Annotated in this window: 106 protein-coding genes and 1 pseudogene (1 of these 107 running past the window's edge); 27 read left to right on the forward strand and 80 right to left on the reverse strand. The window is 70.8% G+C overall.

The genetic code is table 11. The annotated features are described in order from the left end of the window. The 8 genes from ACR3IO_RS15900 to dusB form a co-directional block, all read right to left on the reverse strand. On the reverse strand, positions 1 to 630 hold a 630-nt coding region (locus ACR3IO_RS15900; RefSeq protein ID WP_434072201.1), incomplete at its 3' end, for an ATP-binding cassette domain-containing protein. Beyond that, positions 630 to 2,318, reverse strand: a complete 1,689-nt coding sequence (locus ACR3IO_RS15905; protein WP_434072202.1) for a dipeptide ABC transporter ATP-binding protein — start codon at positions 2,316 to 2,318, stop codon at positions 630 to 632. The genes ACR3IO_RS15900 and ACR3IO_RS15905, both read right to left, overlap by 1 nt. Further along, the gene (locus ACR3IO_RS15910; protein WP_434072203.1) at positions 2,315 to 3,391 is read right to left on the reverse strand and encodes an ABC transporter permease; all 1,077 of its coding nucleotides are present in this window, start codon (positions 3,389 to 3,391) and stop codon (positions 2,315 to 2,317) included. The genes ACR3IO_RS15905 and ACR3IO_RS15910 overlap by 4 nt, the downstream gene beginning before the upstream one ends. A 1-nt stretch (position 3,392) precedes the next feature. Next, positions 3,393 to 4,487: an ABC transporter permease gene (locus ACR3IO_RS15915; RefSeq protein WP_434072204.1), complete on the reverse strand. Its 1,095-nt coding sequence runs from the start codon at positions 4,485 to 4,487 to the stop codon at positions 3,393 to 3,395. A 92-nt stretch (positions 4,488 to 4,579) separates the two neighbouring features. Next, positions 4,580 to 6,208, reverse strand: coding sequence for an ABC transporter substrate-binding protein (locus ACR3IO_RS15920; RefSeq protein ID WP_434072205.1), 1,629 nt, complete (start codon positions 6,206 to 6,208; stop codon positions 4,580 to 4,582). A 221-nt stretch (positions 6,209 to 6,429) separates the two neighbouring features. Continuing rightward, entirely contained in the window at positions 6,430 to 8,340 is a 1,911-nt protein-coding gene (gene dnaG, locus ACR3IO_RS15925) for a DNA primase (protein WP_434072206.1), read from the reverse strand. A 69-nt stretch (positions 8,341 to 8,409) separates the two neighbouring features. After that, on the reverse strand, positions 8,410 to 9,669 hold the full coding sequence (locus ACR3IO_RS15930) for a deoxyguanosinetriphosphate triphosphohydrolase (protein WP_434072207.1): 1,260 nt from the start codon (positions 9,667 to 9,669) through the stop codon (positions 8,410 to 8,412). Between the two features lies 1 nt (position 9,670). After that, positions 9,671 to 10,828 (reverse strand): tRNA dihydrouridine synthase DusB, encoded by a 1,158-nt coding sequence (gene dusB / locus ACR3IO_RS15935; RefSeq protein ID WP_434072208.1) that lies wholly within the window; start codon positions 10,826 to 10,828, stop codon positions 9,671 to 9,673. Between the two features lie 91 nt (positions 10,829 to 10,919). On the opposite strand from dusB, the gene ACR3IO_RS15940 reads away from it, so the two are divergent. Next, the gene (locus tag ACR3IO_RS15940; protein ID WP_434072209.1) at positions 10,920 to 11,399 is read left to right on the forward strand and encodes an aminoacyl-tRNA deacylase; all 480 of its coding nucleotides are present in this window, start codon (positions 10,920 to 10,922) and stop codon (positions 11,397 to 11,399) included. A 55-nt stretch (positions 11,400 to 11,454) separates the two neighbouring features. Here ACR3IO_RS15940 and ACR3IO_RS15945 read toward each other — a convergent pair whose 3' ends face one another. From ACR3IO_RS15945 to bla, 3 genes are all read right to left on the reverse strand, one after another. Further along, positions 11,455 to 11,598, reverse strand: a complete 144-nt coding sequence (locus tag ACR3IO_RS15945) for a hypothetical protein (RefSeq protein WP_434072210.1) — start codon at positions 11,596 to 11,598, stop codon at positions 11,455 to 11,457. After that, complete coding sequence (locus tag ACR3IO_RS15950) at positions 11,595 to 12,251, reverse strand: DsbA family oxidoreductase (RefSeq protein WP_434072211.1); 657 nt, start codon at positions 12,249 to 12,251, stop codon at positions 11,595 to 11,597. The genes ACR3IO_RS15945 and ACR3IO_RS15950 overlap by 4 nt, the downstream gene beginning before the upstream one ends. A 67-nt stretch (positions 12,252 to 12,318) precedes the next feature. Next, positions 12,319 to 13,254: a class A beta-lactamase gene (gene bla, locus ACR3IO_RS15955; protein ID WP_434072212.1), complete on the reverse strand. Its 936-nt coding sequence runs from the start codon at positions 13,252 to 13,254 to the stop codon at positions 12,319 to 12,321. Positions 13,255 to 13,328: 74 nt separating this feature from the next. On the opposite strand from bla, the gene ACR3IO_RS15960 reads away from it, so the two are divergent. Both ACR3IO_RS15960 and ACR3IO_RS15965 read left to right on the forward strand, forming a co-directional pair. Beyond that, the gene (locus ACR3IO_RS15960) at positions 13,329 to 14,249 is read left to right on the forward strand and encodes a LysR family transcriptional regulator (protein WP_434072213.1); all 921 of its coding nucleotides are present in this window, start codon (positions 13,329 to 13,331) and stop codon (positions 14,247 to 14,249) included. Continuing rightward, positions 14,239 to 15,150 carry a serine hydrolase gene (locus ACR3IO_RS15965; protein ID WP_434072214.1) on the forward strand — a complete coding sequence of 304 codons (912 nt, stop codon included), beginning with the start codon at positions 14,239 to 14,241 and terminating at the stop codon, positions 15,148 to 15,150. The genes ACR3IO_RS15960 and ACR3IO_RS15965 overlap by 11 nt, the downstream gene beginning before the upstream one ends. Positions 15,151 to 15,178: 28 nt before the next feature. Here ACR3IO_RS15965 and ACR3IO_RS15970 read toward each other — a convergent pair whose 3' ends face one another. Next, on the reverse strand, positions 15,179 to 15,988 hold the full coding sequence (locus tag ACR3IO_RS15970) for an isoprenyl transferase (protein ID WP_434072215.1): 810 nt from the start codon (positions 15,986 to 15,988) through the stop codon (positions 15,179 to 15,181). Further along, positions 15,985 to 16,725, reverse strand: coding sequence for a DNA repair protein RecO (gene recO / locus ACR3IO_RS15975; protein WP_434072216.1), 741 nt, complete (start codon positions 16,723 to 16,725; stop codon positions 15,985 to 15,987). Before recO ends, ACR3IO_RS15970 begins: the two co-directional genes overlap by 4 nt. Before the next feature lie 129 nt (positions 16,726 to 16,854). Here recO and ACR3IO_RS15980 point away from each other — a divergent pair, with 129 nt between their 5' ends. Beyond that, positions 16,855 to 17,514, forward strand: a complete 660-nt coding sequence (locus tag ACR3IO_RS15980; protein ID WP_434072217.1) for a trimeric intracellular cation channel family protein — start codon at positions 16,855 to 16,857, stop codon at positions 17,512 to 17,514. A gap of 107 nt (positions 17,515 to 17,621) precedes the next feature. Here ACR3IO_RS15980 and leuA read toward each other — a convergent pair whose 3' ends face one another. The 13 genes from leuA to hrcA all read right to left on the reverse strand — a co-directional run bounded on the left by leuA (position 17,622) and on the right by hrcA (position 30,999). Further along, positions 17,622 to 19,394, reverse strand: coding sequence for a 2-isopropylmalate synthase (gene leuA / locus ACR3IO_RS15985; RefSeq protein WP_434072218.1), 1,773 nt, complete (start codon positions 19,392 to 19,394; stop codon positions 17,622 to 17,624). A gap of 270 nt (positions 19,395 to 19,664) precedes the next feature. Beyond that, the gene (locus tag ACR3IO_RS15990; protein ID WP_434072219.1) at positions 19,665 to 21,056 is read right to left on the reverse strand and encodes an FtsX-like permease family protein; all 1,392 of its coding nucleotides are present in this window, start codon (positions 21,054 to 21,056) and stop codon (positions 19,665 to 19,667) included. Then, a complete protein-coding gene (locus ACR3IO_RS15995) occupies positions 21,053 to 21,814 on the reverse strand; it encodes an ABC transporter ATP-binding protein (protein WP_434072220.1) in 762 nt (253 codons plus the stop codon). Before ACR3IO_RS15995 ends, ACR3IO_RS15990 begins: the two co-directional genes overlap by 4 nt. A gap of 58 nt (positions 21,815 to 21,872) precedes the next feature. After that, positions 21,873 to 22,556 carry a response regulator gene (locus ACR3IO_RS16000; RefSeq protein WP_434072221.1) on the reverse strand — a complete coding sequence of 228 codons (684 nt, stop codon included), beginning with the start codon at positions 22,554 to 22,556 and terminating at the stop codon, positions 21,873 to 21,875. Further along, positions 22,553 to 23,749 carry a sensor histidine kinase gene (locus ACR3IO_RS16005; RefSeq protein ID WP_434072222.1) on the reverse strand — a complete coding sequence of 399 codons (1,197 nt, stop codon included), beginning with the start codon at positions 23,747 to 23,749 and terminating at the stop codon, positions 22,553 to 22,555. Before ACR3IO_RS16005 ends, ACR3IO_RS16000 begins: the two co-directional genes overlap by 4 nt. A gap of 103 nt (positions 23,750 to 23,852) precedes the next feature. Next, positions 23,853 to 24,746, reverse strand: coding sequence for a GTPase Era (era, locus tag ACR3IO_RS16010; RefSeq protein WP_434072223.1), 894 nt, complete (start codon positions 24,744 to 24,746; stop codon positions 23,853 to 23,855). Beyond that, complete coding sequence (locus tag ACR3IO_RS16015) at positions 24,739 to 26,055, reverse strand: hemolysin family protein (protein WP_434072224.1); 1,317 nt, start codon at positions 26,053 to 26,055, stop codon at positions 24,739 to 24,741. The genes era and ACR3IO_RS16015 overlap by 8 nt, the downstream gene beginning before the upstream one ends. A gap of 2 nt (positions 26,056 to 26,057) precedes the next feature. Next, positions 26,058 to 26,519 (reverse strand): rRNA maturation RNase YbeY, encoded by a 462-nt coding sequence (ybeY, locus tag ACR3IO_RS16020; RefSeq protein WP_434072225.1) that lies wholly within the window; start codon positions 26,517 to 26,519, stop codon positions 26,058 to 26,060. After that, positions 26,516 to 27,538, reverse strand: coding sequence for a PhoH family protein (locus tag ACR3IO_RS16025; protein WP_434072380.1), 1,023 nt, complete (start codon positions 27,536 to 27,538; stop codon positions 26,516 to 26,518). The genes ybeY and ACR3IO_RS16025 overlap by 4 nt, the downstream gene beginning before the upstream one ends. 160 nt (positions 27,539 to 27,698) lie before the next feature. After that, the gene (locus tag ACR3IO_RS16030; protein WP_434072226.1) at positions 27,699 to 28,058 is read right to left on the reverse strand and encodes an HIT domain-containing protein; all 360 of its coding nucleotides are present in this window, start codon (positions 28,056 to 28,058) and stop codon (positions 27,699 to 27,701) included. Between the two features lie 24 nt (positions 28,059 to 28,082). Then, positions 28,083 to 28,817, reverse strand: a complete 735-nt coding sequence (locus ACR3IO_RS16035) for a 16S rRNA (uracil(1498)-N(3))-methyltransferase (protein WP_434072227.1) — start codon at positions 28,815 to 28,817, stop codon at positions 28,083 to 28,085. A gap of 9 nt (positions 28,818 to 28,826) precedes the next feature. Beyond that, positions 28,827 to 29,927, reverse strand: a complete 1,101-nt coding sequence (gene dnaJ, locus ACR3IO_RS16040) for a molecular chaperone DnaJ (RefSeq protein WP_434072228.1) — start codon at positions 29,925 to 29,927, stop codon at positions 28,827 to 28,829. A gap of 49 nt (positions 29,928 to 29,976) precedes the next feature. After that, positions 29,977 to 30,999, reverse strand: a complete 1,023-nt coding sequence (hrcA, locus tag ACR3IO_RS16045) for a heat-inducible transcriptional repressor HrcA (protein WP_434072229.1) — start codon at positions 30,997 to 30,999, stop codon at positions 29,977 to 29,979. Between the two features lie 192 nt (positions 31,000 to 31,191). Between hrcA and ACR3IO_RS16050 the strand changes: the two genes are divergently transcribed. Together ACR3IO_RS16050 and ACR3IO_RS16055 are read left to right on the forward strand one after the other, a co-directional pair. Further along, positions 31,192 to 31,617: a DUF4870 domain-containing protein gene (locus ACR3IO_RS16050; protein WP_434072230.1), complete on the forward strand. Its 426-nt coding sequence runs from the start codon at positions 31,192 to 31,194 to the stop codon at positions 31,615 to 31,617. A 115-nt stretch (positions 31,618 to 31,732) separates the two neighbouring features. After that, the gene (locus tag ACR3IO_RS16055; RefSeq protein ID WP_434072231.1) at positions 31,733 to 32,113 is read left to right on the forward strand and encodes a DUF4870 domain-containing protein; all 381 of its coding nucleotides are present in this window, start codon (positions 31,733 to 31,735) and stop codon (positions 32,111 to 32,113) included. Between the two features lie 6 nt (positions 32,114 to 32,119). On the opposite strand, the gene hemW is transcribed toward ACR3IO_RS16055, so the two are convergent. Genes hemW through lepA form a run of 3 tightly spaced genes read right to left on the reverse strand, consistent with a single transcriptional unit; the run spans position 32,120 to position 35,863 of the window. Beyond that, positions 32,120 to 33,346 (reverse strand): radical SAM family heme chaperone HemW, encoded by a 1,227-nt coding sequence (gene hemW / locus ACR3IO_RS16060; protein WP_434072232.1) that lies wholly within the window; start codon positions 33,344 to 33,346, stop codon positions 32,120 to 32,122. 2 nt (positions 33,347 to 33,348) lie between these two features. Beyond that, positions 33,349 to 33,999: a DUF1990 family protein gene (locus ACR3IO_RS16065; protein ID WP_434072233.1), complete on the reverse strand. Its 651-nt coding sequence runs from the start codon at positions 33,997 to 33,999 to the stop codon at positions 33,349 to 33,351. A gap of 7 nt (positions 34,000 to 34,006) precedes the next feature. Next, a complete protein-coding gene (lepA, locus tag ACR3IO_RS16070; RefSeq protein ID WP_434072234.1) occupies positions 34,007 to 35,863 on the reverse strand; it encodes a translation elongation factor 4 in 1,857 nt (618 codons plus the stop codon). Between the two features lie 81 nt (positions 35,864 to 35,944). Between lepA and ACR3IO_RS16075 the strand changes: the two genes are divergently transcribed. The 3 genes from ACR3IO_RS16075 to rpsT all read left to right on the forward strand — a co-directional run bounded on the left by ACR3IO_RS16075 (position 35,945) and on the right by rpsT (position 38,388). Beyond that, positions 35,945 to 37,189, forward strand: a complete 1,245-nt coding sequence (locus tag ACR3IO_RS16075; protein WP_434072235.1) for a sensor histidine kinase — start codon at positions 35,945 to 35,947, stop codon at positions 37,187 to 37,189. Continuing rightward, positions 37,186 to 37,878: a response regulator gene (locus ACR3IO_RS16080; protein ID WP_434072236.1), complete on the forward strand. Its 693-nt coding sequence runs from the start codon at positions 37,186 to 37,188 to the stop codon at positions 37,876 to 37,878. The genes ACR3IO_RS16075 and ACR3IO_RS16080 overlap by 4 nt, the downstream gene beginning before the upstream one ends. Positions 37,879 to 38,127: 249 nt before the next feature. Next, positions 38,128 to 38,388 (forward strand): 30S ribosomal protein S20, encoded by a 261-nt coding sequence (gene rpsT, locus ACR3IO_RS16085; RefSeq protein ID WP_092966030.1) that lies wholly within the window; start codon positions 38,128 to 38,130, stop codon positions 38,386 to 38,388. 186 nt (positions 38,389 to 38,574) lie between these two features. Here the strand turns inward: rpsT and holA are convergent, their stop codons facing one another. The 9 genes from holA to ACR3IO_RS16130 form a co-directional block, all read right to left on the reverse strand. Further along, positions 38,575 to 39,621, reverse strand: a complete 1,047-nt coding sequence (gene holA / locus ACR3IO_RS16090) for a DNA polymerase III subunit delta (protein WP_434072237.1) — start codon at positions 39,619 to 39,621, stop codon at positions 38,575 to 38,577. Between the two features lie 11 nt (positions 39,622 to 39,632). Then, positions 39,633 to 42,011 (reverse strand): ComEC/Rec2 family competence protein, encoded by a 2,379-nt coding sequence (locus ACR3IO_RS16095; RefSeq protein ID WP_434072238.1) that lies wholly within the window; start codon positions 42,009 to 42,011, stop codon positions 39,633 to 39,635. Next, positions 42,012 to 42,746: a ComEA family DNA-binding protein gene (locus tag ACR3IO_RS16100; protein WP_434072239.1), complete on the reverse strand. Its 735-nt coding sequence runs from the start codon at positions 42,744 to 42,746 to the stop codon at positions 42,012 to 42,014. Between the two features lie 100 nt (positions 42,747 to 42,846). Then, positions 42,847 to 45,414, reverse strand: a complete 2,568-nt coding sequence (gene leuS, locus ACR3IO_RS16105; RefSeq protein ID WP_434072240.1) for a leucine--tRNA ligase — start codon at positions 45,412 to 45,414, stop codon at positions 42,847 to 42,849. An 81-nt stretch (positions 45,415 to 45,495) separates the two neighbouring features. Beyond that, entirely contained in the window at positions 45,496 to 46,971 is a 1,476-nt protein-coding gene (pabB, locus tag ACR3IO_RS16110) for an aminodeoxychorismate synthase component I (protein WP_434072241.1), read from the reverse strand. Between the two features lie 9 nt (positions 46,972 to 46,980). Then, positions 46,981 to 48,711, reverse strand: a complete 1,731-nt coding sequence (gene cydC, locus ACR3IO_RS16115; RefSeq protein WP_434072242.1) for a thiol reductant ABC exporter subunit CydC — start codon at positions 48,709 to 48,711, stop codon at positions 46,981 to 46,983. Next, a complete protein-coding gene (gene cydD, locus ACR3IO_RS16120) occupies positions 48,704 to 50,332 on the reverse strand; it encodes a thiol reductant ABC exporter subunit CydD (protein ID WP_434072243.1) in 1,629 nt (542 codons plus the stop codon). The genes cydC and cydD overlap by 8 nt, the downstream gene beginning before the upstream one ends. 2 nt (positions 50,333 to 50,334) lie before the next feature. Beyond that, positions 50,335 to 51,339 carry a cytochrome d ubiquinol oxidase subunit II gene (gene cydB, locus ACR3IO_RS16125; protein WP_434072244.1) on the reverse strand — a complete coding sequence of 335 codons (1,005 nt, stop codon included), beginning with the start codon at positions 51,337 to 51,339 and terminating at the stop codon, positions 50,335 to 50,337. 12 nt (positions 51,340 to 51,351) lie between these two features. Further along, positions 51,352 to 52,764: a cytochrome ubiquinol oxidase subunit I gene (locus tag ACR3IO_RS16130; RefSeq protein WP_434072245.1), complete on the reverse strand. Its 1,413-nt coding sequence runs from the start codon at positions 52,762 to 52,764 to the stop codon at positions 51,352 to 51,354. 87 nt (positions 52,765 to 52,851) lie between these two features. On the opposite strand from ACR3IO_RS16130, the gene ACR3IO_RS16135 reads away from it, so the two are divergent. The 3 genes and pseudogenes from ACR3IO_RS16135 to ACR3IO_RS16145 all read left to right on the forward strand — a co-directional run. Next, positions 52,852 to 53,226 (forward strand): BlaI/MecI/CopY family transcriptional regulator, encoded by a 375-nt coding sequence (locus ACR3IO_RS16135; RefSeq protein WP_434072246.1) that lies wholly within the window; start codon positions 52,852 to 52,854, stop codon positions 53,224 to 53,226. A 2-nt stretch (positions 53,227 to 53,228) separates the two neighbouring features. Beyond that, complete coding sequence (locus ACR3IO_RS16140; protein ID WP_434072247.1) at positions 53,229 to 54,062, forward strand: M56 family metallopeptidase; 834 nt, start codon at positions 53,229 to 53,231, stop codon at positions 54,060 to 54,062. 39 nt (positions 54,063 to 54,101) lie between these two features. Next, positions 54,102 to 54,743 (forward strand): annotated as a pseudogene (locus ACR3IO_RS16145) (DedA family protein); the annotation flags it as partial. 172 nt (positions 54,744 to 54,915) lie between these two features. Here the strand turns inward: ACR3IO_RS16145 and ACR3IO_RS16150 are convergent. The 5 genes from ACR3IO_RS16150 to ACR3IO_RS16170 form a co-directional block, all read right to left on the reverse strand. Then, positions 54,916 to 55,842 (reverse strand): ABC transporter substrate-binding protein, encoded by a 927-nt coding sequence (locus tag ACR3IO_RS16150; RefSeq protein ID WP_434072248.1) that lies wholly within the window; start codon positions 55,840 to 55,842, stop codon positions 54,916 to 54,918. Between the two features lie 23 nt (positions 55,843 to 55,865). After that, positions 55,866 to 56,582 carry an ABC transporter permease gene (locus ACR3IO_RS16155; RefSeq protein ID WP_434072249.1) on the reverse strand — a complete coding sequence of 239 codons (717 nt, stop codon included), beginning with the start codon at positions 56,580 to 56,582 and terminating at the stop codon, positions 55,866 to 55,868. After that, positions 56,579 to 57,277: an ABC transporter permease gene (locus tag ACR3IO_RS16160; protein WP_434072250.1), complete on the reverse strand. Its 699-nt coding sequence runs from the start codon at positions 57,275 to 57,277 to the stop codon at positions 56,579 to 56,581. The genes ACR3IO_RS16155 and ACR3IO_RS16160 overlap by 4 nt, the downstream gene beginning before the upstream one ends. Further along, on the reverse strand, positions 57,274 to 58,086 hold the full coding sequence (locus tag ACR3IO_RS16165) for an ABC transporter ATP-binding protein (protein ID WP_434072251.1): 813 nt from the start codon (positions 58,084 to 58,086) through the stop codon (positions 57,274 to 57,276). Before ACR3IO_RS16165 ends, ACR3IO_RS16160 begins: the two co-directional genes overlap by 4 nt. Positions 58,087 to 58,218: 132 nt before the next feature. Beyond that, positions 58,219 to 58,878 carry a TetR family transcriptional regulator gene (locus ACR3IO_RS16170; protein WP_434072252.1) on the reverse strand — a complete coding sequence of 220 codons (660 nt, stop codon included), beginning with the start codon at positions 58,876 to 58,878 and terminating at the stop codon, positions 58,219 to 58,221. A 228-nt stretch (positions 58,879 to 59,106) separates the two neighbouring features. Between ACR3IO_RS16170 and ACR3IO_RS16175 the strand changes: the two genes are divergently transcribed. Further along, a complete protein-coding gene (locus tag ACR3IO_RS16175) occupies positions 59,107 to 60,045 on the forward strand; it encodes an App1 family protein (RefSeq protein ID WP_434072253.1) in 939 nt (312 codons plus the stop codon). 54 nt (positions 60,046 to 60,099) lie between these two features. Here the strand turns inward: ACR3IO_RS16175 and ACR3IO_RS16180 are convergent, their stop codons facing one another. From ACR3IO_RS16180 to ACR3IO_RS16295, 24 genes are all read right to left on the reverse strand, one after another. After that, a complete protein-coding gene (locus tag ACR3IO_RS16180) occupies positions 60,100 to 61,161 on the reverse strand; it encodes a quinone-dependent dihydroorotate dehydrogenase (protein WP_434072254.1) in 1,062 nt (353 codons plus the stop codon). 46 nt (positions 61,162 to 61,207) lie between these two features. Then, on the reverse strand, positions 61,208 to 61,681 hold the full coding sequence (gene nrdR / locus ACR3IO_RS16185; protein WP_434072255.1) for a transcriptional regulator NrdR: 474 nt from the start codon (positions 61,679 to 61,681) through the stop codon (positions 61,208 to 61,210). 59 nt (positions 61,682 to 61,740) lie between these two features. Beyond that, positions 61,741 to 63,048 (reverse strand): histidinol dehydrogenase, encoded by a 1,308-nt coding sequence (hisD, locus tag ACR3IO_RS16190; RefSeq protein ID WP_434072256.1) that lies wholly within the window; start codon positions 63,046 to 63,048, stop codon positions 61,741 to 61,743. 46 nt (positions 63,049 to 63,094) lie between these two features. Next, a complete protein-coding gene (dnaE, locus tag ACR3IO_RS16195; RefSeq protein ID WP_434072381.1) occupies positions 63,095 to 66,568 on the reverse strand; it encodes a DNA polymerase III subunit alpha in 3,474 nt (1,157 codons plus the stop codon). A 116-nt stretch (positions 66,569 to 66,684) separates the two neighbouring features. After that, positions 66,685 to 67,605: an RluA family pseudouridine synthase gene (locus tag ACR3IO_RS16200; protein ID WP_434072257.1), complete on the reverse strand. Its 921-nt coding sequence runs from the start codon at positions 67,603 to 67,605 to the stop codon at positions 66,685 to 66,687. Between the two features lie 7 nt (positions 67,606 to 67,612). Beyond that, entirely contained in the window at positions 67,613 to 68,233 is a 621-nt protein-coding gene (gene lspA, locus ACR3IO_RS16205; protein WP_434072258.1) for a signal peptidase II, read from the reverse strand. Beyond that, a complete protein-coding gene (locus tag ACR3IO_RS16210; protein ID WP_434072259.1) occupies positions 68,223 to 68,909 on the reverse strand; it encodes a DivIVA domain-containing protein in 687 nt (228 codons plus the stop codon). The genes lspA and ACR3IO_RS16210 overlap by 11 nt, the downstream gene beginning before the upstream one ends. A gap of 115 nt (positions 68,910 to 69,024) precedes the next feature. After that, on the reverse strand, positions 69,025 to 69,330 hold the full coding sequence (locus tag ACR3IO_RS16215) for a YggT family protein (RefSeq protein ID WP_434072260.1): 306 nt from the start codon (positions 69,328 to 69,330) through the stop codon (positions 69,025 to 69,027). 5 nt (positions 69,331 to 69,335) lie between these two features. Then, positions 69,336 to 69,812 (reverse strand): cell division protein SepF, encoded by a 477-nt coding sequence (locus ACR3IO_RS16220; RefSeq protein ID WP_434072261.1) that lies wholly within the window; start codon positions 69,810 to 69,812, stop codon positions 69,336 to 69,338. 33 nt (positions 69,813 to 69,845) lie between these two features. Next, on the reverse strand, positions 69,846 to 70,547 hold the full coding sequence (locus ACR3IO_RS16225; RefSeq protein WP_434072262.1) for a YggS family pyridoxal phosphate-dependent enzyme: 702 nt from the start codon (positions 70,545 to 70,547) through the stop codon (positions 69,846 to 69,848). Then, positions 70,544 to 71,749, reverse strand: a complete 1,206-nt coding sequence (gene ftsZ / locus ACR3IO_RS16230) for a cell division protein FtsZ (protein ID WP_434072263.1) — start codon at positions 71,747 to 71,749, stop codon at positions 70,544 to 70,546. The genes ACR3IO_RS16225 and ftsZ overlap by 4 nt, the downstream gene beginning before the upstream one ends. Before the next feature lie 189 nt (positions 71,750 to 71,938). Beyond that, positions 71,939 to 73,021 (reverse strand): FtsQ-type POTRA domain-containing protein, encoded by a 1,083-nt coding sequence (locus ACR3IO_RS16235; RefSeq protein ID WP_434072264.1) that lies wholly within the window; start codon positions 73,019 to 73,021, stop codon positions 71,939 to 71,941. Positions 73,022 to 73,034: 13 nt separating this feature from the next. Beyond that, positions 73,035 to 74,438: a UDP-N-acetylmuramate--L-alanine ligase gene (gene murC / locus ACR3IO_RS16240; protein ID WP_434072265.1), complete on the reverse strand. Its 1,404-nt coding sequence runs from the start codon at positions 74,436 to 74,438 to the stop codon at positions 73,035 to 73,037. A 99-nt stretch (positions 74,439 to 74,537) separates the two neighbouring features. Continuing rightward, the gene (gene murG, locus ACR3IO_RS16245; RefSeq protein WP_434072266.1) at positions 74,538 to 75,638 is read right to left on the reverse strand and encodes an undecaprenyldiphospho-muramoylpentapeptide beta-N-acetylglucosaminyltransferase; all 1,101 of its coding nucleotides are present in this window, start codon (positions 75,636 to 75,638) and stop codon (positions 74,538 to 74,540) included. Next, positions 75,635 to 76,885: a putative lipid II flippase FtsW gene (gene ftsW, locus ACR3IO_RS16250; RefSeq protein ID WP_434072267.1), complete on the reverse strand. Its 1,251-nt coding sequence runs from the start codon at positions 76,883 to 76,885 to the stop codon at positions 75,635 to 75,637. The genes murG and ftsW overlap by 4 nt, the downstream gene beginning before the upstream one ends. Next, complete coding sequence (gene murD, locus ACR3IO_RS16255; RefSeq protein WP_434072268.1) at positions 76,845 to 78,383, reverse strand: UDP-N-acetylmuramoyl-L-alanine--D-glutamate ligase; 1,539 nt, start codon at positions 78,381 to 78,383, stop codon at positions 76,845 to 76,847. The genes ftsW and murD overlap by 41 nt, the downstream gene beginning before the upstream one ends. After that, positions 78,380 to 79,477, reverse strand: a complete 1,098-nt coding sequence (mraY, locus tag ACR3IO_RS16260) for a phospho-N-acetylmuramoyl-pentapeptide-transferase (RefSeq protein WP_434072269.1) — start codon at positions 79,475 to 79,477, stop codon at positions 78,380 to 78,382. The genes murD and mraY overlap by 4 nt, the downstream gene beginning before the upstream one ends. Continuing rightward, entirely contained in the window at positions 79,474 to 80,886 is a 1,413-nt protein-coding gene (locus ACR3IO_RS16265; protein ID WP_434072270.1) for a UDP-N-acetylmuramoyl-tripeptide--D-alanyl-D-alanine ligase, read from the reverse strand. Before ACR3IO_RS16265 ends, mraY begins: the two co-directional genes overlap by 4 nt. Further along, the gene (locus ACR3IO_RS16270; protein WP_434072271.1) at positions 80,883 to 82,430 is read right to left on the reverse strand and encodes a Mur ligase family protein; all 1,548 of its coding nucleotides are present in this window, start codon (positions 82,428 to 82,430) and stop codon (positions 80,883 to 80,885) included. The genes ACR3IO_RS16265 and ACR3IO_RS16270 overlap by 4 nt, the downstream gene beginning before the upstream one ends. A 13-nt stretch (positions 82,431 to 82,443) precedes the next feature. Next, positions 82,444 to 84,252, reverse strand: coding sequence for a peptidoglycan D,D-transpeptidase FtsI family protein (locus ACR3IO_RS16275; RefSeq protein WP_434072272.1), 1,809 nt, complete (start codon positions 84,250 to 84,252; stop codon positions 82,444 to 82,446). 27 nt (positions 84,253 to 84,279) lie between these two features. Further along, positions 84,280 to 84,867, reverse strand: a complete 588-nt coding sequence (locus ACR3IO_RS16280; RefSeq protein ID WP_434072273.1) for a hypothetical protein — start codon at positions 84,865 to 84,867, stop codon at positions 84,280 to 84,282. Further along, entirely contained in the window at positions 84,864 to 85,817 is a 954-nt protein-coding gene (rsmH, locus tag ACR3IO_RS16285; RefSeq protein ID WP_434072274.1) for a 16S rRNA (cytosine(1402)-N(4))-methyltransferase RsmH, read from the reverse strand. The genes ACR3IO_RS16280 and rsmH overlap by 4 nt, the downstream gene beginning before the upstream one ends. A 103-nt stretch (positions 85,818 to 85,920) precedes the next feature. Next, entirely contained in the window at positions 85,921 to 86,352 is a 432-nt protein-coding gene (gene mraZ, locus ACR3IO_RS16290; RefSeq protein ID WP_434072275.1) for a division/cell wall cluster transcriptional repressor MraZ, read from the reverse strand. Positions 86,353 to 86,685: 333 nt separating this feature from the next. Next, entirely contained in the window at positions 86,686 to 87,072 is a 387-nt protein-coding gene (locus ACR3IO_RS16295) for a DUF3040 domain-containing protein (protein WP_434072276.1), read from the reverse strand. A gap of 74 nt (positions 87,073 to 87,146) precedes the next feature. Here ACR3IO_RS16295 and ACR3IO_RS16300 point away from each other — a divergent pair, with 74 nt between their 5' ends. Then, positions 87,147 to 88,259, forward strand: coding sequence for a polyprenyl synthetase family protein (locus ACR3IO_RS16300; protein ID WP_434072277.1), 1,113 nt, complete (start codon positions 87,147 to 87,149; stop codon positions 88,257 to 88,259). Positions 88,260 to 88,323: 64 nt separating this feature from the next. Here ACR3IO_RS16300 and ACR3IO_RS16305 read toward each other — a convergent pair whose 3' ends face one another. Beyond that, positions 88,324 to 88,677: an Rv2175c family DNA-binding protein gene (locus ACR3IO_RS16305; RefSeq protein WP_434072278.1), complete on the reverse strand. Its 354-nt coding sequence runs from the start codon at positions 88,675 to 88,677 to the stop codon at positions 88,324 to 88,326. 173 nt (positions 88,678 to 88,850) lie between these two features. Here ACR3IO_RS16305 and ACR3IO_RS16310 point away from each other — a divergent pair, with 173 nt between their 5' ends. Both ACR3IO_RS16310 and pknB read left to right on the forward strand, forming a co-directional pair. Continuing rightward, entirely contained in the window at positions 88,851 to 90,011 is a 1,161-nt protein-coding gene (locus ACR3IO_RS16310; protein ID WP_434072279.1) for a LysM peptidoglycan-binding domain-containing protein, read from the forward strand. 132 nt (positions 90,012 to 90,143) lie between these two features. Continuing rightward, entirely contained in the window at positions 90,144 to 92,084 is a 1,941-nt protein-coding gene (gene pknB, locus ACR3IO_RS16315) for a Stk1 family PASTA domain-containing Ser/Thr kinase (RefSeq protein WP_434072280.1), read from the forward strand. 115 nt (positions 92,085 to 92,199) lie between these two features. On the opposite strand, the gene ACR3IO_RS16320 is transcribed toward pknB, so the two are convergent. The 3 genes from ACR3IO_RS16320 to ACR3IO_RS16330 all read right to left on the reverse strand — a co-directional run bounded on the left by ACR3IO_RS16320 (position 92,200) and on the right by ACR3IO_RS16330 (position 95,339). After that, a complete protein-coding gene (locus ACR3IO_RS16320) occupies positions 92,200 to 93,570 on the reverse strand; it encodes a class II 3-deoxy-7-phosphoheptulonate synthase (RefSeq protein WP_434072281.1) in 1,371 nt (456 codons plus the stop codon). 80 nt (positions 93,571 to 93,650) lie between these two features. Next, complete coding sequence (locus tag ACR3IO_RS16325) at positions 93,651 to 94,340, reverse strand: lysophospholipid acyltransferase family protein (RefSeq protein ID WP_434072282.1); 690 nt, start codon at positions 94,338 to 94,340, stop codon at positions 93,651 to 93,653. Positions 94,341 to 94,382: 42 nt separating this feature from the next. Next, positions 94,383 to 95,339 (reverse strand): ROK family glucokinase, encoded by a 957-nt coding sequence (locus tag ACR3IO_RS16330; RefSeq protein WP_434072283.1) that lies wholly within the window; start codon positions 95,337 to 95,339, stop codon positions 94,383 to 94,385. Positions 95,340 to 95,497: 158 nt separating this feature from the next. Between ACR3IO_RS16330 and ACR3IO_RS16335 the strand changes: the two genes are divergently transcribed. Then, entirely contained in the window at positions 95,498 to 97,333 is a 1,836-nt protein-coding gene (locus tag ACR3IO_RS16335; protein ID WP_434072284.1) for an AMP-dependent synthetase/ligase, read from the forward strand. Between the two features lie 75 nt (positions 97,334 to 97,408). Here ACR3IO_RS16335 and def read toward each other — a convergent pair whose 3' ends face one another. Genes def through ACR3IO_RS16350 form a run of 3 tightly spaced genes read right to left on the reverse strand, consistent with a single transcriptional unit; the run spans position 97,409 to position 102,757 of the window. Then, a complete protein-coding gene (gene def / locus ACR3IO_RS16340) occupies positions 97,409 to 97,900 on the reverse strand; it encodes a peptide deformylase (RefSeq protein WP_434072285.1) in 492 nt (163 codons plus the stop codon). Positions 97,901 to 97,912: 12 nt separating this feature from the next. Continuing rightward, a complete protein-coding gene (locus ACR3IO_RS16345; protein ID WP_434072286.1) occupies positions 97,913 to 99,295 on the reverse strand; it encodes a MinD/ParA family ATP-binding protein in 1,383 nt (460 codons plus the stop codon). 57 nt (positions 99,296 to 99,352) lie between these two features. After that, a complete protein-coding gene (locus ACR3IO_RS16350) occupies positions 99,353 to 102,757 on the reverse strand; it encodes a pyruvate carboxylase (RefSeq protein WP_434072287.1) in 3,405 nt (1,134 codons plus the stop codon). A gap of 77 nt (positions 102,758 to 102,834) precedes the next feature. Between ACR3IO_RS16350 and ACR3IO_RS16355 the strand changes: the two genes are divergently transcribed. Further along, positions 102,835 to 103,668 (forward strand): ParA family protein, encoded by an 834-nt coding sequence (locus tag ACR3IO_RS16355; protein ID WP_434072288.1) that lies wholly within the window; start codon positions 102,835 to 102,837, stop codon positions 103,666 to 103,668. Positions 103,669 to 103,756: 88 nt separating this feature from the next. Here ACR3IO_RS16355 and ACR3IO_RS16360 read toward each other — a convergent pair whose 3' ends face one another. The 4 genes from ACR3IO_RS16360 to ACR3IO_RS16375 all read right to left on the reverse strand — a co-directional run bounded on the left by ACR3IO_RS16360 (position 103,757) and on the right by ACR3IO_RS16375 (position 106,259). Continuing rightward, entirely contained in the window at positions 103,757 to 104,311 is a 555-nt protein-coding gene (locus ACR3IO_RS16360) for a MerR family transcriptional regulator (protein ID WP_434072289.1), read from the reverse strand. A 124-nt stretch (positions 104,312 to 104,435) separates the two neighbouring features. Beyond that, positions 104,436 to 105,125 carry a transcriptional regulator FtsR gene (ftsR, locus tag ACR3IO_RS16365; RefSeq protein ID WP_434072290.1) on the reverse strand — a complete coding sequence of 230 codons (690 nt, stop codon included), beginning with the start codon at positions 105,123 to 105,125 and terminating at the stop codon, positions 104,436 to 104,438. Beyond that, the gene (locus ACR3IO_RS16370; RefSeq protein ID WP_434072291.1) at positions 105,125 to 105,619 is read right to left on the reverse strand and encodes an FHA domain-containing protein; all 495 of its coding nucleotides are present in this window, start codon (positions 105,617 to 105,619) and stop codon (positions 105,125 to 105,127) included. Before ACR3IO_RS16370 ends, ftsR begins: the two co-directional genes overlap by 1 nt. Before the next feature lie 16 nt (positions 105,620 to 105,635). After that, positions 105,636 to 106,259 carry a CDP-alcohol phosphatidyltransferase family protein gene (locus tag ACR3IO_RS16375; RefSeq protein ID WP_434072292.1) on the reverse strand — a complete coding sequence of 208 codons (624 nt, stop codon included), beginning with the start codon at positions 106,257 to 106,259 and terminating at the stop codon, positions 105,636 to 105,638. Between the two features lie 32 nt (positions 106,260 to 106,291). On the opposite strand from ACR3IO_RS16375, the gene ACR3IO_RS16380 reads away from it, so the two are divergent. After that, positions 106,292 to 107,137, forward strand: a complete 846-nt coding sequence (locus ACR3IO_RS16380; RefSeq protein WP_434072293.1) for a DUF1295 domain-containing protein — start codon at positions 106,292 to 106,294, stop codon at positions 107,135 to 107,137. A gap of 7 nt (positions 107,138 to 107,144) precedes the next feature. Here ACR3IO_RS16380 and ACR3IO_RS16385 read toward each other — a convergent pair whose 3' ends face one another. Both ACR3IO_RS16385 and ACR3IO_RS16390 read right to left on the reverse strand, forming a co-directional pair. Then, complete coding sequence (locus tag ACR3IO_RS16385; protein ID WP_434072294.1) at positions 107,145 to 107,594, reverse strand: NUDIX hydrolase; 450 nt, start codon at positions 107,592 to 107,594, stop codon at positions 107,145 to 107,147. A gap of 34 nt (positions 107,595 to 107,628) precedes the next feature. Next, on the reverse strand, positions 107,629 to 108,135 hold the full coding sequence (locus tag ACR3IO_RS16390) for a MarR family winged helix-turn-helix transcriptional regulator (protein ID WP_434072295.1): 507 nt from the start codon (positions 108,133 to 108,135) through the stop codon (positions 107,629 to 107,631). Between the two features lie 56 nt (positions 108,136 to 108,191). Between ACR3IO_RS16390 and idi the strand changes: the two genes are divergently transcribed. The 8 genes in view from idi to ACR3IO_RS16430 are tightly spaced (at most 9 nt apart) and all read left to right on the forward strand, a layout consistent with a single transcriptional unit that may run on beyond the window. Continuing rightward, positions 108,192 to 108,749 (forward strand): isopentenyl-diphosphate Delta-isomerase, encoded by a 558-nt coding sequence (idi, locus tag ACR3IO_RS16395; protein WP_434072296.1) that lies wholly within the window; start codon positions 108,192 to 108,194, stop codon positions 108,747 to 108,749. Beyond that, on the forward strand, positions 108,742 to 109,788 hold the full coding sequence (locus tag ACR3IO_RS16400) for a polyprenyl synthetase family protein (protein ID WP_434072297.1): 1,047 nt from the start codon (positions 108,742 to 108,744) through the stop codon (positions 109,786 to 109,788). Before idi ends, ACR3IO_RS16400 begins: the two co-directional genes overlap by 8 nt. Next, positions 109,785 to 110,666 (forward strand): phytoene/squalene synthase family protein, encoded by an 882-nt coding sequence (locus ACR3IO_RS16405; protein WP_434072298.1) that lies wholly within the window; start codon positions 109,785 to 109,787, stop codon positions 110,664 to 110,666. Before ACR3IO_RS16400 ends, ACR3IO_RS16405 begins: the two co-directional genes overlap by 4 nt. Beyond that, complete coding sequence (gene crtI / locus ACR3IO_RS16410) at positions 110,663 to 112,288, forward strand: phytoene desaturase family protein (RefSeq protein WP_434072299.1); 1,626 nt, start codon at positions 110,663 to 110,665, stop codon at positions 112,286 to 112,288. The genes ACR3IO_RS16405 and crtI overlap by 4 nt, the downstream gene beginning before the upstream one ends. Beyond that, a complete protein-coding gene (locus tag ACR3IO_RS16415) occupies positions 112,285 to 112,665 on the forward strand; it encodes a lycopene cyclase domain-containing protein (protein WP_434072300.1) in 381 nt (126 codons plus the stop codon). The genes crtI and ACR3IO_RS16415 overlap by 4 nt, the downstream gene beginning before the upstream one ends. Beyond that, positions 112,662 to 113,015 (forward strand): lycopene cyclase domain-containing protein, encoded by a 354-nt coding sequence (locus ACR3IO_RS16420; protein ID WP_434072301.1) that lies wholly within the window; start codon positions 112,662 to 112,664, stop codon positions 113,013 to 113,015. Before ACR3IO_RS16415 ends, ACR3IO_RS16420 begins: the two co-directional genes overlap by 4 nt. Beyond that, the gene (locus tag ACR3IO_RS16425) at positions 113,012 to 113,914 is read left to right on the forward strand and encodes a prenyltransferase (protein WP_434072302.1); all 903 of its coding nucleotides are present in this window, start codon (positions 113,012 to 113,014) and stop codon (positions 113,912 to 113,914) included. The genes ACR3IO_RS16420 and ACR3IO_RS16425 overlap by 4 nt, the downstream gene beginning before the upstream one ends. 9 nt (positions 113,915 to 113,923) lie before the next feature. Further along, on the forward strand, positions 113,924 to 114,290 hold the 5' portion of the coding sequence (locus ACR3IO_RS16430; protein ID WP_434072303.1) for an RNA-binding S4 domain-containing protein. It continues 23 nt past the right edge of the window; the window shows 367 of its 390 coding nt (coding positions 1–367); it begins with the start codon at positions 113,924 to 113,926; its stop codon lies off the right edge, out of view.

Below are 114,290 nucleotides of genomic sequence, written 5' to 3' on the forward strand. Positions count from 1 at the left end.
TGGGCGGGGGGGGGGGGCCGGCGGGGGGGGGGGGGGGGGGGGGGGGGCGGGGGGGGGCGGGGGGGGGGGGCGCCCCGGCGCCCCCGGCGCGGGCGCGGGGGGGGGCCCCGGGGGCGGGCGCGGCCCGCCGCTCAGCTCGTAGGGGTACTTCTCGAGGAAGCCGAGCGGCAACCGCACGCTGTCGAGCATGGTCGCGACGCGGGTCGTGAGCGCCCGCTGGTTGTAGCGTCGGTCGCGCTCGAGGATCGGCTCGGCGATGATCTCGGCGACGCTGCGGTCGGCCGGAAGGCGCGAGCCCGCATCCTGCGCGAGGTAGCCGACGTGGAACCGCAGTTCGGGAACCCGCCGCTTCGGCAGGCCACGCAGCCGGTGGCCGAGCACGGACGCCTCGCCGCCGGTGATGACGGGTCGCGAGTCGCTCGACCTGGGATCGAAGGCCGCTCCGGAGAGGACCTTCGCGAGCGTGCTCTTACCGCTGCCGGCGCTGCCGAGGAGGCCCACGACCTCCCCCGGGGCGATCGTGAGGCTGAGCCCGTGCAGCGCGACGTGCGCCGGGCTCGGCCCCCTGGCGGGATACTCCAGCGTCAGGTCGCTGAGGACGATCGGATAGCCGTGCTCGGTCGGGGCCATCAGTCGGCCTCCCGCAGGAGACGAAGCTGCTCGCGCCGCTCGGCCTGCACGATGGGATCCGGCACGGGCAGCGAGGCCAGCAGCCGCTGCGTGTAGGCCTGCTGCGGCGCCCCGAGGACCTCGGTGCCCGTGCCCTCCTCGACGAGCTCGCCGTGGTAGAGCACCGCGATGCGGTCGGCGAGGATGTCGACGACCGCGAGGTCGTGGCTGATGAACAGCGACGCGAAGCCGAACTCGCGCTGCAACTCCGCGAAGAGCTCGAGCACGCGCGCCTGCACCGACACGTCGAGCGCGGACGTGGGCTCGTCGGCGATGAGCAGCTCGGGCTCGAGGGCGATCGAGCGGGCGAGGCTCGCACGCTGGCGCTGGCCGCCGCTCAGCTCGTGCGGGTAGCGGTCGCCGTAGGCCTTGGGCAGCTGCACGGCCTCGAGCAGTTCGTCGACCCGGGCACGGGCGGCACGCGCGTCGCGCGCACGGCCGTGGATGATGAGCGGCTCCGCCACGCACTCCGCGATCGTGAGGAGCGGGTTGAAGCTGGACGCCGGATCCTGGAAGACGAACCCGATGCGGCTCCGCAGCGGCCGGAACTGGCGCTCGCGGATGCCGTTCATCTCTGCCCCGAGCACGTTCAGCGACCCGCCGGTCACCTTGGTGAGGCCGGCGATCGCACGACCGATGGTGGTCTTGCCCGACCCGGACTCGCCGACGAGGCCCAGTACCTCACCGGGGCGGATGACGAGGTCGACCCCGCGCACCGCGCGGAAGCCGGAGCTGCCGAACCGGCCGGGATACTCGATCTCGAGGCCGGTCGCCTGCACGACAGGGGTCTGCTCGGCCCAGCCCTCGGGCCGTGCCGCCGCGCGTGCCTGGGCCTGCACCGTGCCATGGCCGACGAACGGCACCGCCGCGAGCAGGCGCTTCGTGTACTCGTGCTGCGGGTTCGCGAACAGCGCACCGACCGGAGCCTGCTCGACGAGGTTGCCCTGGTACATCACGGCGACGCGGTCGGCGAGGTCGGCGACGACGCCCATGTTGTGCGTGATGAGCACGATCGCCGCGCCGAACTCGTCGCGACACCGGCGCAGCAGGTCGAGGATCTCGGCCTGCACGGTGACGTCGAGCGCGGTCGTCGGCTCGTCGGCCACGATGAGCCCCGGCTCGAGCACCAGCGCCATCGCGATGACGATGCGCTGCTTCTGCCCGCCCGAGAACTGGTGCGGGTAGTGGTCGATGCGCTCCTCGGGGTCGGGGATGCCGACCCGGCCGAGGATCTCGATCGCCTTCGCCCGCGCGTCGCGCTTGGAGATCTCGCCGTGCGCGCGCAGCCCCTCGATGATCTGCCAGCCCACGGTGTAGACCGGGTTCAACGCCGTCGAGGGCTCCTGGAACACCATCGCGACATCGGTGCCGCGGATGTCGCGGAGCCGCTGCTTCGACAGCGAGACCACGTCGCTCTCCCGCGTGCCCGCCCGGTTCGAGAGCACGACCGCACCGCTGGTGGTGGCCGTCTCGGGCAGGAGCCCGAGGATCGTCTTCGCCGTGACGGTCTTGCCGCTGCCCGACTCGCCGACGATCGCGAGCACCTCGCCGCGCTGGACGGTGAGCGACACGTCGTCGACGGCCTTCACCGCGCCGGCATCCGTCGCGAACGAGACGCCGAGGTTCCTGATGTCGACCACCGTGCTCATCGCTTGACCTCGATTCCGTGCTCGTCGAACGATTCCCCGTCTTCGAGGCCCTCGATGCCTCCCGGTCCGGCGACCAGCGTGCCGCCGGGCACGACCGAGGTCTCGGCGACCTGGCCCGCGGCCTTGGCGACCCGTCGGCGCCCGCGCAGGCGCGGATCGGCGAGGTCGTTCAGGCTCTCGCCCACGAGGGTGATGCCGAGCACCGTGAAGACGATCGCGAGACCCGGGAACAGCGCGGTCCACCAGATGCCGCTCGTGACATCCGACTGAGCCTTGTTGAGGTCGTAGCCCCACTCGGCGGCCGCGGTCGGCTCGATGCCGAAGCCGAGGTAGCCGAGGGCGGCCATCGTGAGGATCGCCTCGGACGAGTTCAGCGTGATGATGAGCGGCAGCGTGCGGGTCGCGTTGCGCAGCACGTGCTTGAACACGACGCGCGAGTTCGACGCGCCGAGCACCTTGGCGGACTCGACGTACGCCTCGGCCTTGATGCGCACGGTCTCGGCGCGGATCACGCGGAAGTACTGCGGGATGAACACCACGGTGATCGATCCGGCGGCCGCGAGCACGCCGGCCCACAGGCCCGACTGCCCGCCCGAGATGACGATCGAGAGCACGATCGCGAGCAGCAGCGACGGGAACGCGTAGATCGCGTCGCACACGACGACGAGCACGCGGTCGAGCCAGCCGCCGAAGTACCCCGAGTACAGGCCGAGCGCCACGCCGATGAAGATCGAGAGCAGCACTGCGACGATGATGACGACGATCGCGGTCTGCGTGCCCCAGATCACCCGGGAGAGCACGTCGTAGCCGCCGACCGTCGTGCCGAACGGGTGCTCGATCGACGGCGGCTGCTGCGTGCCGAATGCGCCCGACTCGTCTTTGCGCTGGGCGAATCCGTACGGCGCGAGCACCGGTGCGAGGAACGACGTGAGGATGAACACGCCGACCATGACGAGACCGGCGACGAGCATGCCGCGCTGCAGGCCGACGCTCTGGCGCACCTGGTGCACGACGGGGATCCGGTCGCGCAGGCGCCGCTTCGGCGGCGCGATGGGGGCGGATGCCGCGGTCATGTCAGTACCTCACTCGCGGGTCGATGAACGCGGCGATGATGTCCACGATGAAGTTGGTGAGCGCGACGATGATCGCCAGCAGCACGACGATGCCCTGCACCGCGACGAAGTCCCGCGACTCGAGGAACTCCGCGAGGATGAAGCCGAGCCCCTTCCACTCGAAGGTGGTCTCGGTGAGCACGGCGCCCGAGAGCAGCAGTGCGATCTGCAGGCCGATCACGGTGATGATCGGGATCAGCGCCGGACGATACGCGTGCTTGCGCAGGAGTCGCGACTCCGCGACGCCGCGCGAGCGGGCCGCGTCGACGTAGTCGGTCGAGAGCGTGCCGATCACGTTGGTGCGCACGAGGCGCAGGAAGATGCCCGCCGTGAGCAGGCCGAGCGCGACGGACGGCAGCACCGCGTGCGCGAGCACGTCGCCGAGCACCGCGGGGTTGCCCGTCATGATCGCGTCGATCGTGTAGAAGCCCGTCTTGTTGGGCAGGACCTGCATCTGGAGCTCGGCGCCGACGCTTGCGCGCCCGGCGACCGGAAGCCACTTGAGCCACACCGCGAAGACGAGCTTCAGCAGCAGGCCGGCGAAGAAGATCGGAATGGCATACCAGAAGATCGCGAGCACTCGGAAGAACGCGTCGGGGGCCTTGTCGCGGAAGTAGGCGGCGGCCAAGCCGAGCGGGATGCCGACCGCGAAGGCGATGATGAGCGAGTAGAACACGAGCTCGAAGGTCGCGGGGCCGTAGGTCGTGAGCACCTCGAAGACCGGACGGTTGTTGGTGATCGTCGTGCCGAAATCGAGCACCGCGATCTTGCCCAGGTATTCGAAGTACTGCACGAAGATCGGCCGGTCGAAGCCGGCGGCGGCACGTGCGGCGGCGATCTCGGCAGGGGTCGCGTGGTCGCCCAGCCGCGCCGTGATCGGGTCGCCCGTCGTGCGCATGAGGAAGAACACGAGCGTGACGAGGATGAAGATCGTCGGGAAGATCAGCAGGAATCGCACGAGCAGGTAGCGTGCGAACCCCCCGCCCTGCGACTTGGTTCTCGGCCGGCCCGCCGTGGGCGCGCCGTCGGCGGGCGCAAGGGTGTCAAGAGTGCTCATGGGTTCCTCAGGGGGTACAGGGGAACGGGGACGACCCGCTGGTGTGCGAGTCGTCCCCGTCGTCGAGCTTCAACCGAGCCTAGACGGTCGGATCAGCCCTTCGAAAGCGCCGCGTAGCGGAACTTGAACGACGCGTCGAGCGTGTCCTCGGTGCCCTCGACATCGGAACCGACGACCGCGACCTGCGCGCCCTGCATGTACGGGATCGTGGACAGGTCGGCCGCGACCTTGTCCTGGATCTCCCCGATGAGCTTCTCGCGCGCAGCGGGGTCGGCCGTGACGGCCTGCTCGAGGATCAGGTCGTTGACCTCGGGGTTGTCGTAGTGGTTCGACAGGAAGTTCTCCTTGAGGAAGAACGGCGTGAGGTAGTTGTCGGCGTCGGAGTAGTCGGGGAACCAACCCAGCTGGTAGGCCGGGTAGAGGTCGGCGACGCGGTCCTCGGAGTACTGCACCCACTCCGTGGACTGCAGGTCGACCGTGAACAGGCCGCTCTCCTCGAGGTTCTCCTTGATGATCGCGTACTCGTCGCTCGAGCTGGGTCCGTAGCGCTCGGCCACGTACTGGATCGAGATGTCGAGCGGCGTCGTGACACCGGCATCCGCGAGTCGCGCCGCCGCCTTGTCGGCGTCGGGCGCGCCGTTGCCGTCGCCGTAGAGGCCCTTGAGGGACTCGTTGGCGCCGGTCAGGCCCTCGGCGACGTAGGAGTAGAGCGGCGTGAACGTGCCCTTGTAGACGTCCTCGGAGATCGCGTCGCGGTCGATGAGGTCGGCGATCGCCTGGCGCACGGCCAGCGCCTTCGCCGGGTCGGCCTCGTCGGTCGTCGCGCCGAACGGCATCGTGTTGAAGTTGAAGACCAGGTAGCGGATCTCGCCGCCGGGGCCGTCGACGACCTTCACGTTGTCGTTGCCGCGGAGGTCCTCGATGTCGGTCGCACTGAGGGTGCGGTTCGCGACGTCGATGTTGCCCTCCTGGACGTCGAGCTTCAGGTTGGAGGCATCCGTGTAGTACTTCACGTTGACCGTGTCGGTCTTGGCAGCACCGAGGAGGCCGTCGTAGTCGGCGTTGGCCTTGTACGAGATCAGGTTGTTGAAGTCGTAGCTCGTGATGACGTACTGGCCGGCGAACGCGTTGCCCTCGACGATGTCGTCGTCTGCCGTGAGCGAATCGGCCGAGAAGACATCTTCGTCGACGATCGGACCGACCGGGCTCGACAGGATCTGCGGGAAGATCTGGTCGTTCTCGCTGAGCAGGTGGAAGACGACCGTGGTGTCGTCGACGGCCTCGACCGAGTCGAGGTTGTAGAGCAGCGACGACGGGCCGTTCGCGTCGGCGATGGCGACCTGGCGGTCGAACGTGAACTTCACGTCTGATGCCGTGAGGTCGTTGCCGTTCGCGAACTTCAGGCCGGGCTTCAGCTTGACCGTGTACTCGGTCGGCGCGGTGAACTCGGCGGACTCCGCGATGTCGGGCTCGACGTCGGGGCTGCCGTACGGCGTGTTCAGGAGGAACGGGTACACCTGGTTCATCACGGCGAACGAGCCGTTGTCGTACGACCCGGCGGGGTCGAGCGCCGTGACCTGCTCGGTCGTGCCGATCGTCAGCGTGCCGGAGGCGTCGCTGTCGCCGCTGGACGCGGTGCAACCGGCCAGCGCGAGCGCGGCGACCGAAACGCCGGCGGCCGCGAGAAGCGTGCGGCGCCGGTTCGTGGATGCGGATGTCATATCCGTCTACCTCTTCCTGTCAGGAAACGCGGGCGCGGACAACCGCGGCGCGTGTGCGTATTCCCCAAGAAGTAGCACAAACGTGCGCGCACGTCGCAGGGGCTGCGGATTTCGTGCCTGAATGTTTATCGTTCTGCAACGCGACCGTGATGGTCGACGACAGCTCAGGGGCAACGTCGAGCACACTCAAAGGCGACGTCGATCGTTCGGCCAGCCGGCGCTCAGTCGCCGCGGAGGGCCCGGCGCTCGAGCTCGAGCTCGACCAACCCGCGCTGCAGCGCGGCGTACGTCTCGGTGTCGGCCCGATCGGTGCGCTGGAGGCGGCCGAGGAGCTCGGACTTCTGCCGCAGCAGCTCGCGGTCGACGAGCGCGCTGACGACCCCGCGCACGTACACGCTGAGCTCGGCGTTGCCGCGCTGCGGGATGGGCGCCACCGCGAGCTGGCGCACCACGCCGCCGAACGGCTCGGGCACCTCGCCGACGACGGCGTCGACCCGCACGGCGGCCTCGCCGGTCGCGAGCACGGATGCCACGCCGTCGCGCACGACCGACAGCGACGGGTTCGTGAACTGGCAGTCGACCGCGTGCCGCAGCAGGTCGAGGCCGATCTCGTCGGGGTACTGCAGCATCGCCTGGAGCGCGTCGCGTTCGAGCCGGGTGGCGGGGTCGTTCGGCAGGTCGGCGATCGAGAACGGCCGGGCCGCGGCATCCGCAACCGTGGCGACCGCGCCGTCGTGCCGGGGCGCGCTGCGCTCCCCCACCGTCTGCCGGGCCGCACCCGGTTCGCCGCGCTGGCCGGCCGCTGCGGCGCGACCCTGCGAGCCGGCCTGCCGCACGGCCCGGGTCGCCTCGCCGAGCTCGACGCCGAGCATGCGCGCGATCTCACGCGTGTACCCGGGCCGGAGCGCGGGGTCGCGGATGTCGGCGATGACCGGCGCGGCGGCCCGGAGCGCGCCCACGCGCCCCTCGACGGTCTCGAGGTCGTAGCGCTCGATGGTGTGCCGGAGCACGAACTCGAACAGCGGGGTGCGCGACTCCACGAGCGAGCGGACCGCCGCGTCGCCGCGCGCGAGGCGCAGGTCGCAGGGGTCGAGGCCATCGGGGGCCACCGCGACGAACGTCTGGGCGGAGAAGCGCTGCTCCTCGCCGAAGGCGCGCATGGCCGCCTGCTGGCCGGCCGCGTCGCCGTCGAACGTGAAGACGACCTCGCCCCCGACCGAGTCGTCGCCGAGCACCCGTCGGAGCACCTTGATGTGGTCGACGCCGAACGACGTGCCGCACGTCGCGATCGCCGTCGTGACGCCCGCGAGATGGCACGCCATGACGTCGGTGTACCCCTCGACGACGACCACGCGGTGCGACTTCGAGATGTCGCGCTTGGCGAGGTCGAGCCCGTACAGCACCTGGGACTTGTGGTAGACCGCGGTCTCGGGGGTGTTGAGGTACTTGGGGCCCTTGTCGTCGTCGAGCAGGCGTCGGGCGCCGAAGCCGACGGTCTGGCCCGTGACGTCGCGGATCGGCCAGACGAGCCGTCCGCGGAAGCGGTCGTAGACGCCGCGGTCGCCCTGCGACACGAGTCCGGAGGCGGAGAGCTCCTCGGTCGTGAACCCGCGGCCCTTCAGGTGGTCGGTGAGGGCGTCCCAACTCTTCGGCGCGAAGCCGACGCCGAAGCGCTTGGCGGCCTCGGCGTCGAATCCGCGCTCGCCGAGGAACCTGCGGCCGACCTCCGCCTCGGGCGACGAGAGCCGCTCGAGGAAGAACTCGGATGCCGCCTGGTTGGCGGCGAGCAGTCGCGCCCGGTTGCCGTGGTCGCTCGCCTGGCCACCGTCTTCGTAGTGCAGTTCGTAGCCGAGGCGGCCGGCGAGCCGCTCGACGGCCTCGGTGAACGACACGTGGTCCATGCGCTGCAGGAACGTGTACGCGTCGCCGGATTCGCCGCAGCCGAAGCAGTGGTAGTAGCCGAGCGCGGGACGCACGTGGAAGCTCGGGCTCCGCTCGTCGTGGAAGGGGCAGAGGCCCTTCAGCGATCCGACGCCGGCGGACTTCAGGCTCACGTGATCGCCGACCACGTCGGCGATGTTCGTGCGGGCCTTCACCTCATCGACGTCACTCTGTCGAATTCGGCCGGCCATGGCTCTCATCCTAGATCGCGCGGGAGGTGCTTGGCCCCGGCCGACACTGACTCGACGGGCTCGATCGGCTCAGTGGCGGATGAGGCGCTCGTGCCAGGCGAGCGCCGACTGGTCGGTGAGGCTCGCGACCTGGTCGACGACGACGCGCTTGCGGGCCGTGTCGTCGGCCGCCGCGGCCCAGTCCTCGGCGAACCCGGGGTCGAGGTCGCGGGCACCGGTCGAGAGCAGGGCGTCGGCCAACTCGACGAGCACCTCGCGCTGCTGCACGTAGATGGGCTGGCGGCTGTTGCGGGACATCACGAACGCGGCCACGATGCCCTTGAGCACGGCGATCTCGGCCTGCACCTCTCGCGGCACGACGACGTCGGCGTCGAACCGGATGAGGCTCGCCAGCGGGAACGCGGAGCGCGTCGCCTCGGTGGCCGCCCGGGCGAAGCGGCCGATGAGCTGGCTCGTGAGGTTCTTCAGCTGCGCCTGGTCGCGCCGGCCGCCGTCGTAGGAGTCCATCCAGCCGTCGAGCGAGTCGAGGCGGTCGAACGCGGCGATGAGCTCGTCGTGCGAGTACGCCCCGCCGATCCACTCGTACATCGAGCTCACGAGCGCATCGTGGTCGACGCGCTCGCCGAGGCTCGCGACGTCGATGTAGCCGTTGACGACGGCGTCTTCGAAGTCGTGCACCGAGTAGGCGATGTCGTCGGAGAGGTCCATGACCTGCGCCTCGATGCAGAGACGGCGCTCGGGCGCCCCCTTGCGGAGCCAGGTGAACACGTCGAGGTCGTCTCGGTAGAAGCCGAACTTGGCACGACCGCTGGGGTCTGCCACCGACGTCGCCTCGGGCCAGGGGTACTTGCAGCTCGCGTCGAGGCTCGCCCGGGTGAGGTTGAGGCCGTAGCCGCGGCCGTCGGCGCCGAACATCTTCGGCTCGAGCCTCGTGAGGATGCGCAGGGTCTGCGCGTTGCCCTCGAAGCCGCCGATGTCGTCTGCCCAGGTATTGAGCGCCTTCTCGCCGTTGTGGCCGAAGGGCGGGTGACCGAGGTCGTGCGCGAGGCAGGCCGTGTCGACGACATCGGGATCGAGCCCGAGCGAGTCCGCGAGCTCGCGACCGACCTGGGCCACCTCGAGCGAGTGCGTGAGCCGATTGCGCGCGAAGTCGAGGCCGGCGGTGGGGCTCAGCACCTGCGTCTTCGCGGCGAGGCGCCTGAGCGCGCTGGAGTGCAGCAGCCGGGCGCGATCGCGCGCGAAGTCGCTGCGACGGTTGGTGTGCTCCTCGGGCAGCAGGCGTTCGGTGTCGACGTCGTGGTAGCCGCCGAAGAGTCGCTCGGATGCCACCTCAGCCGCCGCTCGTGTCGAGCTCTGCGTCGACGAGCGTCGTGCGGTCGTGTCCGGCGAGTTCTTGCGAGTCGAGCCAGCCGTCGGGCAGCGACGGGTTCTTCGGCGTGCCCGCGCGACCACGCGGCCCCTCGGCCCCCTCGCCCGGGTACGGCATCGACCAGTCGAGCGTGCCGAGCAGGTCGTCGAGCTGCGCGAGCGACTCGACCGTCGCGAGCCTCGCGCGGAGGTCGCCCCCGACGGGATAGCCCTTGAAGTACCAGGCGACGTGCTTGCGGATGTCGCGGCACCCGCGCTCTTCGCTGTCGAAGAACTCGGTGAGCAGCTCGGCATGGCGGCGGAAGGTCTGCGCGACCTGGCCGAGCGACGGCTGGAAGCTCTGCGACTCGCCGCGGAAGGCCGCCGCGAGGTCGCCGAACAGCCACGGCCGGCCGAGGCACCCGCGCCCGACGACCACGCCGTCGCAGCCGGTCTCGGCCACCATGCGGAGTGCGTCTTCGGCGGACCAGATGTCGCCGTTGCCGAGCACGGGAACGCCCGTGACGGTCTCTTTCAGGCGACCGATGGCCGACCAGTCGGCGTGGCCCGAGTAGAACTCCGCAGCCGTGCGCGCGTGCAATGCGATCGACGCGACGCCGGCGCCCTCGGCGATGCGGCCCGCCTCGAGGTAGGTGAGGTGGTCGGCGTCGATGCCCTTGCGCATCTTGATGGTCAGCGGGATGTCGCCCGCGGCCTTCACGGCGCCCTCGACGATGTCGCGGAACAGCCCGCTCTTCCAGGGCAGCGCGGCACCGCCGCCCTTGCGCGTGACCTTGGGCACGGGGCATCCGAAGTTCAGGTCGATGTGGTCGGCGCGGTCTTCTGCGACGAGCATGGTGACGGCCTCGGAGACGGTCTTGGGATCGACGCCGTAGAGCTGGATCGACCGCGGCGTCTCGGACTCGTGGTGCGTGATCAGTCGCATCGACTCGGGCGTGCGCTCGACGAGCGCACGCGAGGTGATCATCTCGGAGACGTAGAGGCCGGCGCCGAACTCGCGGCAGAGCCGGCGGAACGCGGTGTTCGTGATGCCCGCCATGGGGGCGAGCACGACGGGCACGTCGAGTTCGAGGCCGCCGATGGTCAGCGGGCCGGTGGGCGTCGTGGAAGTGAGTGACATCACCGTCGATTCTCCCAGAATCCTGCGACATCCCGCCCACGGGTCGAATCCCGCACCTAGGATCTCCTCAGACGAGGCTGGGGAGGACGACATGGACGAGGTGCTGACGGGTTCCGAACGCGTGCGAGCGGATGCCGCGGCCAGGGGCCTCGACGTCGAGATCATCGAGCGTCCGGCGGCGCGCAGCCTCGAGGAGGCCGCCGAGCTGATGGGCATCGAGCCCGGCGACATCGTCAAGTCGCTCGTGGTCAAGCGCAGCGACGACACGTACCTCTTCGTGCTCGTGCCGGGCGGCCGCAAGATCTCCTGGCCGAAGCTGCGGGCCCTCGTGGGCGTGAACAAGCTGCAGCTGCCGGACGCCTCGCTCGCGCTCGCCGCGACCGGCTACGAACGCGGCACCATCACGCCGCTCGGGTCCACGACCGCGTGGCCCGTCTACATCGACGAGTCCGTCGTCGGTCGACGCGTCTCGATGGGCGCGGGCGAGCACGGTCGCAGCCTGTTCGTCGACGCCGACCGCCTCGTCGAGGCGTTCGGCGCGACGGTGGCCGACCTCAGCGATCCGGAGTAGCGCCGCGTCGAGGAGCGCGCGACGGAGCCGCTGGTCTCGATGCGGCGCTTCGCGCCTACTCGGCCTGCGCGGCGCCGGGCACGAAGCAGACGTCGCCCTCGCACACCATGGCCGACGGATCGCCCGTCACCATCGTGAAGGGCGACGCCGCGGCAGCCGTCACCGGCACGGCCGCGGCATCCGCGAGCTGCCCGCTCATGCCGCGCGCTCGCCGGCGACCTGGCTGATCGCCTGCGAGAAGACCTCCGCCGGCTGCGCGCCCGAGATGCCGTACTTGCCGTCGATCACGAAGAACGGCACGCCGTTGATGCCGTACGCACCGGCCTGCGCGATGTCGGCCTGCACACCGTCGGCGTAGCGACCGGACTCGAGCGCCTCGCGTGCGGCGTCGCCGTCGAGGCCGACCTCCTCGGCGTAGGCGACGAGCTCGTCGATGCGGTTCACGCGACCGCCCTCGGTGAAGTACGCCTTGAGCAGGCGCTCCTTCAGCTCGAGCTGCTTGCCGTTCGCCTTGGCGAAGTGCAGCAGTTCGTGGGCCTTCAGCGTCTTCGTGTGCGCGACCTTCTCGAAGTGGTACTCGAGGCCGGCGTTCGCGGCGACGCCCGTGACGTGCTCGAGCATCTGCTCGACGCGCTCGACCGGCATGCCCTTGCGATCGGCGAGGTACTCGACGGTCGAACCCTCGAAGTCGAGGGGGGTGTCGGGCGAGAGCTCGAACGAGTGGTACTCGATCTCCACGTCGGGGGCGTCGGCGCCGAGGGCGTCGAGGCCGGCCTCGAGGTGGCGCTTGCCGATGTAGCACCAGGGGCAGGCGATGTCGGACCAGATGTCGATCTTGATGGGGGAAGTCACGACGGAATGCAACGCATGCATCCGCATCGGTATTCCCCCATCACGCGACCGCCCGGCCGCCGCCGTGTCAGCGGCCGACGACGATCCGCGTGGCCTCGGCGACCACCTCGTTGTTGCGCACGGCGTCGGGGCGGTCGGTGCGCGTCAGGATGACGAGCGTCAGCGGCGCGGCTCCCGGCCGCCAGAGCACGCCCGCGTCGTTCACGACGCCGTACGAGCCTCCACCGGTCTTGTCCGCCAGTTCGTAGGGCGGCGTCAGGCCGGCGCGAATCCGCGGCCCCGAGGTCTGGCAGCGGAGCATCCATTCGCGCAGCCGCGAGGAGGCCAGCACGCCGGCCGCGTCCTCGAGGATGAGCGCCGAGTACAGGAGGGCGATGTCGTCGGGGGTCGTCGTGTCGCGGAGGTCGCCCGGCACCGCGTCGTTGAGCTCGGGCTCCCAGCGATCGAGTCTGGTGTCGGTCGCACCGAGCGATGCCGCGAACGCCGTGATCGCCGAAGGGCCGCCGAGCTCCCTGAGGAGGAGGTTTCCCGCGGTGTTGTCGCTGAAGCGGATCGCGGCGTCGGCCAGCTGCTCGGGGCTCGCCTGTCGGGGGTCGAGCTCGGCGAGGACGAGCGAGTCCTGGACGAGGTCGTCCTCCGTGAACGGGATCGGCGTGCTCCAGTACTCGTCGTCGTAGCCGCGCTCCTGCACGAGGGCGGCGGCCGCGATCGGCTTGAACAGCGAGCACATCGGGAACCGCTCGTCGGCGCGGTAGCGGAACGCCCGGCGCTCGCCCCGTGCCACGGCGTGGACGCCGATGCGCACAGACGACGACTGTTCGAGCTCGCGCAGCTCGCGCAACATCCGCCCCTGGTCCTTCGGGCGGTCGATGCCCGCATTCGATGGGGTCGCCCATGCGGGGGTCGCGGTGAGGGTCGCCGCTGCGATCCCGGCGGTCGCGGCACCTCCGAAGGCGAGCAGTGAACGGCGGGACAGGGACGTCGATTCATGCGATGAGGTCATGACCGGCAGTCTTTCGATGCGCGATGCATGCAGGCAAAGCACGAAACATCCGTATTCATGCCAGAATCGCATGCATGCCGCGGAACTTCGACCTCATGGCGGCCTGCGAGGCCTTCGTCTCCGTGGCGGAACGGGAGAGTTTCACCGCGGGCGCCGTCGGCGCCGGAGTGACGCAATCCGTCGCGAGTCGTCGCATCGCGGCCCTCGAAGCCCACCTCGGCGCACGCCTCTTCGAGCGCACCTCACGGCACGTCGCACTCACCCCGTTCGGGCGCAGCGTGCTCCCGGGCGCGATCCGGCTCGTCGTCGCGGCCCAGGAGTTCGCCGACGACGCCGACCACGCCCGCGCGCTTCCCATCACACTCGCCGTGCCACGCCACCTCTCCCCCGCAGCCGCCGCTCGCGTCTGCGCCGCGGCCGCCGACCAGTCGCTCACCGTCGAGCTCCTCGAGGGCATCCCCCGCGAGCGCGCGGAGTGGATGAGTTCCGGGCGGGCCCAACTGGCCCTCCAGCACGTCGAACCCGATCGCGCCGACTGGTCGACCCCGCTGGGCGTCGGGTTCGCGCAGCGCACCGACTCCGGCGAGGAGCCGTTCTACCTCGCCGAGCTGCGCCCGCGCCGCGGCACGCCCGAACGCCGCCGGCTCTGGCTGCAGCCAGAGGACGACGTGCCGAACGTGCGCGACCGCCTCGAACGCGTGCGCAACGGCGCCGGACTCGCGGCGGGTCACCTCCGGCAGGCGACGTCGCTCGTCACCGCGATCGCCCGGGCGATCGCCGACGGCGACCTCGTGCTCTGCACCCGATCCGAGGCGGGCGAGGCCGACCTCGCGTGGCATCCGCTCGGCGACCTGCACCTCATGCGGGGCTACACGCTCGTGCATCGCGACGCCGACCTCGCCACGCGATTCCTCGCCGCCACCGGCGAGTTGCTGCCCGACCTGCTCGGCACGGCCGGAAGCACGGCCGGAAGGACGCCCGCGGATGCGACCTGACCGGATCGTGCTGCGCGACGCCTCCGAGGCCCTCGCCGAGGCCGGCCTCTCGGCGTCGATCACCGTGCGCGACCTCGAGACCCGTCGCGAGCTCGCGCTCGACCCCGACGCGGCGTACCCGCTCGCCTCGGTCGTGAAGCTGCCGCTCGCGCTCGCGATCCTGCGGGCCGCCAACGAGGGCGCACTCGACCTCGCCGAGCCGGTCGGCATCGATCCGTCGAAGCGCACCCCGGGACTCACGGGGCTCTGCCGGTTCGAGCATCCGACCACGGTCGCGATCGAGGACCTGCTCTACCTGGCCGTGTGCGCCAGCGACGACACGGCGGCCGATGCGCTCTTCGCGCGATGCCCGCCCGAACGGGTCACCGAGCTGCTCCGCGAGCTCGGCATCCAGGAGGTCACGGTCCGGCACTCCATCCAGGACCTGCACGAGACGCTCGCGAACCGCCTCGAGCCCGACGAGATGCCGCAGGCGCTGACCCTCGCCATCCAGGCGTCGACCCGCGGCGGCGGCCACCTCATCCCGCAACTCGACGTCACCCATGCGAACAGCGGCACCTCACGAGCCCTCGTCGACCTGCTCGAGCTGGTCTGGACCGACCCCGTGCTCGCCGACGAGCGCGAACCGCTCACGCGCCTGCTCGGCATGAACCTCATGCGCCACCGGCTCGCGCCCGACCTCGAGTCCGACGACGCGGCATGGTTCTCGAAGACGGGCACATTCCTCCATCTGCGACACGAGGTCGGCGTCGTCGAGCACGCCGACGGCGCGCGTCTCGCGATCGCCGTGCTCAGCGAGTCGTCCGTGCCCGCGAGGATCCAGCCGGGCGCCGAGCAGGCGCTCGGGTACGCGGCGAGGCTCCTGCACGACCAGGTGCGCGCGACGCGGACGACACGGTGAACGGATGCCGCGGGCGGCGGCTCGCCCGCTACGCCGAGGCCGTGGGTGTGTCGACCGCCCCGCCGAAGCGGCGGTTGCGCGACGCGTAGAGCTCGATGGCCTCCCACACGTCGGTGCGCGAGAAGTCGGGCCAGAGCGTGTCGAGGAACACCATCTCGGCGTAGGCCGACTGCCAGAGCAGGAAGTTCGAGGTGCGCTGCTCGCCCGAGCTGCGCACGAAGAGGTCGACATCGGGCATGTCGGGCACGTACAGGCGCTTCGCGATGAGCCGTTCGGAGACCGCCGACGGCTTCAGGCGACCGGATGCCACGTCGTCGGCGATCGAGCGCACGGCGTCGGTGATCTCGTTGCGGCCGCCGTAGTTCACGCACATCGTGAGCGTGAGCGTGTCGTTGCCCGCGGTGAGTTTCTCGGCGAACTGCAGTTCGTTGATGACCGACGCCCACAGCCGCGGCTTGCGACCGGCCCAGCGGATGCGCACGCCCCACTCGTTCAGCTGGTCGCGACGCCGGTGCAGCACGTCGCGGTTGTACCCCATGAGGAAGCGCACCTCGTCGGGGCTGCGCTTCCAGTTCTCGGTGGAGAACGCGTACACCGACAGGTGCTTGACGCCGGCCTGGATTGCGCCCGCCACGACGTCGAGGAGGGCCGCCTCGCCGGCCTTGTGGCCCTCGATGCGCGTGAGGCCGCGGCGGTTCGCCCAGCGGCCGTTGCCGTCCATGACGATGGCGATATGGTTCGGCACCGCCCCCTTCGGGAACGCGGGCGGATGCACGCCCGTCCAGTCGAGCGGGCGATAGGGCACCGCGTCGCGGTGGGTGTAGGGCTTGGGAGTCACGGTGCGGTGGGTTCTCTCGAGACGTGCGGCAGCGAACGGAGGCCCCGCTCGAGGTGCCACTGGGTGTACGCGGCGACGATGCCGCTGGCCTGGTTGCGGTCTCCGGTGGCAGACCGGTCGACGAACGCCCAATCCCCCGCGAGCAGCGCACCGAGCAGGGCCACGGTCGATCGGGCGATGCGGGGGGTGCCCGGCGGCGCGCACTCCTCGTCGCACACGACGCCGCCGAGCTGCACCACGACCGCGGTGTGCTCACCCGGCCGGCCGCAGCGGGAGCAGTCCTCGAAGCTCGGCGCCCAGCCCGCGAGGGCGAGCGCGCGCAGCAGGTAGGAGTCGAGCGTGAGCGTGGCGCCGTGCTCGCGGCGAGCGAGCGAGCGCAGCGCGCCCACGAGCAGCAGGTACTGCTGCAACGACCCCTCGGACTCGGTGAGCTTGTCGGCGGCCTCGACCATGGCGCTGGCCGCGGTGTAGGCCTCGTAGTCGGCGCTGATGTCGGCGCCGTAGGAGCCGAGCGACTCGGCCTGCGTCACGACGTCGAGCGTGCGGCCCTCGTAGAGCTGCAGGTCGGCGACCATGAACGGCTCGAGGCGGGCGCCGAACTTGGAGCCCGTGCGCCGAACGCCCTTCGCGACCGCGCGCACCTTGCCGTGCCGCCGCGTGAGGAGCGTGAGGATGCGGTCGGCCTCGCCCAGCTTGTGGGTGCGAAGCACGACCGCTTCATCTCGGTAGACGGGCACCCTTCATTATCCCGCGCGGAACCGACATGCCCGCCCGACACGGGCGGACCGGCGTTCGATCGTCGGATGCCGCGGCATCCGCCCTCGTGTCCTCCAGCGCGGCCTGCCGACGGATGGTTCACTGAGTGCGTGAGCGACTCCCTCTTCTCGATCCCCCTCTGGCTGGACCTCGCCGCCGTGGGCATCGGCGCTGTGCAGGGCGCCATGTTCTCGGCGCGGCTCACCGAACGCCGCATCGACCTGCTCGGGATCGCGCTCATCGGGGTCATCGTCGGCCTGGGCGGCGGTCTCCTGCGCGACCTCCTGCTGAACCTGCGCCCCGCGGCCCTGGACAGCAACTGGTACCTGCTCGTCGCGGTCGCAGCCGCCCTGCTCGGGATGCTGCTCCTCAGGGTGTTCACGCGGCTGAACGGCCTGATCATCGCCCTCGACGCGATCACGATCGGCATGTTCGGCGCCATCGGCACCTCGAAGGCGCTCGCGTACGGCGTGCCCGTCGTGCCGGCGGTGTTCGTGGGCGTGCTCGCGGCCGTCGGCGGCTCGATCCTGCGCGACGTCGCCCTGAACCTGCCGATCGCGCTCATGCACGTGGGATCGCTGTACGCGATCGCCGCGACCTTCGGGTCGATCCTGCTGGTGGCCCTCGAACTCGCCGGGGTCAACATCGTCGTCGCCGGCATCGCGTGCGTCGTCGCGACGACGATCATCCGGCTCGGCTCGGTGCGGTACGGCTGGAGCCTGCCCGAGCAGCGGGCGCTCGGCTCCTGGCAGGTGTGGCGCCGCAGCTGAACGGCTCCCGCGCTCGCCCGGCCCGCGCCTCGCGTGGAACGACGGATGCCGGAAACGACGGATGCCGCGTGCCGTGGTCGGCACGCGGCATCCGCTTCGATCGGTGGTCAGACCGTGACGGCCTCGAGCTCCTCGACCGCGACACCCGTGCGGATCGCGCGGTTCACGGCGGAGACGACGGCCTTCAGCGACGCCGTGGAGATGTCGGCGTCGATGCCCACGCCCCAGAGGGTGCGTCCGCCGACCTGGCATTCGACGTAGGCGGCCGCGACCGCGTCGCCGCCCGACGACATGGCGTGCTCGCTGTAGTCGAGCACGCGCACGTCGACCCCCTCGGCGCCCAGCACCGAGAGGAACGCCGCGATGGGTCCGTTGCCCGTGCCGTCGGCCTCGACGCGCTCGGCGCCGTCGCGCAGCCCGCAGCGCACGCGCACCTCGCCCGTGAGCTCGCTCTCGGTGCGCAGCGACAGCAGCTCGAACCGGCCCCACTTCTCGTCGGGTCGGTCGGAGGGTGCCGGCAGGTACTCGTCGTTGAAGACGCGCCAGATCTCGTCGCTGGAGACCTCGCCGCCCTCTTCGTCGGTCTTGGCCTGCACGACGCCCGAGAACTCGATCTGCAGGCGGCGCGGCAGGTCGAGCGCGTGGTCGTTCTTCAGCAGGTAGGCGACGCCACCCTTGCCCGACTGCGAGTTCACGCGGATGACCGCCTCGTAGCTGCGGCCGAGGTCGCGCGGGTCGACCGGCAGGTAGGGCACGGCCCACTCGAGGTCGTCGACCTCGATGCCGCGGACCTCGGCGTCGGCCGCCATGGCCTCGAAGCCCTTCTTGATGGCGTCCTGGTGCGATCCGGAGAACGCGGTGTAGACGAGGTCGCCGGCCCACGGGTGCCGCTCGGGCACCGGCAGCTGGTTGCAGTACTCGACCGTGCGCTTGACCTCGTCGATGTCGGAGAAGTCGATCTGGGGGTCGATGCCCTGCGTGAACAGGTTGACGCCCAGCGCGACGAGGTCGACGTTGCCGGTGCGCTCGCCGTTGCCGAACAGGCATCCCTCGATGCGGTCGGCACCGGCCAGGTAGCCGAGCTCGGCGGCCGCGATGGCGGTGCCGCGGTCGTTGTGCGGGTGCAGCGACAGGATCACGTTCTCGCGGTGCGCGAGGTGGCGGCCCATCCACTCGATCGAGTCGGCGTAGACGTTGGGCGTCGTCATCTCGACCGTGGCGGGCAGGTTGATGATGACCTTGCGCTCGGGCGTGGGCTCGAAGATCTCGATGACCTGGTTGCAGACGTCGACGGCGAAGTCGAGCTCGGTGCCCGTGTAGCTCTCGGGCGAGTACTCGTAGTACACCGCGGTTCCGGGAACCGTCGCCTCCATCTCGCGGCACTTGCGGGCGCCGTGCAGGGCGATGTCGATGATGCCCTGCCGGTCGGTGCGGAACACGACCTCGCGCTGCAGGATGCTCGTCGAGTTGTACAGGTGCACGATGGCCTGCTTGGCGCCCCGGATGGACTCGTAGGTGCGCTCGATGAGGTGGTCGCGCGCCTGCGTCAGGACCTGGATCGTGACGTCGTCGGGGATCGCGCCCTCCTCGATGAGTCTGCGCACGAAGTCGAAGTCGGTCTGGCTCGCGCTCGGGAACCCGACCTCGATCTCCTTGTAGCCCATCTTCACGAGCAGGTCGAACATGATGCGCTTGCGCTCGGGGCTCATCGGGTCGATGAGCGCCTGGTTGCCGTCGCGCAGGTCGACGGCGCACCAGCGCGGCGCGACCTCGATGCGCTTGGACGGCCACGTGCGATCGGGCAGGTCGACGGCGATCTGCTCGTGGAACGGGCGGTAGCGATGCACGGGCATCGCGGACGGCTTCTGAGTGTTCTTCATGAGGTGCTTCTCTCGCTTCGCGGGTGATTCAGCCGACGACGAACTCCGCAGCGAGGGAGGCCTGAGAACTAGGACTCGCTGCGGCAGCTAAGGAGAAGCAGGCCGTAAGACACACATCAAGGCTAACACCGCCTCCGCCCCTGTTGCACAACCCCGTTGCACCTGACCCGGTCGCCCCGCTCCGCACGACCCGGTGCGAGCGGATGCCTCCCCCGAGGCATCCGCTCGCACCTTCCCCATCTCGCACCCCCGTGCGAGAGTTCTGCGACGCTACTGGACGGCGAGCGCGACCACCGGCGACACGCGCGCTGCGCGTCGCATCGGGGCGACGGATGCCAGGAGCGTGAGCACGATCGCGGCGCCGACGACGATCGCGATGATCGGCCACGGGATCGTCGGCGCGACGAGGCCCGGCGCACCGCCGACGGACCCGAGGATCGACTGCGCGCCGACCCAGCCGTATGCGACGCCGAGCACGAGCCCGGTGAGGGTCGCCGCGACCGTGAGCGCGGCCGCCTCGAGCATCACCATGCCGCGGATCTGCCGGCGATCGAACCCGAGGGCGCGCAGCAGGCCCAGCTCGCGGGTGCGCTGCAGGATGCTGATCGAGAGCGTGTTCACGAGCCCGACCGCCGCGATGACGGCGCTGAACCCGATGAGCGTCGAGAACACCGCGACCGTGCCGTCGATCAGCGGGCCGAGCGCGTCCTGCATCGCGGGCTGGTCCGCGGTCGCGGCGATCGCCATGGTGCGATACGACTCCATCGTGACCGCGAACGTCGTCACCAGCGTCACGCCGATCACGAGGCCGATCGTCATGCGAGCCGAGCGCTCGGGGTGGCGGACGGCGTTCTCGGCGGCGAGCCGGGCGACCGGACCGTCGCCGAACACCCGGCCGACGGCGCGCAGCACCGGCGGGATGATGCGGTGCGCGGCGAGCACGATCGCCGTGAACGAGAGGATGCCGCCGACGAGGCCGAGGAGCACGCCCTCGGGCCGCACCAGCCCCACGAGCACGCCGAGCACGAGCAGGCCGAGCCCGAGGATCCCGAGGACCCAGACGACGACCGCCCGGCCCGTGCGACGCGAGACCTCGTCGAGGTCGGCCTCCGCGGCGTTCCCGAGCGCCTGCGACGGGCGCACGGCGAGCACCTGACGGGAGCCGGTCCACGCGGCGAGCCAGGTCGTGAGCACCACGGCGCCCATGGGCAGCAGCACGGCCGGATCGAGCAACGATCGCTCGAACGCCGGAATGCTCCCCAGCGCGACGCCGATCTCGCCGATGGCCCACGCGACGCCCGTGCCGATCGCCCCGCCGAGCACGGCGCCGACGAGCCCGACGAGCAGGCCCTCGCGTGCGATCTCCGCCCGCTGCGCACGGGCGCTGGACCCGATGAGCCGGTAGAGCGCGATGAGGCGCGTGCGCCCGGCGACCACCGTGGCCACCGTGTTCGCCGTCACGACTGCGCTGACGTAGACGGCGATCGTGATGAAGATGCCGGCGACGAGCCCGAGCATGAGGCGGACCGTGCCCGACTCCGCCGCGCCCGAGACCTCGATGACGGCCGCCAGGATGCCCGTGATCTGCAGCAGGGCGACGCCGAAGGCCGCCGCGAGCGTCGCCACGAGCAGGGTCGGCCCCTGGTCACGGAGGCGGGTCACGCGGCCTGCTCCATCGCCAGCATGTACGTGCTGATCTCCTCGGGCGTCGACCGCCCGGAGTCGCGCACGATACGGCCGTCGGCCAGGTAGAGGATGCGATCGGCGTGGCTCGCCGCCACCGGGTCGTGCGTGACCATCGCGATCGACTGGCCGTAGCGCGACGACGCCTCGGCCAGCAGGCCGAGCACCTCGCGACCGGTGCGCGAGTCCAGGTTGCCGGTCGGCTCGTCGGCGAAGACGAGGTCGGGACGCGTCGCGAGCGCACGCGCGATCGCGACTCGCTGCTGCTGCCCGCCCGAGAGCTCGTGCGGGCGGTGACGGATCCGCGAGGCGAGGCCGAGGGAGTCGACGAGGGCGTCGATCCACGCCTGCTCGTCGTTGCTCGGGCGACGCCCGTCGAGTTCGAACGGCAGCGTGATGTTGCCGCGCACGTCGAGCGTCGGCACGAGGTTGAAGGACTGGAACACGAACCCGACGCGCCGCCGACGGAGCACGGTCAGCGCGGAGTCCGAGAGCTCCGTGACATCCGTGTCGCCGAGCCACACCCGACCCGAGGTCGGCGAGTCGAGCCCGGCCATGATGTGCATGAGCGTGGACTTGCCCGAACCCGACGGGCCCATGATGGCGGTGAACTCGCCGCGGCGGAGCCCGATCGACACGTCGTCGAGCGCGGTGACCGCGCCGGATCCGGAACCGTACTGCTTGCCGAGCGAGACGACACGGGCGATGAGGCCGAGGTCGGTGGGTGTGATCTGCATGCCTTCGACGCTACGGATGCCGCAGCCGGCGGTCATCGGGCGACGGGATGGTCCGGCGTCATCCTCCAGGATGATCCGGGATGCCCAGGTCGTGCTCGTAGGCGAACACGACGAGCTGCACCCGATCGCGGAGACCGAGTTTCGCGAGGATCCGGCTCACGTGCGTCTTCACGGTCGCCTCCGACAGGAACTCGGAACCCGCGATCTCGCCGTTGGAGAGCCCGCGCGCGGCGAGCCCGAAGATCTCCCGCTCGCGCGGCGTGAGCTCCGCCCACGAGGGCGGCGCCGGACGGCGCCCGCTCCCCCGCGCCACATGCGCGAACAGCTGGCGCGTCGCGCTCGCCGCGATGACCTGGTTGCCCTGGTGCACGGTGCGGATCGCCGCGAGCAGGAACTCGGGATCGGCGTCCTTCAACACGAACCCGCTGGCGCCGGCCCGGATCGCCCTGGCCGCGTTCTCGTCGAGGTCGAACGTCGTCAGCACGAGGATGCGCGGCGGCGTGCGGCCGTCGCGGTCGGCCTCGGCGAGGATGCGCTCCGTCGCCTGGATGCCGTCGAGCTGCGGCATCCGCACGTCCATCAGCACGACGTCGGCGCGCGCGACGGCCAGGAGCGACACCGCGGCGAGACCGTCGCCGGCCTCGCCGACGACCTCGAGGTCGGGCTGGGACTCGACGAGCATGCGCACGCCGGCCCGGAAGAGGGCCTGGTCGTCGACGAGGACGACGCGGATCGCGCTCATGCCGCACCTCCCGGTTGCGCCGGGATCCTGGCGAGCACGCGGAACACGCCGTCGGGCTGCGCCTCGGCGACGAGCGTGCCGCCGACCAGTTGCGCGCGCTCGCGCATGCCCGTGATGCCGTGCCGTGTCGCCACGGATCCGGACGTCGAGGCCGACTCCGCGGCATCCGGCCTGAGGTAGTTCGACACCTCGAGGTCGACGCCCTCGTCGCGCCACGCGAGTCGCAGTGCGACGGGGCGCGCCGTGTCGCCGTGGCGCAGGGCGTTCGTCAGGCCCTCCTGCACGATGCGGTAGACGGCGATCTGGTGACCCGTGCCGAGCTCGCGGCGCTCGCCGACCTCCTCGAACACGACCTCGAGCCCGGCGCCGGCGACTCCGTCGATGAGGCCGCCGAGGTCGTCGAGCACGGGCTGAGGCGCGCCGCCCTCGTGGTGGCGGAGCTCGGCCAACAGCAACCGCACATCTCCGAGCGCGCCGCGAGCGACGCCCGAGATGGTCGAGAGCGCCTCGGACGCCGCCTCGGGACGGGTCTTGGAGACGAACCGGGCGCCGTCGGCCTGGGCGATCACGACGGCCAGCGAGTGCGCGACCACGTCGTGCATGTCGCGGGCGATGCGGTTGCGCTCCTGCTCGACCGAGAACCGGTACTCCGCGAGCGACCGCTCGCGGTTGGCGACCTCCTCGCGGCGGCGCACCTCGCGACCGTCGCGGACCGAACGTGCGAGGAGCCCCGCCGTCCAGGCGAGCACGAGCAGCGCGACGGACGCGACGAACACGAAGGCGGCGCCGATCAGCACGTTCGTGCCGAGCGGGCTGACGCCGTCGGCGAGCGGCTTCACGAACTGCAGGTACGCCGTCGCGATGGCGGCCCCGCCGATCGCCGACGCGAGCCCCAGCCACTTGACCAGTCGGCCGCCGTGGGCGGCGCACGAGTAGAGCACGCCGAGCACCGCGAAGTCGTAGAACTGCAGGTCGCGCAGCGCGGCCATCTGCACCGTGGCGCCGGCCCACGCGACGCCGAGCGACCAGGGCGGGGAGAGCCGGCGCACCGCGAGCGCCCCGACGAACAGCACGAGCGCGAAGAGGTCTGCGGCGTTGCCGAGCAGCGCGAACGGCAGCGCCATCAGCCCGAAGACGAGGGCGAGGACGATGTCGGTCCTCAGCTTCGCGCGGCTGATCGGGATCTCGGTCACCGATCCACCGTACGCGCCCGCCGCCGGGTGCGCCGCGGATCGCGCCCGAAATCATCCTCGAGTCGTACGGTGCGCTCCGCGCGCCTCCGAGACCGACCGCGGATCAGAACCCGAGGCGTCCCAGGAGCTTCGGGTCGCGCTGCCAGTCCTTCGCGACCTTGATGTGCAGGGCCAGGTACACCTTGCGCCCCAGGAGCCCCTCGATCTGCGCCCGCGCCGTGGCGCCGACCTCACGGAGCCGCGCACCGCCCTTGCCGATGATGATGCCCTTCTGGCTGTCGCGCTCGACGTAGAGGTTCGCGTAGATCTCCAACAGGTCCTTGTCCTCACGCTCGACCATGTCGTCGACGACGACGGCGATCGAGTGGGGCAGTTCGTCGGTCACGCCCTCGAGCGCGGCCTCGCGGATGAACTCGGCGATGCGCTCGGACGTGTCCTCGTCGGTGAGCGTCTCGGCCGGGTACAACGGCTGGCTCGACTCGGGCACGAGGGTCAGCAGCTCGTCGACGAGCACCTCGAGCTGCTCGCCCTCGGGTGCCGAGACGGGCACGATCGAGGCCCACTCCCGGAGCTCGGAGACGGCGAGCAGCTGCTCGGCGACCTTCGACTTCGACGCGGCATCGGTCTTCGTCACGATCGCGACCTTCTTGGCCCGCGGGTACTGGTCGAGCTGCTCGTTGATGAACCGGTCGCCCGGCCCGATCGGCTCGTCGGCCGGCACGCAGAACGCGATGACGTCGACGTCGCCGAGCGTCGACTGCACGAGCGAGTTCAGGCGCTCGCCGAGCAGCGTTCGCGGGCGGTGCAGCCCGGGGGTGTCGACGAGGATCAACTGGCCGTTCTCACGGTGCACGATGCCGCGGATCGCCCGGCGGGTGGTCTGCGGCTTCGAGCTGGTGATCGCCACCTTCTCGCCGACGAGGGCGTTCGTGAGCGTCGACTTGCCGACATTCGGCCGCCCCACGAACGAGACGAATCCGGCGCGGTATTCAGCCACGGTGCTTCCTTCCATCGGGGTCCCCGGGCTCGAACGCGGTCTGCGCGTCGATGAGGGCCTGATCGCGTTCGACGAGGATCGTCGAGATGCGCTTCCTGCGTCCTTCGGTGCGTTCGGCCTCGAGCACGAGACCCGACACCATCGCGCGCTCGCCCGGCTGCGCGAGTCGGCCGAGGCCCTTCGCGAGGAGCCCGCCCGCCGAGTCGACGTCCTCGTCCTCGAGCACGAGGCCGAAGAGCTCGCCGAGCTCGTCGACCGGCAGTCGGGCGCTGACCCGGAACCGCCCGCCGCCGAGGTCCTCGATCTGCACGGCCTCGCGGTCGTACTCGTCGGAGATGTCGCCGACGAGCTCCTCGATGACGTCTTCGAGGGTCACCAGCCCGGCGATGCCGCCGTACTCGTCGACGACCATGGCGAGGTGGTTCTTGTCGAGCTGCATCTGACGCAGCAGCGCGTCGGCCTTCATCGAGTCGGGCACGAAGACGGCCGGACGCACGAGCTCGCCGACCCGCAGGTCACCGGCGTCGAGCGGGCGCTCGAAGCCGAGCCGGGCGAGGTCGCGCAGGTACAGGATGCCGGCGACGTCGTCGGCATCGTGCTCGATCACGGGGATGCGCGAGTAGCCGGCGTTCAGGAACAGGGCCATCGCCTGCGCCAGGTGCGCGGTCGAGTCGATCGTCACCATGTCGGTGCGCGGGATCATCACCTCGCGGGCGACCGTGTCGTTGAACTCGAAGATCGAGTGGATGAGCTCTCGGTCGCCCTCCTCGAGCACGTCGAGCTCGGTGGCCTCGTCGACCATGCTCAGGAGCTGCTCCTCGCTGGACACCCCCGCGAAGCGGATGCGGCCGGGCGTCACCCGGTTGCCGAGGGCGACGAGGGCGCCGGCGAGCGGTCCGAGGAGCACCCGGAGGAAGTGCACGACGGGTGCGGTGAGTCGGAGCACCGCGTCGGCGTGCGCGCGCCCGACACTTCGCGGGCTCGCCCCGACCAGCACGAACGACACCGCCGTCATGATGAGCGCCGACCAGAGCAGCACCCACCACACGTTGTCGAGGAACGACACGAACGCCAGGGTCACGAGCACGGCCGCCGTCGTCTCGGAGATGATGCGCACGAAGTTGACGGCGTTGATATGGGCGCCGGTGTCGTCGGCGATGGCGAGCAGCGAACGTCGCGCGCGGGAGCCGGCCGCGAGGTCGGTGACATCCGCCCGGCTCGTCGCCGCGAGGGCCGAGTCGACGGCGGCCATGAGGCCGCCGAACGCGACGAGGACGAGTGCCGCGCCGAGGAAGAGCCAGGGTTGCATGGTCAGCGGCGGCGTTCCTGCATCGTGAAGCCCACGAGCAGGTCGCGCTGCAGCCCGAACATCTCCTTCTCGTCTTCAGGTTCGGCGTGGTCGAACCCGAGCAGGTGGAGCATGCCGTGCGTCGTGAGCAGCGTGAGTTCGTCGACGAGCGGATGCCCCGCGGCGCGCGCCTGCGTCTCGGCGACCTGCGGGCACAGCACGACGTCGCCGAGCAGCCCGGGCGGCGTGGGGTTCTCGTCGCTGCCCGGACGGAGCTCGTCCATGGGGAAGCTCAGCACGTCGGTCGGACCGGGCTCGTCCATCCACTGCACGTGCAGCTGCTCCATCGCGCCCTCGTCGACGAGCACGATCGCGAGCTCGGCATCCTGGTGCACGTGCAGCGCGTCGAGCACGTACACGGCGAGCCGCTGCAGCACGGTCTCGTCGACCTCGATGGCGGATTCGTTGTTGACCTCGATGCTCACGAGTTGCTGCCCCTTCGAGGGAGATGGTCGCGCGGGGCGGCGTGCCCGCGGCGTTCGGCGCGGTTCGCGAACTCGCGCGCCTGGTCGCGCTCGAATCGCTGCGCCTGCGCGCGCTGGTCGTACTCGGTGTATGCGTCGACGATGCGGCCGACGAGCGTGTGGCGCACGACGTCCTCGCTCGTGAGCCGCGAGAAGTGGATGTCCTCGACGTGGTCGAGGATGCGCGTGACGGTGCGCAGCCCGCTCGCGCCCCCGGGGAGGTCGATCTGCGTGATGTCGCCCGTGACGACCATCCTCGAACCGAATCCGAGCCGGGTGAGGAACATCTTCATCTGCTCGGGGGTCGTGTTCTGCGCCTCGTCGAGCACGACGAACGAGTCGTTCAGCGTGCGCCCGCGCATGTAGGCGAGCGGTGCGACCTCGACCGTGCCCGAGGCGAGGAGCTTCGGGACCATCTCGGGGTCCATCATCTCGTTGAGCGCGTCGTAGAGCGGGCGCAGGTACGGGTCGATCTTGTCGGTGAGCGTACCGGGCAGGAACCCCAGCCGCTCACCGGCCTCGACGGCCGGACGGGTCAGGATGATGCGGCTGACCTCCTTGCGCTGCAGCGCCTGGACGGCCTTGGCCATCGCGAGGTACGTCTTGCCCGTTCCGGCGGGGCCGATGCCGAACACGATCGTGTGCTCGTCGATCGCGTCGACGTAGGCGCGCTGGCCCTCGGTCTTGGGTCGGATCGTCTTGCCTCGCGAGGAGACGATGACCTGCGCGAGCAGTTCGGACGGTCGGGAATCGGGATCGGCGTCGATCATGCGTGCCGAGCTCCTCACTTCTGTGGGTGTCGGGTCCTGGCCCGCTCGCACGAGTTCCAGGAGCTCCTCGATGAGTCGGCGGACCTTCAGTCGGTCGTCGGCCGGTCCGCGGATGCCGATCTCGTTGCCTCGCACGTGGACCTCGACGCCCGGGTACTCCCGCTGGACCGTGGAGAGCAGTCGGTCTTGAGGACCGAGCAGCCGGACCATCGCGATGCCGTCGATACTGAGGCGTTCCTCGCCGTCGCGCTCGGCCGCGTTCGCGTCGGCCTCGGTCGCGCTCGCCGTCGTGTCGGACTCGACCGCGTCCGATCCGGCACCGGCCGGCTCGGCACGCCGCGGGTCGTGCATCACGTTCTCGCCCTGCGCGTCATCCGCCAAGCGAGGCCTCCTCGAGGCCGCCGGCCAGCACGTGTGCGTGCACGTGGAAGACGGTCTGGCCGGCTGCGGCGCCCGTGTTGAACACGAGGCGGAACTCGCCGTCGGCGAGCTCGGCCGCGATGTCGTGCGCGACGGCCACGAGCTCGGCGAGCAGTTCGGGGTCGCCGGCCGCGAGCTCGACGACGTCGCGGTAGGTGCCGGCCTTCGTGGTGACCACCACGTGCACCGGCGCCTTGGGCGCGATGTCGTGGAACGCGATCACGCGCGAGGTCTCGGCGACGATGCTCGCGGGGATCTCACGCGCGGCGATGCGCTCGAAGATGGTCGGCTCGGCCTCGGCTTCGGTCATCCCCCCATCGTACCGACGGATGCCTCACCACCGCCCGAGTTCGGCGTTCAGCACGGCGATCGCCGCCGGGCCGGCCGTCGAGGTGCGGAGCACCGACGCGCCCAGTCGCACGGTCTCGGCCCCGGATGCGACGAGGCGCTCGATCTCGGCCGGCGAGATGCCGCCCTCGGGACCGACCACGAGCACGAGGTCGCGGCCGTCATGACGGATGCCGGTGAGCGGCGCCTGCGCGGTGGGCTCGAGGAGCAGCACGCGGGCGCCCTCGACGAGCGCCGCCAGCCCGGCTGTCGAGGTGAGCGGCGCGACCTCCGGCATCCAGGGTCGGATGGACTGCTTCGTCGCCTCGCGCACGATGGCGGCCCAGCGGGCGCGCCCCTTCTCGGCCTTCGCGCCCTCCCAGCGGGAGACGGAGCGCCCGGCCGACCACGGCACGATCGCGTCGACGCCGAGTTCGGTCGCGGCCTGCACGGCGAGCTCGTCGCGATCGCCCTTGGCGAGGGCCTGGACGAGCGTGATGCGCGGACTCGGGGCCGGCGTGCGCTCGACGGCGACGACCTCGAGCACGAGCTCGCGCGGGGCCGTCTCGAGGACCGTGCACTGGGCGAGGACGCCGCGTCCGTCGCCGATCGCCACCTGCTCCCCGGCGCGGAGCCTCGACACCGTCACGGCGTGCCGGGCCTCGTCGCCGGTGAGGCGGAGCTCGTCACCGGTCGTCGCGGCGGCGAGGTCGAGGGTCTCGTCGAGGTACAGGTGGCTCATCGGGGTCGCCTAGCCGAGGAACCGGTCGCGCAGGCGCGCGAACAGGCCCTGCTGGAAGTGGCTGAGCGCGGGCGCAGGCGCCTTCTTCGAGGCGGCGAACTGCTGGATGAGCTCCCGCTCCTTCGAGGAGAGCTTGGTGGGCGTCACGATCTGCACGCCGACCTTGAGGTCGCCTCGGCCGCTGCCGCGGAGCTTGGTGACCCCGCGGTCCTTGACGGTCAGGATCTCGCCGCTCTGCAGCCCGGAGCGGATCTCGACCTCGACGTCGCCGTCGAGCGCCTCGATCTTCGCCGTCGTGCCGAGGATCGCGTCGGTCATCGACACCTCGAGCGTCGCGAGCAGGTCGTCGCCGTTGCGGCTGAACACGTCGTGGTTCTTGACCTTGATCTCGAGGTAGAGGTCGCCGTTGGGACCGCCGGCCGGGCCGGCTTCGCCCGAGCCGGGCATCTGCAGGCGAACGCCGGTGTCGACGCCCGCCGGGATGTCGACGGGAACCGTGCGGCGCGCGCGAACCCGGCCCTGGCCCTGGCAGGTCACGCAGGGCGTGGCGATGACCGTGCCGTACCCGCGGCAGGTGCCGCAGGGGCTCGAGGTCATGACGTTGCCGAGCAGCGAGCGCACCGCGCGCTGGATCGACCCGGTGCCGTGGCACATGTCGCACGTGACGGGCGACGTGCCGGGCTGGCAGCAGGACCCGTGGCAGGTCTGGCAGAGGACGGCCGTGTCGACCTCGATCTCGCGGTGCGTGCCGAACACGACCTCGTCGAGGCCGACCTCGACCCGGATGAGCGCGTCCTGGCCGCGTTCGCGGCGCGACCGCGGCCCGCGCGTCTGCTGGCCGGCCCCGAAGAACGTCTCGAAGATGTCGCCGAACCCGCCGAAGTTCTGTCCGCCGCCGAAGCCGCCCTGGTCGCCGAGGTCGTACTGCTGGCGCTGCTTCGGGTCGGAGAGGACGTCGTACGCGTGCGTGACCGACTTGAACCGCTCGGATGCCTCGGCACCGGGGTTCACGTCGGGATGCAGCTCTCGGGCGAGACGGCGGTAGGCCTTCTTGATCTCGTCGGGGGTGGCGTCGCGCGCGACGCCGAGGGCCTCGTAGTGGTCTGCCACGGAGGGCGTGTCCTTTCGATTGCGGAAGAGCCGGTAGGGGCCGGCCTGCTCAGTTCTCGCCGAGCGTGCGGGAGAGGTAGCGGGCGACCGCGCGAACGGCCGCGATGCTGTGCGAGTAGTCCATGCGCGTCGGACCGACGACCCCCAGGCGGGAGACGTCGCGGCCCGGGATCTCGAAGGCGCTCGAGAGCACGGAGGCCTCGCCGAGGCCGAACGACGCGTTCTCGCGCCCGATGCGCACGGCCACGGGATGCTCGTCGGCCGCCATCTCGCCGAAGAGCCGGAGCAGGACGACCTGCTCCTCGATGGCCTCGATGACGCCGAGGATCGACCCGGCGAAGTCCTGCTCGGTGCGCACGAGGTTCGCGGCGCCCGCGACGACGAGGCGATCCTGCCGCTGCGCGCGCGCCTGGTCGGCGAAGGTCGCCGCGAGCGTGCCGAGCACCTCGGCGTCGGCGGGCGCGACGTCGTCGAACGTGCCCGAGAGCGCCACCGCGGCATCCGCCATGGCCCGACCGCCGACGATCTCGTTGAGCCGCGCTCTGAGCCCGCCGAGCTTGTCGTCGTCGATCGGATGCGGCAGCTCGGCGACTCGCTGCTCGACCTGGCCGGAATCGGTGATGAGGATGCAGAGCACCCGATCGGGCGCGAGGGAGACGAGTTCGACGTGGCGCACCCGCGCGCTGCCGAAGCTCGGGTACTGCACGACCGCGAGCTGCTTGGTGAGCTGGGACACGAGCCGGACCGTGCGGGCGAGCAGCTCGTCGAGGTCGGCGGACTCGCCGAGGAACGTCTCGATCGCGTGCCGCTGCGCGCGCGTCATGGGGCGGACGTCGGTGAGCTGGTCGACGAAGACGCGGTACCCCTTGTCGGTGGGGATGCGCCCCGACGAGGTGTGCGGCGCGGCGATCAGCTCCTCCTCCTCGAGGAGGGCCATGTCGTTGCGGATCGTCGCCGCCGACACGCCGAACGCGTGCCGCTCGACGATCGCCTTCGAGCCGACGGGCTCGCGGGACGCGACGTAGTCCTGCACGATCGCCCTGAGGACGGCGAGGCTGCGTTCGGAGACCATGTTCCTCGCTTTCGCCGACCATTTAGCACTCGTTCACTGCGAGTGCCAATCATACCGCGCAACTCAGGGTAAACCCCATTGCCGACACTCAGGCCCGACGCTACCGTGGGCGTGATCCGCGCGTCACCACGGCTGCGCACTCCCCTCCCGCAGCAGCGGTTCACCAAACCCCGAACCTCGAAAGGCACGCTCATGTCAGACCCCAACGCAGGTCCCTCCGATCCGAACCTCCCGCCGACGCCGCCCCAGCAGGCCGCACCCGCCGCACCGCTCTCGCGCGAGCAGGACGTGCAGTGGGGCTCCTTCGCCCACCTCGGCGGGATCCTCGGCTTCCTGCCGTCGCTGATCATCTGGCTGGTCTTCAAGGATCGCGGCCGGTTCACCGACACCGAGGCGAAGGAGGCGCTGAACTTCCAGATCACGCTGGTCTTCGCGCAGATCGCGCTCTTCATCGTCACGACGATCCTCACGGTCATCACCCTCGGCCTGCTCAGCCCGTTCGGGCTGCTCTCGTGGGCCATCTGGATCGTCGGCGTGATCTTCTCGATCATCGCGTTCCTCCAGACGAAGGACGGCAACCACTACCGCTACCCGTTCGCCATCCGCCTCATCAAGTAGGCGCGCCCGCGATTCGCCCGTCGCGGGAGCGTCACCCTCCCGCGACGGGCGTCGCTGTGCCACCATGGTGGCGTCCGCAGTCCCGCGCTCCGGCGCCCCGAACCAGGAGTCCACGATGTCCGACCTGCCCCCTCCTCCCCCGCCGCAGAACCCCTACGAGCAGAGCCCGCAGCTCAGCCCGAACGACGAGAAGCTCTGGGCCACGCTCGTGAACATCGGCGGGATCTTCTTCGGATTCATCCCCGCGCTCCTCGGCTACCTGATCCTGAAGGACAAGGGACCGTTCGTCCGGGCCCACACCGCCACGGCCCTGAACTTCCAGATCACCATGACGATCGCCTCGATCATCGCCGCGATCCTGTGGGTCATCGTCGTCGGCATCCTGCTGAGCATCGCCGTCGCGGTCGTCGTGGTCGTCTTCTCGATCATCGCCGCGGTCAAGGCCAACCAGGGCCAGCCCTACACGTACCCGCTCTCGATCAAGTTCGTGAGCTGATCGGGGTCAGTCCTCGAGCAGGCGCCTGACCACGGCGTCCGCGAGCAGCCGCCCTCGCCGAGTGAGCGTCAATCCGCCGGCGAGGGCGGCTTTCGCGTCGATGAGATCGTCGGCGATGAGGCCCGCCACCGCATGACGGCCGCCCGTGTGCAGCGAGGCGATGTCGATGCCCTCCCGGATGCGGGTGAGCAGCAGCACGCGCTCGGTCTCGCGCGTCGGCGCATCGAGCACCTCGCGACCGACCGCCGGCGAGTGCCCCGCGGCGAGCCGTTCGGCGTACGCGGCCGGATGCTTCGCGTTCCACCAGCGCACCCCGCCGACGTGGCTGTGGGCGCCCGGCCCGACACCCCACCAGTCGTCGCCCCGCCAGTAGCCGAGGTTGTGCCGCGATCGGTGCGCGGCATCCGTCGCCCAGTTGCTGACCTCGTACCACTCGAAGCCGGCGGCGCCGAAGGCCTCGTCGGCGAACTCGTACATGTCGGCCTCGAGGTCCTCGTCGGGCTGCGCGAGCTCGCCGCGGCGGATCTGCCGTGCGAGCTTCGTGCCGTCCTCGACGATGAGCGCGTAGGCGCTGACGTGATCTGGGCGCTCGGCGACGACCGCGTCGACGCTGCGACGCCAGTCGTCGAGCGACTCCCCCGGCGTGCCGTAGATGAGGTCGAGGCTGACGTCGAGCCCCGCGTCGCGCGCCCAGCGCACGACGAGCGGCACCCGCGCGGGGTCGTGGGTGCGGTCGAGCGCCGCGAGCACGTGCGGCACCGCCGACTGCATGCCGAACGAGACCCGCGTGAACCCGCCCTCGGCGAGGCGCACCAGGTCTTCGGGCCCGACCGAGTCGGGGTTGGCCTCGGTCGTGATCTCGGCGCCGTCGGCGAACCCGAACTCGTCGCGCACCGCGCCGAGCATGCGAACCAGGTCGTCGGCGGGCAGCAGCGTCGGGGTGCCGCCGCCGAAGAAGACGGTCTCGGCCTCGCGCCCCGGCAGCTCGGATGCCGCGAGCACGCGCCGCGACATCCGGATCTCCTCGATCGCCTGGTCGGCGTAGTCGACCTGGCGGGCACCGCGCAGTTCGCTCGCCGTGTAGGTGTTGAAGTCGCAGTAGCCGCATCGCACGCGGCAGAACGGCACGTGCACGTAGACGCCGAACGCCCGGTCGGCAGCACCGACGGCGGCCGAGGTCGGCAGCAGGCCGTCGAGCGGCGCCGGATCGCCGAGCGGGAGGGCGGAGCCCACGCCTACACGCCGCCTGCGGGGTGCAGGGCGCGCAGCTGGAGTCGCGTCAGCTCCCGCCGGCGCCGGCGGATGACGGGCGCGATCGTGCGCTGGACCCCGGTGGGCATCTCGCGGAACGAGCGGATCGTGAGCCACACCGTGTCGTCGTCGCGGTGCTCGAGCACGAACGACTCCTCGCCGCCCTCGAGTCCGTCGCCGGTCGTGCCGAACGCATAGCCGACGCGGCCGGGCTCGTCGATCACGTAGACCACGAGCACCGGCGTGCGCTTGGCGCCCAGGCGATCGTGGCGTACGAGTGTCGCCTGCATGCCCGCCGCGATGTACGGGGTGCCGTCGGCGCCGAAGCGGTCTTCCGTGCGCGGACCCGGCTGCTCCGTGAGCGGCGACCCGTCGACGTCGTAGACGATGCCCGGATACTGCGCGCCCGTGCCGGCGGAGACATCCACCACTTCGAAGCCCGCGCCGCGCTGGACGCCCCAGGTCATGAGCGCCTCGGCCGTGCGGTCGAAGCGCTCGACGCCGCTGCCGATGCGCACCCGGTCTTCGGCGGGCAGGTAGCCGACCGGCGGGTAGCGGAGCAGGTCGGGGTCGAGTGTCGCCCCGATCGAGCCGTAGGTGACGGACTGGTCGGTGAATGAGCTGCGACGGGTCATCTTCGGCCTACTTCTTCGCGTCCTTCTTCTCGACGTCACCGCTCAGGGCGGCGATGAACGCCTCCTGCGGAACCTCGACACGGCCCACCATCTTCATGCGCTTCTTGCCCTCCTTCTGCTTCTCGAGGAGCTTGCGCTTGCGGCTGATGTCACCGCCGTAGCACTTGGCGAGCACATCCTTGCGCATCGCGCGGATGGACTCGCGGGCGATGATGCGCGCGCCGATGGCGGCCTGGATCGGCACCTCGAACTGCTGGCGCGGGATGAGCTCGCGGAGACGGCCCGTCATGAGCACGCCGTACGCGTATGCCTTGTCGCGGTGCACGATCGCGCTGAACGCGTCGACCTGCTCGCCCTGCAGCAGGATGTCGACCTTGACGAGGTCGGCGGCCTGGTCGCCGACCGGCTCGTAGTCGAGCGACGCGTACCCGGCGGTCTTCGACTTCAGCTGGTCGAAGAAGTCGAACACGATCTCGCCGAGCGGGATCGTGTAGCGGATCTCGACCCGGTCCTCGCCGAGGTAGTCCATGCCGAGCAAGGCGCCGCGACGCGACTGGCAGAGCTCCATGATGGTGCCGACGTAGTCCTTCGGCGCGAGGATCGCGGCGCGCACCATCGGCTCGCGCACCTCGGAGATCTTCGCGCCCGTGGGGAACTCGCTCGGGTTCGTGACGGTGACGGTCTTCTTGTCTTCGGTGGTCACCTCGTAGATCACGCTCGGCGCGGTCGCGATGATGTCGAGCCCGAACTCGCGCTGCAGGCGCTCGGTGATGATCTCGAGGTGCAGCAGGCCGAGGAAGCCGGCGCGGAACCCGAAGCCGAGCGCGACGGAGGTCTCGGGCTCGTACACGAGCGCGGCATCCGACAGCTTGAGCTTGTCGAGCGCCTCGCGCAGCTCGGGATAGTCGCTGCCGTCGATCGGGTAGAGGCCGGAGAAGACCATCGGCAGCGGCTCGGTGTACCCCGCGAGCGCCTCGGTCGCGGGCTTCAGGGCCGTCGTGACCGTGTCGCCGACCTTCGACTGGCGCACGTCCTTCACGCCCGTGATGAGGTAGCCGACCTCGCCGATGCTGAGGCCCTTCGTGGGCGTGGGCTCCGGTGCGCTGACGCCGATCTCGAGGATCTCGTGGGTCGCCCTGGTCGACATCATCTGGATGCGCTCGCGCGGCTTCAGGTGGCCGTCGATCATGCGGACGTAGGTGACCACGCCGCGGTAGCTGTCGTAGACGGAGTCGAAGATCATCGCCCGCGGCGGTGCGCTGGCATCGCCGACCGGCGCCGGGATGCGCTCGACGACCCGGTCGAGCAGGTCCTCGACACCGAGGCCCGTCTTGCCCGACACCTTCAGGACGTCGTCGGGGTTGCCGCCGATGAGCTCCGCGAGTTCGCGCGCGTACTTCTCGGGCTCGGCGGCAGGCAGGTCGATCTTGTTCAGCACCGGGATGATCTCGAGGTCGTTCTCGAGCGCGAGGTAGAGGTTCGCGAGCGTCTGGGCCTCGATGCCCTGCGCGGCGTCGACCAGCAGGATCGCGCCCTCGCAGGCCGCGAGCGACCGGGAGACCTCGTAGCTGAAGTCGACGTGACCCGGGGTGTCGATCATGTTCAGGGCGTAGGCGGTGTCGCCCACCTGCCACGGCATGCGCACGGCCTGGCTCTTGATCGTGATGCCGCGCTCGCGCTCGATGTCCATGCGGTCGAGGTACTGCGCGCGCATGTCGCGGTCGCTCACCACCCCCGTGATGCCGAGCATGCGATCGGCGAGGGTCGACTTGCCATGGTCGATGTGCGCGATGATGCAGAAGTTGCGGATCAGCGCGGGATCGGTGGCGGCAGGCACCGGCGGGGTTACGGCTCTCGGAGACATCCCGTCGATTCTCCCATGACTTGGCTTCGCACTTTCGACGGATGCCCCGCGCAGGGGCCCCGGGCTACGCTGGCTCGCATCATGACCGTGTCCGCAGTCCCGTCGCCGATGCCCGCCTTCGACGCCGGGCGGGTGGCGCCGTTCGCCCTCCGCCCCGTCTTCATCACGCTTCGATTCGGCCTGCACGTGCTGGTCGTCGGGCTCGCCCTGTTCGTGATGATCCGCGCCCTGCTCGCCGACGACGCATCCGAGGTGCCGCTGACGGTGCTCACCCTGGCGTTCCTCGCCTGCTACGGCGCCGGCATCGCCGCCGCCCATCGCAACCTCCCGCAGTGGGCGCGCGTGCTCTGGCTCACGTCCCTCCTCGCGCTCTGGGTCGGCATGTCGGCCATCACCCCCGACGCCGCCTTCTTGGCGTTCCCCCTCTTCTTCCTCGAGCTGCACGTGCTCGCCGCACCCCTCGCGGTGCCGCTCGTGGTCATCACCTTCGGACTCTCGGTGTGGGGCACCGCGACGCATCAGGGGTTCGCCGTCGGCACCGTGCTCGGCCCGCTCATCAGCGCCGGCGTCGCGATCGTCATCGGCCTCGGCTACCGGGCCATGGCGCAGGAGACGAAGGACCGCCAGGCGTTGATCCTCGACCTCATCGCCACACGGGAGGAACTGGCCACCGCGAGCCGCGAGGCCGGGACGCTCGCCGAGCGCCAGCGCATCGCCCGCGAGATCCACGACACCGTCGCCCAAGGCCTCTCGAGCATCCAGATGCTCCTGCACGCGGCCGAGCGCGACATCGCCGACCCGGCGACCCTCGAGAAGCTCGAGCTCGCGCGGTCGACGGCGTCCGAGAACCTCGCCGAGACGCGCCGGTTCATCCGGGAGCTCAGCCCTCCGTCGCTCGACGAGCAGACGCTGCCCGCCGCCCTGCGCCGCCTCGCCGCGACCGTCGACGAGCAGGCTGCGCAGGCGGGCTCTGCGACCCGCGTCTCGTACTCCACGAGCGGAACGCCGGTGACGCTGCCGATGGCGATCGACGCGACGCTCCTCCGCATCGCCCAGGGCGCCCTGGCGAACGTGCTGCGGCACGCCCGCGCGACCCGCGCCGAGCTCACGCTCAGCTACCTCGGCGACGAGGTCGCGCTCGACATCGTCGACGACGGCATCGGCTTCGATCCCGTCGAGGTCGCGGCCGGCGACGGCGACGGCATCCGCTTCGGGCTGCGGGCCATGCGCGAGCGCGCCGAGCGCGAGGGCGGCACCGTCGAACTCGAGTCCTCGCCGGGCGACGGCACGGCGATCTCGGTGCGCATCCCGGTGGTCACGGCATGAGCAGCATGAGCGGCGCGAGCGGCATCAGCGGCGCCGACGACGTGCCCGAAACGGGCGGGCGGGGCGACACGATCCGGCTCGTGCTGGCCGACGACCACCCGGTCGTCCGGGCCGGGGTCCGGGCGATGCTGGAGTCCGAACCCGACCTCGAGGTCGTCGACGAGGTCGACACGGCGGATGCCGCGGTGCGACGCGCGAGCCAGGGCGGCATCGACGTCGTGCTCATGGACCTGCAGTTCCCGACGCGGATGCAGGGCGCCGAGGCGACTCGGCACATCCGCTCCGCACTCGACGCGCCGCGAGTGCTCGTGCTCACGAACTACGACACCGACGCCGACATCCTCGGGGCCATCGAGGCCGGCGCGAGCGGATACCTCCTGAAGGACGCGCCTCCCGCCGAGCTCGTCGAGGCGATCCGCACGGCGGCCGGCGGGGAGCCGGCGTTCGCACCCGGCGTGTCCTCCCGCCTCGAGGCCAACTCGGGCCTCGAACGGCTCACCGGCCGCGAGGTCGAGGTGCTGCAGCTCGTCGCCGGCGGCAACTCGAATCGCGACATCGGCAAGGCGCTCTTCCTCAGCGAGGCGACCGTGAAGTCGCACCTCGTGCACATCTTCGCCAAGCTCGAGGTCGGGTCGCGCACGGCGGCGGTCGCGCGGGCTCGCGACCTCGGCGTCATCCGGTCCGACTGAGGGATGCCGCGGCGGACGCCCCGAAGGGCGCGCCCGGTCGACCGCACGGTTCGGCGCGGCGCATCGTCCGCCGGCGCCGTCGCACGTCTGCGCGGACTCCCAGCCGGCGCATTGGTGCCGCGTGCGCGTTGCTGGTATCGTTGCCTGTTGGCTTGCGTGTGGGTCCCACCCCGCACGATTCGCCGCGCGAGGCCCCTCTACCTTCGCTCGGCACATCCGGTACCCGCACAAGAACGAAAGACGAACCACGTGGCAAACATCAAGTCGCAGATCAAGCGCATCAAGACCAACCTCAAGGCGCAGGAGCGCAACAAGGCCGTCAAGAGCGAGGTCAAGAGCGCCGTCCGCGCCGCTCGCGAGGCCATCGCGACGGGTGACAAGGACAAGGCCACCGCCGCCGTCCGCGTCGCCGGCCGCAAGCTCGACAAGGCCGCCAGCAAGGGCGTCATCCACAAGAACCAGGCCGCGAACCGCAAGTCGGCCATCGCGAAGCAGGTCGCTGCGCTCTGACGCACGTCGCCTGATCGAACGCCCCGCACCTTCGTGCGGGGCGTTCGTCGTTTCCGGCGCGTTCGTCGATTCCGAGGTGTTCGTCGATTCCGGGCGCGTTCGTCATCTCCGGGCGCGTTCGTCATCTCCAGTTGCGTTCGTCGCCCGACAGGTCGTGCGGCGAATCCGCCCGGTGGCGCCGTCGACCTACGAGGCGAGGTCGCGCCCCCGCGCGGCGATGACGCCGATGAGCCGCTCGAGTGCGAACACCGGGTCGCGCTCGGCACCCTTCACCGCGGCGTCGGTGCGGGCCAGCGCCACGATCGCGCGCTGCAGGCCCTCATCGCTCCATCCCGCGAGATCGCGACGGGCACGGTCGACCTGCCACGGTGCGAGGCCGAGGGATGCCGCGGCCTGCCCTCCCCCGCGGACGCCGGAGACCTTCGCCATCGTGCGGATCTTCATTGCGAACGCCGCGACCATCGGCACCGGGTCTGCGCCGCTGTCGAGCGCATGGCGCAGAGCGACGAGCGCGTCGCCGTGCCGACCCGCGATGGCGGCGTCGGCCACCTCGAACGCGTTCGTCTCGACGCGGCCGCCGTAGTACTTCGCGACGACCGCCTCGGTGATGTCGCCCGGGGTGTCGGCGAGCAGCTGCCGGCATGCGGCCGAGAGCTCGCCGAGGTCGTCGCTGAAGGCCGCCACCAGGGAGCGCAGCGCCCTCGGGGCGATCTTGCGCCCGGCCGCGCGGATCTCGGCCTGCACGAACTCCTGCTTGTCGGACTCGCGCTTCAGTTCGGCGCACACGATCTCGATCGCCCCGCCCTGCCCCGACCGGATGGCATCGAGCATCTTCTTGCCGCGGACGCCGCTGCGGTGCCGGAGGACGACGGTCGTCGACTCCGCCGTCTGCGAGAGGTAGTCGAGGACGTCGAGGATCAGGTCGTCGGTCGCCTTCTCGGCGCCGTCGATGCGGATGAGTCGAGCCTCGCCGAAGAGCGACGGGCTGGCGAGCGTGATGAGCTCGCCGCGCTGGTAGGCGTCTCCGGAGATCTCGCTGACCTCGAGGTCGGGGTCTTCGGCGCGGAGCAGGTCTCGCAGCATGCCGGACGCGCGATCGGCCAGCACGTCTTCTGGACCGGAGATGAGGACGACCGGTGCCGGCCTGACCTGATTCCATGGGAGTTGCGGGATCGCCGCACTCGCACGAGTCCCGCCACGTGCACCGGTTCGAGCCGCCACGGCACCTCCCATTCGGCTCCAGTCTACGGTCGGGGTGCGACATCGCCGGAGTCGTGCTCGACCCAGAGGCGGTAGCCGCCGCCCTCCTCGGCGGTGAGGAGGGACGTTCCCGTGCGATCGCTGCGGACGGGCACCGTGCCCACGCGCGCGAGCAGGTCGAGCAGCCGGTCGGTGGGGTGACCGTAGCCGTTGTCGGCGCCGACGCCGATGACGCCGACCGTGGCCTGCAGCGTCTCGTACAGGCGCTCGCTCTGGTCGGCCGAACCGTGGTGGGCCACCTTCACGAGATCCACCCGCCCGAGCCTCGCCGAGGCCGCCATGCGCGCCTGCGCCTCCTCGCCGAGGTCCCCGAGGAAGATCGCCCGGCCGAGTACGCCGTCCAGTTGCAGGACGACGCTCGCGTCATTGCCGGGCTGCGCCTTCGCGGGCGGCCAGAGCACGCGCCATCGTGCATCGCCGAGCGACCCGCTGCGTCCCGCGGCGACCTGGATCGTCTCGGCCCCGGCATCCCGGAGCGGCTCGAGCACGCGCGCCGAGCGCTCGGCGTCGAGCGGCCCGTGGATCACCGCGCCGACCGTTCCGACGACCGCGCTGCTGCCGCCCACGTGGTCGGCGTCCCAGTGGGTGAGCACCAGCAGGTCGATGGCCTCGACGCCGAGGAGCGCGAGGCACCGGTCGAGGGCCGCAGGATCGGGGCCGGTGTCGATGAGCGCCGTGGCCCCCTCGGACCGGACGAGCACGGCGTCGCCCTGCCCGACGTCGCAGTTCGCGACATCCCAGTCGACCGGATGCTGCGCTCGTGCCACGAGCCCCGGGCCGACCGTGATGCCCACCGGGACGGCGATCAGCAGGATCGCCAGCGCCGCGACGATGCGTCGCGTCGGCCCGCCCGCGCTGCGGGACAGCGCGAGCCAGAGCGTCGCGGCCGTCGCGGCGACGAGGAGGACGGCCCCCCAGGCGTCTGCGGGCCACGGCAGGCGAGCGCCCGGCAGTCCCGATGCGCCGTGCGCGATGAGCGCGATCCAGGTGGCGGGCAGCCACGCGACCTGCATGAGCGCGTAGCCGACCGACGGCAGCACCGGCAGCACGAGGCATCCGATCATGCCGACGATGGTGCCGACCGGTGCCGCCGGCGCGGCGAGCAGGTTCGCCGGCACGCCGTAGAGGGCGATCGACGGGTCGAGCAGGACGAGTACCGGCTGGCACGCGAGCTGCGCCGCGATCGGCACGGCGAGCACGACCGCGAGGGGCGTCGGCATGACGTCGGCGAGCCGGCGGGCGAGCGGCCCGGCCAGGAGCAGCAGCCCCGCGGTGGCCGCCGCCGAGAGGGCGAACCCGTAGTCGCGGGCCAGCCACGGGTTCACCGTCAGGAGGACCACGACCGCGAGGGAGAGCGCGGATACGCCGCCCGAGCCGCGGGCCAGCGCCATGCCGATCAGGATCACGACGGCCATCGCCGCGGCGCGGATGACGCTCGGCTGCGGAGTCACCAACACCACGAATCCCGCCAGCGCGACGAGCGACACGACGATGCGCGCGCCTCGCCCGAGCCCGCACAGCGCGGCCAGCGCGAATGCGGCCGCGGTCACGATCGCGCAGTTCGCCCCGGACACGGCGGTCAGGTGGCTCAGCGAACTCGTCTTCATCGCGGTGTCGAGGTCGGTGCCGACCGCGGACGTGTCGCCGATCGCGAGTCCGGGCACGAGCGCCCCGCCGTCGCCGCCGAGCGAGGTCGCGGCCTCCGCGAACCGCTCGCGGAGGCCGGTGGCCCACCCGAGCCATGCCGGCGAGGGCGACGCGAGCGCGACCTCCCCGGGGCTCACCAGGCGGAACGCGTTCGGCTCGACGGCCGGGAGCGGCTGCGCCCTCGCGGCGAAGGCGATGCGCGAGCCCCATTCGACCCGATCGGACGCGCTGAGCCCGACCGTCACCGGAACGCCCGCGACGGCGGATCCGTCGACGGCGACGAGCGTGCCGTCCACGCGCATGAGCGGCGTCGCGTCCGCCCAGACGCCCGCGCGCATCTGGCGCGGCGGGCTCGTCACCTCGATGACGACGTCGACCGTGCTCCGCGACGAGGCGGATTCGGCGAGCGGGGACGTCTCGCGCATGCCGTGCCCGATCGTCGCGCTCGTGGACGCGAGCGCAGCGCAGGCCGTCACGACGAGGAGCGTGGCGATGAGCGAGGACGCGTGCACCCGCCTCGAACCGGGATGGCGCGGTCGTCCTGCGCGCGTGCTCCGTGCGACGAGCAGCACGAGGACGACGAGCAGCACGGCCCCCGCGCCCCAGAGGATCGCCGACACCCCGGCGGGGTCGAGGCCGAGATCGGGCGCGACGACCGCGATCCACGCGAACGCCCAGGCCGCGCACGCCGGACCCAGCAGGCGGAGGTCGCGCACTCAGAGGGCCACGAGTTCGGCCAGCCCGGAGAACACCGCATCGCCGATGCCCGTGACGTCGAGCAGTTGGTCGACGCTCGTGAACGGGCCGTTCGCCTCGCGGTAGTCGAGGATGCGCTGGGCCAGCGCCGGCCCGATGCGCGGCAGCGTGTCGAGTGCGGCGACATCGGCCGTGTTCAGGTGCACCAGTCCGTCGGATGCCGCGCCGCCGCCCGACGCGGCACCGGCTCCGCCGGCAGCGGGTGCGGCCGGCAGCTCGCCGATCGCGAACACCACGAGCTGCTCGCCGTCGACCACCGGCCGCGCGAGGTTCACGCCCGCGGGATCCGCGTCGGCGGTGAACCCGCCGGCCGCGGCGACCGCGTCGACGACTCTCGCGCCCGGGTCCAGCTCGACGAGTCCCGGTTCCGCGACCGCGCCCAAGACGTGGACGAGCAGCGGCGTGGCCTGCACGTCGACGACGCCGCCCTCGGCGTCACCGGCCGGGCCCTGCGATGCCGGCGGCACTCCGATCGAGGCCTGCTCGCCGCCGCCGCCGGCGAAGAAGGACATCACCGCGGCCACGGCGACCGCCCCGACGAACAGCACGACCGCGGCCCCCACGGCGATGCGCACCCTCGGCGTCGACCGACGCGCCGACGGATCGAGCGCCTCGAATGGATCGCCGGATGCCGGCGGTTCGGCGGATGCGTGCGGCTCGGCGGCGGCCGGATCGACGGCAGTGCGTGCGGGCATGCCCGCACGCTACGGCTCCCTGGACGCGGAACGGCCGCCCAGGGTCCGGAACCCGGGCGGCCGTCGCCGTCTCAGTGCTGTGGAGGAGCGCTCAGCCCGGTCAGCCCTTCGTGGCGATGTTCACGAGACGCGGCGCACGGACGATGACGTTGACGATCTCGCGGTCGCCGATCGATCGCGCCACCGCGGCCGACGCCCTGGCGAGGCCCTCGAGCTCGTCGCCCGAGATCTTCGGCGACACCTCGAGACGATCGCGCACCTTGCCGTCGACCTGCACGACGGCCGTCACCGATTCCTCGATGAGCAGCGCCGGGTCGGCCTTGCGCCACGGCACGAGGGCGACGGTCGGCTCGTAACCGAGCCGAGCCCACATGTCCTCGGCGGTGTACGGGGCGAACAGGTCGAGGATCATCGCGGTGACCTCGGCCGCCTCGCGGACGGCGGCGTCGCCCGCACCGGCTCCCGAGTCGATCGTCTTGCGCGTGGCGTTGACGAGCTCCATGAGCCGAGCCACCACCACGTTGAACTTGAACGCCTCGACGAGGCCGGGTGCGTCGGCCAGCAGTCGGTGGGTGATCCGACGCAGCGCGGTGTCGCCGGTCTTCCACTCGACATCGGGGCTCGAGGTGACCTCGCCCGAGATGCGCCACGCGCGTGCCAGGAACTTGGCCGCACCCACCGGCGAGACATCCGCCCAGTCGATGTCGTCCTCCGGCGGACCCGCGAAGGCCAGCGTCACGCGCAGCGCGTCGGCGCCGTGCGCGCCGAGCTCGCTCGCGAACTCGACGAGGTTGCCCTTGGACTTGCTCATCTTGGTGCCGTCCATGATGACCATGCCCTGGTTCAGCAGCGAGGTGAACGGCTCGGTGAAGCTCAGGTACCCCGCATCGAAGAGCACCTTCGTGATGAAGCGCGAGTACAGCAGGTGCAGGATGGCGTGCTCGACGCCGCCCACGTACTGGTCGACGGGCGCCCACTTCTCGGCCTCGGCCGGGTCGAACGCGCGGCCCTCGTCGTTCGGGTTGAGGTAGCGCAGGTAGTACCAGGAGCTGTCGACGAACGTGTCCATGGTGTCGGAGTCACGACGCGCCGCTCCCCCGCAGTTCGGGCAGGCGACGTTGACCCAGTCCTCGGCCGCGCCGAGCGGGCTCGAGCCCTTGGGCTTGAGGTCCAGCCCCGCGGCATCCGGCAGTCGCACCGGGAGCTCGCTCTCGGGCACCGGCACCTCGCCGCAGTCGGGGCAGTGGATGATCGGGATGGGCGTGCCCCAGTAGCGCTGACGCGAGATCAGCCAGTCGCGCAGCCGGTAGTTCTTCGCCGCACGACCGAGGCCGCGGTGCTCGAGCAGGTCGATGACCCGCCGGATCGCGTTCGACTTGGAGAGCCCGTCGAGCGGACCCGAGTTGATGAGTCGGCCCTCGCCGGTCAGCGCCTCGCCGGTCTCGGCCGGGTTCAGCGACGGCAGGTCGTCGGGCAGGTACGGGACGCCGTTCTCGTCGAGCGGGATCACGGGGATCACGCCCGTCACGGGCTGGTTCGTGTCGACGACGACGCGCACCGGCAGGTCGAAGGCGCGCGCGAAGTCGAGGTCGCGCTGGTCGTGCGCGGGCACGGCCATGATGGCGCCGTGGCCGTAGTCGGCCAGCACGTAGTCGGCCGCCCAGATGGGCAGGCGCTCGCCGTTGACGGGGTTGATCGCGTAGCGCTCGAGGAACACGCCCGACTTGGGCCGGTCGGTCGCGAGACGGTCGATGTCGCTCTCGGCGCGCACCGAGTCGAGGTAGCCCTCGAACCGGGTCCTGACCTCGTCGGATGCCCCGGCCGCGAGCTCGGCGGCGAGCTCGGAGTCGGGTGCGACGACCATGAAGGTCGCGCCGAAGAGCGTGTCGGGGCGCGTCGTGAACACGGGGATCCGCGCCTCGCGGCCCTCGATCTCGAACTCGACGTCGGCGCCGGCCGAGCGTCCGATCCAGTTGCGCTGCATCGAGAGCACCTTCGACGGCCACGCGCCCTCGAGCTGGTTGAGGTCGTCGATGAGGCGGTCGGCGTAGTCGGTCACGCGGAAGTACCACTGCGTGAGGGCCTTCTTCGTGACGACGGCGCCGCAGCGCTCGCAGTGCCCGTCGACGACCTGCTCGTTGGCGAGCACCGTCTGGTCGTTGGGGCACCAGTTGACCTGGCCCGCCTTGCGGTAGGCGATGCCCTTCTCGTAGAGCTTCAGGAACAGCCACTGGTTCCAGCGGTAGTACTCGGGGTCGCTCGTGTGGAGTTCGCGCGACCAGTCGAAGGACGGCGCGTACTGGCGGAACGAGCGCTTCTGCTGCTCGATGTTCTCGTAGGTCCATCCGCGCGGGTCGACGCCGCGCTTGATGGCGGCGTTCTCGGCGGGCAGGCCGAAGGAGTCCCAGCCGATGGGGTGCAGCACGTCGAAGCCCTGGTGGCGCCAGTAGCGGGCCACGGTGTCGCCGTAGCCGAACGCCTCGGCGTGGCCCATGTGCAGGTCGCCCGACGGGTACGGGAACATGTCGAGGATGTACTTGCGCGGCTTCGTGTCACCGGGGCGGCCGGCCGTGAACGGCTTCGCCTCTTCCCACACGGGAAGCCACTTCGCCTGGATGGCGGCGAAGTCGTATGCGCCGGGGTCGACCTCGTGCTGATCGTGTGCCACGTGACTCTCAATCGTGTCGATGCGGTTGCCCGCACAGCTTCTGGGCACGCCAGACGTCGACGCACCGAGAGTCAAGCCTACTCACTCGGGCTGTGCGCTCGCCGCGCCCAGGACCGCGAGCAGCGCGCGGGCCTTGACCCGGGTCTCCTCGATCTCCTCGGATGCGTCGGAGAGGGCCGTGATGCCGCCGCCGGTGCCGATCGACGCGCCGCTCGGACCGAGCACGATCGAGCGGATGACCATGGCGAGGTCGACGCTGCCGTCGACCGCGAGGTAGCCGAACGCGCCCGAGTACACGCCGCGCGGTCCGGCCTCGAGCCCGTGCAGGATGTGCATCGCGCTGTGCTTGGGAGCGCCGGTCATCGACCCCGCCGGGAACGCCGCCCTCACGGCGTCGAGCGAGGTGAGCGGATGCCGCAGCCGGGCGCGCACGGTCGAGACGAGCTGGTGCACGTGGGGGTACTCCTCCACCGCGAGCAGGCTGGGGACCTCGACCGTGCCGAGCTCGGCGACGCGGCCGAGGTCGTTGCGCATGAGGTCGACGATCATCAGGTTCTCGGCGCGCTCCTTCTCGCTCTCCAGGAGTTCGCGCCGGAGGCGACGATCCTCCTCGGCGTCGGGATGGCGCGGCCGGGTGCCCTTCATCGGCTTGGTCGAGACGACGCCGTCGGGCGTGACGTGGAGGAACAGCTCGGGCGAGGCGCTGAGCAGCGCGTGCTCGCCGAATCGCAGGTACCCGCCGTGGTGGCTGGGGCTCGACGCGCGGAGCGCGAGGTACGTCGCGGCCGGATCGGGCGTCACGTCGACGTCGATGCGGTTGGTGAGGCAGAGCTGGTAGGCGTCTCCTCGGTGGATCGCGTCCTGGCATGCTGCGATGAGTCCGGCGTAGGCCTCGGGCGTGTGCCGCCAGCGCACGTGCGGCGCCGGCGCCGTCGCCGACCGGGCCGGCTCGGCGTCGGCCTCGGCACCCTCGACGAGTCGCGTCCACGTCGCGGCCACCTCGCGCGACCAGGACCCGACGGAGGCGTCGCCGTCGTCTTCGTGACCACCTTCGTCGTCGCCGTCGAGCCAGGCCAGCTCAGCCGAACGTGTCGCGTGATCGAAGACGACCGCGCGATCGACCCAGAGGAACGCGGCGTCCGGGGCATCCGTCGGGGCGGCGGGCACCCCGACCACGTGCGCACCGAACTCGTAGCCGAACCAGCCGAACCAGCCGAGCGGGGCGTCGCGCGCGCCGTCGCCCTCGGCCTCGGCCTCGACGCGGTGCTCGCCGAGGTGCTCAGCCAGCACGGCGAAGACGTCGTCGACCGAGGCCGGACTCGTCGAGGTCGTGCGATCGGATGCCGCGAGCGGGCCTCGCGAGACCGTGCCCGTCGCGACATCCGCCGTGACGAACTCGCTGCCGTGATGCGCGGCGGCCAGGATGCTGAGGCCGTCGGCGGCGCCGGGTCCGCCGTCGAGCCAGACGACATGGGAGGCATCGGAGTACAGCGCGCGGAAGAGCAGGTGCGGATCGATCCACCCGTCGAGCCGGCGGCGTCGGATTCGGCGCGGCATCCCCTCACCCTACGTCGTCGTGCGGCCCTCGAGGCGTCCGTCGGCGATGGCGAACTCCCGGTCTACAAGCGCGCCGTCGACGGGCGCGTGGGAGATGACGAGCACCGTGCGGCCGTCGTGGCGGGCGGCGGCCACGAGGTCGCGCATGAGCGCGTCGGCCTGCGCCGCGTCGACGTTCGCCGTGGGCTCGTCGAGCACGAGCACGGGGAACCCGGCGAGCGTCGCGCGCGCGAGCGCGATGCGCTGCGCCTGCCCGCCGGAGACGAGCGAGCCGCGCTCGCCGACGGCGGCATCGAGTCCGCCGCGCTCGAGGACCCACTCGCGGAGGCCCACGAGGTCGAGGGCGTCGAGCAGTTCGGCGTCGGTGGCCTCCTCACGTGCGAACACGAGGTTCTGGCGCACGGACTCGTCGAACAGCCACGGTCGCTGCTCCACGAGGCCGACGACGGTGCGCAGCGCGTCGGGGTCGAGCTCCTCGGCCTCGACGTCGTCGAGTCGGTAGGAGCCCTCGTAGTCGAGGAACCGCACGAGCACGTGCGCGAGCGTGGTCTTGCCGGCGCCCGAAGGCCCGCGGAGCAGCACGCACTCCCCCGGCAGGAGATCGAGGTCCACGCGTTCGAGTGCGGCTCCGGAGGCCTCGGGAAGCATGGGCGGCGGACCGTCGTCCGAGGTGGGCGCGGTCGCGGGCCAGGTCGCCCGGATGCCGCGCAGGCGCACTCGCGGCGGCCGGTCGCCGCTCGGCAACGCGACCGGGTCCGCCGGCGCGACGGGGATGCCGGCGGGCACGTCCGCGGGCACGGCCCGCTCGACCCGCTCGGCGCTCGCCCGGGCGATGCGCCACGACGTCGCCGCGAGCGGGATCGCGGCGGCGACCTCGGCGATGGCGAGCGGCACGAGGCACAGCACCGCGAAGGTCGGCCCGTCGATGCGGCCGTCGGCGAGCAGCGGCGAGGCCGCTGCGAGGCTCGCCGCGACGGCGATGCCGCCGATCGCGGTCATGGCCGCGGATGCCCCGCCGGCGACGGCGATGCGAGCGCGGGTCGCTCGCGCGAGTCGTTCGCCGAGGCGTTCGATGCGACGCCGGCTCGCGTCGGCCGCGTCGAACGCGACGAGCACGTCCACCGCCTGCACGTGCTCGAGGACCGCGGCCTGCATCTCGCCGCGGAGCGGCGCCAACTCGCGGTCGGCGCGCCGCGCCGCCCCGCGCTGGGCGAGCAGCGTGAGGCCGATGCCGGCCACGAGACATCCGAGGATCGCGAACGCGGACCCCGGTGCGAGAATCGCCACGCCGACCACCGCGGCGACGAGCACGACGAGCGCGCTCACGACCGGCTGCACGACGCGCAGGGCCACGTTCTGCAGGTCGTCGACGTCGTCGACGAATCGTGCCAGCAGGTCACCGCGTCGAATGCCGGCCATCCCGTCGGGGGCGACCGGCAGCATCCGCTCGAACACGCCCGTGCGGATGCTCGCGAGCTGTCGGAACGACGCGTCGTGCCCGGTGAGCCGTTCGAGGTAGCGGAACGCAGCGCGGCCGAGCGCGAACGCGCGCACGCCGACGACTGCGACGGAGAGGTACAGCACCGGCGGCTGCTCGGCGGCCCGCGCGATCAGCCACGCGGAGCAGGCGAGGAGGGCGATGGCCGAGGCGGCGGATCCGATGCCGGCGAGGATCGACGGCGCGAGCCGGCCCGCGGACGGCAGCGCGGCCCGCATGACGGCGGTGCGAGGCTCAGACACGGGCACCCTCCAGGTCGAGCACCCGATCGGATGCCGCCGCGAGCGCGGCACGGTGGGTCGCGACGAGCACGGTCACGCCCTCGTCGGCGAGCTCGCGCAGGCCGTGGGCCAACGCCGCCTCCCGGGCGGGATCCTGCGCCGACGTCGGCTCGTCGAGGAGGAGCACCGAAGCGCCGCCTGCGAGGACCCGGTGGATGGCCCGCGCGGTGGCGACCCGCTGCGCCTGTCCGCCCGAGAGCCCCGTTCCGCCGGGGCCGACCAGCGTGGCCGCATCGAGTTCGACCGCAGCCAGGCGCATGGCCCGCTCCGCGAGCTCGGGCGCAGCCTCCTCGAGGCCGAGCCTCACGTTCGAGGCGACCGAGCCCGGCAGGAGCGACGGGCTCTGAGGAGACCACGCGAGCGCCGACCTGGCGGCCGCGCCCGGCCGCACTCCGGCGAGACGGATGTCGCCCTCGAACGGCAGGAATCCGAGGATCGCGCCGAACAGGCTCGACTTGCCGACGCCGCTCGGGCCGGTGATCGCGACGATCTCGCCCGGCAGCGCACGGAGGCCGACGCGCTCGACGATGGTGCGCTCATCGCGTCGGACGGCGACGTCGGACACGATGAGGCCGGGCGCGGCATCCGAAGCCGGGTCATCCGACTGCCGACACATCCGGCCGGCCTCCGTCTCGGCCGCCTCGAACAGGTCGAACGCGTCGGCCGAGGCCGTGACACCGGCCGACGAGGCGTGGAACGCGGCACCGACGTTGCGCACGGGGAGGAAGACCTCGGGTGCGAGGACGAGCACGAAGAGACCCGGGAGCAGCCCGATCTCGCCCCACACGAGGCGGAAGCCGATCGAGACGGCGACGATCGCGACCGACAGGCTCGCCGCGAACTCGAGCGTGAACCCCGAGAGGAAGGTCACGCGCAGCACGCTCATGGTCCGCTTGCGCACGTCCTCGGTGACGGCGCGGATGCGCGCGACCTGTCGCTGGGCGCGGCCGAACACGATGAGGGTCGAGAGCCCGCCGACCACCTCGAGGAATCCCCGCGAGAGCGTGGTGAGGCTCTCGTACTGGCGCTGCTGCACGCCCGCGGTGGCCATGCCGATGAGCGCCATGAACACCGGGATCAGCGGCAGCACGATCACCAGCACGAGCCCCGACAGCGGGTCGGCCAGCCACACCACCACGACGAGGATCGGCGTCGCGATGGCGGTGAGGACCAGTTGCGGCAGGTACGAGCCGAAGTAGGCGTCGAGGGCGTCGAGGCCGGGCCCGAGCAGTGTCGCCGTGCGCGCGCTCGGGAATCCGGGCACGCCCGCGGGGGCGGCCTCGAGCGCGTGCAGCACGTCGCCGCGCACCTCCTGCTTCACGCGCATCGCTCCCGCGGACCCGACGACGTCCCAAAGCCATGCGGCTCCCGCACGAACGGATGCCGCGACCGCGAGGCCGACGAGCCACGGCCAGTCCGCGAGCAGGCTGCCCCCGTCGATCAGGTCGACGACGAGCGTCGAGAGCGACAGGGCGAACCCCACGATCGCGGCGGCCTGCAGGAGGGCGAGGGCGCCGCCGAGCAGGAGGAACCTGCGCGCGGCGCGGGAACGGCGGACGAGTCTCGGGTCGAGTGGCTTCACGTTCAGTGCGCGGCGGCCTCGATCGACGCGCGCGTCACCCGCTTGCGGAAGACCCAGTACGTCCAGCCCTGGTAGAGCAGCACGATCGGCAGGGTGAACAGCGCCACCCAGCTCATCACGGTGAGCGTGTACTCGGTGCTCGACGCGTTCTCGATCGTGAGGCTGTTGGCCGGATCGTTCGAGGCGGGCATGACGTCGGGGAACAGCGCCGAGAACAGCGCGAGCACGGCCGTGGCGACCGTCACCGCGAGCAGCGTGAACGCGACGCCCTCGGCTCCGCGCAGGTTCATGAGCCAGCCGCCGATGAGGGCGAATGCCGCGATCGCCGCGAAGATCCAGAACCAGAGGGTGCCGAAGGCGAGCCCGGTCCAGAGCAGGAACGAGGCCGCGACGACGATCGTGACGAGGCCCGACCGGGTCGCGAGGCGCTGTGCGCGCTCACGCAGGTCGCCGTCGGTCTTCAGCGACGCGAACACCACGCCGTGCGTGAAGAACAGCAGCAGGGTCGTGAGCCCGCCGAGCAGCGCGTACGGGTTCAGCAGCGTCAGGAGGTTGCCCGTGAAGTTGTGGTCGGCGTCGAGCGGCACGCCCGCCACGATGTTCGCGAACGCCACGCCCCAGAGGAGCGCCGGAACGGCCGAGCCGACGACGATCATGCCGTCGAACCACGCCTTCCACTTCGAGTCGGGCCGCTTGTGCCGGTACTCGAACGAGACCCCGCGGGCGATGAGGGCGAGCAGGATGAGCAGCAGCGCGAGGTAGAACCCCGAGAAGAGCGTGGCGTACCACTCGGGGAAGGCCGCGAAGAGCGAGGCGCCCGCGACGATCACCCACGTCTCGTTGAGGTCCCACACGGGGCCGATCGTGTTGATGAGCACGCGGCGGTCGGTGTCGTCCTTGCCGAGGAACGGCAACGACATGCCGACGCCGAAGTCGAATCCGTCGAGCACGAAGTACCCCACGAAGAGGAACGCGACGATCCAGAACCAGAGTGTTGCGAGATCCATCTCCATCGCCTCCTAGTACACCGTCGTCGCGGGTTCGATCTTGCCGGTCTCGGGATCGGGATCGCCGACCTCGGGTGGGCCCTTGCGGATCGCCTGGATGATCAGGCGCACCTCGACCACGGCGAGGATGCCGTAGACGAGCGTGAACGCGACGAGCGAGATGAGCACCTCGACGCCGGTGACGTACGGCGAGACGCCCGACTCCGTCTTCATGAGGCTGAAGACGATCCATGGCTGGCGGCCCATCTCGGTGAAGACCCAGCCGACGCTCATGGCGAGCAGCGAGAGGGGGAAGCTCCAGATCGCGACCTTCCAGATCCATGCCTGCTTCGGCATGCGCCCCTTTCGCGTGACCCAGAGGCCGACGACCGCGATGATCACGTGCAGCAGGCCGAGGCCGATCATCCAGCGGAACGCCCAGTACGTGACCCAGAGGATCGGCGCGTAGTCGCCGGGTCCGAACTGCTCGGTGTACTGGGCCTGGAGGTCGTTGATGCCCTCGACGCAGCCGTCGAACGTATGCGTCGACAGGAAGGAGAGGAGGTACGGGATGCGGATCGAGAAGAGCTCGCTCGAGCCGTCGGGCGTGCCGAGCGTGAAGATCGAGAACGAGGCATCCGCCCCGCAGACGGTGTCGAACGTGGCCTCGGCCGCGGCCATCTTCATGGGCTGGGTGGCCACCATCGCGAGACTCAGCTGATCGCCGAAGAGCGTCGTGAGGATGCCGGAGCCGATCATGAGCCAGAGGCCGTACTTGAGCGCGGGGCGCATGGTCTCGAGGTTGCGGTTGCGGGCGAGGTGCCAGGCCGCGGCGCTGATGATGAGACCGGCGGCGACCATGAAGCTCGCCGCGATCGTGTGCGGGAACGCGGCGAGCACGACCCGGTTCGTGAGCAGCGCGCCGATGTCGACGAGCTCGGCGCGGCCGCCGTCGCCGCTCATCTCGTAGCCGACGGGGTTCTGCATGAACGCGTTCGCAGCGAGGATGAAGTAGGCCGACAGGATGGTGCCGACCGCCGTCGCCCAGATCGTGGCCAGGTGGATGCCGCGCGGCAGCTTGTCCCAGCCGAAGATCCAGAGGCCGATCATCGTGGCCTCGAAGAAGAAGGCCAGGAGGCCCTCCATCGCGAGCGGAGCGCCGAAGACGTCGCCGACGAATCGCGAGTACTCCGACCAGTTCATGCCGAACTGGAACTCCTGCACGATGCCCGTGACCACGCCCATGGCGAAGTTGATCAGGAAGATGTTGCCGAAGAACCGCGTGATGCGCAGGTACTCGGTCTTGCCCGTGCGGAACCAGGCGGTCTGGAAGACCGCGGTGGTGGTCGCGAGGCCGATCGTGATGGGCACGAAGAGGAAGTGGTACACGGTCGTCAGGCCGAACTGCCATCTGGCCAGCAGCAGCGGATCGAGCAGGTCGTTCACGGTTGCCCCTTTCGCATGCGACTGCGTCGCGATGACCAACTTCTACAGAGCGTAGAACATTCAGGCGCCGAGCGGTAGTCTGGAAGCATGGCGAGTCTCGGAGAACTGGAGCGCTCCGTGATGGAGGTGCTCTGGGCGAACGACGCCACCCTCACGGCCAACGAGCTGCGCGACGCGCTCGCGCTCCGCGGCGATCCGTCCGGGCGGGTGGTGGCGACGACGACGGTGCTCACCGTGCTCTCCCGCCTCGAACGCAAGGGCTTCGTCGCCCGCGCTCGCGAACAGCGTCCGCACCGGTACCGCGCGCTGCTCTCGCGCGAGGAGCACACCGCCGAGCTCATGCACGAGGTGCTCGACCGCTCGAGCGACCGCGACGCGGCGCTCGCCCGGTTCGTCGGCACCGTGAGCGCCGGCGAGGCCGCCACGCTCCGCAGGCTCCTCGACGAACTCGCGCACCGCTGACCATGCTCGCCATCGCCGTCGTCCTGGGCGCGATCGCCGTGACACTCGCGTGGCCCGTTCCGATGGCCCTCTCGCGGGCCGCGTGGCCGGCTCACGCCCCCGCACGGGCCCTCATGCTGTGGCAGGGCATCGCACTCGCCGGCGCGTTCTCGATGATCGGCAGCCTCCTCGCGTTCGCCGCGATCCCCGCCGGATCCCTGCCGGCGGCGGCCGAGCACCTCGTCCCCGCACTGCTGCAGGGCGCGATCCCGCCCGAGTACGCCGTGATCCACCTCGCCGCCCTCACGCTGGCCATCGGCCTCGCGATCCACCTGGCCCTGAACGTCGCGCAGACCGCGGTTCGCGCCGAACGCGAACGCCGACGCCAGCACCACCTCATCGCCATCCTCGGCGACCCGATGCCGGGCATGCCGCACACGCGCGTGCTCGCCCACCCCGAGCCGCTCGCCTACTGCGTGCCGGGCATCCGCACGGCGACCGTGCTGACCGACGGTCTGATCGACGCGCTCCGGCCCGACGAGCTCGCCGCCGTGATCGCGCACGAACGCGCCCACCTCGACCAGTTCCACCATCTGGTGCTGCTCTCGTTCCGCGCGTGGCACAGCGCGCTGCCGTGGTTCCCGATCGCCAATCGCGCCGAACGGGCGGTCGCACTCCTGACCGAGATGCTCGCCGACGACACCGCACGGCGCGAGGTCGGCGACCTGACCCTCGGGTCGGCGATGCTCCTCGTCGGCACCTCGGGCGAGCCCGGCGCCTACGCCGATTCCGGCGGCATCAGCCCCGATCGCGCGATGCTCGACGCGCGCCTCGCACGCCTTGGAATCAGCCTGTAGTCTGACGCGCCGCCGCACGCGCGCGGTTACGCTCGAACGATGAACGAGATCCTCGACTGGATCCTGAACACCGTTCAGAGTGTCGATCCCGTGGCGCGCACGCTGCTCGCAGGCCTCGGCATGCTGCTCGAGACCTCCGTGCTCATCGGGCTGATCGTGCCGGGCGACACCATCGTGCTCGTCGCCTCGACCGCGATCGACGGCATCGGCCAGTACTTCGCGCTCGTCGTCGCGGTCATCGCGGGCGCCCTCATCGGCGAGAGCATCGGCTTCGCACTCGGCCGCTGGTTCGGACCGCACATCCAGCACTCCCGACTCGGACGTCGCCTCGGCGAGGAGAACTGGCGGCGGGCCCAGCGGTACCTCGATCGGCGCGGCGGCCCCGCGGTCTTCATCTCCCGGTTCCTCCCGGTGCTGCACTCGCTCATCCCGCTGACGGTGGGCATGAGCACGATGCGCTACCGGCGCTTCATCGCCTGGACCCTGCCGGCCTGCGTCATCTGGACCTTCGCGTACGTCAGCGTCGGCGCCCTCGCCGCCGAGGGCTACCGGGAGCTCAGTCGCGAGCTGCACTGGGCCGGCTACCTCTTCGTCGCCGTGATCGTCGTCTTCCTCGCCGTCGTGTGGCTCGCGAAGCGCTGGATCTTCCGGTCCGAGGCGGCCCACATGGCGGATGCCGCGGGCAGTCGCGTTGCTGCAGGCGTTGGCGTCGCCGACGAGGTCGTCTCCACCGGGCCGGCCGAGACCGGGCCCGACGTGTACGAGATCGCGGCCGACGACGTCGCGTCGGTGTCGAACGACCACGAGGGGCCGGATGCCGCGGCATCCGACCCCTCGCAGACGTGACCGGGACCTAGAAGAGGTCCTGCTCCGCGAGCCAGTCCTTCGCGATCTGGTCGGCGGACTGCTGCTCGTCGACGCTCAACGAGTTCAGCGACACGAGTTCCTGCGGGGTGAGTGCAGCGCTGACCGTGTTGATCACGTCGGCCGCCTCGTCGGTGATCTTCTCGCTGACCACGGGGACGACGTTGGACGCGAGGAAGAGCCCCTTCGGGTCCTCGAGCGTGACGAGGTCGTTCGCCTCGATGTTGGGGTCGGCGCTGTAGATGTTCACCATCTGCACCTGGTCGTCGACGAGCGCCTTGAGCGTCAGCGGTCCGCCGCTGTCCTCGATCGGCGTGAACGACACGTCGACGCCGTACACCGACTTGAGCCCCTCGGGTCCGTAGGGACGGGTCTCGAGCTCGGAGTTGCCGCCGAGCGTGATCGGCGTGGACACGTCGGCGAGGTCCTCGAGGCTCGTGACGCCGTTCGCGTCCGAGAACTCCTTGGTGACGTTGTACGAGTCCTGATCGGTCGCGGGCGACTGGTCGAGCACCCGCAACCCGTCGGGAAGGGCGTCCGTGAGCGCGGCGTACACGTCATCGCTCGTCTTCGCCTCGGTGTCGGGCTCGTAGAACTGGAGGAGGTTCCCCGTGTACTCGGGGAACAGGTCGATCGAGCCGTCCTCGATCTCGGGGATGTAGACCTCTCGCTGGCCGATGCGGAGGTCGCGCTCCACGGTGAAGCCGTTCGCCTCGAGCGCCTGCGCGTAGATCTCCGCGATGATCTCGTTCGAGTAGTAGTCCTGCGAGCCGACGACGATCGTCTCCGACGCCCCGTCGCTCCCACCCGATCCGCTGTCGAGCGGATCTCCGGACGAACACCCTGCCAGGGCCACTGTCGCCCCGACCGCGACCAATGCAAGCGCACCGAGCCGGCCTCTTCCTGCTGTGAACATTCGTGCTTTCCCTTCGATTCGGGTCACCCCGTGGCCGCTCGCGACCGGGATGGCCGTGAGCGGAGCTCTCTGTCCTGCGTCGCCCGCACACCGGCCGGCACGACGAGCCGCTGGATGACGGCGAAGCATCCGTCGATGGCGAGTGCGAGGGCGATCACCAGAATGGAACCGCCGAGCATCTCCGCGTAATCCCTTGTCTTCAAACCCTGGAAGATGTAACGCCCGAGACCCTCGTCGGCGATGTAGGCGGCGAGGGTCGCCGTCGCGATGATCTGCACCGAGGCCGAGCGGATGCCGCCCACGAGGATCGGCAGGCCGAGCGGCAGCTCGACGCCGCCGACGATCTGCAGCTCGCGCATGCCCATCGCCCTCGCTGCATCGATGGTGCGGCGATCGACCGACTCGAACCCCGCGTAGGCGCCGGCCAGCAGGGGCGGGATCGCGAGGATGACGAGCGCGAGGATCGGCGCCGTGAGGCCGATGCCGATCCAGAGGCCGAACAGGGTGAGCACGCCGAGCGTCGGCAGCGCACGCAGTCCGCCGGACACCATGACCGCGGCCTCCCGGCCTCGGCCGGTGTGCCCGATGAGCGCGCCGATCGGCAGCGAGATGACCATCGCGATGAGCAGCACGGTCGCGGACACCGCCAGGTGCTGCCCGAGCCGCTCGGGGATGCTGCCCGGGCCCGTCCAGTTGGCCGGGTCGAGGATCCAGGCGAACCCGTCGACGAAGAGGTTCATGCGGCACCCGCCACCCGCTCGGGCGCCTCGATCGCCCGCTCGCGGGCGGCGCGCCGCGCGCTCGGGGTCCTCGTCCACGGCAGGACGGCACGCCCGATCAGCACCGCCGCGAGATCGAGAGCCAGGGCGAGCACGATCGTCGCCACGATGCCGGTGATGATCTCCGCCTGGATGCCGCGCTGGAAGCCGTCGGTGAAGAGGCTGCCGAGGCTCTGCACGCCGATGACCGCGCCGACGGTCGCGAGGCTCACCGTGCTCACGATGACCACGCGGAGGCCGGAGAGCAGCACCGGACCGGCCAGCGGGAGCTCGACGCCCCAGAATCGACCGAAGCCCGAGTAGCCGAGCGCGGTCGCCGACTGGCGCACGTCGCGCGAGACCGAATCGAACGCGTCGGCCGCCGTGCGCACCATGACGGCGACGCCGTAGATCGTCAGCGCGATCACGAGGTTGACGGGAGAGCGCAGTCCGAACCCGGTCAGCGGCGGGAGGGCGATGAACAGGGCCAGCGACGGGATCGCGTAGAGCAGCGCGGAGATCGAGAGCAGCACACCGCGCGACCAGGCGTAGCGATGCGCGGTCCAGCCGAGCGGGATCGAGAGCACGAAACTCAGGATGACAGCCGGCACCGTCAGGCCGAGGTGCACGAGCATGAGTTCGCCGACCTCGTCGAGGTTCGCCCAGAACCACGTCACGGGGTGAGCACCCCTGCCGGGCGACCGTCGCCGTCGACCACGACCGTGCGCCCGTCGACGTCGGTCAGGTGCAACGCGCGCTTGCCGCGGTCGGCCCCGACGAAGTCGGCGACGAACGCGTCGGCCGGCGACGCGAGGATCTCGGCGGGCGAGGCCGCCTGCGAGATGTGCCCGCCCTGCTGCATGATGACCACCTGGTCGCCCAGGAGGAACGCCTCGTCGATGTCGTGCGTGACGAACACGACGGTCTTGCCCAGCTCGCCCTGGAGGCGGATGAGCTCCTGCTGCAGCTCGGATCGCACGATCGGGTCGACCGCGCCGAAGGGCTCGTCCATCAGGAGGATGTTCGGGTCGACGGCGAGGCCGCGGGCCACGCCGACGCGCTGCTGTTGGCCGCCCGAGAGCTGCGCCGGGTACTTGTCGGCCAGCGAGCGGTCGAGTCCGACCGTGTCGAGCAGCTCGAGGGCGCGGGACCGGGCCTGCCGGCGCGTGACCCCGGTCAGCACGGGGACGGTCGCGACGTTGTCGACGACGGTGCGGTGCGGGAGGAGTCCCGAGTTCTGCATCACGTAGCCGATGCCCCGCCGGAGCCGGACCGGATCGAGCGTCGCGACATCCGTGCCGTCGATGAGCACCGTGCCGCCGGTCGGGTCGACCATCCGGTTGATCATGCGCAGCAGGGTCGTCTTGCCCGACCCGGAGGACCCCACGAGCACGGTGGTGGTGTGCGGTTCGATCACGATGTCGACGCCCTCCACGGCGACCGTGCCGTCGGGATATCGCTTCGTGACGTCGCGGAACTCGATCATCGGTGCCCCTCATCCCTGGAACGGACGGGTGCCCGATCGCCAGTTCTCCAGCCAAACACCAATCGGCCGCGGAGGCAACGCCGACGGCGCGGAGTGCGCGTCGGGGTGACGGGTGGCTGCGGGCAGCCGGCCTCAGGCCGCGGTGCTCGCGGCGCGCGGCGTGCCGACGTGCTCGAAGAGGTAGGTGCGCACGAGGCTGCGCGCCTCGGCGAGGTAGGCCTCGTCGCCGTCGATCGATCGCTCGAACGCCCGGTTGATGAGGGCGTGACCGATCTCGAGCGCCACGCCCAGCCGGAAGCTGAGCACGTCGTCCTCGACCTCGACCTCGAACTCGCTCGCGATCAACCGCGCCAGGCGCGTGGAGAACTCGGGCTCGTGGTCGTCGTCGCGGTCCCGGCGTCCGGCATGGACCACCGTGAAGCCGGGCTCGTCGCGGTACATCGTGATGCACACGTCGAGCGCGATGTCGACGAGGTCCCACCAGGTGTCGGGCGACGTGCCCGCCATGTCGTCGACGACGCGCTCGCGGTACCGACGGATGGCACGTTCGCGGAGCGCGTTCACGACGGCGACGCGATCGGGGAAGTAGCGGTAGACCGTGCCGATGGACGCCCCGGCACGCTCGGCCACCATCTGCGTGGTGAGTCGCTCGAACCCGGATTCGTCGACGATGTCGGCGGCGGCGTCCAGCAGCGCATCGAGACGCTGCGAACTCCGACGTTGGGTCGGCTCGGTGCGGACTGAGCGCTTCATGCTCGAATCGGCCCCGAGGATCAGGTCGACATTCGGCACGGAACCTCCTCAGTTTGCGGGGTCCACTCTACCTGCCGTCGAAGGTGCTCGAGACCACGCCCGCCGGCCGTTTCGTTCCGGGGCATCCGGGCATGACAGACTGAGTGGATGCCGGCGAGCCCCCTAGATCCGGCCGGATCCCGAGAGCGCGTGGTCCGGCATCGCGCCGCGCGCGTCGAAGACTGGATCCATGATCGGCACGTGCGGTGGGCGCGGTGGCGTGGGCAGGTGCCGACAATCGTCCCGTACACCGGCTACGGCTCCACCGAATGGGTGCGCGTCTTATGCCGCGTGCTGCTGAGCCGTCCGATCGCCGAAGACGAGCCGTCGCCCCGACGGCGCCGACGCCGCGAGCAGGGCATCCGCGGATGGCGCAGCTTCACGAGCGCCCCGGTCGGCGACGTGCCGGTGCTGATCGACATCGCGGGACAGCGCATCGAGGTGCTCGCCGATCGCGGCGGCGTGGTCGACACGCGCATCCCGGTCTCGCTTCCGCCGGGCTGGCACCGCGCCACGCTCAGCACGGAGGGCGCCGAACCGGTCGAGGCCCCGATCCAGGTGCTCTCCCCCGACGTCTCGTTCGGCATCATCTCCGATGTCGACGACACCGTGATGGTCACGGCGCTCCCGCGACCGTTCGTGGCGTTCTGGAACACGTTCGTGCTCGACGAGCACGCCCGCATCCCCACGCAGGGCATGGCGGTGCTCTACGACCGCCTCGTGCGCGCGCACCCCGGCGTGCCGATCATCTACCTCTCCACCGGCGCCTGGAACGTCGCGCCGACGCTCACGCGCTTCCTCTCGCGCAACCTCTATCCGTCGGGGCCCCTACTCCTGACCGACTGGGGCCCGACGCACGATCGCTGGTTCCGCAGCGGCCGGGCGCACAAGGAGGAGAACCTGCGCCGTCTCGCGGGCGAGTTCCCCGGCATCCGGTGGCTGCTCATCGGCGACGACGGACAGCACGACGAGGCCATCTACGCCGACTTCGCGTCCGAGCATCCCGACCACGTCGCGGCGATCGCCATCCGCACGCTGTCCAAGGGCGAGGCGGTGCTCGCCGGCGGTCGCGGCAAGGCCGACCAGGGCGGCGTGCACGTGCCGTGGGTCTCGGCGAGCGACGGATCGACCCTCGCCGACCGGCTCTCCACCGCCGGCGTGCTCTGACCGCCCCGGCCGAAACCGGCGTGCGCCGACCCGCTCTGGCCGGCGTCGGTCGCGTCAGGCGGCGACGGATGCCGCGTCGCGTGCGCGACGGCGACGGAGCTCGACGAGCCCGCGGTTGATCTGCCGGGCCCACGTCGGGCCGCGGTAGATGAAGGCGGAGTATCCCTGCACGAGCGTCGCACCCGCGTCGAGGCGCTCCTGGACGTCTGCAGCCGTCTCGACGCCGCCGACGGAGATCACGCAGAGGTCGGCCGGAACGTGTTCGCGGACCAGCCGGAGGACCTCGAGCGACCGCGTCGCGAGGGGCGCTCCGGAGAGGCCGCCGGCGCCGATCCGCTCGATCTCGGCTGCCGAGGCGGTCAATCCCGTGCGGGCGATGGTCGTGTTGGTCGCGATGATGCCGTCGAGCCGCAGGCGGGTCGCGAGCTCGCAGATGCGCGCGACCTCGTCGTCGGCGAGGTCGGGGGCGATCTTGACGAGCAGCGGCGTGCGACCCGCGGCGGCCCTGACAGCCTCGAGCAGGGGGGCGAGCGCGTCCAGCTCCTGGAGGCCGCGGAGACCCGGCGTGTTCGGCGAGCTCACGTTCACCACGAGGTAGTCGGCGTAGGGGGCGAGCACCCGCGTGCTGCGCTCGTAGTCAGGAACGGCGTCCTCGACCGCGGTGACCCGGCTCTTGCCGATGTTGATGCCGAGGACGGGCCGGTGCCGGCGACGCGACAGGCGCGAGAGACGCCCGACCGCGGCATCCGCACCGTGGTTGTTGAAGCCCATGCGGTTCACCAGGGCGCGGTCGCCGATGATCCGGAACAGGCGCGGGCGTTCGTTGCCCGGCTGCGCGATCGCGGTGATCGTGCCGACCTCGACGTGGCCGAACCCGAGGTTGCCGAGGCCGCGCACGGCGTAACCGTCCTTGTCGAACCCGGCGGCCACGCCGAACGGCGACGGGAAGCGCAACCCGAGCGCCTCGACCGCGAGCGACTCGCTCGGCTTCGTGAACGACTCCACCAGTCGGCCGAGGCCGAGCGTCGGCAGCAGCCGGATGAAGCGGAACGCGAAGTGGTGCGCGTCCTCGGCGTCCATGCGCTTGAAGACGAGGGAGAAGATGAGGGGATACATGCCGTCTTTCAGGATATCGGAGCGAGGAGGACGGCCTGCGACCGGTTCACTCGACAGGCCGGGCGGGCAGGCGGCCGTGCGCCTCGCGGAGCTGGGCGATCGCCGTCTCGAAGTCGTCGAGCGACTCGAACGCCTGGTAGACGCTCGCGAAGCGGAGGTACGCCACCTCGTCGAGATCGCGCAGCGGCGGCAGGATCGCGAGGCCGATGTCGTTGGCCTCGATCTGCGAGGCGCCGGTGGAGCGAATGGTCTCCTCCACGGTCTGCGCGAGCATCGCGAGGTCGGAGTCGGTCACCGGCCGGCCCTGGCACGCCTTCTTGACGCCGAGCACGACCTTCTCGCGGCTGAACGGCTCGGTGACGCCGCTGCGCTTGATGACCGAGAGGCTGGCCGTCTCGGTCGTCGAGAACCGCCCACCGCACTCGGGGCACTGTCGGCGGCGGCGGATGGAGAGCCCGTCGTCACTCGTGCGGGAATCGATGACGCGGGAATCCGAATGGCGGCAGAACGGACAGTACATGGTGTGCCCAGCCTAGCGGGACGGGCGAAGCGCTCCGGTTGCCGCCTGCTCCCCCACGGTCACGACTCGAATCGCGCGGTGACGGCCTCGCCGTGCGCGGGGAGGTCCTCTTCGCTCGAGAGCGCCGCGACGACGGGGGCGACCTCGCGGAGCGCCTGCTCGTCGTATCGAACGACCTGCTGCGGCCGCAGGAACGTGGCCGCCGAGAGGCCGGCGACGTGGCGGGCGGTGCCGCCGGTGGGCAGCACGTGGTTGGAGCCGGCGGCGTAGTCGCCGAGGCTCACCGGCGAATAGGGGCCGAGGAAGATCGCCCCCGCGTTCTCGACGCGCGCGAGCACGGCGTCGGGGTCGGCGACCTGGATCTCGAGGTGCTCGGGGCCGAAGGCGTTCGTGAAGGCGGCCGCCTGTTCGAGGTCGTCGACGAGCACCAGCGCGGACTGCGGCCCGCCGATCGCCTGGCGCACCCGCTCGGAGTGCTTCGTCGCGGCGACGCGCACCTCGAGCCGCGCGCGGACGGCGTCGGCCAGCTCGACCGAGTCGGTCACGAGCACGGATGCCGCGAGCTCATCGTGCTCGGCCTGGCTGACGAGGTCAGCGGCCACGAAATCGGGGTTCGCGCCGGCATCGGCGATGACGAGGATGTCGGTCGGCCCGGCTTCGGCGTCGATGCCCGTGACGCCGGCCACCAGCCGCTTCGCCGCGGCGACGAACACGTTGCCCGGCCCGGTGACGCGCTGCACAGGGTCGAGGCCGATTCCGGGGACGCCGTAGGCGAACGCGCCGATGGCACCGGCCCCGCCCATGGCGTACACCTCGTCGACGCCGAGGAGCGCCGCGACGGCGGCGATGGTCGGGTGGATGCGCCCGCCGTGGTCGGCCTGCGCCGGCGAGGCGAGGGCGATCGAGCGAACGCCCGCGACCTGCGCGGGGACGACGTTCATGACCACGCTCGAGGGGTACACCGCCTTGCCGCCCGGCACGTAGAGCCCGACGCGTTCGACCGGCTGCCACCGCTGCTCGACGACGGCGCCGGGTGCGAGCACGGTCGTGACCGGCGCCGGGACCTGGGCCGCGCTCGCCTCGCGGACGCGGGCGATCGTCGACTCGACGGCGGACCGCACCTCGGGAGCGAGCGTATCGAGCGCGGCCTGCAGTTCGGCCGCCGGGACCCGGATCGCCTCCGGTCGCACGCCGTCGAACCGCTCGGCCTGGTCGAGCAGCGCCTGCTCGCCGTGCTCGCGCACCTCGTCGATGATGCGGCCGGCCGGCGCGAGGGCGGCCGTGACGTCCGTCTCGGCACGCGGTACGAGCGCGAGCAGGTCGGCTGGGGTCGGTCGAGAACCGCGGAGGTCGAGTGTGCGCAGCATGATCATCCAGCGTACCGACCGGATGTGCCGACCATGGCCCTGCTCGTCACACGAGGCAGTTGGGTCCGAGCAGGCTCTTCAGCTCGCCGTAGAAGTCCGCGCTGACCTTGACCGGGTACGACGGGATCTCGAAGACGCGCGCGACCCGCCCCTTGGTCAGGGTCAGGCGCACCTCGGTCTCGCCGCGGTGGCGGACGAGCACCTCCTCGAGCGCCGCGACCGTCTCGGGCGTCGCGCGGACGTCGGGCATCGTGATCTTCACCGTGCCGGACTCGTCGTTCTGCCCGAGGTCGGGGGTGAACACGCTGAAGGCGTGCAGGTTCATGCCGTCGTCGCGCATGCTGACCCGCCCGCGCACGACGGCGATGGAGTCGGCCTGCAGGCCGGGCGCGAACTCCTGGTAGGCCTTGCCCATGAACATGACGGTGATCTCGCCCGAGAAGTCCTCGACCTGGATCATGCCGTACTGGTTGCCCGACTGCTTCGCGATGCGATGCTGCACGCTCGTGACGAGCCCGGCGACGACGACCGTGTCGCCGTCCTGGGTCGAGTCCGAGGTGGTGAGATCGAGGATCGAGGACGACGCGTGCTTCGCGAGCGGCGCCTCGAGCCCGTCGAGGGGATGCTCGGACACGTACAGGCCCAGCATCTCGCGCTCGAACGCGAGCTTCTGCTTCTTCGGCCACTCGGGGCGGTCGGGCACCAGGGACGGCGCGGAGTCGCGCTCGTGATCGTCGAACAGGCTGTCGAAGTCGAACCCGATGTCGCCGACCTCCTCGGCCCGCTTCTCCTTGACGACCGACTCGACCGCACCCTCGTGGACCTCGACGAGGGCCCGCCTGGTGTGACCGAGGGAGTCGAACGCGCCGGCCTTGACGAGGGACTCGACCGTGCGCTTGTTCGCGACCGGCAGCGGGCACTTCTTCAGGAAATCGTGGAACGACTCGAACCGCCCCTTCGCATCGCGCGCCGCGCGGATCGCGTCGACGACGTTGAAGCCGACGTTGCGGACGGCGCCCATGCCGAAGCGGATGTCCTCGCCGACGGCCGCGAAGTAGCCGATCGACTCGTTCACGTCGGGCGGAAGCACCTTGATGCCCATGCGACGGCATTCGTTCAGGTACAGGGCGAGCTTGTCGCGGGCATCGCCGACGCTCGTGAGCAGTGCCGCCATGTACTCGGCCGGGTAGTGCGCCTTCAGGTACGCCGTCCAGTAGCTCAGCACGCCGTAGGCCGCCGAGTGCGCCTTGTTGAAGGCGTAGTCGGAGAACGGCAGCAGGATCTCCCAGAGCTTCTGGATCGCGGCATCCGAGTAGCCGTTGGCCTTCATGCCGCCCGAGAAGCCCTCGTACTGCTTGTCGAGCTCGGACTTCTTCTTCTTGCCCATCGCTCGACGCAGGATGTCGGCCTGGCCGAGGCTGAACCCGGCGACCTTCTGCGCGATCGCCATGACCTGCTCCTGGTAGATGATCAGGCCGTAGCTCGTGTCGAGGATCTCGCGGAGGGACTCCTCGAACTCGGGATGGATCGGCGTGATCTCCTGGAGGCCGTTCTTGCGGAGGGCGTAGTTGGTGTGCGAGTTCGCGCCCATGGGGCCCGGGCGGTAGAGCGCGATGACGGCCGAGATGTCCTCGAAGTTGTCGGGCTTCATGAGTCGCAGGAGCGCGCGCATCGGCCCGCCGTCGAGCTGGAAGACGCCGAGGGTGTCGCCCTTGCCGAGCAGTTCGTAGGCGCCGGGGTCGTCGAGCGCGAGGTCTTCGAGCACCGGGCGGAAGCCGCGGTTCGCCTCGATGTTGTCGAGCGCGTCGTCGATGATCGTCAGGTTGCGCAGCCCGAGGAAGTCCATCTTGATCAGGCCGAGGGACTCGCACGCGGGGTAGTCGAACTGCGTGACGATCTGGCCGTCCTGCTCGCGCTTCATGATCGGGATGATGTCGATGAGCGGATCGCTCGACATGATCACGCCCGCGGCGTGCACGCCCCACTGGCGCTTCAGGTTCTCGAGGCCGAGCGCCGTCTCGAACACCGTCTTGGCCTCTGGGTCGGTCTCGACGATCGCCCGGATGTCGGCGGCTTCCTTGAACCGCGGATGCTTCGTGTCGAAGATCCCGGTGAGCGGGATGTCCTTGCCCATGACCGCCGGCGGCATCGCCTTCGTGAGCTTCTCGCCCATCGAGAACGGGAATCCGAGCACTCGGCCGGAGTCCTTCAGCGCCTGCTTCGCCTTGATCGTGCCGTAGGTGACGATCTGCGCGACGCGCTCGTCGCCGTACTTCTCGGTGACGTACTTGATGACCTCGCCGCGTCGGCGCTCGTCGAAGTCGACGTCGAAGTCGGGCATCGAGACGCGGTCGGGGTTCAGGAACCGCTCGAAGATGAGGCCGTGCTGCAGCGGGTCGAGGTCGGTGATGCGCATCGCGTAGGCGGCCATCGAACCGGCACCCGAGCCGCGGCCCGGCCCCACCCGGATGCCGTTGTTCTTCGACCAGTTGATGAAGTCGGCGACCACGAGGAAGTATCCGGGGAAGCCCATCTGCGAGATGACGCCGACCTCGTAGTCGGCCTGCTTGCGCACGGCGTCGGGGATGCCGTCGGGGTAGCGAACGTGGAGTCCGCGCTCGACCTCCTTGACGAACCAGCTCTGCTCGTCTTCGCCCTCGGGCACGGGGAAGCGCGGCATGTAGTTGGCGCTCGTGTTGAACTTCACGTCGCAGCGCTCGGCGATGAGCAGCGTGTTGTCGCACGCCTCGGGGTAGTCGCGGAACACCTGCCGCATCTCGGCGGCCGTCTTGAGGTAGAACTCGTCGGCGTCGAACTTGAAGCGGTTCGGGTCGTCGAGGGTCGACCCCGACTGCACGCAGAGCAGCGCCGCATGGCTCTTGGCGTCGTGCGCGTGCGTGTAGTGCAGGTCGTTCGTGGCGACGAGCGGCAGGTCGAGCTGCTTCGCCAGGCGGTGCAGGTCGGTCATGATCCGGCGCTCGATGCCGAGCCCGTGGTCCATGATCTCGGCGAAGTAGTTCTCCTTGCCGAAGATGTCGCGGAAGTCGGATGCCGCCTTCACGGCCTCGTCGTACTGCCCGAGCCGCAGCCGGGTCTGCACCTCGCCCGACGGGCAGCCGGTGGTCGCGATGAGGCCCGACGCGTAGGTGGAGAGCAGCTCGCGGTCCATGCGCGGCTTGAAGTAGTAGCCCTCGAGCGAGGCCCGGCTCGAGAGCCGGAAGAGGTTGTGCATGCCCTCGGTGTTCTGCGAGAGCAGCGTCATGTGGGTGTAGGCGCCGGAGCCCGAGACGTCGTCGCCGCCGCCGTTGCCCCACCGGATGCGGGTCTTGTCGCCGCGGTGCGTGCCCGGCGTGATGTAGGCCTCGGTGCCGATGATCGGCTTGATGCCGGCGTCGGTCGCCTGCTTCCAGAAGTCGTAGGCGCCGAACACGTTGCCGTGGTCGGTGACCGCGACGGCGGGCATGCCCTGCTCGGCCGCTGCGGTGACGAGTTCACCGACCCGGGCGGCCCCGTCGAGCATCGAGTACTCGCTGTGCACGTGCAGATGGACGAAGGAATCGCCGGCCACGAGGCTCCTCACCAGATCGGATCGCGTTGGGTTTCGCGGTCTCCCAGTCTACGGGCGACCACCCACGCTCAATCCTGCCGAAGCGAGTCGAGCGCGGCGGCGAGGTCGGCCGGGTAGCCGGATTCGAAGGTGGTCCACTCCCCCGTCGCCGGGTGCGTGAGGGCGAGCCGGTGTGCGTGCAGCCATTGCCTCGTGAGCCCGAGCCTGGCCGAGATCGTGGGGTCGGCGCCGTACATGGCGTCGCCGACGCACGGATGCCGCTGGGCGGCCATGTGCACGCGGATCTGGTGCGTTCGACCGGTCTCGAGGTGCACCTCGAGCAGCGAGGCGTATGGGAAAGCCTCGAGCGTCTCGTAGTGCGTCACGGCATGCTTGCCGCCGGCCACGACGGCGAACTTCCACTCCGAGCGAGGGTGGCGGCCGACGGGCGCGTCAATGGTGCCCGCGAGCGGATCGGGGTGTCCCTGCACGACCGTGTGGTAGATCTTCTCGACCTCGCGGTCGTGGAACTGGCGCTTGAGCTCGGTGTACGCGCGCTCGGACTTCGCCACGACCATGAGTCCGCTCGTACCGGCGTCGAGCCGGTGCACGATGCCCTGCCGCTCCGGCGCACCTGAGGTCGAGATGCGGAACCCCGCCGCCGCGAGGGCGCCCACGACCGTCGGGCCGTCCCAGCCGAGCGACGGATGCGCCGCGACGCCCGCGGGCTTGTCGACGACCACGAGGTCGTCGTCGTCGTGGATGATGCCGAGGTCGGGAACGGCGATCGGCACGACCTCGACGGTGCGCGGCGGCTCCCAGCTCACCTCGAGCCAGCTGCCGGCGCGGAGGCGATCGGACTTGTCGGCCGTCCGGCCGTCGAGCACGACGCCGCCGGATGCCGCCACCTCGGCCGCCTGCGTGCGGGAGAACCCGAGCAGCTTCGCGAGGCCCTGATCGACGCGGATGCCTTCGAGCCCGTCGGGGACGGGAAGGGAACGATGCTCCATGCGGCGCTCAGGCCCCGCGGACGACCGGCGCGACGCCGCCCGGTGCTGCGCCGGGCTCGCCGTCAGCGGCTTCGACGGCATCGGACGACGACTCGTCGCCCGCCGCCGAGCGCTTGGGCTCGCGCGACCCGTCGAGTCCGATGCCGCGGATCGTGAGGATCATGAACAGCACCATGCTCGACACGATCGCCATGTCGGCGACGTTGTAGATCGCGGGGATCAGCCACGGCGTCGAGATGAAGTCGACGACGTGTCCGAGCCCGAAGCTCGGCTCCCGGAGGAGCCGATCGGTGAGGTTGCCGAGCACCCCGCCGAGCAGGAGCCCGAAGACGAGCCCCCACGCGACCGAGCGGATGCGTCGGGCGAACCAGATGATGAACGTGATGACGCCGGCCGCCAGGATCGTGAAGATCCAGGTCATGCCGCTCGCGAGCGAGAACGCCGCACCCGGGTTGCGCACGAAATGCCACTGGAGCACGTCGCCGAGCACCGGAACCGTCTCGCCTTCGGTGAGGTTGGAGACGACGAGGAACTTGCTCAGCTGATCGAGTCCGTAGACCGCGAGCGCGCAGAGGACGAGGACGACGAGGGCGGTTGCTCCGGCCTTCGTGCGCCGCTCAGGCTCCAAAGCCCTGGAAGGTGGGTGCGGGAGCCTGTTCGTTCGAGACGCCGGTCACCGGAGCGTGGTAGCCCTGGTTGTCGGGCACCGAGACGGGTGCGGCGGTGTCGAGGTCGCGCAGCTGGCCTTCGATGTAGCTCTTCAGCTTCTGGCGGTACTCGCGCTCGAACAGACGCAGTCCGTCGACGCGCTTCTCGAGCGCCTGACGCTCCTGGTCGAGGACGCCGATCTGGGCGCGCTGCTTGGCCTCGGCCTCGGCGACGACGCGCGCCGCGGTGGCGTGGCCCTCGGCGATGAGCGCATCGCGCTTCTCGATGCCCTCGCGCACGTGCTCCTCGTGGAGACGGCGCGCGAGCTGCAGCAGGTTCGTGGTGCTGGTCTGCTCGTCGAGCTCCGACTGCGGAGCGGGAGCGGGAACCGTGACGGCGACCGTCGCAGGCTGGGGCGTCGGCTCCGCGTAGACGGGTGCCGCCACCGGAGCGGCCGCGGCCGACGAGGCGGCCTCTGCGGCCCGGGCCTCAGCCGTCGAGACGCGCTGGCGCAGCTCTTCGTTCTCCTGATTCAGTCGACGAAGCTCGACGACGACCTCGTCGAGGAAGTCGTCGACCTCATCCTGGTCGTACCCCTCGCGGAACTTCGTCGCCTGGAAGCGCTTGTTGACCACATCTTCCGGAGTTAGCGCCATGGCTTCTCACCCTCACATCTTCGAACTGTTCGTTGCGTTCTGCTAAACGGTAGCAAAGTCCACTCGGTTCCCCCAGTGCCGGGGTCATGCAGTGCGTCGTGTTCGCAGGAGATCGTCAGGCGACCGCCGCGAGCCACGATACGACGGTCATCGCCATGATCACCACGAGCATGGCCAGCGACCATCCGAGATCGAGGGCCACCTGCCCGATGCGGATCGGCGGGATGAGCCGTCGGAAGAAGCGCACGAGCGGGTCGGTCACCGAGTACACGATCTCGACGACGACGAGCCAGGCGCCCTGCGGGCGCCAGGATCGGTTGAAGGTTCGGATGAGGTCGAGCACGAAGCGCGCCCACATCACGAAGAAGTAGATGACGAGCAGTGTGTAGAGAATGCTCCAGACGACGGACAGCGCAGCCACCGCCGCTATGCGTGCGTGAAGAACGACGCGTCGACGTCGCCCTCGGCTTCACCGGTCTCCCCCGAGACCACGACGTGCGACGGCGAAAGCAGGAAGACCTTGCTCGTGACGCGTTCGATCTTGCCGTGCAGGCCCTGCGAGAGGCCGCTGGCGAAGTCGATGAGGCGACGTGCGTCGCCGTCCGACATCTGCGAGAGGTTGATGATGACCGGGACTCCCTCGCGGAAGGACTCGGCGATGACCTGCGCGTCACGGTACTGACGCGGGTGCACGGTGAGGATCTCGTTCATCTCCGCCTGCGGGGTGCTCGGTTGGACAGGGTGCTTGCGGAGCGGCGTGACGGCCGCCCCGGTCTTGGGCGCCGGTGCGGCATGCACGACCGGCGATGCCGGCGCGGGGGCCGACGCTTCTCGGGGCTCGGTCTCGAACTCCTCGTCCGCGAGGCCGAGGTAGACCATGGTCTTCTTGAGCGGGTTGGACATCGCTGCCTCCGTCTATGTTCCGTCTCTTCGAGGCTAACCGGCGACCGGACGATTGCCGGTGATTGCGGTGCCGATCCGTAGGTGTGTCGCGCCTTCGGCCACGGCGTCCTCGAGGTCGTGGCTCATGCCCATCGACAGATCGGTCGCGGCGGGAGCCAACGGGCGCACGACCGACTCGGAGAGCTCGCGCACCCGGGCGAACGCGGGCCGCGCGGGCTCCTCGAGCGGTGCGACGGCCATGAGTCCGCGCAGGCGGAGGCCGGGCGTCGCGAGCACGTGCTCGACGAGCGCGCCGAGGTCGGCCGCGGCGACGCCGCCGCGCCCGGGGTCGTCGGTGAGGTTGACCTGGACGAATGCGTCGACGGATGCCTCCTCCGATCGGAGCGCGTCCACGAGGGCCGGGCGGTCGATCGAGTGGATGGCGCTCGCGTAGGCGCGCACCTGCCTGGCCTTCTTGCTCTGCAGCTGGCCGATGAAGTGCCAGCGCAGGTCGAGGTCCGCGAGCTCGCGGTGCTTCGCCTGAGCCTCCTGATGGCGGTTCTCGCCGATGTCGTGCACCCCGAGGCTCTCGAGGTCCCGAACGAGCGAGGCCGGATGGAACTTGGTCACCACGATCGTCGTGATGTCCCTCGCGTCCCGCTCGGCCGCCGCCGCGGCCGACTCGACCCGATGACGCACCGCGAGCAGTCGTTCGCGAAGCGCATCGAGGTTCGAGTCGGCGTGCGCGGAGCTCACTTCAGGAAGTCGGGGATGTCGAGGTCGTCGTCGGCGGCGTCGAAGGCGGGGTCGCTGACGATCTGGTCGGCCGTCGAGGTCTCGGGCCCGCCCCAGTTCGCCGTCTCGACGAGTTCGTCGATGTCGATCTCGCCGATCACGTCGGCCGAGTCGGCACCCGTGGAGGCCGAGCCGCCGATGCCGGCGGCGGTCGCCGCGCCGACCGCCGCGGGCACGAGCTGCTCGCGCCGCACCTCGACGGGCTTCGCACCGGGCTCTCCCCCGTCGAATCCGGCGGCGATGACCGTCACGCGGACCTCGTCACCGAGCGTGTCGTCGATGACCGCACCGAAGATGATGTTGGCCTCGGGGTGCACGGCCTCCTGCACGAGTCGCGCCGCGTCGTTGATCTCGAAGATTCCGAGGTTCGAGCCACCCTGGATCGACAGCAGCACGCCGTGCGCGCCGTCGATCGAGGCTTCGAGCAGCGGACTCGCGACGGCGAGCTCGGCCGCCTTGATGGCGCGATCGGCCCCCCGCGAGGAACCGATGCCCATGAGCGCGGATCCGGCGCCCTGCATGACCGACTTGACGTCGGCGAAGTCGAGGTTGATGAGGCCGGGCGTCGTGATGAGGTCGGTGATGCCCTGGACACCCGCGAGGAGCACCTGGTCGGCGGTGGCGAAGGCCTCGAGCATCGAGATGCCGCGGTCGCTGATCTCGAGCAGGCGGTCGTTCGGCACCACGATGAGGGTGTCGACCTCTTCCTTCAGGCGTGCGACGCCCTGTTCGGCCTGCGTCTGACGGCGCTTGCCCTCGAATCCGAACGGCTTCGTGACGACACCGATGGTGAGCGCGCCGATCGACTTGGCGATGCGCGCGACGACCGGAGCGCCGCCGGTGCCCGTGCCGCCGCCTTCGCCGGCGGTGACGAAGACCATGTCGGCGCCGGCCAGCGCCTCCTCGATCTCCTCGGCGTGGTCTTCGGCCGCGCGTCGACCGACCTCGGGGTCGGCGCCGGCGCCGAGCCCGCGCGTGAGGTCGCGCCCGACATCGAGCTTGACGTCGGCGTCGCTCATGAGCAGCGCCTGGGCGTCGGTGTTGATCGCGATGAACTCGACGCCTCGAAGGCCGAGCTCGATCATTCGGTTGACGGCGTTGACGCCGCCGCCGCCGATACCGACGACCTTGATGACGGCGAGGTAATTCTGGTTAGTCGACATCTCCGGCCCTTCGTGCGAACTCTGAACTTTGAACCTCAAGTCGAGGGTTAAAGTCTTGCCGAGTATGCAATTGCTGTGTTCGAAGGTAAGCGGACTCCGCACGCCGCGCCGCAAGGCGCACGGGCGTGTCGCGAACCCCCTCGATCGGTCGACTCCGGCGGGCACCCGCGGGGGCCCCGGAGGCCCGGCTCATCGCGTCACCGGGCTCATCGGCGCCGACACGTCGTACTCCGAGACCGTGCCGGGTGGGGCGGCCCGCATGAGCCCCGCGAGCACGGCCGCCTTCAGCGAGGACTCCTCGGCACTCCCCCAGACCACTCGCGTGTCGCCGAGCTCGAGCTGCACGTCGTCGACCGTCTCCGCGCTCGCACCCGTCAGCATGCCGCGGACCTCGGCCGGGAGGCTCCGCACGACCGCCGCGACGGCGCGGAAGCCGTCACCCGTCACGCCGCCCTCGACGGTGATCAGCGGCTGTCCGTCGGGCCTGGCATCCGGCCGCTCGATGACGACGCCCGCGGCATCGACCAGGGCGAGCCCGTCGGAGGTCTCGATGACGCCGACCGGGGTGCGCTCGACGAGGCGCACGACGAGCGTGCCCGGCGGGACGGCCTCGACCTGATAGGTCTCGATGAGCGGGAACGACGCGAGCGCGGCCTGCACCTCGTCGCGATCCAGCATCGTCAGCGGCGTGCCCAGCATCGGATCGAACGCCTCGACGACGGCGTCGGCCGGCACCCGCGAGGCGCCCTCGACGCGCACCTCCCGCAGCGCCATGAGCGGCGAGTACGCACTGATCACGACCACGGCCACGAGCGCGGCCAGCGTGCCGAGCGCCACCGTCCAGGCGAGTCGGCGACGCCTCGAGCGCACCGTGAACCGGCGTACCTCCGCCCGCTCGTACCGGCGGCGTTCCCTCGCCGCTGCGGCGACCGCCCGGCGGGACCCCCAACGGCCGCGGGCCGTCGTCGCGGGCGTCGACGCGGATGCGACGAGCTCGGGCGCATCCGCTCCACTCCGCTTCGCCGAAGTCGCGAGGCCGGTGTCCTCGACCGCGATGCGCGGGGTGGGCGTCGGATCGGCGCCCTTCCCCTGGCCGACCGCCGTACCGGAAGCGAGCGGCCCCCGCGCGCCCGACAGGGGTGTCGCACGCTGCGCCGGGGCGCCGGCTCGCGACGGTGCCGGCCTCGCCGTGGACCGCGAACCGTCTCCGCTGCTCGGCTTCGACGCCGCGCGCGGCGGCGCCGGCCCGTCGAATCCCTGCGGCCGCTTCACGCGGCGCGCACCCTCATCCGCGCTCCCGCTCGAGCGAGCCGAGCAGCTGCGGAACGATGCGATACACGTCGCCGCACCCGAGGGTGATCACGTAGTCGCCCGCCTGCGCGATGCGGGCCGTGTGGTCGGCCGCCTCCTGCCAGTCGGCGAGGAAGGCCACGTGCGACGGGTCGGCGAACCGCTCGCTCACGAGCTCGCCCGTCACCCCGGGAACGGGGTCTTCGCGTGCGCCATAGACGTCGAGCACGACGGTCTCGTCGGCGTACTGCTCCAGCACCTCCGCGAACTCCTTCGCGAACGCCTGCGTGCGGCTGTACGTGTGCGGCTGGTGCACGGCGATGATGCGTCCCTCGCCCACGACGGTGCGCGCGGCCGAGAGGGCCGCCGCGACCTCGGTCGGGTGGTGGGCGTAGTCGTCGTAGACGCTCACGCCGCCGACCGTGCCGTGCAGTTCGAACCTGCGGCCCGTGCCGGAGAAGCCCTCGATGCCGGCGAGGGACGCCGCGGGATCGAACCCGAGTCCGACGAGCACCGCGAACGCTCCCGCGGCGTTCACCGCGTTGTGCCGCCCCGGCACGCGGAGCCGACCCGAGTAGTCGACGCCCTCGTACGAGACGCTGAACGCCACGGGACCCTCGGTCACGATGGAGTGCAGTCGCACCGTGGCATCCGACGCCTCGCCGAACGTGACCACGCGCTCGTTCGAGAGCCGCGCGGTCACGCGCACCGCGCCCGGATCGTCGCTGGAGATCACGACGAGCTCGCTCGCGCGGTCGGCGAACTCGACGAACGCCTGCTCGAACGCGTCGCGGGACCCGTAGTGGTCGAGGTGGTCGGGATCGACGTTCGTGATGAGGGCCACTGCGGTGTCGTAGAGCAGGAACGAGCCGTCGGACTCGTCGGCCTCGACGACGAAGAGCTCGCCGGCGCCCGCGGCCGAGCTCACGCCGAGATCGGCGAGCACGCCGCCGTTGACGAAGCTCGGATCGGCGCCGAGCGCGCGGAGGGCGGTGACGATCATGCCGGTCGACGTCGTCTTGCCGTGCGCACCCGCCACCGAGACGAGTCGACGACCGGCGATCAGCGCCGCGAGGGCGTGGGAGCGGTGCAGGACCGGCAGGCCGCGCGAGAGCGCGAGCTGGTACTCGGGATTGTCCTGCCAGAGGGCGCCCGTGACCACGACCGTGTCGACGTCGTCGCGGAGGTTCGCCGCGGCATGGCCGATGGCGATCTCGGCACCGAGCTCGCGCAGCGCCGCGATGTTCGCCGAGTCGCGCACGTCGGAGCCGGTCACCCGGTGACCCTCGCCGATCAGCAGGCGTGCGATGCCGCTCATGCCGGAGCCGCCGATTCCCACGAAGTGCACGGCGCCGAGGCTCGACGGGATCGGGGTGGTCAGATCGGGCTTGATGGTCACGTCGTTGCTTTCTTCGGGCTCAGGTGGCGGGTGCGGCATCGAGGATGCCGCGGTTCGGAGTCTCGAGGTGCGGATGCCGCGGCATCCGTCACCTCCACGTTACGCGCCGGACGGGGTGCCGTCGGCACCCGCGCCGAGTGCGGCGTCGACGAGGCCGACCATCCGCTCGGTGCCGTCGCGCCGCCCGACGGATGCCGCGGCAACGGCCATGTCCGCGACGCTCTGCGGCGACGCGAGGAGCGGGAGGAGCCGGGTGCGCACCAGGTCGGGCGTGAAGGACGCGTCGTCGACGAGGAGGGCGCCACCGGCGCCCACCACCTCGGCGGCGTTGTGGCGCTGCTCCCCGTTGCCGACCGGATACGGCACGAGCACCGAGGGGATGCCGAGCGCCGAGAGTTCGCAGACCGTCGCGGCACCGGCGCGGGAGACCGCGACATCCGCGACGGAGAGGGCGAGGTCCATGCGATCGGCGTACTCGAGCATGCGGTACCCGGGGATCGCCGGGTCGGAGACCTCGGACTTCGCCCCGGTGATGTGCAGCACCTGCCAGCCGGCCCCCGTGATGGCGGCCGCCGAGTCGACCATCGTGCGGTTGATGCGGCGGGCCCCGAGCGAACCGCCGGTGGCGAGCAGGATCGGCCGGTCGGGATCGAGGTCGAAGAACTCCGCGGCCGATCGACGCTGCGACGCGCGGTCGAGTTCGGCGATCTCGCGTCGAAGCGGCATGCCGACCACCTCGGCGTGACGCAGCGGCGTTCCGGTGAACGCGACGCCGACCGCCTGCGCCCAGCGCGAGCCCAACCGGTTCGCGAGGCCGGGCTTCGCATTGGCTTCGTGGATGGCGATCGGAACGCCGAGACGGCGCGCCGCGAGGTACGCGGGCGTCGACACGTAGCCGCCGAATCCCACGACCACGTCGACCTGCCGGTCGGCGATGATCGCCTGCACGTCGGCGACGGACTGCCGGAACCGATTCGGGAAGCGGACGGCCGCCCCGTTCGGGCGGCGCGGGAACGGCACCTTCGCGATCGTGAGGAGCTCGTACCCGCGCGCCGGGACGAGCCTGGACTCCAACCCCTCGGCCGTGCCGAGCACCAGGACCTCGGCGCCGGCGTCGCGTTCGCGCAGATGATCGGCGACCGCGAGCAGCGGATTGACGTGGCCGGCGGTGCCACCGCCGGCGAGGAGGTGGACGGTCATCGGCGGCGACCCGCGGCCGCGCGCGGCGCGACGCGCGCCGCGGCCCTCGCAGCCGCCCGGGCGGTCGCCTCAGGGTCACGAGCGACGGAGAGGACGACACCGATCGCGCAGAGCGTGGTCACGAGGGCGGTACCGCCGGCGGAGACGAGCGGGAGTGGGACACCGAGGACAGGGAAGACACCGAGCACGACTCCGATGTTGACACATGCCTGGCCGATCACCCACACCATCACGGACGCCGTGACCGTCTTCGCGAACGGCGTCTGCGCCGACCGCAGTACGCGCGCGAACGCCACCGCGAGCAGGACGAACAGGGCGATGACGACGATCGCCCCGATCAGCCCCAGTTCCTCGCCGATGATCGCGAAGATGAAGTCGTTGTCGGCCGCGGGCAGCCACGACCACTTCGCCGTCGAATTGCCGAGGCCGACGCCGAACACGCCGCCGTTGGCCAGGGCGAACCGGCCGTGCTGGATCTGCCAGCAGTCGTCGCTGTTGCCCTCGCCGCAGTTCTCCTGGAGGAACGCGCTGATGCGGCGCATCCGGCTGTCACTGGAGACCGCGACGATCACGAACACCGCCGCGCTCAGCAGGACGGGCGGCAGGAGCAGCCGGAACCGCACGCCCACGAGGAAGAGCGCCCCGAGGAGCATCGACCCCATGATCATGACGGTTCCGAGGTCGCCGCCGAGCAGGACGAGGCCGATCGATGCGCTGCCGACGAGCAGGATCGGGAGGATGCCCTTCTTGAAGTCGCCGAGATGGGCCTGCTTCTTCGTCACGATGAGCCCGAGCCAGAGCACGAGCGCGACCTTGATGAGCTCGGAGGGCTGGAGCTGCACCGGCCCGAACGCCAGCCAGTTCGTGTTGCCGCCGACCTCGATGCCGAGCGGCGTCGCCACCACGAGCAGCTGCAGCGCGCAGGAGAAGATGAGGGTCGGCCACGCGATGCGGAGCCAGAACCGCTCGGGCAGCCGGCTCGCGATGAGCATGAGCGGAAGTCCGATGACGGCGAACATGCCCTGTCGCGCGGCCTGGACGAAGAAGTCGCCGTCCTCCAGGCGCGACTCGACCGTCGACGAGGAGAGCACCATGACGAGGCCGAACAGCACGAGGAAGACCGTCGTGCTGAGCAGCAGAACGTAGTCCTTCGACTCGACGCGGAACACGCGTCCGAGCCGGATCCGGGCGGCGACGCCCCTGCGCTCAGACTCCGCTGTCGGGGGTGCCTGCGGCGGGGTCGCCATCCGCACCACCTCCTGCTCGTTCCCGGACGGCCTTCTGGAAGGAACGGCCGCGATCGGCGTAATCGGCGAACTGGTCCATCGAGGCCGCCGCGGGAGCCAGGAGCACCGTGTCCCCGGCCTCGGCCTTCGACTCGGCGATCGCGACCGCCCGCGACATCACCGTTCCAGTGTCGGCGTGGTCGACCTCGAAGAGCGGCACGTCGGGCGCGTGTCGGGCGAACGCGGCCACGAGCGCGGAACGATCGACGCCGATCACGACCGCCGCACGAAGCCGCGACGCGTGCGCGGCGACGAGTCCGTCGACGTCGACCCCCTTGAGGAGGCCGCCGACGATCCACACGATGCTCGGATAGGCGCGCAGCGACGCCTCGGCGGCGTGCGGGTTCGTGGCCTTGGAATCGTCGACCCAGCGGATGCCGCCGGCATGCTCGACGGTCTCGATGCGGTGGTGGTCGAGCCGGAATCCGCCCAGGGCGTCGTGGATCACGCCCACGGGCACGCCGACGGCGCGCACCAGCGCCGAGGCGGCGAGGATGTTCGCGACGACGTGCAGGACGGCGAGGCCCTGCGGCTCGAGCTCGTCGACCGTGATGATCTCGAGCGCCGACGAGTGCCGCTCCTCGAGGAAGGCCCGGTCGCAGAGGATGCCCTCGACCACCCCGAAGTCGCTCGGGCCGGGAACGTCGAGGCCGAACCCGATGGCACGGGCGCCCACCTCGACGTCGGCGTCCTCGACCATGCGTCGCGTCGCCTCGTCGGCCCGGTTGTACACGCAGGCGATCCGCGTGTTCGCGTAGACCTTGCCCTTGGCCGCGCGGTAGGCGTCGGCCCCGCCGTGCCAGTCGAGGTGGTCGTCGGCGACGTTCAGGCAGACGCTCGAGACCGGGTGCAGCGCACCGGGGCCCTCGGTCGGCAGCGCGTGGAGCTGGTAGCTCGAGAGCTCCACCACGAGCACGTCGAAGCCGCTCGGGTCGCGCACCGCGTCGAGCACGGGCACGCCGATGTTGCCGCAGGGCGCGGCTCGCAACCCGTTCGCCGCCAGCAGCGTCGCCGCCAACTGGGTCGTGGTGGTCTTGCCGTTGGTTCCCGTCACCAGGATCCACTCCGCCGCGTTCACCTTGTCGCGAACGCGCCACGCCAGTTCGATGTCCCCCCAGACGGCGACCCCCGCGCCGGGCGCCCAGTCGAGCACGGCGTTGTCGGGGTGGAAGCCGGGCGACGCCACGACGACCTCGGGAGCGAAGGCGACGACCTCGTCGGGAACCGAGTCGAGCGGATGCCGCAGCACCCGCACCCCGATGACGTCGAGGATCCTCGCCCGGTCGTCGTCGACGGACGAGGCCACGAGGAGCACCTCGGCCCCGAGTTCGGAGAGGGTGTCGGCCACCGCGAAGCCGGTGACGCCGGCCCCCAGCACGACGACGCGCAGGCCCTTCCAGTCGGAGTGCCAGCTCGTGAGCGCGTCCAGGCGCTCGGCCGCGGCATCCGGAACGGTCATCGCTGGAGCCACTCGAAGTAGAAGGCGCCGACGCCGGCCGCGACGAACATGCCGGCGATCAGCCAGAACCGCACGACGATCGTGACCTCCGCCCATCCCTTCAACTCGAAGTGATGATGGATCGGGCTCATGAGGAAGATGCGTTTGCCACCGGTCATCTTGAAGTAGGCGCGCTGCACGATGACCGAGCCCGCCTCGATCACGAAGATGCCGCCGATGAGCACGAGCAGCAGCTCGGTGTGGCTCAGGATCGCCAGGGCCGCCAACGCGCCGCCGAGCGCGAGCGAGCCGGTGTCGCCCATGTAGATCTTCGCCGGATTCGTGTTCCACCAGAGGAACCCGATGAGCCCGCCGACGATCGCCGACGCGACGATCGCGATGTCGAGCGGGTCGCGCACGTCGTACGCGCGGTACGCGTCGCTCGGGTTCAGGGTCGGGCTGAACAGCGACTGGTTGAACTGCCAGAAGCCGATGAAGATGAAGGATCCGATCGCGAGCACCGAGGCGCCGCCTGCGAGGCCGTCGAGTCCGTCGGTCACGTTGACGCCGTTCGACGCGGCGGCCGTGATGAGGCAGATCCAGATCACGTACAGGATCGTGCCCGCGATCGTGCCGAACACCATGAAGTCGAGCGGGAGATCGCGGATGAAGGAGATCTGCGTGTCGGCCGGCGTGACGTTCTCGTCGTTCGGGAAGTTGATCGCGAGCAGCGCGAACGCGGCGGCGACCGCCGTCTGCCCCGCAACCTTCGCCCACCCGCCGAGCCCGAGGCTCTGCTTGCGGCGCGTCTTCAGGAAGTCGTCGAGGAACCCGACGAGGCCGAGCCCGATCATCATGAACAGCACGAGCAGGCCGCTGGCCGTGGGCATCTCGTTGCTGATGACCAGGGTCGCCGCGAAGTAGCCGAAGACGGTGCCCAGGATGAAGACGATGCCGCCCATCGTGGGCGTGCCGCGCTTGACGTGATGGCTCTGCGGACCGTCGTCGCGGATGAACTGCCCCCAGCCGAGCCGGACGAAGAGTCGGATGAACAGGGGGGTCAGAAACAGCGTGAAGGCGAGCGACAACGCCCCGGCGCTCAGCAGTGCTCTCACGAGAACCATTCTCCCAGTCGGTCGCCGAGGTGGCGGAGGCCCGCCGAATTCGACGATTTCACCAGCACGGTGTCTCCGGGCCGGGCTGCGGCCACGACGAGGTCGTAGGCCTCGTCGGCCGTCTCGACGTAGGCGGACTCGCCGTCCCACGACCCCTCGTTGATCGTCGTGATGTGCAGTCGCCTCGCTCCCTGCCCGACGACGACGAGCTGCGAGACGCCGAGTCGCACGGCGAGCAGGCCGATGCGGTCGTGCTCTTCGCCCGAGAACTCCCCCAGCTCGCTCATCTCGCCGAGCACGGCGATGGTCCGCGTGCCGGGCGTCTGCACCTGCGCGAGGGTCTTGAGCGCGGCGCTCATGGAGTCGGGGCTCGCGTTGTACGCGTCGTTGATGATCGTGATGCCGTCGCGCCCGCCCATGACCTGCATGCGCCAGCGCTCGGCCAGCGTGACCGACTCGAGCGCGGCGACGATGTCGGCGAGGGGGACGCCGAGTTCGACGGATGCCGCGACGGTCGCCAGCGCGTTCATCACGTGGTGCTCGCCGAGCACGCCGAAGCGGACTCGAGCGGACTCGCCGCCGGGGACGTGGACCGTGAACTCCGTTCCGCGAGCATGCACGACGACCTCGGTCGCGCGCACGTCGGCGGCGGCTCCGAGCCCGAACGTGAGCACCCTGGCCTTCGTCAGCGGTGCCATCGAGGCGACCCTCGGGTCGTCGAGGTTCAGCACCGCGACATCCGTCGGCAGGAGGTCGGTGACCATCTCGGACTTCGCACGCACCGTCTGCTCGATGCCGCCGAACTCACCGGCGTGCGCGAGGCCGACCTTCAGGACGATGCCGATGTCGGGCCGGGCCATGCGCACGAGCCGGGCGATCTCGCCGACGCCGGAGGCGCCCATCTCGGCGACGAGGAACCTGGTGTCGGCCTCGAGGGAGAGCATCGTGATCGGCGCGCCGACCTCGTTGTTGTACGAGGCCCTCGCCGCGACCGTGGGGCCGACGTGCTCGAGGACGGCACGGAGGAGGTTCTTCGTCGTCGTCTTGCCGTTCGAGCCGGTGACGCCGACGATCTTCAGGTCGCCGGCCTCGCGCACGCGCGCGACGACCACGGTCGCCAGTTCGCCGAGGGCGAGGACCGAGTCCGCGACGACGATCTGCGGGACCTCGAGTTCCAGCTCGTGCTCGACGACGAGCAGCGCCGCACCCTGCTGCGTCGCCGCAGGCGCGAAGCGGTGGCCGTCGTCGAACTCGCCGCGCTTGGCGAAGAACACGTCGCCGGCCGCGATCTCACGCGAGTCGGTGGTGACGGTGCCGTCGATGACGGTCTCGGGCGCGGCATCCGTGGATCGGAGGCGGAGCGAGCCGCCGACCGCGTCGGCGATCTCGCGGAGGGTCAGGGCGATCATGCGAGCCAACCCGCCTCTCGGAGCGCGGTACGCGCGTCGTCTCGTGCTGAGTAGGGGATCTTGACGCCTTTCACTTCGTGGTAGTCCTCATGGCCCGGGCCGGCGTAGAGGATCGCATCGTCGTCGCCCGCGAGGGCGAGCGCGGCACGGAACGCGGCGCGCGGATCGGCGATCTCGTGGATCTCGCGGTCGGGCACGGCCGCCCTGGCGCCCTCGATGAGCGCCGCGCGGATGGCCGCCGGGTCCTCCCACCGCGGATGGAAGTCGGTGATGACGACGACGTCGGCGCCGCGGGCGGCGATGGCCCCCATGTCGGCGCGCTTGGTGGTGTCGCGGTCGCCGTCGGCTCCGAACACCATGATCACGCGGCCGCTCGTCGTGCGGCGGATCGCGTCGAGCGTCTGCAGGAACGCATCGGGGCTGTGGCCGTAGTCGATGTAGACGATCGGTCCGCGCTCCCCCGAGATGCGCTCGGCGCGCCCCGGGATGTAGGCCTCGATGCCGCCATCGCGATCGAGCGCCGACCGGATGTCGGCGAGCTCGTAGCCGGCGTCGACCAGCATCACGATCGCGAGCGCCGCGTTGGCGGCCATGTACCAGCCGAGCAGCGGCACGCGGGTCTCGAGCCGGAGGTCGTCGGGACCCTCGAGGAGGAACGTGGTGTGCGCGGGCTGCTCGTCGAGCACCGTGATGCGCCAGTCGGCCACGACGTCGGGCTTCGTCGTCAGCGTCGTGACCGGCACGCCGGCCTCGTCGGCGAGACGCCGGCCCCACTCGGAGTCGACGGTCACGACCGCGCGACGCGAGCGACCCGGCTGGAACAGCTCGCGCTTGGCCTCGTAGTAGACCTCCATCGACGGGTAGTCGTCGAGGTGGTCGTGCGTGAGGTTCGTGAAGCCCGAGACGTCGAACACGAGCCCGTCGACACGGTGCCGCGACAGCGCCTGCGCCGAGACCTCGATGCCGACGGCGCGCACGTCGACCTCGCGCATGCGGGCGAGCAGCGCGTGCAGCTCGCTCGCCTCGGGCGTCGTGAGCGAGCTCGTGACGGCCTCGTCGCCGATGCGCCGCTCAGCCGTCGACGTGAGACCCGCGGTCACGCCGAGTTGGCGGAGGATGCCGTAGAGGAGGTAGACGACGCTGGTCTTGCCGTTCGTGCCGGTGACCGCGAACGTCGTTGCCGGGTTCTCCTCGGTGCGATGGATCCAGGCCGCGATCGAACCGAGCGCCGCCCGCGCGTCGTCGGCGACGAGCACCGGGAGACCCGAGTCGGCCGCGATCTCCGCGCCCGCGGCGTCCGTCAGGACGGCGACGGCGCCGGCGTCGCGTGCGGCGGCGGCGTACTGGGCGCCGTGGGCGTTGCGCCCGGGAACGCCCACGTAGAGGTCGCCATGCCTCACGGCGTTCGACGAGAGCACGACGCCGGTGGTCTCGAGGTCGTCGAGATCGCCGCGCACCTCGAGCTCGAACTGCTCCGCCAGGGTGCGGAGCGATCGAGGCGCGGGATGCTGCGGCCGGAGGGCCGTGGGAGGCGATCCGGTCACGAACCCAACTTTCTCACCAGGTTGCTGGCAGGTCGGGCGCCGGAGCGCCGGATGGAATGGTCCGATACTTCTTCAGCACCTGGCTCATGACCTGTTGGAACACGGGAGCGGATGCGGCGGACGAATTCATCTTAACGGGATCCATGATGCTCACCGAAACGACGAACTCCGGATCGTCGGCCGGAGCGTAGCCCGAGACGGAGACCAGATACCCGGGGAGGTACCCGCCGTTGCCGTCGGCGACCTGCGCGGTGCCGGTCTTCGCCGCCACCCGGTAGCCCGGGATGTTCCACTGGTCGGCGAGCCAGCCCTTGGTGTAGACGTTCTCGAGCATCTCGGTCGTCTCGCGCGAGGCCTGCTCGCTGAGCACGCGAGTGCCCTTCACCTCGGGCGAGGTCGTCTCCCCCTCGGCGTCGGTGCAGCCCTCGACGAGCTGCACGGGCATGCGCACGCCGTCGTTCGCGATGGCCTGGTAGGCGCTCGCGATCTGCACCGCGGTCGTGGTCAGACCCTGGCCGAACATGGTCGTGTACTTGGTCTGGTTGTCCCACTCGTCGGGGCCGCCGTGCAGGTCACCGGATTCCTCGCCGGGGAATCCGACCTCGCTCACCCGACCCAGGCCGAACTTCTGCATGTACTCGAAGCGCGCCTGATCCGACATCTGCTCGCCGAACTTCGCGGTGGCGGTGTTCGAGGAGTCGATGAGCGCGCCCGTGAGCGTGTACGGCGTGTCGTCGTGGTAGAAGCTGTCGCGGAAGTTCGCGCCGTTCGGCGCATCGTAGGAGTACCCGGCCATGACTTGGCTCAGCGGGTTCGCGAGGCCGGCGTCCTCGAGGGATGCCGCGGTGATGGCCTTGAACGTCGAGCCGGGCTCGAACGGCGCCGTGAAGGTGCGCGACCCGCGATCGGCCGAATCGGTGGCGCCGGGGTCGTTGGGATCGACCGTGGGCACGTCGGCGACGGCGAGGAGCTTGCCGGTCTTCGCCTCCATGACGGTGACGGTGGCCCACTGCGCTCCCACCGCGAGCCGCTGCGCCTCGGCGATGCGCTGCACCTCCCACTGCAGGTCGGAATCGATCGTGAGCTCCAGCGTGCCGCCGTTCTTCGCCTGCTCGTGCACGACCTCCGTGCCCGGGATCTCCACCCAGTCCTCGAGGCTCGGGATGTAAGTCACCTCGCCGTCCTGGCCCGCGAGGCACTCGTCCTCGCCGAGCTCCAGGCCGGCGACGGCCTCGCCGTCGGGATCCACGAACCCGAGCAGGTTGCCGGCGACGGCCCCGTTGGGGTAGCTCCGGCTGGGATGCGCGTACTGCACGACCCAGGGGATGTCGAGTGCCCGGACCTTCTCGTATGTGTCGACGTCGACGAGCTTGGCCACGTATGCGAAGTCGGAGTCGGCGTCCTCCGCCAGCGCCGCGGTGATGATGCCGAGCACCTGGTCGCCCGTGAGTCCGACGACCTCGCCGAGCTGGGCGGCGGTCTGCTCGAGCGGCACCTCGACCCGGACCTTCTTCGCCGGGTCGGCGGGGTCGGGCTCCTCGCGCGCGACCGGCCCCTTCTTCGCGTTCTTCGGCGAGAGGGCGACGTCGTAGCGCATCACGCTGTCGGCGAGCACCGTGCCGTTGCGGTCGAGGATGTCGCCGCGCGCGCCGAACACCGTGATGGGTGCGGTCGAACGCACCTCGGCGGCCTGCTCGTTGAGCGCCGACGCCCGCACGACCTGGATGTCGATCAGCCGCACGACGAAGACCGCGACGAGCAGCACCAGGAGGACGCCGGCGGCGAGGATGCGCCGCATCGGATGTCTGCTGATGCGGTTCATCTGCGGCCTTTCAGGTGGAGCGGTGGATCAGTGCGTGGTCGGCGTCGGCAGCGAATCACTCGCGGGCGGCGGCGCCGGTACCGCGGCTCCCGCCGCCGGCGCCTCGACTGCCGCGCCGTGTCCGCCCACGGGTGCAGTCTCCCCCGCGTGCTGCTCGGTCACGAGCGGCACGCCGTCGATCAGCACATTCGGAACGAGTGCAGCGGATGCCACGGTGCCGCCGGCCGCGCTCGCCGGCTGGCCGAGCACCGCGCCGTCGCTGAGCCGGAGGAACACGGGATTGGTGTTCGGGACCATGCCGAGCGCCTCGGCGTTCTTCGCCAGGTACTGCGGCGACTCCACGCGATCGAGGTCCTCAGCGAGCCTCTGCTGCTCGCGCGAGAGCTTCGCCTGGCTGGTCTCGTATCCGTCGATCTCGTACGCGCCCTGGGTGACGGCGATCGAGAGCAGCAGCTGCGCGAGCGCGATCATGACGACGCCGCTGATCGCGATCACCGCGTAGGCGATGCGGGGCTTGGGCCGGCTCGCTCCGGCGGGCACGGGTCGGAGGATCTCGGGGACCCACGTGCGGCGCCGAGCCGGACTCGGGGCGCCGTGGACCGGCAGTGCCGTCATGACGCCCTCCTCACTCGCTCGGCCGCGCGCAGTCGCACGGGCTTGGCCCTCGGGTTCTCGGCCTGCTCGTCCTCGCTCGCCAGCTCGGCACCGCGCACGAGCAGCTTGAAGTACGGCCGGTGCTCCGGCAGTTCCATCGGGAGCCCGGCCGGCGCCGACGACGACGTGGCCGTCTGCAGCACGCGCTTGACGATGCGGTCCTCGAGCGACTGGTAGGCCAGCACGACGATGCGACCGCCCACGTTCAGGGTCTCGAGCGCGGCGGGCATGGCCCGCTGCAGCACCGACAGCTCCTCGTTGACCTCGATGCGCAGCGCCTGGAAGACGCGCTTGGCGGGGTGCCCCTGACGTTGCACGGCGACCGGGGTGGCCGCCGTGATGATCGCGACGAGCTCGGCCGAGCGCGTGATCGGCTGGGAGTCACGGGCCTGCACGATCGCCTTCGCGTAGCGTCCGGAGAGCTTCTCCTCGCCGAAGTCCTGGAAGATGTGCCGCAGTTCGGTCTCGGAGTACGTCGCGATGATGTCCGCAGCGGTGCGCCCCGTGGTGCCGTCCATGCGCATGTCCAGCGGCGCATCCTTCGAGTACGCGAAGCCGCGCTCGGCTCGGTCGAGCTGCAGCGACGAGACGCCGAGGTCGAAGAGCACCGCATCGACCTCGTCGTACCCCTCGGAGTCGATGGCGTCCGCGATGCCGTCGTACACCGTGTGCACGAAGCGTGCGCGGTCGCCGAAACGGGCGAGGCGCTCGCGTGCGATCGCCAGCGCGTCGGTGTCGCGATCGAGGCCGATCACGGTCAGCGACGGGAAGCGCTCCAGCATGGCGGCGGTGTGGCCGCCCATGCCGAGCGTCGCATCGACGGCGACCGCGCCGTCGCGACCGAGCGCGGGTTCGAGGAGCTCGAGCGTTCGCTCGAGCATGACCGGGGTGTGGATGTGTTCGATGTCCATGATGCCTTCGGGTTCGTGTCCGACGGATTCCGATCCCCATCCGTTCGTCCTGTTGCGGGGAAGTGCAGCAGGCGCGCACGGCTGGGCGTCGCAATCCGTCGGGCTAGAAGAGCCCGGGAATCACCTCCTCCGCCGTCTCTGCGAAGGCCGCCTCCTGCTCAGCGAGGTACGTCTGCCACGCTGTGGCATCCCAGATCTCCACCCGACTGCCTGCGCCGATGACCGTGAGGTCGCGGTCGAGGCCCGCGTAGCTGCGAAGCGTCGCGGGGATGGTGATCCGGTGCTGCTTGTCGGGGGTCTCCGCAGATGCGCCCGACAGGAAGACGCGCATGTAGTCGCGCGCTTGCTTGCTCGTCACCGGGGCTTGGCGGATCTTCTCGTTCATCTGTTCGAACTCCCGCGCGCTGAACACGTAGATGCAGCGTTCCTGACCGCGCGTGAGCACGAGTCCGGTGGAGAGCTCGTCCCGGTACTTGGCCGGAAGAATGACGCGGCCCTTCTCGTCGAGCTTCGGCTCGTAGGTCCCGAGGAACACCGCACCACCCCCTTTCCTCCGACCAGGATCCAGGTGACCCCACTTTACTCCACTCTCATCCACGGATCAACGACATCCGCACGCTTGAACCGCGATCTCGGCCGGAGATCGCCGGAAAGACGGGGATCTTCGCGGTGGAGGAAGATGGAGCGATCACGGCGCGCCGGAGTGCCTCGGCGGGCGTCAGGTGGCCGGCGCGTGCCTCAGCGCCCGGACCGGATCGGCCCGAATGGTCGGTGAGCGCACCAGCGCCCGTGAAGAAACGGTCCGGGAACGCGAAAACGGGCCGATCCGAAGATCGACCCGTTCAGTCGTGGAGGAAGGTGGAGGGGATCAGTCGCCGCGCTCCTGGCGGCGGTCCCAGCGTTCGTTGAGGCGATCCATGAAGCCGGCGGACTGATGTCCCTTCGGCTTTCCGGCGGTGCCGCTCTCGGTGGGCGCCGGCGCAGCCGCGCCGCGCTTCGAGGGCGTGGTGGCCACGAGGACGCCGGCGAACATCAGGGCGAATCCGACGACGCCGATGATGAGGGCCTGCAGCGCCACACCCGCGATGAGCGCTCCAGCACCGGCGACGGCGAGCAACACACCGAGGACGATGGCCCGGTAGTTCGGGCGACGACCGCGTACCCCTCCGACCGCATGGACGAAGTCCGCATCATTGCGGTAGAGGTTCCGCTCCATCTCCTCGAGAAGACGTTGCTCCTGCTCTGAAAGCGGCATCTCTTTCCCCTCAGGCTCGGGACCGACGCATCCGGGGCCATTCTAGCGCCGCCCGGCCTCGCTAGGCTAGGCGGGTGGCTCACAGTTCTCGACTTGTCGATCTTGTTCAAGCGCGCATCGACTCGTTCCTCGACGAGCGCACCACCATTCTCCGCTCGATCAGCGCCGACCTGGAGCCGCTCGACGAGTTCTCAAGGCGCTTTCTCAGCGGCGGCAAGCGTTTCCGGGCGCTGTTCTGCTACTGGGGCTGGGAGGCCGTGAGCGGCACCGGATTCGACCCCTTCGCCGACACCGACGAGCGCGACCGCTCCCCCGTCGTCTCGGCCGCCGCGGCGCTGGAGCTGTTCCACGCCGCCGCCCTGATCCACGACGACATCATCGACCGTTCCGACACCCGCCGCGGGGCGCCCTCGGCGCACCGGCTCTTCGAGCGCCTGCACGACAATTCCGGCTGGCTCCGACGCGCCGACGAGTTCGGGAGCGCGTCCGCGATCCTGCTCGGCGACCTCATCCTCGGCTGGAGCGACGAGCTGCTCGACGAGGGCCTCGACGCGATGCCCGATCGCGGCGCGGCCCGCGCGGCCCGCGCCGAATTCGTGCGCATGCGCACCGAGGTCACCGCGGGCCAGTACCTCGACATCCTCGCGGAGCAGTCCTGGCATCGGCGGGGCGATGACGAGCAGCGGGAGATCGCCGAGCGCGTCATCACCTACAAGGCGGCGAAGTACTCCGTCGAGGCACCCCTCGCACTCGGCGGACTGATCGCCGGCGGCTCGTCGACCCAGATCAGGGCGCTGCGCGAGTTCGGACTCCCGCTCGGCATCGCCTACCAGCTCCGCGACGACCTGCTCGGCGTGTTCGGCGATCCCGAGGTCACGGGCAAGCCCAGCGGCGACGACCTCCGGGAGGGCAAGCGCACCATGCTGATCGCCGTTGCGCGCGAACGGCTCGCAGCAGGCCCCCGCGGGCTGCTCGACGAACTCCTCGGCGATCCCGACCTCGACGAGACCCAGATCCGGATGCTCCAGCGCACCATCCTCGACTGCGGTGCCGTCGACGAGATCGAGGGCCTCATCGCGCGCGAGGTCGCACGAGCACGCGGCGCGCTCGCCGACGCACCGCTCGGCGATGCGGCCAGGACCGAGCTCGATGCGCTCGCCACGACGGTGAGCCGACGCTCGAGCTGATCCCGACCACGACCCCGCGCGGGGCGAGCGGGCGAGGGAGTCGTGCCGCCGGGACGGCCGGGGCTCAGGCCAGGGCCTGCGCCACCCGCCGGACCTCGGCCTTGCGCCCGGCGCGGAGCGCCGCGATCGGCGTCGTGCCGAGGCTGTCGTCTTCGTTCAGCAGCCAGTCGAGCGCCTCGCTGTCGCTGAACCCGCCGTCGCCGAGCACGATCGCCGTGCCGTGCAGCTCGGGGAGCGGAGCCCCGTCGCGGATGAAGTCCGCCGGCACCTTCAGCACGCCGTCGATGCGCGCCGCGAGCAGGTGCCGGTCGTCGATCAGGCGACGCACCCTGCTGGGCGTGGAGTCGAGGAGTTCGACGAGGTCGGGCACGGTCAGCCACTCGGTGGCGTTCGCATCGGGCGCAGTCGCATCGGTCACGGAACAAGCCTAGCCAGCGCAGCGCCTCCACCGGAACCGTCGTGCGCCGCGGGTCGAGCGGGCCGACTCGCCCGAATCGAACCACTCCCGAGGACACGCGCCGAGGACGTTGACTCGCCATGACGCCTGTGGAACCGTGGCGCCAACGCCGATGGGGTTGCTGAGGGGGCAGAATGGCGAACCGGGCCGATGGACTCCGGGATTCCGAGGAGCGCGCGATCGATCCGCCGGTCGGCGGCGAGACCGGGACGCGACGGAATCGCGCTGCTGCCGCACGACGACGTGGAGGCGGTCTCCGCCGGGTCCTCACGATCCCGATCGCGATGGTCGGCGCGGTCGCCGTCACGCTCGGCATCGTCCAGCCGGCGGATGCCGCCCCGCAGACGTCGAAGCGGCAGGCGAAGGCGAAGGCGAGCACGGCCGGCGAGAGGCGCGCCGCGACGGTCGCGGCCGTCTCCGCGCCCGCGGAGGTGACGGTCGCCGAAGGCGACACCGTCAGCGGCATCGCCGAGCGGTACGGGCTGGCGACCGCGGAGTTGCTCGCCGCGAACGGGCTCGGCTGGTCGAGCCTCATCTTCCCCGGCCAGCGTCTCGCCCTGCCGGGCGGTGCGCCGCCCGCCGCCGAGGAGCCGCCGCCGGCGCCCGATCTCGCGCGGCACACGGTGGTGGCCGGCGACACGATCAGCGGCATCGCCGAGCGGTACGGGGTGGATGTCGCGCAGGTCCTCAGCGCGAACGGACTGGGTCGTTCGAGCCTGATCTTCCCGGGCGAGTCGATCGTGATCCCCCCGGCGGGCGCCGTCGCATCCGCACCACCCGCGCAGCCCGTGCCCGCGCCCGAGCCGGTCGCGGCGACGCCGGTCGCCGAGACCGCGCCGGCCCCGGCACCGGCACCGGCACCCGCCCCGGCGCCCGACCGCCCGGCGACGCTCACCGACGAGATGCGGCAGAACGCGCAGCTCATCATCGACGTCGGCCGCAGCACCGGCGTGCCCGACGGCGGCATCCTGGCCGCGCTCGTCGCGGCGGCACAGGAGTCCGGCCTGCGCAACGTGCCTTCGGGCGATCGGGACTCGCTCGGCCTGTTCCAGCAGCGCCCGAGCCAGGGGTGGGGCACCGCTGAGGAGGTCGTCGATCCGGCTCGCGCCGCACGGGCGTTCTACGGCGGACCCGACGGGCCGAACGTCGGCCGCGCCCCCGGCCTCCTCGATCTGAAGGGCTGGCAGGACATGCCCGCGGATGTCGCGGCGCAGGCCGTGCAGAAGTCGGCGCATCCGGAGCACTACGCCAAGTGGGTGAACGCCGCGCGGGTCTGGCTCGCCGACCTCGGCTGAGGCCCTCTCCGAGCCGCCTCGGCGCCGCGAACGGAGGGCGCGCGGCATCCGGCGGATCACGAACCCGTTTCGATCGGGCGGTGATCGGTGTGTAGTCGGCTTCAGGCATGCGGGAGTTCGTACACTCGTGGAGTGACCACCGCGCCCGTCGACCCGATGATCGGCCGTCTCATCGACGGCCGGTACCAGGTGCGCTCGCGCATCGCGCGCGGCGGCATGGCCACGGTCTACCTCGCGACCGACCTCAGGCTCGAGCGCCGGGTCGCGATCAAGATCATGCACGGCCACCTCGCCGACGACAACACGTTCAAGACCCGATTCGTGCAGGAGGCCCGTTCGGCCGCACGCCTCGCCCACCCGAACGTCGTCAACGTGTTCGACCAGGGCCAGGACGCCGACATGGCGTACCTCGTCATGGAGTACCTCCCGGGCATCACCCTTCGCGACCTCCTGAAGGACTACAAGCGGCTCACGCCCGAGCAGACCGCCGACATCATGGACGCCGTGCTCGCCGGGCTCGCCGCCGCGCACAAGGCCGGCATCGTGCATCGCGACCTCAAGCCCGAGAACGTGCTCCTCGCCGACGACGGGCGCATCAAGCTCGGCGACTTCGGCCTGGCCCGCGCGGCCAGCGCGAACACGGCGACGGGCCAGGCCCTGCTCGGCACGATCGCCTACCTCTCCCCCGAGCTCGTGACCCGCGGCGTCGCCGACGCCCGAAGCGACATCTACGCCGTCGGCATCATGATGTACGAGATGCTGACCGGCGAACAGCCGTACGTGGGCGAGGCGCCGATGGCGATCGCCTACCAGCACGCGAACGACCAGGTGCCGATGCCGAGCACCAAGAACGCCTCGGTTCCGGCCGAGCTCGACGAGCTCGTGCTCTGGGCCACCACGCGCGATCCCGAAGCACGACCCCGCGACGCGCGCGAGATGCTCGACCGGCTGCGCGAGGTCGAGCCGGCGATCCGGCACGGCGTCCTCGATCCCACGTCGACGATGGTGCTCTCGGGCGTGCCCTCGCGTTCGAACCCGACGGCGGCCACGACGGTGCTGAACGGGGCGGCCCTGACCGCCGGTCACGTCGCCACGCCGACGACGGCGAGCCCTCCGGCCTCCGACGCCGACGGCGGCGGCCCCGATGCCGCGGCGCTCATGACCGCCTCGTCGCGCCGGCGTCGGCGCGGCTACTGGATCCTCGCGCTGGTTCTCCTGCTCACCGGCCTCGCAGCCGGCACCGGCTGGTACTTCGGAAGCGGCCCCGGGTCGCTCGCCGCGGTTCCGCCCACCGCCGGGTTGTCGTCGGAGGAGGCCCACGCCGCACTCGAGGACGCCGGGTTCCAGGTCGCCGACGCCGAACGGAACGACCCGGTGGTGCCCGCCGGTTCCGTCTCGGGCACCGACCCCGCCGAGGGCGAGCAGGTGAACCGCGGATCGAAGGTCACCCTCTACGTCTCGACCGGTCCGGCCATCCTCGCGGTTCCCGACGTGGTCGGGCTGCCCGAAGCCGACGCCCGTGCGCAGCTGTCGGACTTCGCCGTGGCGAAGACCTCGGTCGAGCAGTTCTCCGGCGACGTCGAATCCGGCCTGGTCATCGCCGCGCTCGACGCCGACGGCGCACCGCTCTCCGGCCAGTACGCCGAGCGTGGCAAGGTCACCCTCGTCGTCTCGGTCGGCGCGGTTCCGCCGGTCGAAGGGCTCCCCGCCGGCGAGGCCGAGTCCAAGCTCACCGACGCCGGGCTCACCGTCGAGTACAACGACCCCGTGTTCGACAACGAGGTGCCCGCCGACCACGTCAAGACGGCCGACTGGACCGAGGACCCCATGGTTCCCGGGTCGAAGGTCGTGCTCACCGTCTCGAAGGGTCCCGACCTCGTCGCGGTCCCCGACGTCGTCGGCAAGAACTGGGGCGAGGCCAGCGCCGAGCTGAGGGATGCCGGCTTCGAGATCGACTACAACCTGCTCGCGGATGTCGCACCGAACGCCTTCGTCGTCTCGAAGACCGATCCCGAGGCCGGCGCCACGGCGCTTCGCGGTTCGACGGTGTCCGTCAACTTCGCCGGTTTCTGACGCACGAACCCTCGGCGGGATCGCGCATGAACGCCTCCCGGGCGAATGCGCGGAGGGTGCGCAGATGCGCGCGGCATCCGATCGGTGACGACCGGATGCCGCGCGCCTGCGGCGATCAGCGTGCCGAGAGCTCCTCGGCAACCAGGAACGCGAGCTCGAGCGACTGCATGTGGTTCAGGCGCGGGTCGCAGAGGGACTCGTAGCGCGTCGCGAGCGTCTCCTCATCGATGTGCTCCGAACCGCCGAGGCACTCGGTGACATCGTCACCGGTGAGCTCGACGTGGATGCCGCCGGGATTCGTGCCGGCCGCCCGGTGCGCCTCGAAGAAGCCCTTGACCTCGTCGACCACGTCGTCGAACCGACGCGTCTTGTAGCCGTTCGGCGTGGTGATGCCGTTGCCGTGCATCGGGTCGGTGACCCAGAGCGGCGTGGCATCGCTGGCCTTGATGGCCTCGAGCAGCGGCGGCAGGCCGTCGCGGATCTTGCCGGCGCCCATGCGCGTGATGAAGGTGAGCCGGCCGGGCTCGCGATTCGGGTCGAGCTTGTCGATGAGCTCGAGCATGGTCTCGGGCGACGTCGTCGGACCGAGCTTCACGCCGATCGGGTTGCGCACCCGGGACAGGAAGTCGACGTGTGCGCCGTCGAGGTCGCGGGTGCGCTCGCCGATCCAGATGAAGTGCGCCGACGTGTCGTACGGGGTTCCGGTACGCGAGTCGATGCGCGTCATCGGACGCTCGTAGTCCATGAGCAGGCCCTCGTGGCCGGTGAAGAACTCGGTGTGCCGAAGCGCCTCGAAGTCGGCGCCGCAGGCGTCCATGAACTTCACCGCGCGGTCGATGTCGCGCGCCATGATCTCGTAGCGGGCGTTCGCCGGGTTCGCGGCGAAGCCCTGGTTCCACGAGTGCACCTGCCGCAGGTCGGCGAACCCGCCCTGCGTGAAGGCGCGGATGAGGTTCAGCGTCGACGCGGCCATGTGGTACCCGCGCACCAGGCGAGCGGGGTCGGCCTGGCGGGACTCCGGCGTGAAGTCGTATCCGTTGACGATGTCGCCCCGGTAGGCCGGGAGGGTGACATCGCCGCGCGTCTCGCTGTCGCTCGAGCGCGGCTTGGCGAACTGCCCCGCCATGCGGCCCATCTTGACGACCGGCATCGACGCGCCGTACGTGAGCACGACCGCCATCTGCAGCACGGTCTTCACCCGGTTGCGGATCTGGTCGGCCGTCGCCCCCGCGAAGGTCTCGGCGCAGTCGCCGCCCTGCAGGAGGAACGCCTTGCCCTGCGACGCCGCCGCGAGACGGTCGCGGAGGTTGTCGACCTCGCCCGCGAACACCAGCGGGGGCAGCGAGGCGAGCTCGGCGGATGCCGCGGCGGCGGCCACCGAGTCGGGCCAGACCGGCTGCTGCTTGATCGGCAGCGTGCGCCAATAGTCGAGGCCGTCGATCACGGAGGGATCTGCATTGACGACGGGCTCGACGAGCTGTACCACGGATATGTCCTGAGGGTTCGGGGCGCGATGCGCCGGGGAGAACGAGACCGGCGGCACGAACGCGCCACCGCAGATCGAGCCTACCCCGATTGCGCGGCGCGCTGCTCTCGCACCGAGCTCGCGTAGACGTCGAGGTACTCCTGCCCGCTCAGGCTGCGGAGCGAGTGCACGAGCTCGTCGGTCACGGAACGCAACACGAAGCGATCGCCCTCGAGGCCGTCGAACCTGGTGAAGTCGATCGGTTCGCCGATGATGATGCCGATGCGGCGCACCTTGGGCAATCTCGTGCCGATGGGCATGACGGTCTCGGTGCCGATCATCGCGACCGGGATCACCGGGACGCCGGCTTCGAGCACCATGCGGGCCACCCCGGTGCGCCCCCGATAGAGACGTGCGTCGGGGCTGCGCGTGCCCTCGGGGTAGATGCCGAGGATGCCTCCGCCGCCGAGCACGCGGAGACCCGTCTCCAACGACGCCTCCGACGCCTTGCCGCCGGAACGGTCGATGGGCAGCTGGCCCGCGGCCTGGAAGAACATCTTGGTGGCCCAGCCCTTGAGGCCCTTGCCCGTGAAGTACTCGCTCTTGGCGAGGAACACGACCTGGCGGTCGACGACCAGCGGCAGGAAGATCGAGTCGATGAACGAGAGGTGATTGCTCGCGAGCACGACCGGACCGGTCTTGGGAACATTCTCGAGACCGACGATCCACGGCCGGAAGATCGCGAGCAGGATCGGCCCCACCACGATGTGTTTCATGATCCAGTAGAACATCGATCGTCCTTCCCGCCGCTTGAACCCTACCGCCGCCGCGGATCAGGCGTGCTCGGCCACCCAGACGCGCGCGAGGTCGGCCGCACCCACGACGCCCGCGTCGTTGACGAGCTCGGCGATGACGAAGTCTGGCTCGGGGTGGTAGCCGCGGGCCGGAAGGTGCTCGGTGTACGCCTCGCGGATGGGGCCGAGCAGCAGTTCGCCCGCCGAGGCGACGCCGCCGCCGAACACGAACCGCTGCGGATCGAGCACGGCCGAGAGCGACGCCGCGGCCTCGCCGAGCCAGTGTCCGAGCTGACGCAGTGCCGCGATCGCTCCGGGATCCTCGGACTCGATCATCGCGCCGACGATCCGGCCGTCGAGTGCGCCGTTCGCGTCGCGCGCGCGAGCCAGCTGGAGGCCGATGCCTCCCGCGTCGGCGATCTCGTTCGCGAGCCGGAGCAGCGCTCGACCCGACCCGTACATCTCGAGGCAGCCGCGCTGGCCGCATCCGCAGGGAAGCCCGCCCGGCACCACGCGCAGGTGCCCCAGCTCGGCCCCCGCACCGAATCCGCCGCGGAACAGCCGGTCGCCGGTCACGATCGCTCCGCCGACGCCCGTTCCGATGGTGAGCATGACCATGTCGCTCACCAGCCGGCCCGCGCCGAACCGGAACTCGGCCCAGCCTGCGGCGTTCGCATCGTTGTCGACGACGACGGTGCCGCCGACACGTGCCTCGAGCTTGGCCCGGAAGGGCTCGTTGCGCCAGTCGATGTTGGGTGCGTAGTAGACCGTGGACTGCGCCGCATCGATGAAGCCGGCCGCGGCGACGCCGACCGCGACATCCGCCGCGTCGACGCCGTCGGACAGGGTCTGGATCATCTCGACGACGGCGTCCTCGAGGAGCGCGGCATCACCGGCGGGGGTGGGCACGCGCTCGTGACGGACGATCGCGCCCGCCTCGTCGACGACCGCGCCCGCGATCTTGGTTCCGCCGATGTCGATGCCGATCGCGTGCACGGTGGAGCGCCTTTCCGTGGATGGAAGTGTCGGAGCGCCTGCGGGCCACGTTTCGAGACGGGCCGGCGACAGGGCAACCACTAGAGTGTAATAGACCGGTCGAACCCCCTACACCGACCGTTGCCCCAGTACGACTTACCGGTGCCGAAGGAGCTACCGTGATCCAGTTCGATACCCCTGTCGTGGTTCCCGCCGACCCCGAAGCGAACGTGACCGACCTGTTGGTCCAGCGCGTCGCGGCGACGCCCGATTCCGTCCTCTTCTCGTTGCCGACCTCCGACGGCGGCTGGTCCCCCGTGACCACTCGCGAGTTCTACGACCAGGTCATCGCCCTCGCGAAGGGCTTCGTCGCCGCCGGCGTCCAGCCGGGCGACAAGGTCGGCCTCATGAGCAAGGTCCGCTACGAGTGGACCCTCATCGACTTCGCGATGTGGTTCGCCGGCGGCATCCTCGTGCCCGTCTACGAGACGAACTCGCCCGCGCAGGTTCGCTGGAGCCTCAGCGACTCCGGCGCGACCGCAGTCATCCTCGAGACCGCCGACCACTTCACGCGATTCGACGAGGTGCACCCCGACCTGCCCGCGATCGGCAGCGTCTGGCAGATCGACCTCGGCGACCTCGACAAGCTCGCCGCCGGCGGCACTGCGGTTCCCGATGAGGAGATCGAGCGTCGTCGCAATCTGGCCGTCGGGTCCGACATCGCGACGCTCATCTACACGTCCGGCTCGACCGGCAAGCCGAAGGGGTGCGTGCTCACGCACTCGAACTTCGTCGAGCTCTCCCGCAACGCCGCGGTCGCGCTCAAGGACGTCGTGGCCGACCCGGACGGCGCCTCCACGCTGCTGTTCATCACCACGGCGCACGTGTTCGCGCGATTCATCGCCGTGCTCTCCGTGCATGCCGGCGTCCGGGTCGGGCACCAGGCCGACACGCGGCAGCTCCTCCCCTCGCTGGCGAGCTTCAAGCCGACCTTCCTCCTTGCCGTGCCCAGGGTGTTCGAGAAGGTCTACAACGTCTCCGAGCAGAAGGCAGAGGCCGGCGGCAAGGGCAAGATCTTCCGGGCCGCAGCCGAGACCGCCGTGGCGTACTCGACCGCGAAGGAGGCCGGGACGCCGATCTCGCTCGCCCTGAAGCTCAAGTTCAAGCTCTACGACACCCTCGTGTTCTCCAAGCTGCGTGCGGCGATGGGCGGCAACGTGAAGTACGCCGTGTCCGGTTCGGCGCCGCTCGGCCCTCGCCTCGGGCACTTCTACCACGCCCTCGGCATCACGATCCTCGAGGGCTACGGCCTCACCGAGACCACCGCGCCCGCGACGGTGAACCTCGCGACCCGATCCAAGATCGGCACGGTCGGCCCGGCGCTGCCCGGCGTCTCGGTGCGCATCGCCGACGACGGCGAGATCCAGGTGAAGGGCGTCGACGTCTTCAAGGGGTACTGGAACAACCCCGAGGCGACCGCCGAGGCGTTCGACGGCGAATGGTTCAAGACCGGCGACCTCGGTGCGTTCGACGACGAGGGCTTCCTCACCATCACCGGGCGCAAGAAGGAGATCATCGTCACCGCGGGCGGCAAGAACGTCTCCCCCGCGGCGCTCGAGGACCCGATCCGCGCGAACCCGCTGGTCGGTCAGGTCGTCGTGGTCGGTGACCAGAAGCCGTTCATCTCCGCGCTCGTCACGCTCGACCCCGAGATGCTCCCCGTCTGGCTGAACAACAACGGCGAGGACGCGGGCATGAGCGTCGAGGAGGCCACGGCCAACCCCGCGGTGCTCGCGGAGGTCCAGCGGGCGATCGACACGGCGAACGAGAACGTGTCGCGGGCGGAGTCGATCCGCAAGTTCGCGATCCTCCCCATCGACCTCACCGAGGCGAGTGGGCACCTCACGCCGAAGCTCAGCATCAAGCGCAACGTGATCCTCTCGGACTTCGCACCCCAGATCGAGGCGATGTACTCCGGCGCGCCGGCGACCGAAGGCCACTCGATCATCCGCTGATCCTGATCAGAAGCGAACGGGCCCCGCATCCTCTGCGGGGCCCGTTCGTCGTTCGGCCGGAGCTGCGGATGCCGGTCAGAACCAGTCCGACTCGCGCACCGCGCGCATGGCCGCGCGACGCTCATCCTTCTCGAGGCGGTCGAGGTAGAGCAGTCCGTCGAGGTGGTCGGTCTCGTGCTGCAGCGCCTGCGCCATGAGGCCGGTGCCGGAGAGCTCGATCTCGTTGCCGTCGAGGTCGATGCCCCGAACCTTGGCGAACGGGTACCGCGGCGTCTTCTGCCAGAGCCCGGGAACCGAGAGGCAGCCTTCGTCGAGCAGTTCGAGGTCGCCCGAGGTCTCGACGATGACCGGGTTCAGGATGTAGCCGACGTCGCCGTCGACGTTGTAGCTGAAGGCGCGGAGGTTGACGCCGATCTGCGACGCCGCCACGCCGGCCCGGCCGGGGACCCGGACGCTGTCGACGAGGTCGGCGACGAGCGCACGGACACCGTCATCGATCTGTTCGACGGGGGCCGAGACGGTCTTCAGGACAGGGTCGCCGAACAGGCGTATGGGTCGTTCCGGCAATGCCGCTCTCTTTCAATGGCCGCCGCGGTCGACGGGCAGCCCCTCCACGACGAGCGCGGCGAGCTCGCGTGCGGCATGACGCGTGATGGGACGCAGCTCGTCCCAGTGCACCACGGATCCGGCGGCCAGTTGGGGGTCGTACGGAATGCGGACGATCTCGCGTACACGGGACTGGAAGTGGGCCTCGATCTCGTCGACCTTCACCAGGTGCGTGCCCTGCGTCGCGAGGTTGATCGCGACGACGGCGTTGCGCACGAGATCGCCGAAGCCGTTCGCCTCGAGCCACGTGAGCGTCTCGGAGGCCAGGCGCGCCTCGTCGACGCTGCCGCCGGAGACGATCACGATCGAGTCGGCGCGCTGCAGCGTCGCGCGCATGACGGAGTGGACGATGCCCGTTCCGCAATCGGTGAGCACCAGCGAGTAGTACCGTGCGGCGAGACTCGCCACGACGTTGTAGTCGTCGTCGTCGAACGCCTCGGAGAGGGTCGGGTCGGTGTCGGAGGCGAGGATGTCGAGGCGCGTCTCGTCGCGCGACACGAACGCCGAGAAATCGGTGTAGCCGCCGATCGACGGCGCCTTCGTCACCACGTCGCGCACGGTCTCGCGGGTCTGCCGATCGACGCGTTCGGCCAACGTGCCCCGGTCGGGGTTCGCATCGATCGCGATGATGCGGTCGTCGCGGGCATTCGCGAGCGCCATGCCGAGCAGCGCGGTGATCGTGGTCTTGCCGACGCCGCCCTTGCGGGTCAGGACCGGGACGAACCGTGCTCCGCCGTCGAAGCGGCGCTGGATGCGGGCGCTGAGCTCCTTGTAGGCGCGGGCCTTCGCCGAGTCGCCGAGGTTCACGAGGTGCAGCGAGGCCTCGTAGAGGAACCGGTTGAAGCCGCCGTGCGGTGCCGGCCTCGTCGTGCGGTTCAAGTCGATGAGCCGATCGGCCGTGAGCGATTCGGAGGTCTCGGGCACCTCGGCCGGCGTGCCGTCGCCGGACGGGACGTCCACGATCGCCACGTGGCTGCCGGTGTCGGTGCTCACGCGCTCGCGCCGCGTCTTCGTCGCGTCGGCGGCGAGGAGGGCGCCATACGGCGATGGGTCGGCGCGCCCGCCGCCGGTGCGGTACGCGCCGGCGAGGGCCGGCGTCATCACGTCGACGGATGTCGTCGTCGGGCCGCCGGCGAGGCCGCCGGGGTCGACCGCGACATCATCGATGGCCACGGCGACCTCGTCGTCGGGCATCACGGGATGCGGAGCCGGCGGAAGGTCGACGCGGATGTTCAAGCTGTCGGGAATCGCGCCCGCGGCGTGGGCACCCCCCGCCGCGGTGTCGGGCTTGTCGACGGCCGCATTGCGACCGAGACGACGAACCCCCGTGCGGTCTTCTCCGGAATTGTCAGCCACCGAATCCCCTCCTCAGTGCGAACACGAGCGCGCGTCGCCGCGAACCCAAGCCCCAGCCTACAGCGGACGAACCACCACGAGGAGGTCCCCGGCCTCGACCTGCTGGGTCTTCGGGATGGCGACCCGCTCGATGATGCCGGCGACCGGCGACGTGATCGCGGCCTCCATCTTCATCGCCTCGATGCTCGCGACGCTCTGGCCGACGGCGATCTCGGCACCCGGCTCGACCTGCAGCGTGACGACGCCGGAGAACGGCGCGGCCACATGTCCGGGCTGCGAGGCATCCGCCTTCTCGGCCGCCCGTGAGTCGACCTCGATGCTGCGGTCACGGACGAAGACCGGTCGCAGCTGCCCGTTGAGGATGGTCATCACGGTGCGCATGCCCTTGTCGTCGGCCTCGCCGATGGCCTCGAGGCCGGCGTACAGCCGGACGCCACGGTCGATCTCGACGACGTGCTCGGAACCCTGTCGCAGGCCGTAGAGGTAGTCGATGGTGTCGAGCACCGAGAGGTCGCCGAACAGCTCCCTGATCTGCTCGAAGTGACGAGTCGGCGCCGGGAACAGCAGGCTGTTCAGCATCGCCCGACGCTCGATGCTCTCGCCGTCGAGCGCCGCGCGCTGCTCGGGCGTGAGCTCGGTGACGCCGATGCGGACGTCGCGTCCGGCGAGCACCTTGGTTCGGAACGGCTCGGGCCAGCCGCCCGGCAGGTCGCCGAGCTCACCGGCCATGAACCCGACCACCGAGTCGGGGACGTCGTACTTCTCGGGGTTCGCCTCGAAGTCGGCCGGGTCGGCCTTCACGGCCGCCAGGTGCAGGGCGAGGTCGCCGACCACCTTGGACGACGGCGTCACCTTGGGCACTCGCCCGAGGATCTTGTTCGCCGCGGCGTACATGTCCTCGATGAGCTCGAAGTCGTCGGCGAGGCCGAGCGCGATCGCCTGCTGCCGCAGGTTCGAGAGCTGGCCGCCCGGGATCTCGTGGTGGTAGACGCGGCCCGTCGGCCCGGGCAGGCCGGATTCGAACGGCCGGTACACGCGGCGCACGGCCTCCCAGTACGGCTCGAGGTCGGCGACCGACTGGAGCGAGATGCCGGTGTCGCGTTCAGTGTGCGCGAGTGCGGCGACGAGGGAGGATGCCGACGGCTGGCTCGTGGTGCCCGCCATCGGCGCACTCGCGACGTCGACCGCGTCGACGCCGGCTCGGCTGGCCGCCAGCAGGGTCGCGAGCTGGCCGCCGGCGGTGTCGTGGGTGTGCAGGTGCACCGGCAGGTCGAACCGCTCGCGCAAGGCCGTCACGAGCTTCTCGGCCGCCGCCGGGCGCAGCAGGCCCGCCATGTCCTTGATCGCGAGGATGTGCGCGCCCGCCGCCACGATCTCGTCGGCGAGGCCGAGGTAGTAGTCGAGCGTGTAGAGGTCTTCGGCGGGGTCGAGGAGGTCGCCCGTGTAGCAGAGGGCCACCTCGGCGACCGCCGTGCCGGTCGCGAGCACGGCGTCGATGGCGGGACGCATCTGGTTCACGTCGTTCAGCGCGTCGAAGATGCGGAAGATGTCGACGCCGGTGGCGGCCGCCTCGCGCACGAACGCGTCGGTGACCTCGGTCGGGTACGGCGTGTAGCCGACCGTGTTGCGCCCGCGGAGGAGCATCTGGATCGCCACGTTCGGCAGTGCGGCACGAAGGGCGGCGAGTCGCTCCCACGGATCTTCGCCGAGGAAGCGGAGCGCGACGTCGTAGGTGGCGCCGCCCCAGGCCTCGACCGAGAGGAGCTCCGGCGTCAGGCGAGCCACGTACGGCGCGACCGCGACGAGGTCCTTGGTGCGCACCCGGGTCGCGAGCAGCGACTGGTGCGCGTCGCGGAAGGTCGTGTCGGTGACCGCGAGCGGCGTCTGGGCGCGCAGCTCCGCGGCGAACCTGACCGGACCGAGCTCGAGCAGGCGCTGGCGCGACCCCGCCGGCGCGGGCGCCGCGAGATCGACCGTCGGGAGCTTCTCGGTGGGACTCACGATCGTGGGTGCGACGCCGTTCGGCTGGTTCACGGTGACGTCGGCGAGCCAGTTGAGGATCTTCGTCCCGCGGTCCTTGGACACGCGGCCTCGGACGAGCTGGGGGCGCTCGTCGATGAAGGACGTGCTGAGGTCGCCGGCGACGAAGGCCGGGTCGTCGAGCACGGCCTGCAGGAACGAGATGTTCGTGGAGACGCCGCGGATGCGGAACTCGGCGAGGGCTCGCCGGGAGCGCGCGACGGCCGACGGGTAGTCGCGTGCGCGACACGTCAGCTTGGCGAGCATCGAGTCGAAGTGGGGGCTGATCTGCGCGCCCGGGTTGACGGTTCCGCCGTCGAGGCGGATGCCGGCGCCGCCCGGCGAGCGGTAGGTCGTGATCTTGCCGGTGTCGGGGCGGAAGCCGGCGGTGGGGTCCTCGGTGGTGATGCGGGTCTGCAGCGCGGCTCCGCGCAGGCGGATGTCGCCCTGCAGGAGTCCGAGGTCGGCCAGCGTCTCGCCCGCGGCGATGCGGATCTGGGAGACCACGAGGTCGACGTCGGTGACCTCCTCGGTGACCGTGTGCTCGACCTGGATGCGCGGGTTCATCTCGATGAACACGTGCTCGCCGGCGCGCTCGCCCGCCGTGTCGAGCAGGAACTCGACGGTGCCGGCGTTCACGTAGCCGATCGACTTCGCGAAGGCGATCGCGTCGCGGTAGAGCGAGTGGCGGATGTCGTCGGAGAGGTTCGGCGCGGGCGCGATCTCGATCACCTTCTGGTGACGACGCTGCACCGAGCAGTCGCGTTCGAACAGGTGCACGGTCTCGCCCGTGGCGTCTGCCAGGATCTGGACCTCGATGTGGCGCGGGCGCAGCACGGCCTGCTCGAGGAACATGGTCGGGTCGCCGAATGCGCTGTCGGCCTCGCGCATGGCCTCTTCGAGCGAGGCGCGCAGGTCGTCCTTGGAGTCGACCCGGCGCATTCCGCGACCGCCGCCGCCGGCGACGGCCTTGGCGAAGATCGGGAAGCCGATGTCGTCGGCCTGCGCGACGAGCGCCTCGATGTCGCGCGACGGCGGCGTGGACTTCAGCACCGGCACCCCGGCGGCGATCGCGTGCTCCTTGGCCGTCACCTTGTTGCCGGCCATCTCGAGCACGTTCTTCTTCGGGCCGATGAAGGTGATGCCCGCCGCCTCGGCCGCCTCGGCGAGTTCGGGGTTCTCGGAGAGGAACCCGTAGCCGGGGTAGATCGCGTCGGCGCCCGACTCGCGCGCGACCCGGATGATCTCGGACACGTCGAGGTACGCGCGCACCGGGTGCCCGGGCTCGCCGATCTGATATGCCTCGTCGGCCTTCAGGCGATGCAGGGAGTTGCGATCCTCGAAGGGATACACCGCGACCGTCTTCGCGCCGAGTTCGACCGCTGCCCGGAACGCCCTGATGGCGATCTCACCGCGATTGGCAACCAGAATCTTCGAGAACATGCAGGCCTTTCGTGAGAGGGGTTCCGCACAGCGAACGTTTAGGTTTCGCCCAAGCAATAGAGGTAGCGTATCTGTTCGTGCACGTACTCAGCGTCAGTTCCCTCAAGGGCGGTGTCGGGAAGACCACCGTCACCCTCGGACTGGCGTCGGCGGCGTTCGCTCGCGGCGTCCGTACCCTCGTCGTCGACCTCGATCCGCAATCCGACGTCTCGACCGGCATGGACATCCAGGTCGCCGGGCATCTCAACGTCGCCGACGTCCTCGCCTCTCCCAAGGAGAAGATCGTCCGTTCCGCCATCGCGCCGAGCGGTTGGGCGCGATCGAATCCCCAGTCGACCATCGACGTCATGATCGGCAGCCCGTCGGCGATCAACTTCGACGGCCCGCATCCGTCGATCCGCGACATCTGGAAGCTCGAGGAGGCCCTCGCGAACGTCGAGGCCGACTACGAACTCGTGCTCATCGACTGCGCCCCCTCGCTGAACGCGCTCACGCGCACCGCGTGGGCCGCGAGCGATCGCGTCGCCGTGGTCACGGAGCCCGGCCTGTTCTCGGTCGCGGCCGCCGACCGCGCGCTGCGTGCGATCGAGGAGATCCGTCGAGGCCTCTCCCCTCGCCTGCAGCCGCTCGGCATCATCGTGAACCGCGCTCGCGTGCAGTCGCTCGAGCACCAGTTCCGCATCAAGGAACTGCGCGACATGTTCGGCCCGCTCGTGCTCTCCCCGCAGCTGCCCGAGCGCACCTCGCTGCAGCAGGCGCAGGGTGCGGCGAAGCCCCTGCACATGTGGCCGGGCGAGAGCGCCGAGGAGATGTCGGCCAACTTCGACCAGCTGCTCGAGCGCGTGCTGCGCACGGCACGGATCGGCGACTTCTCCAACGTCCCGCTCGAGCTCGAGACGCCCACGCGCTGACGAGTCATGGCGCACGCCGGTCGGATGATTCCGGCTGGCGGGCCTTCGGCTCCCGTCGCGCCGCATCGGCCGACGCGGCGAAGGCGACTCAGGAGATGCGGCGGGCCTTCGAACCGCGGCGTGCGGCGAGCTCGTCCATCGGGTCGGCCGGCTGCAGGTCGAGCTCGGCGATCGAGTTCTCGACCTCGCGGAGCACCTTGCCCACCGCGATGCCGAAGACGCCCTGGCCGCGGTTGACGAGATCGATGACCTCGTCGTCGGAGGTGCAGAGGTAGACGCTCGCACCGTCGCTCATGAGCGTCGTCTGCGCGAGGTCGCGGATGCCGGACTCCCGAAGCTGGGTGACCGCCGTGCGGATCTGCTGCAGGGAGATGCCCGTGTCGAGCAATCGCTTGACGAGCTTCAGCACGAGGATGTCGCGGAACCCGTACAGTCGCTGCGAGCCGGAGCCGGCCGCGCCGCGCACCGTCGGTTCGACGAGCTGCGTGCGTGCCCAGTAGTCGAGCTGCCGGTAGCTGATGCCCGCTGCGCGAGCGGCGACCGCGCCGCGATAGCCGGTGCCGTCGTCGTGCTCGGGCATGCCGTCGGTGAAGAGGAGTCCGAGGTCGTAGCGGTCGCGCGCGCTCCGGTCGAGCTCACTCATGCGATCCCCTCACTCTCGGACTCTCACCCCGTCGGGGCATCGACCACGCTACCGAGGGGATCGGGTCGAACCAAACACATCGGGCCGAACGTCACGGCGTGTCGCGGGCGTCTTCGGCGGATGTTCAGCGCGCGAGCCGTGCGAGCGCGGAACGCACGGCCTCGGCGCGCACGGTCTCGAGCTGTGCGGCGAGCTCGGCGGCGCGCTCGGAGACCCGCGCCTTGCCCGCGGCGTCGGGCCGTCGGGACGGCGCCAGCGCACGGTCGATGAGGGCGGCATCCCGCTCCGCAGCGGCCCGCAGCCCGCGCAGGTGACGCGGTTCGATGCCCACCTCGCGAAGCGCGGCCAAGGCCTTCAGCACCCCGAGGGCCTCGTCGTCGTAGGGTTCCGCCGGTGACATGAGCGACGCGGCGACGGCCTCGTCGAGGAGCCCCCGCGGCGCTCGGGCCGCGGAGATGAGTTCGTCTCGTGCGAACCGCCTCGCTCCGAGGAATCCGCGCGCATCGGTCGCGCCGGGCAGCGCGGGCGTGTCACCGGCGTCGATCGCCTCGAGGTGGGCGCGGATGACCTTGAGCGGGAGGTAGTGGTCGCGCTGCATCGAGAGCACCAGCGTGATGCGCTCGACGTCGGCCGTGGAGAACTTGCGATAGCCGGCGGCGGTCCGGGCCGGCAGCACGAGGCGCTGCTCCTCGAGGAAGCGGAGTTTCGACGGTGTGAGGTCGGGGAACTCCGGCTGCAGCCGCGCGAGAACCTGACCGATGCCGAGCAGTGGGGCCTGGCCGCTCGCGTGCGCAGGGGCGGCGCGGCCCGACACTAGCTGCTCGCCAGCGGCGCCAGGTCGCGACGCGAGGCGTAGAAGGTGAGTCGGAACTTGCCGATCTGCACCTCGGCGCCATCGCTGAGCAACGCGGTCTCGATGCGGACCCCGTCGAAGTAGGTGCCGTTCAGCGACGAGAGGTCTTTCACCTCGAACGCGGTGCGGTGCCGGTGGAACTCGGCGTGCCGGCGCGAGACCGTGACATCGTCGAGGAAGATGTCGGCGTCGGGGTGCCGCCCGACGGTCGTCACGTCGGTGTCGAGGAGGAAGCGCGCCCCGCTGTTGGGGCCGCGACGCACGATGAGCAACGCGGACCCTGACGGGAGTGCCGCGATCGCCTCCTGCTCCTCGGCCGTGATGTCGGCATCGACGAGCGAGAGTTGCGCAGCAGCCTCGCGGCTGAAGCCGATGGTCGTGCCGGCCGTGTTGCTGTCGCCGAACTCGCCGCTCGATGTCGTGCGGTCGCCCTCAGCGCCGCCTGCCTGTGTCATGTCGGTATCCGCCACGCTAGCCTCCCTTTTCAAGCGTATCGGATCGGGACCCATCCGACACCCGTGGAATCCGGATGACTCGTGCCGTCTCGATCGCGTAGATGCTGCCGGCCCACCAGTAGAGGAAGGCGCCCCAGATCGTGACGGCCCAGCCGATCGGGGCGCTCACCGGCTGCACTGCCGGGAACGCGAGACCGAGCATGATGACGGGAAGCCCGAAGAACAGGGCGAACGTGGCGACCTTGCCGAGCTGGTGCACGGGCAGTGGGCCGAAGCCGTGGTTGGCGAGGACCACGCCGAGCACGAGCAGGAAGACGTCGCGCGAGACGATGACGATCACGATCCACCACGGCACGAGCGAGTTCGCGGCGAGGCCGACGAGCGCGGCGAAGATGTAGAGGCGGTCGGCCGCGGGATCCAGGAGCTGACCGAGCCTCGTGATCTGGCCGAGGCGTCTGGCCAGGTACCCGTCGAGCAGGTCGGTGAGGCTCGCCACGACGAGGATCACGAGCGCCACGACGTAGGAGCCGGCGATGACGGCCCAGAGGAAGAACGGCACGAGCACGAGCCGGAGCATGCTGATCAGGTTCGGGATCGTCCAGATCTCCGTTCCGACCGCCCCCGCGCTCCGCCCAGCCACAATTCGATCCTATCGACCCCTAGAATCCAGCCATGACTCCCCTCGCCGTGTGTCTGGTGCTCTTCGCCCTGATCACCGCCGCCACCTGGATCCTGTCCGTCGTCACGCGCGAGTACTCCTGGGTCGATCGCATCTGGTCGATCGCGCCCGTCGCCTACGTCTGGGTGTTCGCGGTCGCGAGCGGATACGACCCGCGACTCGTGCTGATGGCCGTGCTCGTCACGGCGTGGGGTGCGCGGCTGACGTTCAACTTCGCCCGCAAGGGCGGGTACCGTCCCGGTGGCGAGGACTATCGCTGGGCGATCCTGCGAGAGCGGATGCCGCGTGCGGCGTTCCAGGCGTTCAACCTGTTCTTCATCTCGATCTACCAGAACGCGTTGATCCTGCTCTTCTGCCTGCCGGCCCTGACCGTGCTCGAGTCGGCGCATCCGCCGCTCGGGGCGTGGGACGTCGTCGTCGCACTCGTGTTCGTCGCGTTCCTCGCGGGCGAGACGATCGCCGACGAGCAGCAGTGGCGCTTCCACCGGTGGAAGGCGGCCGAGCGGGCCGCGGGGCGCACGCCCGCCCCGGGATTCCTGCAGACGGGGCTGTTCCGGGTGTCGCGGCATCCGAACTTCTTCTTCGAACAGGCGCAGTGGTGGACGTTCTACGCCTTCGCGGTGGTGGCCACGGGCGTCTGGCTGCACTGGACGATCGCCGGCGCGGTGCTGCTCACGCTGCTGTTCATCGGGTCGACGGTGTTCACCGAGTTGATCTCGCGCAGCCGCTACCCCGACTACGACGCGTACCGGGCGCGCACGTCGCCCATCGTGCCGTGGTTCCCGCGCCCGGCTCGGGTCGAGGCGAATACTCCCGCCCGGGGCGCCACGGGCGGCTGAGCCGCCGTCAGAGGCGTTCGCGCAGCCCGGGCCAGGCCTCGGCGAATCGCGGATGCAGCGGGAGCGCGTCGACCTCGTCGACCGGCACCCATGCGAGGGCGATGGACTCGGGGTCGCTCACGACGGGCTCGAAGCGGCGACCGGCGTCGGCCACGACCGTCGTGTACGACCAGTAGCCGAGGTCGAGCACGCTGGAGTACCGCACGGTGAGCACGTCGGCCGGGACCCCGGCCTCCTCGCCCGCCTCGCGGACGGCCGCCTCGAGCGGGCTCTCGCCCTCGTGACGGGCTCCCCCGGGCATGCCCCACGTGCCGCCGAAATGACTCCAGACGGCGCGGTGCTGCAGGAGCACCTCGCCCTGGGGGCTCACGACGAGCAGCCCGGCCGCCCCGTATCGCCCCCAGTACCGTGCGCCGTCAGGCCCCTCGACCCATCCGTCGCCGCTCGTTCCGCTCATGCCTCCAGCATGACGCACGCGGTCGGATGCCCCGTCATGGGGCGTCTTCGGGCGGGGCGATCGCAAGCGACATCTCGTCGAGGAAGCGGATGATCACGCCGCGCTGCGCCTCGTCGAAGGAATCGGCCACGTGCTGCAGCCGTTCGTGCATGCGCCCGAGCGTGCGCCTGATGCGACCGTGCGCCTCGGGGAGCGTGCGCAGCAGGAGGATCCGCCGGTCGGTGGGGTGCGGAACCCTGACGAGGTCGCCGGCGGCGATGAGCCGGGCGACGATCTTCACCGTCGCCGCCGTCGTGACGCCCAACTCCCGGGAGAGTCCCGCGCTCGTCGGCGCGCGACCGTCGCGCTCCTCGGCGATGATCCAGCGCAGGGCCGCGACATCCGTGTCCCCCATGTCCATGTCGGCACGGAGTCGCCGGCGCATCTCCGACTCGGCCGCGCGATGGCGGCGGACCGCTTCGAGGAGCTCGACGGCCGACGCATCCGCGGTCTCGAACCAGTAGCGGTGTTCATTCGAACTTTCGGTTGTTCCGGCGGGCACGGCCCAATGCTATCGTCAAGTCACTAACCAAGTAAGCGATATTTTCGGGAGCGCGCATGACCGACACGATCGACCTCCGAGAGCTCGTCGTCGATGACGACGACGTCGTCCTCCTCGACGAGGCGGGCGACCCGATCGGACGGGTGCCCAAGAGCGCCGTCCACGGACCCGACACGGCCCTGCACCTCGCCTTCTCCTGCCACGTGCTGAACCACGCCGGCGAGGTTCTCGTCACCAGGCGCTCGCTCGCCAAGCAGGCATGGGCCGGCGTGTGGAGCAATTCGTTCTGCGGCCACCCGCGGCCCTCCGAACCGCTGGTGGCCGCCGTGCGCCGGCGGGCGGAGTTCGAGCTCGGGCTCGAGCTCGACGACCTCGAGCTCGCCCTGCCCACCTTCCGCTATCGCGCCGTCGATGCGGGCGGCACCGTCGAGAATGAGATCTGCCCGGTCTACATCGCCACCACGTCGGGCGAGCTCGACCCCAACCCGCGCGAGATCGTCGACCACGTCTGGGTTCGCCCCGACGAGCTCCGCACGGCCATCGAGGCGGCTCCGTGGGCGTTCAGCCCCTGGCTCGCACTCCAGGCCAGCCAGCTGGAGCTCTACCGTGACTGACGTCATCGATGCCGCGATCGAGGTCGAGCTCGGCGCCATCTTCGCCGACGCCCGGCGGCGGGCGGGCGACCTCGACCCGCACTATGCGGCCCTCTGGCGCTCGCTCGCCGAACAGAGCTCGGGCGGCAAGCGGATCAGGCCGCACCTCGTGCGCCTGGCCTACGCCGGCTTCGGAGGCGCCGACGAAGGCCTCGCTACCAGGGTGGCCGTCGCGTTCGAGCTCCTGCACACCGCGTTCCTGATCCACGACGACGTCATCGACCGCGACACCGTGCGCCGGGGCGAACCCAACGTGGCCGCCAGGTTCGCCGCACGCGCGATCCGGTACGGGACCGACGAGCGCACGAGCGACGTCTGGGGCGAGACGGCCGCCGTGCTCGCCGGCGACCTGGCGCTCAGTCGCGCCCATCGCGAGATCGCCCTGCTGCCGGTCGAGGCATCCCGGCGAGCGCGACTGCTGGACATCCTGGACCGGGCCGTGTTCGTGTCGGCCGCCGGCGAGCTGGCGGATGTCGTGAACGCCGGAGAGGTCGGGCCGACCAGCATGCCGCGCGTGCTCGCCACCCTGGAGCAGAAGACCGCGGTGTACTCCTTCGAGTGCCCGCTCGCGGCCGGCGCCGTCCTCGCCGGCGCGCCCGACCAGGCCATCGCCGCGCTCGAGCGCTTCGGCCGGTTCGTCGGCATCGCCTTCCAGATCACCGACGACGTGCTGGGCGTCTTCGGCGACCCTGCGGTGACGGGCAAGTCCACCTCCTCGGACCTCCGCGAGGGCAAGCGCACCGCGCTCATCGCCCACGCGGCGACGACCGCCGAATGGCCCCGGATCGCGGCGAGCCTCGGAGATCCCTCGCTCGACGAGGACGAGGCCGAGCAGGTGCGCACGGCCCTCCGGGACTGCGGCGCGCTCGATGCGGCCATGCGCCTCGCCGACGAGCACGTCACGCTCGCCCGGTACGAGCTCGAGACGGCCGACCTGCCGGAGGCGCTCGCGACCGAACTCGCCGCGATCGCCCGCCGGGCCGTGGAGCGTGCGCGATGAGGACGCAGCCGAGCCTGCTCGAGCGCTACGACGACGCCGCCGTCGCGAGTGCCGCGACGGTCATCGGCCGCTACTCGACGTCGTTCGGCGCGGCCGCCCGCATGCTCGATCCGACGACGCGCCGCGGCATCCGCTCGGTCTACGCCCTGGTTCGGGTCGCCGATGAACTCGTCGACGGCACCGCGGATGCCGCCGGGCTGACGGCGCCCGAGCAGCGCTGCCTGCTCGACGAGCTCGAGTCGGAGACCGAGGCCGCGATGCTCTGCGGCTACTCGACGAACCTCGTCGTGCACGCGTTCGCCCGCACCGCCCGTGCCGCCGGCATCGGGTTCGAGCTCACGCGACCGTTCTTCGCGTCGATGCGGCGCGACCTGGACCCCCGGCCGATCCGCGAGGAGGAGGTCGCCGGCTACATCCACGGCTCGGCCGAGGTGGTCGGGCTCATGTGCCTCGCGGTCTTCATGATCGACGAGCCGCACGATGCGGAGCGTCGACGGCGTCTCGAGCGCGGCGCCGTGCACCTCGGCGCCGCATTCCAGAAGATCAACTTCCTCCGCGACCTCGACACCGACTGGCACGCGCTCGGTCGCAACTACTTCCCGTGGTGCGACCCCGAGCACTTCACCGAGGCGGACAAGGCCAGGATCCTCGACGACCTCGACCACGACCTCGACCTCGCGGCCCGCGCGGTGCCCGAGCTGCCCCGGCGAGCGCGTGGCGCCGTGCAGACGGCGCACGGCCTGTTCGCCGAGCTCTCGCGTCGGTGCCGGCAGACTCCGGCCGACGTGCTCATGACCACCCGGATCCGGGTTCCGGATGCCACGAAGCTCGCGATCCTCGTGCGGTCGATGGCCGGATCGTTGGGGCGTTCGCGATGATCGGCGGTTCGGAACGGATCGTCGTCATCGGCGGGGGCATCGCGGGGCTCGCGGCATCCGCCCTGCTGGCGCGCGACGGGCACCGGGTGACGCTGCTGGAGGCGAACGCGGAGCTCGGCGGGCGTGCCGGGTCGTGGTCCCGCGACGGGTTCCGCTTCGACACCGGGCCGTCGTGGTACCTCATGCCCGAGGTGTTCGAGCACTTCTTCCGACTCTTCGGGACGAGCGCGGCGGAGCAGCTCGACCTCGTCCGACTCGATCCCGGCTACCGGGTCTACGCCGACGGCTACGACGACGCGATCGACATCCGAGGCTCGCGGCGCGAGAACGCGGCGCTGTTCGAGTCGATCGAACCGGGCGCGGGCGCGGCGCTGGAACGCTACCTGGACTCCGCGGAGTCGACGTACGACATCGCCCGGCGACGATTCCTCTACACGAACTTCGACGGGCTCCGCGGCCTGCTCGCCCCCGAGGTGCTGCGCGGCGCCGGACGCCTCACGACCCTGCTGACGACCTCGCTCGAGCGGTTCGCGGCACGCTCGGTGCAGGATCGCCGGCTCAGACAGGTGCTCGGCTACCCGTCGGTCTTCCTCGGCTCCTCGCCGTCGGCGACGCCCGCCATGTACCACCTGATGAGCCACATGGACCTCGAGCAGGGGGTGTTCTACCCGCGCGGCGGGTTCACCTCCGTGATCGACGCGATCGCCTCGATCGCGTCCGATGCGGGCGTGGACCTCGTGCTGAACGCGCACGTCGACGCGATCGAGCTCACCGAGGAATCCGATCCCTCCGTCACCGGGGTGCGCTTCCGGGACGCGCGCGGCGCCGTGCACCGGGTGCCGGCGCATCGGGTGGTCTCGGCCGCGGACCTGCACCACACCGAGACGGAGCTGCTGCCAGGTCACGCGCGCACGTACCCGGAGTCGTGGTGGCGACGCCGCACGTCGGGCCCCGGCGCCGTGCTGGCGATGCTCGGCGTCCGCGGCGAGGTTCCCGGCCTCGCGCACCACACGCTGTTCTTCACGGAGGACTGGCACGAGAACTTCGAGCGGATCTTCGGTGACGACCCGTCCATCCCCGATCCGGCGTCGTTCTACGTGTGCCGGCCGAGCGCGACGGATGCCTCGGTCGCGCCTCCGGGCGACACGAACCTGTTCATGCTCGTGCCAGTGCCCGCCGATGTCGGCATCGGGCGCGGCGGCGAGGACGGTCGCGGCGACCCGCTCGTCGAGGCGACCGCGGATCGCGCGATCGCGCGCATCGCGGAGGCCACCGGTGACGCGGACCTCGCGAGTCGCATCGTCGTGCGCCGCACGGTCGGCCCCGCCGACTTCGCGGCCGACCTGAACTCGTGGCGCGGCGGCGCGCTCGGACCCGCGCACACCTTGCGGCAGAGCGCGTTCCTGCGCGGCTCGAACCGGTCCCGCCGCGTGCAGGGGCTCCTCTACGCGGGCGGCTCGAGCGTTCCCGGTATCGGACTGCCGATGTGCCTCATCAGTGCGGAGAACGTCGTGAAGCGCGTGCGCGGCGACCGGTCGGCCGGACCGTTGGCGGAGCCCGGTCCGGACGCATCCGTGCCGGCGTCCGAGCCGTCGAAGGTCCGCGCGAGGGGTCGCGCATGATCGGCCTCACCTATCTCGGCCTCCTCCTCGCCTCGATCGCGGCGATCGCGGCAGTCGACGCCCGGTGGCGCCTGTCCTTCTGGCGCGCACCGGTGGCCTCGGCGCTCGCCGTCGCCTGCGGCACGGCACTCCTGCTGGCGTGGGACCTCGTCGGCATCGGGTTCGGCGTCTTCTTCCGCGGCGACTCCGACTTCGCGACGGGACTGCTCCTGGCGCCCGACCTGCCGATCGAGGAGCCGGTGTTCCTCCTCTTCCTCAGCCAGCTCTCGCTCGTCGTGGTGTGCGGTGTCGAACGCCTGCTGGAGCGTCGCTCAGCGCGTCCGCCCGTCGCGCACGCCTCCGCCGATCCCGCTGCCGTCACGAAGGTGCGCGGGTGACCTACCTGCTGATCTGCATCCCGTTCCTCGTCGCGTCGGCCGCCGTCGCGGTCGTCTCGACCGTGCGGATGCCACGGGTTGCACGCCGGCGGCGATGGCTCGCACTCGGCGTGGCAGCCGTCGTGCTCGTCGCGCTCACGGCGGTGTTCGACTCGATCATGATCGCGGCCCGACTCCTTGCCTACCCCGATGGAACCCGGCTCGGTGCCACGATCGGCCTCGCGCCGATCGAGGACTTCGCCACCCCCATCGGGCCCGGCCCCCGCGCGCCGGGGGTCTCCCCGCGCGCGAGCCGCCGCCCCCCCGCCACCACCGCCACCGCCACCGCCACCGAGGAGGGAACGCGATGACCGTCCGGACCCATGACTCGGCGGCCACCCGGCTCGGCAGGATCCTGGTCTCGAGCCGGCCGATCAGCTGGATCAACACCGCGTTCCCGTTCGCCGCCGCCTACCTGCTGACCACCGGCGCGATCGACGCCACCCTCGTGATCGGAACCGTCTTCTTCCTGATCCCGTACAACCTGCTCATGTACGGCGTGAACGACGTCTTCGACTACGAGTCCGACCTGCGCAATCCGCGGAAGGGCGGAGCCGAGGGCGCCGTCCTCGATCCGTCGCTGCACCGCGCGGTGGTCTGGGCGGGGGTGGTGACGGCGACCCCGTGCCTGCTCCTGCTGGTGTGGTCCGGCGGCACGCGGCATCCGTGGTCCTGGCTCGTGCTCGCGGCCAGCCTGTTCGCCGTCTTCGCGTACTCGGTGCCCGGGCTCCGGTTCAAGGAACGCCCCGTGCTCGACTCGGCGACCTCCAGCTTCCACTTCGTGAGCCCCGCGCTGTACGGGCTCGCGGTCGCCGGCGCGGCGATGACGCCGCAGCTCGCCGCGCTGCTCGCCGCCTTCTTCTGCTGGGGCATGGCCAGTCACGCGTTCGGCGCCGTGCAGGACGTGGTTCCCGATCGCGAGGCGGGCATCAGCTCGATCGCCACGGCCTTCGGCGCCCGCGCGACCGTCCGCATCGCACTGGGACTCTGGACGGCGGCGGGCGTGCTGATGCTGGCGACGCCCTGGCCGGGCCCGCTCGGCGCGCTGCTCGTGCTGCCCTACCTCGTCGCCGCATGGCCGTACCGCTCCGTCAGCGATGCCCGCTCTGGTGAGGCGAATCGGGGCTGGCGGCACTTCATCGTGCTGAACTACGCGGTCGGCTTCTTCGTGACGATGCTGCTGATCTGGTGGGCGGCCGTGCGCGCGTAGGCTGAGCGCATGCCCGCGCCTGGAGACTCCCCCGTGCGCATCGACGCGTGGCTCTGGGCGGTGCGCCAGTTCAAGACGCGGTCGGCCGCGACCACCGCATGCCGCGCCGGTCATGTGCGGGTCAACGGCGAGCGTGCCAAGGCCGCCCAGACCGTGCGTCCGGGCGACGAGGTGCGCGTGCGCGTCGAGGGCTTCGACCGCCAGCTCGTCGTGCGGCTCACGCTCGTGAAGCGCGTGTCGGCGACGGTCGCGGCCACCGCCGTCGAGGACCGCACCCCGCCTCCCCCGCCGCGCGAGAGCGTGCCGGTCGTGCCCGTCCGCGATCGCGGCGCCGGTCGCCCGACCAAGCGCGAGCGACGCGACCTCGAGCGCCTCC

Origin of the sequence: Agromyces sp. Marseille-Q5079, assembly GCF_051016555.1 — a bacterium.
Lineage (GTDB): Bacteria > Actinomycetota > Actinomycetes > Actinomycetales > Microbacteriaceae > Agromyces.

Bases quoted from the DNA above. Each gene is read 5' to 3' on its own strand.
- ACR3IO_RS15905 (WP_434072202.1), bottom strand. From the start codon at position 2,318: ATGAGCACGGTGGTCGACATCAGGAACCTCGGCGTCTCGTTCGCGACG.
- ACR3IO_RS15910 (WP_434072203.1), bottom strand. From the start codon at position 3,391: ATGACCGCGGCATCCGCCCCCATCGCGCCGCCGAAGCGGCGCCTGCGC.
- ACR3IO_RS15915 (WP_434072204.1), bottom strand. From the start codon at position 4,487: ATGAGCACTCTTGACACCCTTGCGCCCGCCGACGGCGCGCCCACGGCG.
- ACR3IO_RS15920 (WP_434072205.1), bottom strand. From the start codon at position 6,208: ATGACATCCGCATCCACGAACCGGCGCCGCACGCTTCTCGCGGCCGCC.
- dnaG (WP_434072206.1), bottom strand. From the start codon at position 8,340: ATGGCCGGCCGAATTCGACAGAGTGACGTCGATGAGGTGAAGGCCCGC.
- dusB (WP_434072208.1), bottom strand. From the start codon at position 10,828: ATGTCACTCACTTCCACGACGCCCACCGGCCCGCTGACCATCGGCGGC.
- ACR3IO_RS15940 (WP_434072209.1), top strand. From the start codon at position 10,920: ATGGACGAGGTGCTGACGGGTTCCGAACGCGTGCGAGCGGATGCCGCG.
- ACR3IO_RS15945 (WP_434072210.1), bottom strand. From the start codon at position 11,598: ATGAGCGGGCAGCTCGCGGATGCCGCGGCCGTGCCGGTGACGGCTGCC.
- bla (WP_434072212.1), bottom strand. From the start codon at position 13,254: ATGACCTCATCGCATGAATCGACGTCCCTGTCCCGCCGTTCACTGCTC.
- ACR3IO_RS15960 (WP_434072213.1), top strand. From the start codon at position 13,329: ATGCCGCGGAACTTCGACCTCATGGCGGCCTGCGAGGCCTTCGTCTCC.
- ACR3IO_RS15965 (WP_434072214.1), top strand. From the start codon at position 14,239: ATGCGACCTGACCGGATCGTGCTGCGCGACGCCTCCGAGGCCCTCGCC.
- leuA (WP_434072218.1), bottom strand. From the start codon at position 19,394: ATGAAGAACACTCAGAAGCCGTCCGCGATGCCCGTGCATCGCTACCGC.
- ACR3IO_RS15995 (WP_434072220.1), bottom strand. From the start codon at position 21,814: ATGCAGATCACACCCACCGACCTCGGCCTCATCGCCCGTGTCGTCTCG.
- ACR3IO_RS16000 (WP_434072221.1), bottom strand. From the start codon at position 22,556: ATGAGCGCGATCCGCGTCGTCCTCGTCGACGACCAGGCCCTCTTCCGG.
- ACR3IO_RS16015 (WP_434072224.1), bottom strand. From the start codon at position 26,055: ATGCAACCCTGGCTCTTCCTCGGCGCGGCACTCGTCCTCGTCGCGTTC.
- ACR3IO_RS16025 (WP_434072380.1), bottom strand. From the start codon at position 27,538: ATGGTCCGGCTGCTCGGTCCTCAAGACCGACTGCTCTCCACGGTCCAG.
- ACR3IO_RS16030 (WP_434072226.1), bottom strand. From the start codon at position 28,058: ATGACCGAAGCCGAGGCCGAGCCGACCATCTTCGAGCGCATCGCCGCG.
- ACR3IO_RS16035 (WP_434072227.1), bottom strand. From the start codon at position 28,817: ATGAGCCACCTGTACCTCGACGAGACCCTCGACCTCGCCGCCGCGACG.
- hrcA (WP_434072229.1), bottom strand. From the start codon at position 30,999: ATGGTCTCCGAACGCAGCCTCGCCGTCCTCAGGGCGATCGTGCAGGAC.
- ACR3IO_RS16050 (WP_434072230.1), top strand. From the start codon at position 31,192: ATGTCAGACCCCAACGCAGGTCCCTCCGATCCGAACCTCCCGCCGACG.
- ACR3IO_RS16055 (WP_434072231.1), top strand. From the start codon at position 31,733: ATGTCCGACCTGCCCCCTCCTCCCCCGCCGCAGAACCCCTACGAGCAG.
- ACR3IO_RS16065 (WP_434072233.1), bottom strand. From the start codon at position 33,999: ATGACCCGTCGCAGCTCATTCACCGACCAGTCCGTCACCTACGGCTCG.
- lepA (WP_434072234.1), bottom strand. From the start codon at position 35,863: ATGTCTCCGAGAGCCGTAACCCCGCCGGTGCCTGCCGCCACCGATCCC.
- ACR3IO_RS16075 (WP_434072235.1), top strand. From the start codon at position 35,945: ATGACCGTGTCCGCAGTCCCGTCGCCGATGCCCGCCTTCGACGCCGGG.
- ACR3IO_RS16080 (WP_434072236.1), top strand. From the start codon at position 37,186: ATGAGCAGCATGAGCGGCGCGAGCGGCATCAGCGGCGCCGACGACGTG.
- holA (WP_434072237.1), bottom strand. From the start codon at position 39,621: ATGGGAGGTGCCGTGGCGGCTCGAACCGGTGCACGTGGCGGGACTCGT.
- ACR3IO_RS16100 (WP_434072239.1), bottom strand. From the start codon at position 42,746: ATGCCCGCACGCACTGCCGTCGATCCGGCCGCCGCCGAGCCGCACGCA.
- pabB (WP_434072241.1), bottom strand. From the start codon at position 46,971: ATGCCGCGCCGAATCCGACGCCGCCGGCTCGACGGGTGGATCGATCCG.
- cydB (WP_434072244.1), bottom strand. From the start codon at position 51,339: ATGGATCTCGCAACACTCTGGTTCTGGATCGTCGCGTTCCTCTTCGTG.
- ACR3IO_RS16135 (WP_434072246.1), top strand. From the start codon at position 52,852: ATGGCGAGTCTCGGAGAACTGGAGCGCTCCGTGATGGAGGTGCTCTGG.
- ACR3IO_RS16140 (WP_434072247.1), top strand. From the start codon at position 53,229: ATGCTCGCCATCGCCGTCGTCCTGGGCGCGATCGCCGTGACACTCGCG.
- ACR3IO_RS16150 (WP_434072248.1), bottom strand. From the start codon at position 55,842: ATGTTCACAGCAGGAAGAGGCCGGCTCGGTGCGCTTGCATTGGTCGCG.
- ACR3IO_RS16155 (WP_434072249.1), bottom strand. From the start codon at position 56,582: ATGAACCTCTTCGTCGACGGGTTCGCCTGGATCCTCGACCCGGCCAAC.
- ACR3IO_RS16165 (WP_434072251.1), bottom strand. From the start codon at position 58,086: ATGATCGAGTTCCGCGACGTCACGAAGCGATATCCCGACGGCACGGTC.
- ACR3IO_RS16180 (WP_434072254.1), bottom strand. From the start codon at position 61,161: ATGTATCCCCTCATCTTCTCCCTCGTCTTCAAGCGCATGGACGCCGAG.
- nrdR (WP_434072255.1), bottom strand. From the start codon at position 61,681: ATGTACTGTCCGTTCTGCCGCCATTCGGATTCCCGCGTCATCGATTCC.
- hisD (WP_434072256.1), bottom strand. From the start codon at position 63,048: ATGCTGCGCACACTCGACCTCCGCGGTTCTCGACCGACCCCAGCCGAC.
- dnaE (WP_434072381.1), bottom strand. From the start codon at position 66,568: ATGCTCGACGGGGCCGCCCGGGTCGGTGAACTCGTCACCGCAGCGGCC.
- ACR3IO_RS16200 (WP_434072257.1), bottom strand. From the start codon at position 67,605: ATGGAGCATCGTTCCCTTCCCGTCCCCGACGGGCTCGAAGGCATCCGC.
- ACR3IO_RS16210 (WP_434072259.1), bottom strand. From the start codon at position 68,909: ATGGCGCTAACTCCGGAAGATGTGGTCAACAAGCGCTTCCAGGCGACG.
- ACR3IO_RS16220 (WP_434072261.1), bottom strand. From the start codon at position 69,812: ATGTCCAACCCGCTCAAGAAGACCATGGTCTACCTCGGCCTCGCGGAC.
- ftsZ (WP_434072263.1), bottom strand. From the start codon at position 71,749: ATGTCGACTAACCAGAATTACCTCGCCGTCATCAAGGTCGTCGGTATC.
- murG (WP_434072266.1), bottom strand. From the start codon at position 75,638: ATGACCGTCCACCTCCTCGCCGGCGGTGGCACCGCCGGCCACGTCAAT.
- ftsW (WP_434072267.1), bottom strand. From the start codon at position 76,885: ATGGCGACCCCGCCGCAGGCACCCCCGACAGCGGAGTCTGAGCGCAGG.
- murD (WP_434072268.1), bottom strand. From the start codon at position 78,383: ATGACCGTTCCGGATGCCGCGGCCGAGCGCCTGGACGCGCTCACGAGC.
- ACR3IO_RS16265 (WP_434072270.1), bottom strand. From the start codon at position 80,886: ATGATCGCCCTGACCCTCCGCGAGATCGCCGACGCGGTCGGCGGCTCG.
- ACR3IO_RS16275 (WP_434072272.1), bottom strand. From the start codon at position 84,252: ATGAACCGCATCAGCAGACATCCGATGCGGCGCATCCTCGCCGCCGGC.
- ACR3IO_RS16280 (WP_434072273.1), bottom strand. From the start codon at position 84,867: ATGACGGCACTGCCGGTCCACGGCGCCCCGAGTCCGGCTCGGCGCCGC.
- rsmH (WP_434072274.1), bottom strand. From the start codon at position 85,817: ATGGACATCGAACACATCCACACCCCGGTCATGCTCGAGCGAACGCTC.
- ACR3IO_RS16295 (WP_434072276.1), bottom strand. From the start codon at position 87,072: ATGCCGCTTTCAGAGCAGGAGCAACGTCTTCTCGAGGAGATGGAGCGG.
- ACR3IO_RS16310 (WP_434072279.1), top strand. From the start codon at position 88,851: ATGGCGAACCGGGCCGATGGACTCCGGGATTCCGAGGAGCGCGCGATC.
- ACR3IO_RS16325 (WP_434072282.1), bottom strand. From the start codon at position 94,340: ATGTTCTACTGGATCATGAAACACATCGTGGTGGGGCCGATCCTGCTC.
- ACR3IO_RS16350 (WP_434072287.1), bottom strand. From the start codon at position 102,757: ATGTTCTCGAAGATTCTGGTTGCCAATCGCGGTGAGATCGCCATCAGG.
- ACR3IO_RS16360 (WP_434072289.1), bottom strand. From the start codon at position 104,311: ATGAGTGAGCTCGACCGGAGCGCGCGCGACCGCTACGACCTCGGACTC.
- ACR3IO_RS16370 (WP_434072291.1), bottom strand. From the start codon at position 105,619: ATGACACAGGCAGGCGGCGCTGAGGGCGACCGCACGACATCGAGCGGC.
- ACR3IO_RS16380 (WP_434072293.1), top strand. From the start codon at position 106,292: ATGACTCCCCTCGCCGTGTGTCTGGTGCTCTTCGCCCTGATCACCGCC.
- ACR3IO_RS16385 (WP_434072294.1), bottom strand. From the start codon at position 107,594: ATGAGCGGAACGAGCGGCGACGGATGGGTCGAGGGGCCTGACGGCGCA.
- idi (WP_434072296.1), top strand. From the start codon at position 108,192: ATGACCGACACGATCGACCTCCGAGAGCTCGTCGTCGATGACGACGAC.
- ACR3IO_RS16405 (WP_434072298.1), top strand. From the start codon at position 109,785: ATGAGGACGCAGCCGAGCCTGCTCGAGCGCTACGACGACGCCGCCGTC.
- crtI (WP_434072299.1), top strand. From the start codon at position 110,663: ATGATCGGCGGTTCGGAACGGATCGTCGTCATCGGCGGGGGCATCGCG.
- ACR3IO_RS16415 (WP_434072300.1), top strand. From the start codon at position 112,285: ATGATCGGCCTCACCTATCTCGGCCTCCTCCTCGCCTCGATCGCGGCG.
- ACR3IO_RS16425 (WP_434072302.1), top strand. From the start codon at position 113,012: ATGACCGTCCGGACCCATGACTCGGCGGCCACCCGGCTCGGCAGGATC.